The sequence below is a fragment of the Janthinobacterium sp. 1_2014MBL_MicDiv genome (assembly GCF_001865675.1).
Lineage (GTDB): Bacteria > Pseudomonadota > Gammaproteobacteria > Burkholderiales > Burkholderiaceae_D > Janthinobacterium.
On sequence record NZ_CP011319.1, the window covers coordinates 5,066,398 to 5,181,740 of the forward strand.

At 61.6% G+C, this 115,343-nt stretch carries 83 protein-coding genes, 4 tRNA genes, 6 rRNA genes and 1 pseudogene (1 of these 94 running past the window's edge); 27 read left to right on the forward strand and 67 right to left on the reverse strand.

Features of this window, described 5'->3' with window-relative positions:
• The 3 genes from YQ44_RS21845 to YQ44_RS21855 form a co-directional block, all read left to right on the forward strand.
• On the forward strand, nucleotides 1–534 hold the 3' portion of the coding sequence (locus YQ44_RS21845; protein WP_232250965.1) for a tetratricopeptide repeat protein. Its footprint begins 318 nt before the window's first position; 534 of the gene's 852 nt are visible here — the last part of the coding sequence; the start codon falls outside the window, past its left edge; it ends in the stop codon at nucleotides 532–534.
• Between the two features lie 18 nt (nucleotides 535–552).
• Entirely contained in the window at nucleotides 553–831 is a 279-nt protein-coding gene (locus YQ44_RS21850; RefSeq protein ID WP_071325181.1) for a PAAR domain-containing protein, read from the forward strand.
• Between the two features lie 140 nt (nucleotides 832–971).
• The gene (locus YQ44_RS21855) at nucleotides 972–2,366 is read left to right on the forward strand and encodes a GntP family permease (RefSeq protein ID WP_071326683.1); all 1,395 of its coding nucleotides are present in this window, start codon (nucleotides 972–974) and stop codon (nucleotides 2,364–2,366) included.
• A gap of 13 nt (nucleotides 2,367–2,379) precedes the next feature.
• On the opposite strand, the gene YQ44_RS21860 is transcribed toward YQ44_RS21855, so the two are convergent.
• The 4 genes from YQ44_RS21860 to YQ44_RS21875 all read right to left on the reverse strand — a co-directional run bounded on the left by YQ44_RS21860 (nucleotide 2,380) and on the right by YQ44_RS21875 (nucleotide 6,147).
• On the reverse strand, nucleotides 2,380–3,783 hold the full coding sequence (locus YQ44_RS21860; RefSeq protein WP_071325182.1) for a sodium:solute symporter family protein: 1,404 nt from the start codon (nucleotides 3,781–3,783) through the stop codon (nucleotides 2,380–2,382).
• Nucleotides 3,784–3,914: 131 nt separating this feature from the next.
• Nucleotides 3,915–4,703 (reverse strand): 3-oxoadipate enol-lactonase, encoded by a 789-nt coding sequence (gene pcaD, locus YQ44_RS21865; RefSeq protein ID WP_071325183.1) that lies wholly within the window; start codon nucleotides 4,701–4,703, stop codon nucleotides 3,915–3,917.
• A gap of 33 nt (nucleotides 4,704–4,736) precedes the next feature.
• Entirely contained in the window at nucleotides 4,737–5,027 is a 291-nt protein-coding gene (catC, locus tag YQ44_RS21870; RefSeq protein WP_071325184.1) for a muconolactone Delta-isomerase, read from the reverse strand.
• A gap of 10 nt (nucleotides 5,028–5,037) precedes the next feature.
• Nucleotides 5,038–6,147, reverse strand: a complete 1,110-nt coding sequence (locus YQ44_RS21875; RefSeq protein ID WP_071325185.1) for a muconate/chloromuconate family cycloisomerase — start codon at nucleotides 6,145–6,147, stop codon at nucleotides 5,038–5,040.
• Nucleotides 6,148–6,249: 102 nt separating this feature from the next.
• Between YQ44_RS21875 and YQ44_RS21880 the strand changes: the two genes are divergently transcribed.
• Entirely contained in the window at nucleotides 6,250–7,164 is a 915-nt protein-coding gene (locus tag YQ44_RS21880) for a LysR family transcriptional regulator (protein ID WP_071326684.1), read from the forward strand.
• 12 nt (nucleotides 7,165–7,176) lie between these two features.
• Here the strand turns inward: YQ44_RS21880 and YQ44_RS21885 are convergent, their stop codons facing one another.
• Both YQ44_RS21885 and YQ44_RS21890 read right to left on the reverse strand, forming a co-directional pair.
• Nucleotides 7,177–7,563, reverse strand: a complete 387-nt coding sequence (locus YQ44_RS21885; protein ID WP_071325186.1) for a hypothetical protein — start codon at nucleotides 7,561–7,563, stop codon at nucleotides 7,177–7,179.
• A 76-nt stretch (nucleotides 7,564–7,639) separates the two neighbouring features.
• Complete coding sequence (locus tag YQ44_RS21890) at nucleotides 7,640–8,800, reverse strand: YncE family protein (protein ID WP_198043798.1); 1,161 nt, start codon at nucleotides 8,798–8,800, stop codon at nucleotides 7,640–7,642.
• A 168-nt stretch (nucleotides 8,801–8,968) separates the two neighbouring features.
• Here YQ44_RS21890 and YQ44_RS21895 point away from each other — a divergent pair, with 168 nt between their 5' ends.
• On the forward strand, nucleotides 8,969–9,391 hold the full coding sequence (locus YQ44_RS21895; protein WP_071325188.1) for a hypothetical protein: 423 nt from the start codon (nucleotides 8,969–8,971) through the stop codon (nucleotides 9,389–9,391).
• A complete protein-coding gene (locus YQ44_RS21900; protein ID WP_071325189.1) occupies nucleotides 9,388–10,791 on the forward strand; it encodes a hypothetical protein in 1,404 nt (467 codons plus the stop codon). The genes YQ44_RS21895 and YQ44_RS21900 overlap by 4 nt, the downstream gene beginning before the upstream one ends.
• Here YQ44_RS21900 and YQ44_RS21905 read toward each other — a convergent pair.
• From YQ44_RS21905 to YQ44_RS21965, 13 genes are all read right to left on the reverse strand, one after another.
• Entirely contained in the window at nucleotides 10,763–12,094 is a 1,332-nt protein-coding gene (locus YQ44_RS21905; RefSeq protein ID WP_071325190.1) for a PepSY-associated TM helix domain-containing protein, read from the reverse strand. The two genes, YQ44_RS21900 and YQ44_RS21905, sit on opposite strands and share 29 nt — an antisense overlap.
• 8 nt (nucleotides 12,095–12,102) lie before the next feature.
• Nucleotides 12,103–14,214: a TonB-dependent receptor gene (locus YQ44_RS21910; protein WP_232250966.1), complete on the reverse strand. Its 2,112-nt coding sequence runs from the start codon at nucleotides 14,212–14,214 to the stop codon at nucleotides 12,103–12,105.
• A gap of 77 nt (nucleotides 14,215–14,291) precedes the next feature.
• On the reverse strand, nucleotides 14,292–14,684 hold the full coding sequence (locus tag YQ44_RS21915; RefSeq protein WP_071325191.1) for a DUF2946 domain-containing protein: 393 nt from the start codon (nucleotides 14,682–14,684) through the stop codon (nucleotides 14,292–14,294).
• Between the two features lie 54 nt (nucleotides 14,685–14,738).
• The gene (locus YQ44_RS21920) at nucleotides 14,739–15,308 is read right to left on the reverse strand and encodes a PqiC family protein (protein WP_232250967.1); all 570 of its coding nucleotides are present in this window, start codon (nucleotides 15,306–15,308) and stop codon (nucleotides 14,739–14,741) included.
• A gap of 23 nt (nucleotides 15,309–15,331) precedes the next feature.
• Nucleotides 15,332–16,963 (reverse strand): PqiB family protein, encoded by a 1,632-nt coding sequence (locus tag YQ44_RS21925; protein ID WP_071325193.1) that lies wholly within the window; start codon nucleotides 16,961–16,963, stop codon nucleotides 15,332–15,334.
• Nucleotides 16,956–18,260, reverse strand: coding sequence for a paraquat-inducible protein A (locus tag YQ44_RS21930; protein ID WP_442905848.1), 1,305 nt, complete (start codon nucleotides 18,258–18,260; stop codon nucleotides 16,956–16,958). The genes YQ44_RS21925 and YQ44_RS21930 overlap by 8 nt, the downstream gene beginning before the upstream one ends.
• Nucleotides 18,261–18,393: 133 nt before the next feature.
• Nucleotides 18,394–19,737, reverse strand: coding sequence for an amidase (locus tag YQ44_RS21935; protein ID WP_071325194.1), 1,344 nt, complete (start codon nucleotides 19,735–19,737; stop codon nucleotides 18,394–18,396).
• 4 nt (nucleotides 19,738–19,741) lie between these two features.
• Nucleotides 19,742–20,419 (reverse strand): DUF2848 domain-containing protein, encoded by a 678-nt coding sequence (locus YQ44_RS21940; protein ID WP_071325195.1) that lies wholly within the window; start codon nucleotides 20,417–20,419, stop codon nucleotides 19,742–19,744.
• A gap of 4 nt (nucleotides 20,420–20,423) precedes the next feature.
• Nucleotides 20,424–21,770 (reverse strand): MFS transporter, encoded by a 1,347-nt coding sequence (locus tag YQ44_RS21945; RefSeq protein WP_083412003.1) that lies wholly within the window; start codon nucleotides 21,768–21,770, stop codon nucleotides 20,424–20,426.
• A gap of 108 nt (nucleotides 21,771–21,878) precedes the next feature.
• Nucleotides 21,879–22,553, reverse strand: a complete 675-nt coding sequence (locus YQ44_RS21950; RefSeq protein WP_071325196.1) for a DUF4286 family protein — start codon at nucleotides 22,551–22,553, stop codon at nucleotides 21,879–21,881.
• Between the two features lie 144 nt (nucleotides 22,554–22,697).
• On the reverse strand, nucleotides 22,698–23,624 hold the full coding sequence (locus YQ44_RS21955) for a LysR family transcriptional regulator (RefSeq protein ID WP_071325197.1): 927 nt from the start codon (nucleotides 23,622–23,624) through the stop codon (nucleotides 22,698–22,700).
• 74 nt (nucleotides 23,625–23,698) lie between these two features.
• On the reverse strand, nucleotides 23,699–24,934 hold the full coding sequence (locus tag YQ44_RS21960) for a M20/M25/M40 family metallo-hydrolase (RefSeq protein WP_071325198.1): 1,236 nt from the start codon (nucleotides 24,932–24,934) through the stop codon (nucleotides 23,699–23,701).
• Complete coding sequence (locus tag YQ44_RS21965; RefSeq protein WP_071325199.1) at nucleotides 24,931–26,163, reverse strand: urate hydroxylase PuuD; 1,233 nt, start codon at nucleotides 26,161–26,163, stop codon at nucleotides 24,931–24,933. The genes YQ44_RS21960 and YQ44_RS21965 overlap by 4 nt, the downstream gene beginning before the upstream one ends.
• Before the next feature lie 131 nt (nucleotides 26,164–26,294).
• Between YQ44_RS21965 and YQ44_RS21970 the strand changes: the two genes are divergently transcribed.
• Nucleotides 26,295–27,233: a LysR family transcriptional regulator gene (locus YQ44_RS21970; protein WP_034754583.1), complete on the forward strand. Its 939-nt coding sequence runs from the start codon at nucleotides 26,295–26,297 to the stop codon at nucleotides 27,231–27,233.
• Between the two features lie 72 nt (nucleotides 27,234–27,305).
• Nucleotides 27,306–29,060, forward strand: a complete 1,755-nt coding sequence (locus YQ44_RS21975; protein WP_071325200.1) for an allantoate amidohydrolase — start codon at nucleotides 27,306–27,308, stop codon at nucleotides 29,058–29,060.
• A gap of 15 nt (nucleotides 29,061–29,075) precedes the next feature.
• Here YQ44_RS21975 and YQ44_RS21980 read toward each other — a convergent pair whose 3' ends face one another.
• The 7 genes from YQ44_RS21980 to YQ44_RS22010 all read right to left on the reverse strand — a co-directional run bounded on the left by YQ44_RS21980 (nucleotide 29,076) and on the right by YQ44_RS22010 (nucleotide 39,022).
• Nucleotides 29,076–30,311, reverse strand: coding sequence for a Zn-dependent hydrolase (locus YQ44_RS21980; RefSeq protein WP_071325201.1), 1,236 nt, complete (start codon nucleotides 30,309–30,311; stop codon nucleotides 29,076–29,078).
• 15 nt (nucleotides 30,312–30,326) lie between these two features.
• Nucleotides 30,327–31,718, reverse strand: a complete 1,392-nt coding sequence (gene hydA, locus YQ44_RS21985; protein WP_071325202.1) for a dihydropyrimidinase — start codon at nucleotides 31,716–31,718, stop codon at nucleotides 30,327–30,329.
• A gap of 24 nt (nucleotides 31,719–31,742) precedes the next feature.
• Nucleotides 31,743–33,227 carry an NCS1 family nucleobase:cation symporter-1 gene (locus YQ44_RS21990; RefSeq protein WP_071325203.1) on the reverse strand — a complete coding sequence of 495 codons (1,485 nt, stop codon included), beginning with the start codon at nucleotides 33,225–33,227 and terminating at the stop codon, nucleotides 31,743–31,745.
• A 274-nt stretch (nucleotides 33,228–33,501) separates the two neighbouring features.
• Nucleotides 33,502–34,779, reverse strand: a complete 1,278-nt coding sequence (preA, locus tag YQ44_RS21995; protein ID WP_071325204.1) for an NAD-dependent dihydropyrimidine dehydrogenase subunit PreA — start codon at nucleotides 34,777–34,779, stop codon at nucleotides 33,502–33,504.
• Entirely contained in the window at nucleotides 34,779–36,146 is a 1,368-nt protein-coding gene (locus YQ44_RS22000) for an NAD(P)-dependent oxidoreductase (protein ID WP_071325205.1), read from the reverse strand. The genes preA and YQ44_RS22000 overlap by 1 nt, the downstream gene beginning before the upstream one ends.
• Before the next feature lie 47 nt (nucleotides 36,147–36,193).
• On the reverse strand, nucleotides 36,194–37,696 hold the full coding sequence (locus YQ44_RS22005; protein WP_071325206.1) for a CoA-acylating methylmalonate-semialdehyde dehydrogenase: 1,503 nt from the start codon (nucleotides 37,694–37,696) through the stop codon (nucleotides 36,194–36,196).
• Nucleotides 37,697–37,705: 9 nt separating this feature from the next.
• The gene (locus YQ44_RS22010) at nucleotides 37,706–39,022 is read right to left on the reverse strand and encodes an aspartate aminotransferase family protein (protein ID WP_071326687.1); all 1,317 of its coding nucleotides are present in this window, start codon (nucleotides 39,020–39,022) and stop codon (nucleotides 37,706–37,708) included.
• A 199-nt stretch (nucleotides 39,023–39,221) separates the two neighbouring features.
• Here YQ44_RS22010 and YQ44_RS22015 point away from each other — a divergent pair, with 199 nt between their 5' ends.
• The 6 genes from YQ44_RS22015 to YQ44_RS22040 all read left to right on the forward strand — a co-directional run bounded on the left by YQ44_RS22015 (nucleotide 39,222) and on the right by YQ44_RS22040 (nucleotide 44,146).
• Nucleotides 39,222–40,691 (forward strand): aminotransferase-like domain-containing protein, encoded by a 1,470-nt coding sequence (locus YQ44_RS22015; RefSeq protein WP_083412004.1) that lies wholly within the window; start codon nucleotides 39,222–39,224, stop codon nucleotides 40,689–40,691.
• A 9-nt stretch (nucleotides 40,692–40,700) separates the two neighbouring features.
• Nucleotides 40,701–41,384 (forward strand): TetR/AcrR family transcriptional regulator, encoded by a 684-nt coding sequence (locus YQ44_RS22020; RefSeq protein WP_071325207.1) that lies wholly within the window; start codon nucleotides 40,701–40,703, stop codon nucleotides 41,382–41,384.
• Nucleotides 41,385–41,465: 81 nt separating this feature from the next.
• A complete protein-coding gene (locus YQ44_RS22025) occupies nucleotides 41,466–41,981 on the forward strand; it encodes a hypothetical protein (RefSeq protein ID WP_071325208.1) in 516 nt (171 codons plus the stop codon).
• Nucleotides 41,982–42,124: 143 nt separating this feature from the next.
• Nucleotides 42,125–42,394, forward strand: a complete 270-nt coding sequence (locus tag YQ44_RS22030; protein ID WP_071325209.1) for a hypothetical protein — start codon at nucleotides 42,125–42,127, stop codon at nucleotides 42,392–42,394.
• 157 nt (nucleotides 42,395–42,551) lie between these two features.
• Nucleotides 42,552–42,974: a VOC family protein gene (locus tag YQ44_RS22035; RefSeq protein WP_071325210.1), complete on the forward strand. Its 423-nt coding sequence runs from the start codon at nucleotides 42,552–42,554 to the stop codon at nucleotides 42,972–42,974.
• Between the two features lie 11 nt (nucleotides 42,975–42,985).
• The gene (locus tag YQ44_RS22040) at nucleotides 42,986–44,146 is read left to right on the forward strand and encodes a dipeptidase (protein ID WP_071325211.1); all 1,161 of its coding nucleotides are present in this window, start codon (nucleotides 42,986–42,988) and stop codon (nucleotides 44,144–44,146) included.
• Nucleotides 44,147–44,162: 16 nt separating this feature from the next.
• Here the strand turns inward: YQ44_RS22040 and YQ44_RS22045 are convergent, their stop codons facing one another.
• The 7 genes from YQ44_RS22045 to xapA all read right to left on the reverse strand — a co-directional run bounded on the left by YQ44_RS22045 (nucleotide 44,163) and on the right by xapA (nucleotide 52,789).
• The gene (locus YQ44_RS22045) at nucleotides 44,163–45,374 is read right to left on the reverse strand and encodes a nucleoside deaminase (protein WP_071325212.1); all 1,212 of its coding nucleotides are present in this window, start codon (nucleotides 45,372–45,374) and stop codon (nucleotides 44,163–44,165) included.
• 19 nt (nucleotides 45,375–45,393) lie between these two features.
• Nucleotides 45,394–45,801: a cytidine deaminase gene (locus YQ44_RS22050; RefSeq protein ID WP_071325213.1), complete on the reverse strand. Its 408-nt coding sequence runs from the start codon at nucleotides 45,799–45,801 to the stop codon at nucleotides 45,394–45,396.
• Between the two features lie 85 nt (nucleotides 45,802–45,886).
• Nucleotides 45,887–47,209, reverse strand: coding sequence for a thymidine phosphorylase (gene deoA, locus YQ44_RS22055; RefSeq protein WP_071325214.1), 1,323 nt, complete (start codon nucleotides 47,207–47,209; stop codon nucleotides 45,887–45,889).
• 89 nt (nucleotides 47,210–47,298) lie between these two features.
• Nucleotides 47,299–49,680 carry an aldehyde dehydrogenase family protein gene (locus YQ44_RS22060; RefSeq protein ID WP_442905849.1) on the reverse strand — a complete coding sequence of 794 codons (2,382 nt, stop codon included), beginning with the start codon at nucleotides 49,678–49,680 and terminating at the stop codon, nucleotides 47,299–47,301.
• Between the two features lie 12 nt (nucleotides 49,681–49,692).
• Nucleotides 49,693–50,652 carry a deoxyribose-phosphate aldolase gene (gene deoC / locus YQ44_RS22065; protein ID WP_071325216.1) on the reverse strand — a complete coding sequence of 320 codons (960 nt, stop codon included), beginning with the start codon at nucleotides 50,650–50,652 and terminating at the stop codon, nucleotides 49,693–49,695.
• Nucleotides 50,649–51,842, reverse strand: a complete 1,194-nt coding sequence (locus YQ44_RS22070) for a phosphopentomutase (protein ID WP_071325217.1) — start codon at nucleotides 51,840–51,842, stop codon at nucleotides 50,649–50,651. Before YQ44_RS22070 ends, deoC begins: the two co-directional genes overlap by 4 nt.
• Before the next feature lie 107 nt (nucleotides 51,843–51,949).
• Nucleotides 51,950–52,789, reverse strand: a complete 840-nt coding sequence (xapA, locus tag YQ44_RS22075) for a xanthosine phosphorylase (protein WP_071325218.1) — start codon at nucleotides 52,787–52,789, stop codon at nucleotides 51,950–51,952.
• Between the two features lie 449 nt (nucleotides 52,790–53,238).
• Between xapA and YQ44_RS22080 the strand changes: the two genes are divergently transcribed.
• The 7 genes from YQ44_RS22080 to YQ44_RS22110 all read left to right on the forward strand — a co-directional run bounded on the left by YQ44_RS22080 (nucleotide 53,239) and on the right by YQ44_RS22110 (nucleotide 61,488).
• On the forward strand, nucleotides 53,239–54,408 hold the full coding sequence (locus YQ44_RS22080) for a carbohydrate kinase (RefSeq protein WP_071325219.1): 1,170 nt from the start codon (nucleotides 53,239–53,241) through the stop codon (nucleotides 54,406–54,408).
• Between the two features lie 3 nt (nucleotides 54,409–54,411).
• A complete protein-coding gene (locus YQ44_RS22085) occupies nucleotides 54,412–55,341 on the forward strand; it encodes a pseudouridine-5'-phosphate glycosidase (RefSeq protein WP_442905850.1) in 930 nt (309 codons plus the stop codon).
• A gap of 85 nt (nucleotides 55,342–55,426) precedes the next feature.
• Nucleotides 55,427–56,329: a LysR family transcriptional regulator gene (locus tag YQ44_RS22090; RefSeq protein ID WP_071325221.1), complete on the forward strand. Its 903-nt coding sequence runs from the start codon at nucleotides 55,427–55,429 to the stop codon at nucleotides 56,327–56,329.
• Between the two features lie 500 nt (nucleotides 56,330–56,829).
• Nucleotides 56,830–57,825 (forward strand): BMP family lipoprotein, encoded by a 996-nt coding sequence (locus YQ44_RS22095; protein ID WP_071325222.1) that lies wholly within the window; start codon nucleotides 56,830–56,832, stop codon nucleotides 57,823–57,825.
• A gap of 81 nt (nucleotides 57,826–57,906) precedes the next feature.
• Nucleotides 57,907–59,436, forward strand: coding sequence for an ABC transporter ATP-binding protein (locus YQ44_RS22100; protein ID WP_071325223.1), 1,530 nt, complete (start codon nucleotides 57,907–57,909; stop codon nucleotides 59,434–59,436).
• Nucleotides 59,433–60,512: an ABC transporter permease gene (locus YQ44_RS22105; protein ID WP_071325224.1), complete on the forward strand. Its 1,080-nt coding sequence runs from the start codon at nucleotides 59,433–59,435 to the stop codon at nucleotides 60,510–60,512. Before YQ44_RS22100 ends, YQ44_RS22105 begins: the two co-directional genes overlap by 4 nt.
• 4 nt (nucleotides 60,513–60,516) lie before the next feature.
• Nucleotides 60,517–61,488 (forward strand): ABC transporter permease, encoded by a 972-nt coding sequence (locus YQ44_RS22110; RefSeq protein ID WP_071325225.1) that lies wholly within the window; start codon nucleotides 60,517–60,519, stop codon nucleotides 61,486–61,488.
• 419 nt (nucleotides 61,489–61,907) lie between these two features.
• Here the strand turns inward: YQ44_RS22110 and YQ44_RS29795 are convergent.
• A pseudogene (locus tag YQ44_RS29795) lies at nucleotides 61,908–62,492 on the reverse strand (NUDIX domain-containing protein); the annotation flags it as partial.
• Nucleotides 62,493–62,570: 78 nt separating this feature from the next.
• Here YQ44_RS29795 and YQ44_RS22120 point away from each other — a divergent pair.
• Nucleotides 62,571–63,335 (forward strand): DeoR/GlpR family DNA-binding transcription regulator, encoded by a 765-nt coding sequence (locus YQ44_RS22120; protein ID WP_071325227.1) that lies wholly within the window; start codon nucleotides 62,571–62,573, stop codon nucleotides 63,333–63,335.
• An 83-nt stretch (nucleotides 63,336–63,418) separates the two neighbouring features.
• Here the strand turns inward: YQ44_RS22120 and YQ44_RS29155 are convergent, their stop codons facing one another.
• The 11 genes from YQ44_RS29155 to puuE form a co-directional block, all read right to left on the reverse strand.
• Nucleotides 63,419–63,730 (reverse strand): hypothetical protein, encoded by a 312-nt coding sequence (locus YQ44_RS29155; protein ID WP_156894953.1) that lies wholly within the window; start codon nucleotides 63,728–63,730, stop codon nucleotides 63,419–63,421.
• A 123-nt stretch (nucleotides 63,731–63,853) separates the two neighbouring features.
• Entirely contained in the window at nucleotides 63,854–64,921 is a 1,068-nt protein-coding gene (locus tag YQ44_RS22125) for a S1/P1 nuclease (protein ID WP_071325228.1), read from the reverse strand.
• A 2-nt stretch (nucleotides 64,922–64,923) separates the two neighbouring features.
• Complete coding sequence (locus tag YQ44_RS22130) at nucleotides 64,924–66,153, reverse strand: phospholipase D-like domain-containing protein (RefSeq protein WP_071325229.1); 1,230 nt, start codon at nucleotides 66,151–66,153, stop codon at nucleotides 64,924–64,926.
• Between the two features lie 18 nt (nucleotides 66,154–66,171).
• Entirely contained in the window at nucleotides 66,172–67,881 is a 1,710-nt protein-coding gene (locus tag YQ44_RS22135) for a bifunctional metallophosphatase/5'-nucleotidase (RefSeq protein WP_071325230.1), read from the reverse strand.
• A gap of 113 nt (nucleotides 67,882–67,994) precedes the next feature.
• Nucleotides 67,995–71,246 (reverse strand): TonB-dependent receptor, encoded by a 3,252-nt coding sequence (locus YQ44_RS22140; protein ID WP_335589236.1) that lies wholly within the window; start codon nucleotides 71,244–71,246, stop codon nucleotides 67,995–67,997.
• A 954-nt stretch (nucleotides 71,247–72,200) separates the two neighbouring features.
• Nucleotides 72,201–73,703, reverse strand: a complete 1,503-nt coding sequence (locus YQ44_RS22145) for an adenosine deaminase family protein (RefSeq protein WP_071325232.1) — start codon at nucleotides 73,701–73,703, stop codon at nucleotides 72,201–72,203.
• Between the two features lie 43 nt (nucleotides 73,704–73,746).
• Nucleotides 73,747–75,063 carry a guanine deaminase gene (gene guaD, locus YQ44_RS22150; protein ID WP_071325233.1) on the reverse strand — a complete coding sequence of 439 codons (1,317 nt, stop codon included), beginning with the start codon at nucleotides 75,061–75,063 and terminating at the stop codon, nucleotides 73,747–73,749.
• Nucleotides 75,064–75,072: 9 nt separating this feature from the next.
• Nucleotides 75,073–76,140 (reverse strand): xanthine dehydrogenase accessory protein XdhC, encoded by a 1,068-nt coding sequence (gene xdhC / locus YQ44_RS22155; RefSeq protein WP_071325234.1) that lies wholly within the window; start codon nucleotides 76,138–76,140, stop codon nucleotides 75,073–75,075.
• 9 nt (nucleotides 76,141–76,149) lie between these two features.
• Nucleotides 76,150–78,495 carry a xanthine dehydrogenase molybdopterin binding subunit gene (xdhB, locus tag YQ44_RS22160; RefSeq protein WP_071325235.1) on the reverse strand — a complete coding sequence of 782 codons (2,346 nt, stop codon included), beginning with the start codon at nucleotides 78,493–78,495 and terminating at the stop codon, nucleotides 76,150–76,152.
• Between the two features lie 10 nt (nucleotides 78,496–78,505).
• The gene (gene xdhA, locus YQ44_RS22165; RefSeq protein WP_071325236.1) at nucleotides 78,506–79,972 is read right to left on the reverse strand and encodes a xanthine dehydrogenase small subunit; all 1,467 of its coding nucleotides are present in this window, start codon (nucleotides 79,970–79,972) and stop codon (nucleotides 78,506–78,508) included.
• A 98-nt stretch (nucleotides 79,973–80,070) separates the two neighbouring features.
• Entirely contained in the window at nucleotides 80,071–81,024 is a 954-nt protein-coding gene (gene puuE / locus YQ44_RS22170) for an allantoinase PuuE (protein ID WP_071325237.1), read from the reverse strand.
• A 121-nt stretch (nucleotides 81,025–81,145) separates the two neighbouring features.
• On the opposite strand from puuE, the gene uraH reads away from it, so the two are divergent.
• A complete protein-coding gene (uraH, locus tag YQ44_RS22175) occupies nucleotides 81,146–81,499 on the forward strand; it encodes a hydroxyisourate hydrolase (RefSeq protein WP_071325238.1) in 354 nt (117 codons plus the stop codon).
• Between the two features lie 135 nt (nucleotides 81,500–81,634).
• Here the strand turns inward: uraH and rrf (YQ44_RS22180) are convergent.
• The 5 genes from rrf (YQ44_RS22180) to YQ44_RS22200 all read right to left on the reverse strand — a co-directional run bounded on the left by rrf (YQ44_RS22180) (nucleotide 81,635) and on the right by YQ44_RS22200 (nucleotide 86,824).
• Nucleotides 81,635–81,747: ribosomal RNA gene (rrf, locus tag YQ44_RS22180) — 5S ribosomal RNA — on the reverse strand.
• A gap of 148 nt (nucleotides 81,748–81,895) precedes the next feature.
• Nucleotides 81,896–84,771: ribosomal RNA gene (locus YQ44_RS22185) — 23S ribosomal RNA — on the reverse strand.
• Between the two features lie 253 nt (nucleotides 84,772–85,024).
• Nucleotides 85,025–85,100, reverse strand: a tRNA-Ala gene (locus YQ44_RS22190).
• An 18-nt stretch (nucleotides 85,101–85,118) separates the two neighbouring features.
• A tRNA-Ile gene (locus tag YQ44_RS22195) sits at nucleotides 85,119–85,195 on the reverse strand.
• 98 nt (nucleotides 85,196–85,293) lie between these two features.
• Nucleotides 85,294–86,824: ribosomal RNA gene (locus YQ44_RS22200) — 16S ribosomal RNA — on the reverse strand.
• Together the 16S, 23S and 5S rRNA genes with 2 tRNA genes alongside form the textbook arrangement of a ribosomal RNA operon.
• A 641-nt stretch (nucleotides 86,825–87,465) precedes the next feature.
• On the opposite strand from YQ44_RS22200, the gene YQ44_RS22205 reads away from it, so the two are divergent.
• Nucleotides 87,466–89,409 carry a sigma-54-dependent Fis family transcriptional regulator gene (locus YQ44_RS22205; protein ID WP_071325239.1) on the forward strand — a complete coding sequence of 648 codons (1,944 nt, stop codon included), beginning with the start codon at nucleotides 87,466–87,468 and terminating at the stop codon, nucleotides 89,407–89,409.
• A 1-nt stretch (nucleotide 89,410) separates the two neighbouring features.
• Here YQ44_RS22205 and YQ44_RS22210 read toward each other — a convergent pair whose 3' ends face one another.
• From YQ44_RS22210 to YQ44_RS22240, 7 genes are all read right to left on the reverse strand, one after another.
• Nucleotides 89,411–90,421, reverse strand: a complete 1,011-nt coding sequence (locus tag YQ44_RS22210; protein WP_071325240.1) for an FAD:protein FMN transferase — start codon at nucleotides 90,419–90,421, stop codon at nucleotides 89,411–89,413.
• Nucleotides 90,411–92,516, reverse strand: coding sequence for a 4Fe-4S binding protein (locus tag YQ44_RS22215; protein ID WP_232250968.1), 2,106 nt, complete (start codon nucleotides 92,514–92,516; stop codon nucleotides 90,411–90,413). Before YQ44_RS22215 ends, YQ44_RS22210 begins: the two co-directional genes overlap by 11 nt.
• Before the next feature lie 58 nt (nucleotides 92,517–92,574).
• Complete coding sequence (locus tag YQ44_RS22220; RefSeq protein WP_232250969.1) at nucleotides 92,575–93,735, reverse strand: porin; 1,161 nt, start codon at nucleotides 93,733–93,735, stop codon at nucleotides 92,575–92,577.
• A 288-nt stretch (nucleotides 93,736–94,023) separates the two neighbouring features.
• A complete protein-coding gene (locus YQ44_RS22225) occupies nucleotides 94,024–95,769 on the reverse strand; it encodes a methanol/ethanol family PQQ-dependent dehydrogenase (protein WP_257786864.1) in 1,746 nt (581 codons plus the stop codon).
• A 49-nt stretch (nucleotides 95,770–95,818) separates the two neighbouring features.
• Nucleotides 95,819–96,208, reverse strand: coding sequence for a DUF779 domain-containing protein (locus YQ44_RS22230; protein ID WP_071325243.1), 390 nt, complete (start codon nucleotides 96,206–96,208; stop codon nucleotides 95,819–95,821).
• A gap of 53 nt (nucleotides 96,209–96,261) precedes the next feature.
• Entirely contained in the window at nucleotides 96,262–97,782 is a 1,521-nt protein-coding gene (gene adh, locus YQ44_RS22235; RefSeq protein ID WP_071325244.1) for an aldehyde dehydrogenase, read from the reverse strand.
• A 335-nt stretch (nucleotides 97,783–98,117) separates the two neighbouring features.
• On the reverse strand, nucleotides 98,118–99,014 hold the full coding sequence (locus tag YQ44_RS22240) for a beta-propeller fold lactonase family protein (RefSeq protein WP_232250970.1): 897 nt from the start codon (nucleotides 99,012–99,014) through the stop codon (nucleotides 98,118–98,120).
• Nucleotides 99,015–99,277: 263 nt separating this feature from the next.
• Between YQ44_RS22240 and YQ44_RS22245 the strand changes: the two genes are divergently transcribed.
• Nucleotides 99,278–101,416 (forward strand): TonB-dependent receptor family protein, encoded by a 2,139-nt coding sequence (locus tag YQ44_RS22245; protein ID WP_071325246.1) that lies wholly within the window; start codon nucleotides 99,278–99,280, stop codon nucleotides 101,414–101,416.
• Between the two features lie 160 nt (nucleotides 101,417–101,576).
• Here the strand turns inward: YQ44_RS22245 and YQ44_RS22250 are convergent, their stop codons facing one another.
• From YQ44_RS22250 to YQ44_RS22270, 5 genes are all read right to left on the reverse strand, one after another.
• On the reverse strand, nucleotides 101,577–102,410 hold the full coding sequence (locus YQ44_RS22250; RefSeq protein WP_071325247.1) for a substrate-binding periplasmic protein: 834 nt from the start codon (nucleotides 102,408–102,410) through the stop codon (nucleotides 101,577–101,579).
• 15 nt (nucleotides 102,411–102,425) lie between these two features.
• Nucleotides 102,426–102,911, reverse strand: a complete 486-nt coding sequence (gene pedF, locus YQ44_RS22255; protein ID WP_071326690.1) for a cytochrome c-550 PedF — start codon at nucleotides 102,909–102,911, stop codon at nucleotides 102,426–102,428.
• Nucleotides 102,912–103,042: 131 nt separating this feature from the next.
• A complete protein-coding gene (gene rtcA / locus YQ44_RS22260) occupies nucleotides 103,043–104,062 on the reverse strand; it encodes an RNA 3'-terminal phosphate cyclase (RefSeq protein ID WP_071325248.1) in 1,020 nt (339 codons plus the stop codon).
• Nucleotides 104,063–104,080: 18 nt separating this feature from the next.
• The gene (locus tag YQ44_RS22265; RefSeq protein ID WP_071325249.1) at nucleotides 104,081–105,316 is read right to left on the reverse strand and encodes an RtcB family protein; all 1,236 of its coding nucleotides are present in this window, start codon (nucleotides 105,314–105,316) and stop codon (nucleotides 104,081–104,083) included.
• Nucleotides 105,317–105,601: 285 nt separating this feature from the next.
• Complete coding sequence (locus YQ44_RS22270) at nucleotides 105,602–107,170, reverse strand: vWA domain-containing protein (RefSeq protein ID WP_071325250.1); 1,569 nt, start codon at nucleotides 107,168–107,170, stop codon at nucleotides 105,602–105,604.
• Between the two features lie 206 nt (nucleotides 107,171–107,376).
• Between YQ44_RS22270 and rtcR the strand changes: the two genes are divergently transcribed.
• Entirely contained in the window at nucleotides 107,377–108,990 is a 1,614-nt protein-coding gene (gene rtcR, locus YQ44_RS22275) for an RNA repair transcriptional activator RtcR (RefSeq protein WP_071325251.1), read from the forward strand.
• A gap of 12 nt (nucleotides 108,991–109,002) precedes the next feature.
• Nucleotides 109,003–109,785: a nucleotidyltransferase domain-containing protein gene (locus YQ44_RS22280; RefSeq protein WP_071325252.1), complete on the forward strand. Its 783-nt coding sequence runs from the start codon at nucleotides 109,003–109,005 to the stop codon at nucleotides 109,783–109,785.
• Between the two features lie 132 nt (nucleotides 109,786–109,917).
• Here the strand turns inward: YQ44_RS22280 and rrf (YQ44_RS22285) are convergent.
• From rrf (YQ44_RS22285) to YQ44_RS22305, 5 genes are all read right to left on the reverse strand, one after another.
• Nucleotides 109,918–110,030 (reverse strand): 5S ribosomal RNA (gene rrf / locus YQ44_RS22285).
• A 148-nt stretch (nucleotides 110,031–110,178) separates the two neighbouring features.
• A 23S ribosomal RNA gene (locus YQ44_RS22290) occupies nucleotides 110,179–113,054 on the reverse strand.
• Nucleotides 113,055–113,307: 253 nt separating this feature from the next.
• Nucleotides 113,308–113,383: transfer RNA gene (locus YQ44_RS22295), tRNA-Ala, on the reverse strand.
• Between the two features lie 24 nt (nucleotides 113,384–113,407).
• A tRNA-Ile gene (locus tag YQ44_RS22300) sits at nucleotides 113,408–113,484 on the reverse strand.
• Between the two features lie 98 nt (nucleotides 113,485–113,582).
• Nucleotides 113,583–115,113: ribosomal RNA gene (locus tag YQ44_RS22305) — 16S ribosomal RNA — on the reverse strand.
• Between the last annotated feature and the right edge of the window lie 230 nt (nucleotides 115,114–115,343).

The window sequence follows — 115,343 nt, forward strand, 5'->3', positions numbered from 1 at the left end:
GGCGGTGCACACTACGACCTCGATTTGGCTTGGGCATACTACCTGAGGGCGGCCCAGCTCGGCAGTCCGGAGGCACAGATGGCGTTAGCCCAGGCCTATAGCGATGCTGGACGATTAGGCGATGAAGAAACTATGTTGCAATGTGCCTACGAACAGAGACATGGGCCGGCGGCATATAAGTTGGCTATGCGGGAACGAACTCATAATGAATATGGAAAGGCGATACAGATATACCAACAAGGCTTGAAATACGGGAGTAAAGATTGTGCTGCCGCACTTAAATTGTTATTTATGAGAGGGCACTGGCCCAATCCTCTTGATGAAGAGGTAAAAATTTTGCAAAAATTCAGCATCGCACGAGATACCGAGCGTGAGAATCGTTACAACGCCATCTACGACGCATTGGGAATCAATCCCGACCTGAAACTGAGCCGGCTCGACCAAGTGCTTCCGTTGCCTCCTGCAAAGTTGCCACCCTGGTCTGGTGTCGAGGACGCGGTCGAGCCAGAGTCCTACGACAAACCCACGTACTGAGCCAACCAGGAGAAGCCCATGACCCTGAAAATCATCACCGTCGGCGACGCCACCGACCATGGCGGGAAAGTCATCAGTGGCTCACCCACGCACGATATCGGTGGCAAGGCAATTGCGCGGCTGGGCGACGACGTCATGTGTCCACAACGCTATCCCGGTGGCGCACCGCATGGCGTCAATAAAATTGTGACCGCCCACGAGACCCTGACCGCAGGAGGGATTCCGGTGGCCGTACATGGCTGCAAGACGGCGTGCGGATGCTCGCTCATCGGCAGGGTCAACGCGACAGTGGAATAGCTGGCCATTGCCATCTTTACCCACCAGCGCATCTGCCTGCGCCGGGCAATCCTTGACCTGCGTGTTGGCGCCTTGTTGAAAAGCATGATATTAATTGAGCAATTAATTAAATACCTACTTTGCGCAAGGATCAGCTCGACATGTCTTTCCTGATAGTCCTGGCCGCTCTGGCCTTCCTGATGCTGGCCGCCTACCGCGGCTACAGTGTGATCCTGTTTGCGCCCGTCGCCGCGCTCGGCGCCGTGCTGCTGACCGATCCGTCGGCCGTGCCGGCCGTCTTCAGCGGCATCTTCATGGAAAAGATGGTGGGCTTCATCAAGCTGTACTTCCCCGTGTTCCTGCTGGGCGCCGTGTTCGGCAAGCTGATCGAACTGTCCGGCTTTTCCCAGTCCATCGTCGTGGCGGCCATCCGCTATATCGGCAGTTCGCGCGCGAATGCCGTCATCGTCGCCGTGTGCGCCGCGCTGACTTATGGCGGCGTGTCGCTGTTCGTCGTGGTGTTCGCCGTCTATCCGTTCGCGGCCGAGCTGTATCGTCAAAGCAATATTCCCAAGCGCCTGATGCCGGGCGCCATTGCTCTCGGTGCGTTCTCGTTTACCATGGACACCCTGCCGGGCACGCCGCAAATCCAGAACATCATCCCCACCACCTTCTTCAACACGACGGGCTGGGCCGCGCCGTGGCTGGGCACGATAGGCTCGGTGCTGACGGTGGCCATGGGACTGGCCTTCCTCGAATGGCGGCGGCGCTCCGTCATGGCGACGGGCGAAGGCTATGGCGTCGAGGCGGAACAGGCCAAGGCCGGCTCGGGCGACTTGCCCCATCCCCTGCTGTCGGTGGCGCCCTTGGTACTGGTGGGTGTGGCCAACTTTGCGCTGACCAAGCTAATTCCCCACTGGTATGGCGACAGCTACGTGCTCGGCGCCGAAGCGCTGCCGGGCTTGCACGCGCCCGTGACGACGGCAATCGCTTCCGTCACCGGCATCTGGGCCGTGGAGGGCGCCTTGCTGCTGGGTATCTTGCTCGTCTGCGTGACGGCCTTCGGACGCATCCGCGCCGCCTTTGCCGAAGGCACCAAGGCGGCCGTGGGCGGCGCCCTGCTGGCGGCCATGAATACGGCGTCCGAATATGGCTTTGGCGGCGTCATCGCGGCACTGCCCGGTTTCCTTGCCGTCAGCAACACCTTGCGCAGCGTGCCCGATCCGCTCGTCAACGCAGCCGTCTCCGTGACGACCCTGGCCGGCATCACCGGCTCCGCGTCGGGCGGCATGAGCATCGCATTGGCCGCCATGTCGGACAGTTTCATCCAGGCGGCGCAGCAAGCCCACATCCCGCTCGAAGTGCTGCACCGCGTGGTGGCGATGGCCAGCGGCGGCATGGACACCTTGCCACACAACGGCGCCGTGATTACCCTGCTGGCCGTCACGGGCCTCACGCACCGCCAGTCCTACCGCGACATTTTCGGCATCACCGTCATCAAGACGGTGGCCGTGTTCCTCGTCATCGCCGTGTACTACCTGACGGGACTGGTGTAAGGGCTGGGGCCAGCTACGGCCGCGGAGACGAGGCCGGCTTGGCCACGGCCTGCGGCGACTTGAACAGGTGGCTGATGCCCATGGTCAGCAGCGGGCCAGCCAGCGCCAGGTAGGAGCTGTCGACGCCGTACGGATTGCCCGCCAGGAACCAGCCGATGGTGGCCACCACCGAGACGATCACGCCGACAAAGGCGCCGCGCGGCGTGCCGAACTTCGGCGCATAGAAAGCCATCAGCACCAGCACGGCCAGGGTGGCGCGCAGGGCCTTGCCGAGGAAGGCGATCATCAGCAGTTTTTCCGCATACAGGGCCAGCACCAGCGGCAGCAGGCCGGCCACGACGATCGCGATGCGCAGGAACAGCATCGATTTCGCGTCATTTTTCGCCTTGTTGTACCACGGGTCATAAAAATCCTTCATGGCCAGCGTGGCCGATGCCAGCGTGGTGGCGGAAATGCCGCCGAACAGGGCGCCGGCCAGGCCGACGATCATGATGCTGGCGGAAAAGGCCGGCATGTGGGCGATCAGGGTCGGGAAGGCGTCGATCGACTTCATGCCCGGATACAGCACGGCGCTGCACATGCCGATCAGCGCGGCCATCAGGCCGAACGGGATCATCAGCGACGACACGTAATAGCAGGCGCGCTTGGCCACGGCCGGGTTGTCCGTGCTGACCAGGGCCTGGATCACGTATTGCGTGGCGAAGATGGAACCGATGCCGCCTATCATCCAGGCGATGATCTGGCCCCAGCCGATCTCGACCCAGTTGAACATCTTGGCCGGCAGCTGCGCCTGCAGCGCGCCGATGCCGCCCGTCGCTTCCAGCGCATACGCGAGCGCCAGGATCACGCCCAGGTATTTGACGATGGAATGGGCGAAATTGGTGTACACGACCGAACGCATGCCGCCCAGGCTGACATAGATCACGGTGATGGCGCCCACCAGCAGGATGGCCACGGTTTTATTGATATGCAACACGGCGGCCAGCACGGCGCCGCCGCTCGCGTACAGGGCGACGGCCACGATGCCCAGCGCGACGATGGTGAGGATGGAGGCCGCATAACGCACGGGCTCGCCGTAGGTCTGCGCCAGGATGCCGGAAATCGTCGATTGCCCGCTCTCCTTGTATTTCCGGACCAGCACGATCGCCAGCAGCAGGAAGCCCAGCGACAGCGCCACCAGGTTCCAGGCGGCGGAAATGCCCAGTTCATAACCCTTTTGCGCCGTGCCGATGCTAACGGAACTGCCGATGAATTCGGACAGCAGCAATGCGCCGATCAGGAAGGCCGGATAATTGCGACCGCCGGCCGTCATGCCTTCGCTGTTGTTGGCATGCTTGCGCACGCTATAAGTAATGTACGACATGAGGGCGAAATAACTCACCGTGACTGCCGCGATGATGATCAATCTGTTTTCCATCCGTCTACTCCAAGTCTGCTTTTCTTATTATTATTTTTCAAGAAAGCCTCCCCTGCCGCATACCGGACCTGCCGGCGGCGGTGCTCAGGGGCAAAGCAAATTCTTGCCGTACCGATATGGTACGGCAAGCCTTACAACAAGAATGCGCGCAGCTGGGCCGTGAACAGGTCCGCCGCCTCGACGTTTGAAATATGCGAGGCGGGCAGGCTTGCCAGGCGGGCGCCGGCGACCTGCTGCTGCAGCCAGCGCCCGTCATCGATGGTGGTCACGGGATCGTGCTCGCCGGCGATGATCAGGGTCGGCACGCCGAGCGTAGCGACGGCTGCGCGCAAGTCGGCCCGGGCCAGCGCTTCGCAGCACGCCGCATAGCCGCCGGCATCCTGCCCGCGCAGGGTGGCCACCATACCCGCCACCGTATCCGTTTCGCGCCCGATGAACGGCGGCGTGAACCAGCGCGCGGCGGCGCCATCGGCCACGGTGCCCATGCCGTCGCGCCGCACTTGCTGCGCCCGCGCCAGCCAGGCGTCGGCCGTGCCGATGCGCGCCGCCGTATTCGCCAGGACCAGTTTATGCAGGCGCTGCGGATGGTGGATGCCCAGCCACTGGCCCGTCAGGCCGCCCATCGAGATGCCGCAGAACGCGGCGCGCGCGATCTCCAGGTGGTCGAGCAGCGCCACCACGTCCAGGCCCAGCTCGTCGATGCCGAACGGCGCGCCGCCGGCGGACTGGCCATGGCCGCGCGCGTCATAGCGCACGACAAAAAACCGGGAAGCCAGCGCCGCCGCCTGGGCATCCCACATGGACAGGTCCGTGCCAAGCGAGTTCGACAGGACCAGGCAGGGATTGCCGCGCTGTCCATCGGTGCGGTAATGCAGGCGCGTAGCGTCCGCGCTGAGCGTATTCACGATAGTGTGCGTCATAGAATGTTTCCTTTGATCATGCCAGGGTGCGCATCAGGAATCGTCGCCGCGAACCGAGGAAGGATGGCGGCACAGCGGCATCACCTCGATCTGCATGTAGGGAAACAGTGGAAGCGAGGTCAGCAAATTGTGCAGCTCGTCCACGCTGTCCACGTCGAAGACGCTGATGTTGGCGTACTGGCCGGCGATGCGCCACAGGTGGCGCCACTTGCCCTCGTGCTGCAGGCGCTGCGCCAGTTCCTTTTCCGTCTGCTTCAGCAGCGCCGCCTGCTCGGCCGGCATGCTCACGGGCAGGTTCACGTTCATGCGTACATGGAATAACATGGTTTCTCCTTTATTGACGCTGCATGGCGCGCAGCCTGTCCATATCGATATCGACGCCCAGGCCCGGCCCCGTCGGCACTTGCAGCATGAAGTCGCGGTACACGAGCGGTTCGCGCAAGACTTCCTGCGTCAGCAGCAGGGGGCCAAACAGTTCCGTGCCCCAGGCCAGTTCGGCAAACGTGGCGCAGACGTGGGCCGTGGCGGCCGTGCCGATGCCGCCTTCGAGCATGGTGCCGCCGTACAGGCCGACGCCAGCCAGGCGCGCCACGGTGGCCACTTCCAGTGCGGGCAGCAGGCCGCCGGACTGGGTGATCTTGACGGCATACACGTCGGCGGCATCGGCCTGGGCCAGCGCCAGCGCATCGGCGGGGCCGTGCAAGGCTTCGTCGGCCATGATGGCCACGTCGAAGCGCTGCGTCAGGCGCGCCAGCGCGGCGCGGTTGCCGGCCTTGACGGGCTGCTCGATCAGGTCGATGCCGCCCGCTTCCAGCGCGGCGATGCCGCGCACGGCGTCCGTCTCGCTCCATGCCTGGTTGACGTCGACGCGCACGCTGGCGCGCTCGCCGAGCGCCCGCTTGATCTCCAGCACATGGGCCACGTCATCCATCACGTCGCGCAAGCCGATCTTCAGCTTGAAGATGCGGTGGCGGCGCAGGTCGAGCATTTTTTCCGCTTCGGCGATGTCGCGCACGGTGTCGCCGCTGGCCAGCACCCAGGCCACGGGCAGCGCATCGCGCACGCGGCCGCCCAGCAATTCCGACAGCGGCACATTCAGGCGGCGCGCCTGCGCATCCAGCAGGGCCGTCTCGATCGCGCACTTGGCGAAGCGGTTGCCCTGGATCACCTTGCGCACGCGGGCCATGGCCTTGGCCACCTCGCTCGCTTCCATGCCGACCAGCAGCGGCGCGATATAGGTATCGATATTCGTCTTGATGCTTTCCGGGCTTTCGCCGCCGTAGCTCAAGCCGCCGATGGTGGTGGCCTCGCCCCAGCCGACGATGCCGTCGGCGCAGCGCAGCCGCACCAGCACCAGCGTTTGCGTATGCATGGTGGCGACGGAGAGCCGGTGCGGACGAATGGTCGGCACATCGACCAGGTAGGTCTCGATATTTTGAATCATATTTATTCCGTATAATCCTGAGCAGTGACGACACGATATTCCCCCATTGTCGCCACGTCCAACACCAAGTTGGTATCGAACCTATACCTGAAAGGTATGAAGATGGAATTACGGCACTTGCGCTACTTCGTCGCGGTAGCAGAGGAGAGGAACTTCACGCGGGCCGCCGAGCGCCTGCATATGGCCCAGCCGCCTCTGAGCCGGCAAATGCAGCAGCTGGAGGAAACCCTGGGCGTGGCGCTGATCGAGAAAGGCTCGCGGCCCTTGCGGCTGACGGAAGCGGGCGAGTTTTTCCTCGCCCACGCGCGGCCCCTGCTCGACCAGGTGCGCGACCTGAAGGCCATGACGCAGCGCATCGGCAAGCTCGATCGCACCCTGTCGATCGGCTTCGTCGCCTCGACCCTGTATGGGGAATTGCCCGACATCGTGCACCGCTATTGCGAGCGCCATCCCGAGGTGGACGTGACCCTGCACGAAATGACGACGGTGGAACAGTTGAAGGCGCTGAAGGAAGGGCGCATCGACGTCGGTTTCGGGCGCCTGAAAAGCGAGGATCCCAGCATCCGCCGCATCCTGCTGCGCGAAGAGCGGCTGGTGGTGGCCCTGCCGCCCGGCCACCGGCTGGTCCGGGGCGAAGGGGGATTGCGTTTGACCGAGCTGATACACGACACCCTGCTCGTCTATCCGAAGGCGCCGCGGCCCAGCTTTGCCGACCAGGTGCTGGCCATGTTCAGCGAAGGCAATGTCACGCCCGGCCCCGTCACCGAAGTGCGCGAGCTGCAAATCTCGATGGGACTGGTGGCGGCCGGCCAGGGGATTTCCATCGTGCCCGAAAGCGTGCAGGCCATGCATCACCGCAACGTCGTCTACCGCAAGCTCGACGACACGCACGCGTTTTCCCCCATCTTCTTCAGCGTGCGCCACATGGACCGCTCGCCGGAACTGGAAAACATCCTCGCCGCCGTGTATTCGATCTACGATGAACACGGCATCGCGCACGCCAAGGAAAGCCTGTAGCGCCGAAACAGCCTACAGCGGGGCGTCGACCAGCAAGGCGGGGCGCAGCGCGCGGATGCGCAGCTCCGTGAAATAGCCGCCCGCCTCGTTGTAGCGCAGATAGTGGCGGCCGCAGTTCAGGCAGCGCGCCACCTGGCTCAGGTTGGCGGGATAGTAGTGTGGCGCGATGGGCGCGTCCTCGCTGTCGTAGCGCGTGCCGTGCGGATGGTACTCGGCAAATGTCGGCTCCTCATAGGCGTCTTCGCGCAGGGTGCCGATTTCTTCAAACCGCTCCAGTTCCAGCGACGTGGGCAGGCGCTGCCAGGCGGCCAGCGGCACGGTGCAGCAGCTGCACGGCTGCGTGATGGTGGCCGACGCGGCGGCCAGGGCGGACAAGGCGGGAAAATCGATGAATAACATGGGTAGGCCAATGCAAAGGGGCAGCCCCTGGCAACGAGCCGGGCCGCGCCCTGCCATTCTAGCGCCAAACTCCTGTTCAATGTCCCATGAAGTCATTCCACTTCGGCAGCAGCACGATGCTGTTCGGATTGAGTCCCTTGTCCTTCAGGGTATCGACCTTGCCCACCACGGCTTCCTTCTTCAGGTCGATGACGGTGATCGAGCCATCGCTCATGCCCGGCAGATTGAGCAGCGCATTTTGCACGAAGGCGTAGCGGCCGTCCCTGGTGAACGCCACGTGGTGCGCGCCCTCGGCGGCGGGAATCGATTTCAGCAGCCGCGGCGTGGCGACGCCTCCCGTCAGATCGAAGATATGCAGGTGGCCCGGCTTGGCGGTGGTCAGATACAGCCGCGTGGCGCCCTTGTTGAAATACAGCTCCAGCGGCACGCCCGCCTTTTGTTCGGCAAAGTCATGCACCTGGGCCGTCTCAAAATTCTTCGTCTGCGCATTCCACGTGGCCGTCCACACAGTGCCGCCATACATGTTGGCGATGTAGGCGACGGGCGGATTGCTGCCCGGGACGAACAGGATTTCCACCGGCGCCTCGCCCGATGGCGACGGCTTCTTCGACAGCTTGTGCGTGCCCAGCACCTTGCCCGTGCTCGTTTCCACCACGCTGATCACCTCACCGGCGTCGCCCAGGTCCGTGGGGCGGATGGTGCTCGTCAACAGGGCCCGGTCGATGCCGTCGTGGATGGCCAGGCCATGCGGATACGGCGCCGGCAATTTGACGGTGCGCACGGGCTTGTCGTGCACGGCGTCGCCTTCCAGCATGGCCTGCGAGCCCATGCAGCTTAAATACCAGCGCTTGCGGTCATCCGAAAAAACGATGTCCTCGCCCACCTGGCAAGTCGGCACCTCGATCACCTTGATCGGCAAGTCCTTGTGGCGCATGTCCATCACGCGCAGCTGCGTCTTGCCCAGCGCCGTGATGTAGGCCTTGCTCATGTCGTGGTTGTAGAAAATGTGGTGCGCCACCAGGTCCGGCGACAGGGGAATGTCGCGCACGATCTTGCCGAAGTTTTTCGACTCGGGATCGACGTCGATGATGGCGATGCCCTCCTTGCGCGAGGGCGGCGCCACCGGGCTTTTCAGCGCCTTCAGGGACTCGGGCGACTTGCTTTCGTAATTGACCATGGCCAGGATTTCGGCCGATGCGGGCAGCGCGGCCAGGGCCGCCACTGCCAGTGCAAACATCCGTTTTTTATTCGTCATCGTCTCCCCTGCCTTTTTCCAAGTGTCGTCGGATCCGCCGACAGGCGATGCTTGCCGCCGGTCCGCGCCGATCATTCTACGGCGGCACTTTTTCAAACTGGCGTTTTTTTTCAGATGGCCAATGATGGAAATATTTCCTAAAATTTAAGAATGAAAAAAATCCTCCGCCCCCATCTTGCCGCTTGCTGCGCGCTGGCCTTCCTGATGCTCGCCATCTCCCCGCAAAGCCAGTCGCAGAGCGCTTCTGCGGTAAAACGGCAGGTGCGGGAACAGCGCGTTTCCATGGCCATTGTGCAGCGCAAGATCGCGGCAAAACCGCCGACTATACGGGTCAGGCAGTACGGCACAATCACGCTGGATTGGACTACCGACGAAATAGTCGATATCCATCTACACGGTTATGACCAGCTGCTGACGGTGAAACCAGGCGAGATGAAAGCCATGCGCGTCGACGCCACGGTGCCGGGCCGCTTCCCCGTTTCCGCGCACGGCTATGGCGCCCAAACGCAGGGCAAGCAGCACAAGCATCACCGCGAAGAGCCGCTGATGTACCTGGAAGTGCTGCCGCCATGACGCGGCGCCTGTTGCCCGCTGCCGGCCTGCTGGCCACGCCATGCCTCAGCCTCGCCCATGGCTTCGGCCAGCGCTACGACCTGCCGCTGCCGCTATGGCTGTACCTGACGGGCGCGGGCCTGACGGTGGCGTTGTCGTTTGCCTTCCTCGCGCTGTGGCGCCGCGATGCGCCCGCCGCGCCTTGCCAGGGCGACCATGCGCGGCTGCTCCTGCGCCGCATACCCGGCGCGCGCGCCCTCGCCTTCTTCCTGCGCCTGCTGGTGCTGGCCCTGTATGTGCTGGTGATCGTGGCGGGACTGGTGGGCGTGCAGAATCCGGTAAAGAACATCGCGCCGGCGATGGTGTGGGCCATCTGGTGGGTGGGCATGGCCTATGTCTCGGCGCTGGTCGGCGACCTGTGGGCACTCGTCAATCCGCTCGACAGCGTGGCGCGCGCGGCGCAGCGGCTTTGCCCGCGCCGGCGCGCGCCATTCGGCTGGCCCGCATGGCTCGACAGCTGGCCGGCCACGCTCCTGTTCTTCTGCTTCATCTGGATGGAGCTGAACTGGGAAGGCAGCGAACAGCCGGCCAGCCTGGCCTGGGCCATGCTGCTGTATTCGGCCTTCACGTGGGCGGGCATGGCGCTGTTCGGCCGCGCCACCTGGCTGCGCAATGCGGAAGTCTTCCACGTCGTCTTTGGCTTGCTGGCGCGCTTCGCGCCGAACACCCTGCGCGACGGCGCCTGGTACGTCCGGCCGTATGCGGCGGGCCTGCTCGTGGCGGAACCCGTGCACCGCGCGCGCCTCGTGCTGGTGATCCTGATGCTCGCCGCCGTCAGCTTCGACGGCATGATGGAAACGCAAGCGTGGTACGACATCGTCGATGCCGTCCTCGCCGTGTCGCCGGGGGCGATCGGCTGGATCACCACGGCCGCGCTGCTGCTGATGCCGGCCCTGTTCCTCGCCGTCTTCCTGCTGTTTTGCCTGCTGGTCGCCCGCTGCGGCGCCAGCGATGGCCGCCCGCCCCTGCCCCTGATGCAGGTGGCCGGCCGCTTCGTGCTGACACTGGTGCCCATCGCCATCGCCTACCACTTCGCCCATTATTTGTCCTTCCTGGCGATGGCGGGCCAGTACCTGATCCCGCTCGCATCGGATCCGCTGGGCCTGGGCTGGGACCTGTGCGGCACGCGGCTGTACTTCATCCGCCTGGGCATCGTCGACGCCAAGGCGGTGTGGTACGTGTCGCTGTTCGCCATCGTCGCCGGCCACGTGGCGGCCGTCTGGCTGGCGCACGTGTGCGCGCTGCGCCTGTTCGCCGGCCGCCGCGCCGCCCTGCGCAGCCAGTATCCGATGCTGGCCCTGATGGTGGCCTACACCCTGCTCAGTCTATGGATCATCGCCCAACCCATCGTCGGTGGCTAGCCTGCGCAAGTATCAGCTCCAGCAGCATCAGCAGCGAACCGGAGACGAGCAGCAGCGGCATCAGCGCGCACATGCCGGCCGCCGCCAGCCAGGCCAGCGGCGACGGCGAGGTCCAGGCGCCCGGCAGCAGCTTCGGCAAGCCCAGGCTGCCGGGAGCGCGACGCTTGAAGAACATCACCCAGCCCGACACCAGCGAGAACAGCACGCTGGCGCCAAACAGCAGCAGCAAGGCCTGGTTCCACCAGCCGAATTCCCCGCGATGGAAGGGGATGCCGATGGCCGTCGCCTTGCCGAACGCCGTCTGCGCATCCCAGCCCGCGTAATACAGGGGCTTGCCGCTGTAGGCATCGAATTGCAGGTCGAAGCGCAGCGTGGGCCGGCTGCGGTCAGCCATCGTGGCGCGCCACACATCCTCCTGGCTGGCCGGCGCCGTCAATTGCAGGGCGATGGCGGGCGCGTGGCTGCGCGCCACCTGCCACGCATCCTGCCAGTCCAGCGGCGCGCCATCCTCGCGCGAATGCAGGCCGCGCGGCGCGGGCGGCGGCGCCTGGCCGCTGATGTCGCGCAGCACGCGGATGCGTCCGCCCGCCTGCTGGCTCCACGTCAGCCCCGTGGCCAGGATCACGACGCTCACCAGCCCCAGCGCCACGCCGAGAAAGGCATGCCACTGGCGCCAGCCGTTCCGCCCCGTGGCGCCCTTCCTGGGCAGGCCCGTTTGCGCGCCGCGCGGCCACCACAGGATCACGCCCGTCGCCAGCATCACCACCAGCCAGCTGGCCGCCAGCTCGATCATCCAGCGCCAGCCATCGCCTTGCAGCAGGCGCGAATGCAGTTTCTTCGCCCAGTTGCCGAAACGCTCGCTACTGGCCAGCGTCCCCAGCACGGAGGCATCGTAGGGGTTCACATACACGATGACGGCTTGCGCGGGCAGGCCGAAGGCCGGCCGGGCCTTCGCCGGCATGCCATGGCCGGCGTGTTCATCGGGCGCTCCGCCCGGCGGCGCGAACGCCACCTGCACCGTGTCATCGGGACGGAAAGGCGGCACGACGTGCTGCACGGCCCAGCCACGGGGAGCCGCCGTTTCCGCCGCGGCCACGGCGGCGTCGAGGGGACGCATGGCGCCCTGCGGCACCACATGCTCGAGGTGCGCGTACAGCCTGTCCTCGACCTGCGGCGTGAACACGTACAGGATGCCCGTCAAGGTGGCCAGCAAGGCGAATGGCGAGGCGATCAGGGCGGCCCAGAAATGGATGCGCCAGTACAGGCTCTTGCGGCGCGCCAGGAGGGAAGTCGTCTGGTTCATCGGCAGCCTCACTCTACGTGGTAGTTATAGGTCAGTCCCAGCATCACGCTGCGCGGCGCGCCCGGCGTGTACTGGTTCTGGGTATTGGCCGCATAGCTGCCGACGCCCGAATAGCTGCTGCTGGCCGAATCGGCATAGCGCTTGTCCATCAGGTTGCGCACCTGCGCCCACGCCTCCCAGCTGCGCGACAGGCGATAGCTGGCGCGCAGGTTGAGCAAGGCGTGGCCTTTGTACTCCACCGTATTCGCGTTGTTCATCCAGTAGCGGCCCTGGTGCAGCACTTCCAGCGCCACCCTGGCACCAGCCACGGGCGCGTAGCCGGCTTCGAACGAGGTGATGTCGCGCGGCGCCTGCGGCATGTCGCGGCCGCTGTAGTCGAGCGTGCCGGACACCTGGTAGCGCAGGTAGCGGTGGCGCGCGACGGCCGTGGCGAAGCGCGCGTCGAACGGGCCGCTGGCGTAGTTCAAGCCTAATTCGAGGCCTTCGCTGCGGGTACGGCCCGCATTGCGGTTTTCGCTATTGCCCGGCGACAGCGTATAGCTGACGATGGTGTCGCGGCCATCGAGGCGGTACACGGCCGTATCGAGCTTCAGCCGGCCCTGCAAAAAGGCCCAGCGCAGGCCCAGCTCATAGTTGTTGTACACGGAAGGCTGCAGATCGGCGATGCCCGTCTTGCCATACAGCTGGCTGACCTCGGGCGGCGTGAAGCCCTGGCTCACATTCGCGTACACGCTGCCCGCATGCCCGATGGCGTAGGTGGCGCCCAGCTTCGGGCTGACATGCGAAAACCGCCGCGTTTCGTCGGGCGCGCCGTAATTGACGCTGCCGCCCGGCGCCAGATTGTTATGGTAGTCGTAGCGGATGGCATCCGAACGGCCGCCCAGCACTACGCGCGTGCCCGCCAGCGGCGTGAATTCCCACTGCGCGAAGAACGCCGTGTTGAGGATATCCGTCTGGTAGTCGCGCACGCCCTGCGGATTGCCCGCATTGGCCAGCGTATAGCGCAGGTAGCGGCCCGTGGCCGCGTCGCGCACGATGGCCAGGTTATCGCTGACAAAGGGATTGTCGCTCTTGTCCACGTACACGCCGGCGATCAGGCGCGAATTCAGCCACGCAAAATTCTGCTGGTGCTTGACGTCCAGACCCAGCGAATCGACGTGGTTGTTGTTGATGACGCCCTTGCACAGGCTGCCGGCGCAGCTGCCGATGGAATAGGCCGGCAACTGCCCATGGTCGTTCTTGCGCGTGAAGGCGGTGACGGTGGTCGTGCCGCCGGCCGTCGTCGCCCCTTCCCACGCTACATTCATGCGCGTGGTCTTGTCCTTGCGGTAGGTAAACGTGTTCAGGCTCTTGCCCGGATCATGGCGGTAATCGTTTTCAAACAGGCTGCCCGTCATGGCCGCGTTGAGGTCCGTGTGTACGAGCGTGGCGCGCAGTTGGGAAGTGGGACTGAGCGCATAGTCGGCGCGCAGCGAGAACGAGTCCTTGTCGCCATAGCTGTATTCCTGCCAGTTGTCGCGTGAACGGCGCGAGCTGTAGTGGGAAAAGCGCAGTCCCAGCGGCCCCCAGGTGTCGCTGGCGGCCGTGTCGTAGCGCGTAAAGCCGGCCACGCCGTCGCGCCGCACGCTGGCGCTGGCCGTCGGCGTCGCGCTGGCGCCGGCCGTGAGGAAATTCACGGCGCCGCCCACGGCATTGCTGCCATACAGCGAGGAAGCGGCCCCTTTGACCACTTCGACGCCGCTGGCGCCCGCCATGTTCATCTCGTTGAGCGAATTGTGGTTGAAGACGCCCAGCGGGCGGATGGGAATGCCATCCTCCAGGTACTGGTAGACGGCATTCGTGCCGATGGGCTGGCGGATGCTCATGCTGTGCTGCTCGTTGCCCAGGTCATTCCAGTACACGCCGGCGATGCGGTTGAGGATATCGCCCATGGTCTTGGGCTTGTCGCGCTGCAGCGTCTTTTCATTGACGACGCCGATGGCCTGCGGCGTTTCGGACAGCCACGCCTGTGCGCGCGAGCCGGAGACGACGACGGTGTCGATGACGTGATCGGATTGCGCCTGCGCGCAGGGATAAGCCACGGTGATGGCCGCGGCCAGCACCAACAGTTGTTTGTTCATGTGATTCTCGTTTAAGTATGCGGATGCGGCGCATCACGCCGGAAGGCGGACAACGCAAACATTAAAAATGCAAAAACCTAGACGAGAGCGGGCGGCGCGCGCGATTGCGCGGTGGACCAGATGAACAGCGGTGCGGGAGACTGGTAGTACAGCGCAGGCAGGATGGCCGTGCCGCCGGCGACAGGCAGCGGCAGCACGGGGCTGGGCGGCAAGCCGACGGAACCCGCATGCGTGGCACAGAAGGCGCAATGCTCCATCTGCATGGCCTTGCCGCCGGACTTGCCATCGGCAGCGCCATCGTCGGCGACCTGGACGAAACGGATGCCGGCCACCGAACAGATTTCAGCCCAGCCGGAGCCCGATTCCTGCTTGGCGTTGGCGACGGCCTGGGATATCGACGGCGCGAGCGCCGCCAGCAGGAGCGCGAAACAGGCGATCCAGGCGGCGCAGCGACGTGTGAGTGCGGTCATTCCCATGGCCACATTCTAGCAGCGGCCGGCCGGGCAGGAAAGGCGAAAATCGGCTCAGGTGGCGGGACAGGCGGCGTTGCCGGCCTCCAGGGCGCGCACCACGCCCGCCATGTCGGTGGCGATACGCGCCACGGCGCGGCGGTGGCCCGTCACCAGTTCATCGTAGCCGGCAGCCACTTTTTCATTCGCCACCGTGCGGCAAGTCACTACCTTGTTGCCAGCCAGCTGGCGTACGCTCCACACGGCGTCGATCAGCGCGTACTGCCCCATCACCGACTCGAAGCGCTGCACATTGGTGCTGATGCGGTACACGGGCAGGTTGTCCGGATGTGGCGTGCGGAACACATCGATGGCGCCCAGCTCGTTCGTCACGGCCGTCGACAGGGACTGGCCGATCTCGCCGGCCAGCGGCCCGGCCCAGCGCTGCTGCTCGAGCAATTCGATGCGGCCCGAGGGCGCCGTCACGACGAACTGGTTGCGGCTCACCTGCTGCGGCACGCTGACGGCCAGCACCTCGACATAGTATTTCACGGGTTTGGCCGGCTGCGCGTCGGCGCCGCCGCTCAGGGTATAGAAATGCTCGGGCTGCGGCGTGGAACAACCACCCAGCAGGACGGCTGTCATCAAAAGCGCAAGAATTGGCTGCTTCATTTTTTCTCATCTCCTTTTTTACCGCGGATCAGGGACTCGGGATGACGTTCCAGGTAATCCGACAGGGCATTCAGCGATTGCAGGGTCTGCGTCAGCTGCTGCAAGGCCTGGCGCACATCGGACTGCAGCGGCGAATCCTTTTGCAGCACCTGCTCGGCCGTGCCGAAGGTCTGCTTCGCCGCCGTCAGGGTGTCGCGCATTTCCGGCACCACCTGGCCATCGAGCTGCTTGAACAGGGTGTTGGCCTGCTTGATGGTGGCGTTCAGGTTGTTGCCGATCTCGGCGTACGGCACCTGGTCCAGTTTGCGCGCGATGCTGGCGATCTGCGTCTGCAATTCATCCAGGGTATTCGGCACGGTCGGCACTTCCAGCGGATACTTGTTCAGGTCCAGCGCCACCTTCGGCGCTTTCGGGAAGAAGTCCAGCGCGATATACAGCTGGCTGGTCAGCAGGTTGCCCGTGCGCAGCTGGGCGCGCAGGCCGCGGCTGACCATGCGCTCCATCAGCTGGTGGCCGGCCGAGCCTTCCGCATCGTCGACGGCCGCCTTGAAGCGCATGCCCAGGCGCGCCGGGTACAGGTTGACCGTCACCGGCATGCGGAAGTTCTTCTTCACAGGATCGAATTCGATGCCGACCGAACGCACTTCGCCCAGCACGATGCCGCGGAAGTCCACCGTGGCGCCGGGCTGCAAGCCGCGCAGGGACTGGTCGAAATAGAACACGGTGGTAATGGCCTCGCCATCGGGTTCGCGCATGGCGCTGGCCTCGTCGGCCGCCAGGCGGTAGCTGGTGCCGGCCGGCGCCGGCTCTTCCGGCTTGCGGCCGTTTTCCGCCTCGAAGGCGATGCCGCCCACCAGCATGGCGGCCAGCGATTGCGTGTTCAACTTGAAGCCGTTGGAATCGAGGCGCACGTCGACGCCGCTGGCATGCCACCAGCGCGCGTTCTTGCCGACGAATTGATCGTACGGGGCATTGACGAAGACCGACATGGTGATGCCGTTGCCGTCCTTGTCCAGCGCGAAGCTGACCACCTTGCCCACGCGCAGGCGGTGGAAGAACAGGGGCGAGCCCACGTCGACGGAACCGAGGCTGTCCGCATGCAGGGTGTACAGCTTGCCCTTCTGGTCGCCGGCCACGGCGGGCGGATTTTCCATGCCGACGAATCTGTCTTTCTTCGCTTCCGACTTGCCCGTGTCGACGCCGATATACGCGCCCGACAGCAAGGTGCCCAGGCCCGTCACGCCGCTGGCGCCGATCTGCGGGCGCACCACCCAGAAGCGCGAATCGGCCGTGGCGAAGCGGCGCGCTTCCTTGCTCATGTCGATCGTCACCTGCACCTTGGTCAGGTCGTCATCGAGGGTAATGGCGCGCACCTGGCCGATGTCGACATCCTTGTACTTGACCTTGGTCTTGCCCGGCTCCAGGCCTTCGGCGCTGGTGAAGCTGACCGTCACCGTGGGGCCCTGGTCGAGGATGGACTTGGCGGCCAGGCCCGCGCCGATCAGCGCGGCCAGCAACGGAATGAGCCACACCAGCGACGGCAGCCAGCGGCTGGCCGGATCCACATCGGGTTCGGGCAGTGGCCGCGCACCGGTTTCGGCAAGGTCGCCCGCTTCTTTGTCAGACATGCTGTTCTCCAATCACTGTATTGTTTCCGGTATTTTTGCTATTTGGCGCAAGCCTGGCACGCTCTTCATCCTCGGCCGCCCTGTCATCGACGGGGTCCCAGATCAGGCGCGGGTCGAACTGCATCGCCGCCAGCATGGTCAGCACCACCACCGCGCCAAAGGCCAGCGCGCCAGGGCCGGCCGTGATCACGGCCAGCGACTTGAAGCGCACCAGCGCCACCGTCAGGGTGACGACAAAGATATCGAGCATGGACCAGCGGCCGATGAATTCAACCATGCGGTACAGGATGGTGCGCTGGCGCGGCCGCCAGCGCGAGCGCCGCTGCGCCGTCCAGGCCAGCAGCGCCAGCACGCCCAGTTTCAACATCGGCACGACCACGCTGGCGATGAAAATGATGATGGCCAGGCCTTTCGAGCCGCTGGTCCAGAAGAGAACGACGCCGCTCATGATGGTATCGTCCTGTGCGCCAAACAGCGATTGCGTGACCATCACGGGCAGCAGATTGGCGGGGATGTACAGGATCATGGCGGCGATCAGCAGGGCCCAGGTGCGGCTGATGCTGTTTGGCTTGCGCACGTGCAGGGCCGAGCCGCAGCGCGCGCACTCCAGGTGTTTGCCCTTGACCAAAGGCGGCGCCACCAGGCCGCACGCATGGCAGGGCACGACCTTCTCGCCGGGCGCAAAGGCCTTGTAGCGGATGCCGGGCAGCGCTTGCCGCGTCAGGTCGTCGCCCAGGTTCCACAGCGCCTTCGGGTCGAACGAAACGACGATGGCCAGCATCAGCGTCAGCGCGCCAAACGCGAACAGGCCAGGTTGCGGCACCACGGTGGCCAAGCTCGTCATCTTGACGACGGTGATCAGGATGCCGATCATCAGCACTTCCGTCATGCCCCACTCGCGCGCCGTCTGCACGGCGCGCAGCACGCGGTTGAAGCCGGGAACCCTCACGCCCAGGCGCAGGCCCAGCGCCACATACAGCAGGGAGCCGAGCTCGATGGCGGGAAAGAGGATGGTAAACAGGAAGACCATCGTCGCCACGATGTGCATCTGTTCGGACCACAGCACGCGGATGGAACCGAGCAAGGTGGCGCTGGAAGTCAGGCCGTTGACGTCGAGTTCGACGATGGAAAAGAACTGGGCGATCAGGAAGACCAGGGCGGCGCCCAGGGTCAGCGCCACCACCTTGGTCAATTCGGCCGGCGCGCCCCGCGCATGGGCGCCCCGGTACAGCACCGAGCGGCAACGGATGCAGCGCGCCTTTTCGCGTGGACGCAGCGGACGTTTGCGGTACAGCACGCCGCAGTCATGACAGCTAATCAGGTCGTATCGGTGCACAGTGTGAAGTTTGCCGGCGCGCGAGCGCGACTATCTCATGTCAATGCCAGCTATCATATTACATAGTTGGCATTTTCCTGCACTGCAGCACTATTTATTGATGCCCCCTCAACAATGCCTCGACCGCGCGGCCAATCTGCAGCACCCGTTCATCCGCGCCAGCCAGGCCGCAGATGCCCAGCCCCACGGGCAGCGTGCCTTCCTCGTGACACGGCAGCGACAGCGCGCAGCCATCGAGGAAGTTGATCGCGCTGGCGTTGCGCAGCACCAGGCCATTCGTGGCGAAGAAGGTGGCGTCATCGGCTTCGAGCGGCGCGACTTCCGGCGCCACGATGGCCACGCTGGGCATCAGCCAGGCGTCATAGGGCGCCAGGCGCCGTCTGGCGATGGCGATCAGGCGCGCGCGCGCATCGAGCAAGTCGATGTAGTCTGCCGCTCCCTGCTGCTGGCCGCGGCGGATGCGCGCCGCCACGCGCTGGTCGTACTGCGCGCCCTGCGCTTCAAGCAGCGCGCGGTGCCAGTGCCAGGCTTCGGCCGCCACCAGTCCGCCGCCGCCATTGATCGTCGGCAGCTCCAGCAGTTCGGGAAAATCGAACTGCCCTACCTGCGCGCCTGCCGCGCGCAATGCATCCAGCGCGCGCTCAAACGCCTGCTGCACCTGCGGTTCGACATTGGCGCCCACGTAGTCCAGGGTAAAGCCGAAGCGCAGTCCCTTCAGTGCGGGCGCGCCATCGGCGATCTCCTGGCCCGACAGCGCCGCATACAAAATCGCGCAGCAATCGACGCTGCGCGCGATGGGACCGGCCGAATCGAGCGAACGCGACAGGGGCACCGTGCCGGCCAGCGGCACGGTCGCCGCCGTCGGCTTGAAACCCGTCAAGCCGCAAAAGGCGGACGGGATGCGGATCGAGCCGCCCGTGTCCGTGCCCAGGGCACCTGCCGCCATCTCCAGCGCCACCGTGACGGCGCCGCCCGAGGTGGAGCCGCCGGCCACGCGCGCGCGGTCGTGCGGATGGCGCGGCGTGCCGTAATGGGGATTCAGGCCCAGGCCGGAAAAGGCGAATTCGCTCATGTTGGTACGTCCCAGCAGGATGGCGCCTGCCGCGCGCAGGCGCGCCACGGCTGGCGCATCGGCGTCGGCCGGTGGCGCGTCGGCCAGCGCCTGCGAGGCGGCGCTGCTGGTCTGCCCCCGCACGTCGAACAGGTCCTTGATCGAGATGGGCACGCCGGCCAGCGGCGAACGCACCAGGCCAGCGGCGCGCGCCGCATCGCTGGCACGCGCCTCGGCCAGCGCCTGCTCGCCATCGAGGCTGACATACGCATGGCCGCCCTGCGCGCGGTGCGCCTCGGCGCGCGCCAGCATGCGCTGCGTCAGTTCCACGCTGGTGATGCGGCCGGCAGCCAGGTCGGCCGCCAGTTCACGGATGGTCTTGCTCATTGTCTTATCCTTCCACGGGCAGGGTTTGCACGGCATAGCGGTGCTGCAGGCGGCGCTGCAAGGCTGGATCATACAGCTCCAGCTCGAAGGCGTCGCCGTGGCCCATCTCGCCGATGATCGGCTGCGTGCCGCAGAACATGGCGCTGCCCAGCGGCAGGCTGCCTTGTCCCGTGTAACGCAGGATCAGGTCTTCCGGCGACAGCATGCGCGTCACTGGGCCATCCTGGTACAGCGCCGGCACGCCATCGCGCTCGCGCCAGGAGCGCATCTGCAGCTGGTCCCAATGCCCTGCCACGTCCGCATAGCGCCACAGGGTGTCGCCCACGGGCTTGCCGCACATCTGCTTCGACACCGTCACGCCGTAGCTTTCCACCTTGCGGTCCGTGTGGTCGGAACCTATCCCCACCAGCAAGCCATATGCGGTGGAAAACAGCACGAATTCCGCTTCGCCCGAGGAATCGCTGCCCGGCACTTCGATGCCGGCATCGCTGGACAGCAGCGCCGCCGCGACCCGGTAAAACGTCGGCACGCTTTTCGGCCGCGCCACGCCGATGGCTTCCAGTTCGGCGATATGGTGTTCGACCATGGCCATGTCGCGCCCCGTCCAGCCGGCGATGATCAGTTGATCGATGTCGAAGGTGACGGGGCCGTGGCCGGCCAGTTGAAAACTCAATGTTGTCATGATTTTATTCCTCAAGAGGGCCGCGGCCCGTTTCGCGCGCCGCGAAAACTGCCGCGCCGGTGATCAGCAAGGCCGCCGCCACGTACAGCGAGACGGCCATGGTGCTGTTGTACGAGCGGTACAGGCTGGCGATGACGAGGGGCGCGAAGCCGCCGCCGATGACGCCGGCCAGGGTATAGGCCAGCGAGGATCCCGCATAGCGCACCTTGGTGGGAAATTGCTCGATGACGAAGGCCGCTTGCGGGCCGTACATGATGGCGTGGATGACCAGGCCCACGACGACGGCCGTGACGATGGCCGCCGGGCTGGCCGTATCGAGCAGGGTGAAAAAGGCAAACGCCCACACGAGACCAAGCACGGCGCCCAGCGCATACACGGGACGGCGGCCGATCCTGTCCGACAGCGCGCCAAAGACAGGCACCGCCAGCGCATTGCAGGCCGTGCCGATCATGATGGCGGTGAGGGCCAGGGTCGACGACAGGTGCAGCACGGTCGTCACGTACGTCAGGGTGAACACCACCACCAGCGCGTACAGCACGTCCGAACCGATGCGCACGCCGCCGGCGATCAGCAAACGGCGCCAGTAGATGCGCAGCACGTCGCCGATCGGCGCTTCCGCCTTCGCATCCTGCTGGTCGAGTTCCTTGAACAGCGGGGTTTCATCGATGCCGCTGCGTATCCACATGCCGAAGGCCACCAGCAGCAGGCTGGCGATGAACGGCATGCGCCAGCCCCAGTCCATGAACGCTTCATGCGGCAGCAGGTAGGTGATCAGGCCGATACAGCCGGTTGCCAGCAAGGTGCCGAACGACGGTCCCACCTGCGTCCACGAGGCATTGCGGCCCCGCTTGTCCGCTGCCCCGTGTTCGACGGAGATCAGCACGGCGCCGGCCCATTCGCCGCCCAGCGCGATGCCCTGCACGAAGCGCAGCGCCACCAGCAGGATCGGGCTCCAGATGCCGGCCGTCGCATAGGTGGGCAAGAGTCCCATCAGGCCTGTCGTCACGCCCATCAGCATCAGGGTCACCACCAGCACCCAGCGCCGTCCCAGCTTGTCGCCCAGGTGGCCGAAGATTACGCCGCCGATGGGACGCGAGATATAGCCGACCGCATACGTGGAAAAGGCCAGGATGGTGCCCGTCAGCGGATCGAACGAGGGAAAGAACAGGTGGTTGAAGATCAGCGCGGCCATGGTGTTGTAGACGGTGAAGTCATACCATTCCAGGGTCGTGCCGACCATGCTGGCCGTGGCCAGGCGGCCCGTCTTGGGTTTCTCGCCCGCTGCAGCGGCATGCGCGCCGGCATGCTTGCTGCCCTGCGCCGCGGTGTGCGTGGTGGTGTGTGTGGTCATTGCCTACCTCTCTCGTCAGTTTTATTGCAGGCCCGGCGCAGGATGCTTTGCCCTGCGCCGTGGCCCGTGTCTCGTGTTATCAGTGCCGGCAAGATGCACGGGCCCGTGTCAGGCAGCGTGCAGGTCGGCTTCGCGCAATTGCCAGGACAGCTGCAGGATGGCCGCATCCGCCGGATTCAGTCCCAGCCCTGCGCTGGCCGCATCAACGGCCGCCAGGGCTGCCGCCTCCGACGACGCGTCGATCAGGAAGATCGGGTCGAGCACGCGGCCTTCCTTCCGCTCTGCCGGCAGGGGGCCGGACAGGCTGGCATCGGGCGTCAGCAGCCGCGTGGCGATCACGCCGTCGATCTGCAGCAATGTCGCGCCCAGCGCGGCCATGCCGGCCACCGCCTGCGCGTCCTGGCCGATGGCTGCCGCACCAAGGCGCAGCACGGCCAGCCAGGCGCCCGTACCCATGCCCGTTTCCGCCTCGATGGCGCAGACGCGGCGCATCGGGTCGACCATGCGCTGCAGATTCGTCACCGACCATGGCGTCTGCTGGCCGAAGGCCTTGAAATAATCGGCAGTCTGGAACGCGTCCAGCGAGACGGTGCGGTACAGGCCCAGGTACTTGCGGGGACCGCGCACGCTCTGGTAGCGCGTGCCGCTGACAAAACCGGGAATGCGCACACGCTCTTCCACGTGTTCGCGGTCGTACCAGCGGTTGAAATCGAGTTCGTGTTCCGGGTCGGCGCTGGTCCAGACAAACAGGATGCCGGGCAAGGTGGTGGTGGACGTCGTCATGATGGTTCCGTTTGCGTAGTAAGTGGATGCAAACCCAGAATAGGTGGCCTGCAACGGCTTGGCAAACGGGTTATTCTGAACGCGACTGATAAGTTTTTCTTGTGGGTCGCGGCGATTACAGCAACTTAATTGTCACGTTAATTGTCACGTCCGCGCGCCGGCGCCATATTCCTCGCCCAGGCCCAGCGTGAACCTGGCCGCCTCCTCGCACGCCAGCATGGCCACCAGCTGGATCGCTTCCGTGGTGATGTCCTCGCTGTAGCTGATGACGATGCGCTGCGGCGCCAGCGCGCTGGCGCAGGGGATCAGGGCGATGTTGCCCTGCTCGATTTCCTCGCGCAGGGGCGCCAGCGGCAGCACGGCGATGCCGAAGCCCGCCTTCACCAGGCGCACGATGGCGGAAATCGAGCTGACGCAGTGGACCCGCCCCAGCTGCACGCCCTCGTCCTGGCACAGCGCCTTTAACGCGGAATGCGGCTGCGAACCGCGGTTCATGGTGATGATCGGGTGCTGCGCCAGTTGCGCCACCGTGAACGGCGTACCCGTGTCCGGCCAGTCGGCCTTTCGGCCCGCCCAGCCCATGGCGATGGCGCCGCTGCCCGTGCTGCGGATATGGTCGCCCGTCAGCATGTCCGTCTGCAGCGCGATATCGAGTTCGCCCTGCTGCAGCTGTTCGTGCAGGCGGCGCGTCGATTCGGACGTCAGCTGGATCTCGATGCCGGGATAGCGCTCCTGCACGCGCTGCAGGAACGGGATCAGCCAGGTATGCACGATGGTTTCAATGACGCCGATGCGCACTTCGCCCGTGATCAGCGCGGGCGAGGAATTGGCCGCATACATGTCGCGGCACAGTTCCAGCATGCGCTCGGCATAGACGAGCAGGTTGCGCCCGGCGAAGGTCAGGCGGATTTCACGCGCGTCGCGGTCGAACAGCCGCGTGCCGAAATCCTGCTCCAGCGAGGCGATGCGGTTGGAGATGGCCGCTTGCGTGATGTGCAGCTTGTCGGCGGCCGTGCGGAAGCTGCCCAGCCGCGCGGCCCAGACGAACGCTTCGAGAAAACGGGTATTCAATTTGGCTCTTCAATCAATGGGGCTCTTCTTCACAGTGTGAGTATCCTCCCCATTGTAAGCCAAAGTCCCCGGCCCTATTTCTGCGCCAGGAAGTCGAGCAAGGTCAGGGCAACGATCTTGCTGGCCTTGCGCAAGTCGTCCAGCGCCAGGCGCTCGTCGGCCTTCTTCGCATTCGATTCGGGCACCGTGCGCGGGCCGGCGCCATACAGCACGGCCGGTATGCCCCGCTCGCCATACAGGCGCGCATCCGCATACAGCGGCGTGCCGACGGCGGGAATGGTTTCGCCGAGAATGGCTTGCGCATTCCTTTGCAGGCTGCCCACCAGCTGCTCGGATCCGGGCAAGGGACGCAGCGCATGCGACAGCAGCAGGCGGCGGATCTCGATGCGGATGCCCGGCTCGCCGCGCACGGCGTCTTCGATCAGCGCGCGCACCTGCGCCTCCACCGCCACCGGGTCTTCTTCCGGGATCATGCGGCGGTCCATCTTCATGACCACCTTGCCCGGCACCACATTGGTATTCGTGCCGCCGTCGATGCGCCCCACCAGCATGGTGGGCGAGTCGATGCCCGCCACCCTGGATTTGATCTTTTTCAGCGCCGGCAGCTGGCCATAGATGGCGTTGAGGATCTTGCTGGCCGCCTGCAGCGCGTCATGGCCCGTCTCCGGCATGGAACCGTGGCCGGCCTTGCCGTGCACGGTGATTTCCAGCTGCAGGCAGGCGTTGTGCGCGGTGACGATGCCGTAGCTGAAACCGGCCGCGATGACGAAATCGGGCTTGGTCAGCTGCTGCTCCAGCAGCCAGCCCGGCCCCAGCAAGCCGCCGAATTCCTCGTCATACGTGAAGTGCAGTTCCAGCTGGCCTTGCAACGGGATACCCAGCGCCTCCAGGGCGCGCGCGGCAAACACATAGGTGGCGAAATCGCCCTTCGAGACGGCCGTCGCGCGGCCATACATATAGCCGCCGTCGATCTGCCCGCCATACGGCGGATACGTCCAGTTGTCGCCGGGCGGCACCACGTCGCCATGCGCATTCAGGGCCACCGTCGGACCGCCTGCCGCATACGGCCGGCGCACGATCAGGTTGGTGATGCTCTGCATGCCATACGCCTCGACCTGCTCCTGTGGGACCGCGTGTTTTTCCGCCTGCCAGCCATACGCCTGCAGCAGCTGCGCCACCAGTTCCGCGTGCGGCGCGTTGTTGCCGGGCGGCGTGTCCGTCGGCTGCTGCACCACCTTCTGCAAAAATGCGACTTCCTCGTCGAAGTGTTCGTCGATCCAGGCCGTGATCCGTTCCGCGTGCATTGTCATTTTGCTCCTTGCATGGTCTGTTGCAGCCAGGCGCCCAATTCAGTGCGCTCGGCTTCCGTCATATTGGTCAGGTTCCCGATCGGCATGGCTTTCAGCTCGATGGCCTGCTTGTAAATCTGCGCCGCGTGCTGGCGGATTTCGCCTTCATTATCCAGCATCATGCCAGCCGGCGCCGTGGCGAAACCTGGCTGCGTGGGCTGGGCCGAATGGCAGGTGGCACAGCGCTGGGCGATGATGGCGTGCACGCTCCTGAACTGCGCGGCAGGATCCACCACCGGTGCCGCCGCCACGGCCACGGGCGCTTTCGGCGCGATGGCCACGGCCACGGCCAGCAACAGGGCCACGCCGATGGCCGGGTAGCGCCACTCGACCCGCCCCTTGTGGCGCAGGTTGAAGAAGTGGCGGATGAAGACGCCGGCCGCCATGATCAGCGCCAGCACCAGCCAGGCGTGATCGTTGCGGTAGGTCATCGCGTAGTGGTTGCTGATCATGATGAACAGCACGGGTAGCGTGAAATAATTGTTATGCACGCTGCGCTGCTTGGCTTTCAGGCCGTATTGGGGGTCGGGCAGCTTGCCGGCGGCCATGGCTTCGACCATCTTGCGCTGGCCGGGAATGATCAGCATCAGCACATTGGCCACCATGATGGTGCCGATCATGGCGCCCACGTGGATGTAGGCGGCGCGCCCGCTGAGCAGATGCGTGAGCACATATGCGGCGCCGACGATCAGCGCGAACACCGTCACGCCGAACCACAGCTCGTATTGCGCCAGCTTCGAACGGCACAGCAGGTCGTACACGGTCCAGCCAATGACGAGGGTGGCGATGCCGATGCCGACGGCCTGGCCGCTGGAGATATCGGCCACGGATTTGTCGATCATCATGGCCTGCGCATTGAAGTAATACGCGATGGTCAGCAGCGCAAAACCGGACAGCCAGGTGGAATACGCTTCCCACTTGAACCAGTGCAGTTCCTTCGGCAATTCGGCGGGCGCCACCAGGTATTTTTGCGGATGATAAAAGCCGCCGCCGTGCACGGCCCACAGTTCGCCCGACACGCCCTTCTTCGCCAGCTCGGAGCCGGGCGCGGGCGGGCGGATCGAGTTGTCGAGCCAGACAAAATAAAAGGAAGCGCCGATCCAGGCGATGCCCGTGATGACGTGCAACCAGCGGACGATCAGGTTCAGCCATTCAAGGCCGTATGGGATCAGGTAAGCGAATACTTCCATAAATTTCCTCGAGTCAGACCGAACCAATATTCGTGCCAATCTACACAAGATAAACGGATTTGCCGCCCATCACATGAAAAATATCGTATATTTGACATATTCAATTCGATATACAACAGAGCCGCCGCCACATGTCCAGCCTGCCGCAACACCTCGACCTGCACCTGATCCGCATCCTCTACCTGCTGCTGGTGGAAAAGAATGTCTCGCGCGTGGCGCTCAAACTCAATCAGCCGCAGCCGTCGATTTCCGCCTCCTTGCGCAAGCTGCGCGAATTGACGGGCGACCCGCTGCTCGTGCGCGGCGCGCGCGGCATGGTGCCCACGCAGCATGGCGAAAGCCTGCTCAACCCGGCCAAGCGCATCCTCGACCAGACGGAAAGCCTGTTCGTCAAGAAGACGCCGTTCGTGGCACAGGAAGAGGCGCGCACCTTCCATATCGCCGCGCCCGACTACCTGGACAGCCAGTTCCTGCCCAACGTGGTGGCCCTGCTGCGTCGCGGCTCGCCGAAAAGCCGCGTCGTGCTGCACAGCCTGGGGCCGGGCATCGACCATATCCGCCAGCTGTCCGATGGGGGGCTGGACCTGGTCATCGCCAACTGGGACGAGCCGCCCGCGCATCTGCACATCTCGAAGCTGTTCGAAGACCCGATCATCTGCGCCATGCATGCGGAAAACGCCTATGCGCGGCGCACGGCCAGCGACGCCATGACGCTGGACGACTATCTGAGCCTGCCCCACGTGGCGCCGTCGCAGATGATGCCGGGCTACCACGGCGTGATCGATTCCTTCCTGGAGCGCCAGAACCTGCAGCGCAACGTGGTGGTGGAATCGGCGTATTTCGGCCTGATTCCCTACATGCTGACGCAGACCGACCTGGTGCTCACCACGGGCCGGCAATTCATGCGCTTCTATGAAAAGACACTGCCGCTGAAAACGTATACCGTGCCATTGAAATTCCCGCCCATGCGCTTTTACCAGCTGTGGCACCAGCGCGTGCACCAGGCGCCCGAGCACAAATGGCTGCGCGACCAGGTCAGCGCCGCGGCCAAGGCGCTGGTACAGCGATAGCTGCTATCAGCGCGCGCATATAATGGGCGCAGGACGGGGCGCTATCATCACCGCTTGCATGATCGGAAAACCATGACCACCCTTTCAAACCTGAACGCCAACAGCCACGCCGGCTTCATCGAGCAGCTGCACGGCATCTATGAACATTCGCCCTGGATTGCCCAGCGGGCGGCCCCCGCCATGCCATTTTCCAGCCTGACGGCGTTGAAGACGGAATTGCAGCGCGTGCTGGCGCAAGCCTCGCCAGAAGAGCAGCTTGGGCTGATACGCGCCCATCCTGAGCTAGCAGGCAAGGCCGCCATCGCGGGACAGCTGACGGCGGAATCGACGCGCGAGCAGGCCAAGTCCGGCCTGAACCTGTGCAGTCCCGAGGAATTTTCCACGCTGCAGCGCCTCAATGGCGAATACAACGCCAAATTCGGTTTCCCCTTCATCCTGGCCGTCAAGGGCCCGACGGGCGAAGGCTTGACGCGCCAGGACATCATCACCACGTTTGCGCGGCGCCTGAAGAACCGGCGCGCCGATGAGCTGGCCGAATCGCTGCGGCAGATCAAGCGCATCGCCGAGCTGCGCCTGAACGACCTGTTCGACGTGCGCCTGGATTTCGGGCCGACCATCATGCAGCACGCCGAAACGCTGGCTGGCTGGAGCGACAGCGACTACAACCTGACCTGTGCCTACCTGACGCCGGCGCACCGGAAGACGGCCGCGCAGCTGGCCGAATGGATGGCGGAAGCAGGCATGCAGGTGCACATCGACGCCGTCGGCAATGTGGTCGGGCGCTATCTGTCCGACGTCCCCGGCGCGAAGACCCTGATGACGGGATCGCATTACGACACGGTGCGCAATGGCGGCAAGTACGATGGCCGCCTGGGCATCGTGCTGCCGATCGCCGTCGTGCGCCACCTGCACGAGCGGGGCGAGAAACTGCCGTACCATTTCGAGATCGTCGGCTTCGCCGAAGAGGAAGGGGTGCGCTTCAAGAGCACTTTCCTGGGCAGCACGGCCGTCACGGGCAAGTTCGATCTGTCGCTGCTCGATCAATGCGACACGGATGGCGTGAGCATGCGCGACGCGCTGGCCGCCGCCGGCCATGCGGCATCCGCCATCGGCGCCATCGCGCGCGATCCGGCCGACTTGCTCGGCTACGTGGAAGTGCATATCGAACAGGGCCCCGTGCTGCTCGAGCGCGACCTGCCGCTGGGGATCGTCACGGCGATCGCCGGCAGCTCGCGTTACCTGGTCAATCTGGGCGGCGTGGCCAGCCACGCGGGCACCACGCCCATGAACATGCGCAAGGATGCGGCCAGCGCCGCGGCCGAAATCATCCTGCTGGTGGAACGACGCTGCAGCCAGGGCGAAGCGCTGGTGGGCACCGTAGGCCAGCTGCAGGTGCCCAACGGCTCCGTCAACGTGATCGCCGGCGCCTGCACCCTGTCGCTCGATATCCGCGCCGCCGTCGATGCCGTGCGCCAGGCTGCCGTCGACGATATTCTGGACGGCATCGCCGCCATCTGCGCGCGGCGCCAGATCGACTACCAGCTGGAGCTGCTGCTGTCGGCGCGTGCCGCGCCATGCGCGCCATGGCTGATGGCGCAGCTGGCGCAGGCCGTGGAGTCCGTCGGCATCGAACCATATGCGCTGCTGTCGGGCGCCGGCCACGACGCCATGGCCATGGCCGCCATCACGGACGTGGCCATGCTGTTTACCCGCTGCGGCAATGGCGGCATCAGCCACAACCCGCTGGAAAGCATGACGGCCGACGACGCCGACATCGCGGCGCGCGCGCTGCTGGCGTTTTTGCGCAACTTCCAGCCGAAGCCCTAAGGCTGGCCGGCGTGGCTAAACGGCCACGGCCCGCTCGAGCATCGCGTGCAGCAGCACGTTGCAGCCCGCTTCCAGGTGCTCGGGCTTGGCGTCCTCGATTTCATTATGGCTGATGCCATCCTTGCATGGCACGAAGATCATGCCGGCCGGCGCCAGGCGGGCCGCGTAGATGGCGTCGTGACCGGCGCCCGAGACCACGTCCATCACGGAATAACCGAGTTTGGCGGTGGCATTGCGCACGGCGCCCACGCAATCGGGATGAAACGGGCATGGCGGATAATAGGAGACTCTTTCCAGTGCAATACCCAGCCCCGTCCTGTCGCGCGTGGCGTCGATGAAAGCCGTGATTTCGCCGTGCATGGTGTTGAGCAGTTCGTCGTTCACATTGCGCAGGTCGATGCTGAATTTGACTTCGCCGGGGATCACGTTGCGGCTGTTCGGGAAGACCTGCACCATGCCCACCGTACCGCGCCCGTACGGCGGGTAGCGGTTGGCAATCGCCACCACTTCCTGCATGATGGTGGTGGCCACCTGCAGCGCGTCCTTGCGCAAGCCCATGGGAGTGGGGCCCGCATGGGCTTCCATGCCCGTCACCACACAGTCGTACCACGACAGGCCCATCACGGCCGGCACCACGCCGATGACCTTGTCCGCGTCTTCCAGCACGGGGCCCTGCTCGATATGCGTCTCGAAGTAGGCGCCGATCGGATGGTCGCCCGGCACCTGCTCTCCCTTGTATCCGATGCGCGCCAGCTCCTCGCCCACCGTTTTTCCCTCCGTGTCCTTGGCTGCATATGCCGTCTCCAGCGAGAAAGCACCGCAAAATACGCCCGAGCCCATCATCACGGGCACGAAGCGCGAGCCTTCCTCGTTGGTCCAGAAGGCCACCTCGATCGGCGCCTGCGTCTTGATCTTCAGATCGTTCAGGGTGCGCACCACTTCCAGGCCCGCCAGCACGCCGTAATTGCCGTCAAACTTGCCGCCCGTGGGCTGCGTGTCGATATGGCTGCCCGTCATCACGGGCGGCAAGGTATTGTCCGTGCCGTCGCGGCGCATGAACACATTGCCGATCTGGTCGATGGTGATGCTCATGCCGGCCTCGCGGCCCCAGCCCACCACCAGATCGCGGCCCTGCTTGTCCAGGTCCGTCAGGGCCAGGCGCTTGACGCCACCCTTCACTGTCGCGCCGATCCGCGCCAGTTCCATCAGCGCCGCCCACAATCGTTCGCCATTGATGCGTAGATCATCCATTGCTGTCTCCTGAGTTCATGCGGTGGTGGCGGAAAACGCCGGGCGCTCGATATAGCGCCCCGCGCCCTCGACGGCCGTCAGCTCGCCCTGGTGGAACACCACCTTGCCGGCGGCAATCGTGGTGCTGGGGATGCCGCGCACGGTGCGTCCTTCGAAGACGTTGAAGCCTCCCCTGGCGAATTGCGTGGCGGCGGAAATCGTGCGCGTGCCCTGCGGATCCCACAGCACGATGTCGGCGTCGCTGCCCACGGCGACGACGCCCTTGCGCGGATACATATTGAAGATCTGCGCCGCGTTCGTTGACGAGACCTTGACGAATTCGGACGGCGTCAGCATGCCGGAATTGACGCCCGCGTCCCACACCACGGCCATGCGCTCCTCGACGCCGCCGCAGCCGTTCGGGATGCGCGTGAAGTCCTGCCTGCCCGCCGCCTTCTGCTCGGCGCAAAAGGTGCAGTGGTCGGTCGCCGTCGTGTGCAGGTTACCGCTTTGCAGGCCGTGCCACAGGGCCGATTGATGCTGCTTGCCGCGAAACGGCGGGCTCATGACATGGCCCGCCACGTAGTCGAAATCGTCGCTCTGGTAGACGCTGTCGTCGATCACCAGGTGGCCCGCCAGCGCTTCGCCATACACGCGCTGGCCATTCGCGCGCGCCCGCGTGATGGCGTCCAGCGATTCCGCGCACGAGACGTGCACGATGTACACGGGAGTATTCAAGACATTGGCGATCGCGATGGCGCGGTTGGCCGCCTCCGCCTCGACGGCCGGAGGGCGCGACAGCGGATGCGCCTGCGGTCCGGTAATCCCCTTCTTCAGCAAGGCTTGCTGCAATTGAAAAACCAGTTCGCCGTTTTCCGCATGCACGGTAGGCAGCGCGCCCAGTTCCAGCGAGCGGGTAAAGCTTTTCACCAGGGTTTCATCGTCGGCCATGATGGCGTTTTTATAGGCCATGAAGTGCTTGAAACTGTTCACGCCATGCTCGCGCACGAGGATGCCCATCTCTTCATGTACCTGTTCGCTCCACCAGGTGATCGCCACGTGGAAGGTGTAGTCGCCGGCTGCCTTGGCCGACCACCCGCGCCACTGGTGATAGGCCTCGATCAGCGACTGCTTCGGCGCGGGAATGACAAAGTCCATGATGGTGGTGGTGCCGCCGGCCAGCCCCGCCGCCGTGCCCGTGTAAAAATCGTCGGATGTCACCGTCCCCATGAAGGGCAGGTTCATGTGCGTGTGCGTGTCTATCCCGCCCGGCATCACGTACTGGCCGCCCGCGTCGATCACGGTGGCGCCGGCCGGCACAGGCAGATTCTCGCCGACGGCGGCGATGGTATCGCCCTCGATGAGGACATCGGCGCGGAACGCGCGGTCGGCATTGACGACGGTACCGCCGCGTATGAGCATAGTCATATTGCTGTCTCCTCGTTTAGCGGGTCAGGCGAGCGGCGCCTGTTGCAAATGCGCCGCCGTCTTGCCCTTCATCATGACGCCGTAGACAACCGCGGCGATGGCCACGCCCACGAACCAGGCGTAGGTATAGACGGTCTTGAAGCCTTCGGCCACGTCGGGAAACGCCGTGGGAAAGGCCGCGTTCAGAAAACCGGGGATATTCGGCAGCACGGCGATGACGAAGGCGATCAGGGCCGCCATGTTCCAGCCCTTGCCATACGAGTACACGCCATCGTCGCGGTACAGCTGCCTGACGTCGAGCTGCGTCTTGCGCACAAAATAATAGTCGACGATGAGGATGCCGGCGATGGGCCCCAGCAGGGCCGAGTAGCCGATCAGCCACGTGAAGATGTAGCCCTGCGTCGATTCGAGCACCTTCCACGGCATCATGACGATGGCGATGAAGGCCGTGATGTAGCCGCCCATCTTGTACGAAATCTGCTTCGGCGCCAGCGAGGAAAAGTCGTACGCCGGTCCCACCAGGTTGGCCGCCAGGTTGACGCTGACCGTGTCGATCAAGAGGATGATCAGGGCGATCAGCACGGCGGCACCCGTCATGCGGCTGGCCAGGTCGACGGGGTCCCAGATGGCCTTGCCGTACATGACGACGGAACCGGCCGTGACGATCACGGCCAGCATGGCGAGCAAGCCCATGGGCACTGGCAGGCCGATCGACTGGCCGATCACCTGGTCGCGCTGCGTCTTGGCGAAGCGCGTGAAGTCGGGAATGTTCAGCGCCAGGGTGGCCCAGAAGCCCACCATGGCGGTCAGCGATGGCCAGAAGACGCTCCAGAACTGGCCCGCCTTTTTACCGCCGGGGATGAATTGCGACGGCTGGTCCAGCAGGCTGGCCACGCCGCCTGCCTTGCTGTGCACCCAGTACAGCAGCACGAAGCAGATGAGGATTTTCAGCGGCGCCGTGTAGGTTTCGAGCTTGCGGATCGACTCCATGCCATGCAGGATGTAATAGAACTGGATGGCCCAGAAAGCCAGGAAACACAGCAGCTGGCTGCCGTTGATGCCCAGGCCCGCGATCTTCTCGCCGCCCAATTCATGCCCCACCAGCACGCCCATCAGGGTATAGATCATCTGGCCGCCGAACCAGGTCTGGATGCCGTACCAGCCGCAGGCGACGATGGCGCGCATCAGCGCCGGCAGCCGCGCGCCCATGGTGCCGAACGAGGCGCGCGCCAGCACCGCATACGGGATGCCGTACTTGGTGCCAGCATGGCCGATCAGCAGCATCGGCAGGAGCACGATGGCATTGGCGAGAAATACCGTGAGCACGGCCTGGTAGCCGGACATGCCGCTGTCGATCAGGCTGGCCGACAGGGTATAGGCGGGAATGCACATCACCATGCCGACCCACAGCGCGGCGAAGTGATACCAGCGCCAGGTGCGCTGCGCCGCCGTGGTGGGCGCCAGGTCTTCATTCCAGAGTTGCGTGTTGCCTGAGTAGTCGTGGTTCACAGGGTTGCTCCATCGGTTAGACCGCTGGCGCGCGATGGCGCCAGGGATACGGCAATGTGGAAACGGCTGCAGCCTAGCTTACTGCAAAGATGGGCAACTGTTTACAAAATAAATGTACGCAAAAACTGTGCCTTGGGTTTCCCTGGCCAGACGTCAGCCCCGCAACGACGAACAGAAGCGTAGCGAGCGGCAGCGAATTGTGGCCGGGAAGCGCAACCGTGCCAGAGCACGGTGAGCATCACAGGCCGCAAGGCGCGACGCGCGGTAGCTTATGTCAGGCCGTCACCAATGCCCGTGGATTCCTGGGATCCTGCGTCCAGTTCATGTACGGCTTGCCCGTGGTCTGCGGCACCATCGTGATGCAGCCCTGCACCGGACAGGTGATTTCGCACAGGTTGCAGCCCACGCATTCATCCTTGATGACTTCATAGCTGCGCGTGCCGGCGGCGTCGATCAGCTGAGCGATGGCCTGGTGCGACGTGTCTTCGCAGGCGACATAGCACTTGCCGCACTTGATGCAGTCGTCCTGGTTGATCTGCGCGATGACCTGGTAATTCATGTCCAGGTATTTCCAGTCCGTCGTGTTGGCCACGGCCTTGCCGGCAAAGTCGCTGATGCGTTCATAGCCCTTTTCATCCATCCAGCGCGACAGGCCATCCTTCATCTCTTCGACGATGCGGAAGCCATGCAGCATGGCGGCCGTGCAGACCTGCACGCAGCCGGCGCCCAGGGCGATGAATTCGGCCGCGTCGCGCCAGTTGCCGATGCCGCCGATGCCGGAAATGGGCAAGCCGCGCGTCTGCGGATCGCGGGCGATTTCCGCCACCATGTTCAAGGCGATGGGTTTGACGGCCGCGCCGCAATAGCCGCCGTGCGTGCTGGCGCCGCCGACGATGGGCAAGGCCACCATGCGGTCCAGGTCCAGCGAGGTGATGGAATTGATGGTATTGATCAGCGAGACGGCATCGGCACCGCCCGCCTTGGCCGCGCGCGCCGGCATGCGCACGTCCGTGATGTTCGGCGTGAGCTTGACGATGACGGGCAGGCGGCTGTGCTTCTTGCACCAGGCGGTCACCATCTGCACGTATTCGGGCACCTGGCCCACGGCCGCGCCCATGCCCCGCTCCGGCATGCCGTGCGGGCAGCCGAAATTGAGTTCGATGCCGTCCGCGCCCGTGGCCTCGACCTTGGGCAGAATGTCGGCCCAGTAGTGCTCCTCGCACGGCAGCATCAGCGAGACGACGATGGCGCGGTCCGGCCAGTCCTTTTTCACCTGCGTGATTTCGCGCAGGTTGATCTCCAGCGAGCGGTCGGTGATCAGCTCGATGTTGTTGAAACCGACCACTTCGCGGTTCTTGCCGTACAGGGCCGAGTAGCGCGACGAGACGTTGACGGCGGCCGGATCTTCACCCAGCGTCTTCCACACGACGCCGCCCCACCCGGCCTCGAAGGCGCGCACGACGTTGTAGGCCTTGTCGGTGGGCGGCGCGGACGCCAGCCAGAAGGGGTTCGGCGACTTGATGCCGCAAAATTCGATGCTGAGATCAGCCATTATGCAGCCTCCACTTTGGAAAGAAGATCGTGATGGATGGCCAGTGCGGCCAGCTTGCCATGCTGGACGGCCTGCACCGTCAAGTCCTGTCCCGGCGCCACGCAGTCGCCGCCCGCGTAAATTCCCGGCAGCACCGTGCGAAAACCCGCGTCGACGGCGATCTTGTCGCCCTCGCGCTGCAACAGCGCTGCCATGGGGTCCTGCAGCACTTCGGTATCGAAACTCTGGCCGATGGCCTTGAAGATGGCGTCGGCCGCCACGTCGAACGTTTCGCCCGTGCCCGTCAAACGCGCGCCCTGCATGCGCGTTTTCTCGAAGCGCATGCCGGCCACATGGCCATGAGCATCGAGCAGCACCTGCTGCGGCTGGGCCCACGTCAGCATGCGCACCTGGTTGGCCTTGGCGATCTCCTGTTCGTGGTGGGTGGCCGTCATGGCGTCGAAGCCGCGCCGGTACACGAGGGTCACTTCCTCGGCGCCCAGGCGCTGGATTTGCACGGCCATGTCGATGGCCGTATTGCCGGCGCCAATCACGATGGCCCGCTTCGGCACGGGCAGCGCGGCCAGGTCGTCCGCCTGGCGCAGCGCGGCGATGTAGTCGACGGCGGCCAGCAGGCCGGGGGCATCCTCGCCCGTCAGGCCCAGCTTGCGGCTGGCACCCAGGCCCAGGCCGAGGAAGACGGCGTCATACTGCGCATGCAGCTCGCGCAGGTGCACGTGCTCGCCCAGCGCCTGGCGACATCGGATGGCGATGCCGCCTATGCCCAACAGGAAGTCGACTTCCTTCTGCGCGAAATCGTCCGTCAGCTTGTACTTGGCGATGCCGTATTCATTCAGGCCACCGGCCTTGCTGTCCTTTTCAAAGATCACCACGTCGTGGCCCAGCATGGCCAGGCGGTGCGCGCACGACAGGCCGGCCGGACCCGCGCCGACGACGGCGATGGTCTTGCCCGTGGCAGGCGCCCGCCTGAACGGGTGCTGCGCAAAATGCATGTGATCGACGGCGTAGCGCTGCAGCAGGCCGATTTTGACGGGCTGGCCTTCCGCGTCGTGGTTGCGCACGCAGACGTCCTCGCACAGGATTTCCGTCGGACAGACCCTGGCGCAGCTGCCGCCCAGGATATTCTGCTTGAGGATACCGGCGGCGGCGCCGTTGATGTTCCTGTCGTGGATATTGCGGATGAAGCTGGCCACGTCGATTTCCGACGGACAGATGCGGCTGCACGGCGCGTCGTAGCAATACAGGCAGCGCGCGCTTTCGATGGCTGCCTGGCGCGCCGTCAACGGCGGCGCCAGGTCCGTGAAGTGGCCCGCCAGTTCCTCGTTGGGCAGGCTGGGATGCGGCAAATAGTTCAGGGACTCGATCATCGCGTTTTCCTTCTCTTATCCTGCGGTGGATTTGTAGTGTGAAACCGTCACTTCATCTGGGGAAAAGCAAATTCCACACCAGCGCTGGCCGTGTTGGGCCAGCGCTGCATCACGGCCTTGTGGCGCGTATAGAAACGCACGCCTTCGGGGCCATAGGCGTGATGGTCGCCGAACATGCTGCGCTTCCAGCCGCCGAAGCTGTTGAAGGCCATCGGCACGGGCAGCGGTACGTTGACGCCCACCATGCCGACCTGGATCTGGCGCACGAATTCGCGCGCCACGCCGCCGTCGCGCGTGTAGATGGCCACGCCGTTGCCGTACTCGTTGGCGTTGATCAGCTCCACCGCATGCACCACGTCAGGACACCGGAGCACGCACAGCACGGGGCCGAAAATTTCTTCCTTGTAGATGCTCATGTCGCGCGTTACATGGTCGAACAGCGTGCCGCCGACGAAGAAGCCGTTCTCGCGGCCCGGCACCACATGATTGCGGCCATCGACGACGAGGGTCGCGCCCTGCTCCACGCCGGAGGCGATCAGCTTTTCGATGCGCTGCTTGGCGGCCAGCGATACCACGGGCCCCATTTCGGCTCCCTCTGCCATGCCGTCGCGCACTTTCAGTGCGGCCGTGCGCGTTGCCAGTGCATCGATCAACTTGTCGCCCGCGTCGCCCACGGCCACGACGACGGAGATGGCCATGCAGCGCTCGCCCGCCGAACCGTAGGCGGCGCCGATCAGGGCGTCGACCGTCATGTCCATGTCCGCGTCGGGCATCACCACCATGTGGTTCTTCGCGCCGCCCAGCGCCTGCACGCGCTTGCCGCTGGCGCTGCCGCGCGCATAGATATATTCGGCGATCGGCGTCGAGCCCACAAAGCTGATCGCCTGCACCACGGGATGGTCGAGCAAGGCGTCGACCGTGACCTTGTCGCCCTGCACCACGTTGAAGACGCCGTCGGGCAAGCCTGCCTGCTTGAGCAGTTGCGCATGCAGCAGGGACGCGGACGGGTCGCGCTCGGACGGTTTCAGGACAAAGGTATTGCCGCAGGCGATGGCGACGGGGAACATCCACATCGGCACCATCACGGGAAAGTTGAATGGCGTGATGCCGGCCACCACGCCCAGCGCCTGGCGCATGGACCAGGCGTCGATGCCGCGCGAAATCTGGTCCGTGAATTCGCCTTTCAGCAGCTGCGGTATGCCGACGGCAAACTCCACCATCTCGATGCCGCGCGCCACCTCGCCCTGCGCATCGGCAAAGGTCTTGCCATGCTCGCGCGTGAGCATGGCGGCAAATTCGTCCGTGTGCTGCTGGCACAGCTGCAGATAGCGGAACAGGACGCGGGCGCGCGTCAGCGGCGGCGTGGCCGACCACGAGGGGAAGGCGGCGGCCGCAGCCTGCACGGCAGCGTCGACATCGTCGCTGGTGCCCAGCGCCACCCTGGCCACGGGCAGGCCCAGCGCGGGGTTGTAGACGTCGCCATAGCGGCCGCTGGCGGTGTCGACTTTGGCGCCGTTGATGTAGTGGGTGATGGTGTCGAGATCGGTCATGAATGTTCCTTAGTCGAGATTTTTCAGCACCGTCGCCAGCTTGCCGAACAGCTCGTCGACGTGCTGTTTTTCCAGCACCAGCGGCGGCGACAGGGCGATGATGTCGCCGGTGGTGCGTATCAGCACGCCGTCGGCGAACGCCTGCTTGAAGGCGTTGAAGGCGCGCGTGCCCGGTTTGCCCGCGATGGGATCGAGCTCGATGCCGGCGATCAGGCCGATGCTGCGCAAGTCGATCACGTGCGGCAAGCCCTTGAGCGAATGCACGGCATCGCCCCAGTAGGCCTGCATGCTTTTCGCATGGCCGAGGATGTCCTGCTCCTCGAATACCTGCAAGGTGGCCAGCGAGGCGGCGCAGGCCAGCGGGTGGCCCGAGTACGTGTAGCCGTGGAACAGTTCGATGCCGGCCGGCGCATCCATGAAGGCGTCGTGGATGTATTTTTTGCTGAAGACGGCGCCCATCGGCACCATGCCGTTGGTCAGGCCCTTGGCCGTCGTCATCAGGTCAGGCTCGACGTCGAAATAATCGGCGGCGAACGGCGTCGTCATGCGGCCAAAACCCGTGATGACTTCATCGAAGATGAGCAGGATGCCGTGCTTGGTGCACAGCTCGCGCAAGCGCTTCAGATAGCCTTTCGGCGGGATCAGCACACCCGTGGAACCGGCCACCGGTTCGACGATGACGGCGGCAATCGTCGAGGCGTCGTGCAGTGCGACGATGCGTTCGAGTTCATCGGCCAGGTACGTGCCGTATTCGGGTTCGCCGCGCGTGTAGGCGTTCTGCTCCAGGTTATGCGTGTGCGGCAGGTGGTCCACGCCCGGCAGCAAGGGACCGAAGGTCTTGCGGTTGCCGCCGATGCCGCCCACGGAGATGCCGCCAAAGCCGACGCCGTGATAGCCGCGCTCGCGGCCGATCAGGCGCGTGCGTGCGCCCTCGCCGCGCGCCCGGTGGTAGGCCAGCGCGATCTTCAGGGCCGTGTCCACGGCTTCGGAACCGGAGTTCGTGTAGAAGACGTGGCCGAACTTGTGGCCCGTGTAGTCCATCAGTTTTTCGGCCAGGTCGAAGGCGGCCGGATGGCCCATCTGGAAAGTGGGGGCGAAGTCGAGCTGGCCCACCATTTCGCGGATGGCGCCGACGATTTTCGGCTGCGCATGGCCGCAGGGCACGCACCACAGGCCGGCCGTGCCATCGAGGATGCTGTTGCCGTCGACATCCTTGTAATGCATGCCTTCGGCCGAGACGAGCAGGCGCGGATGGGACTTGAAGTCGCGGTTGTTGGTAAACGGCATCCAGAATGCCGACATCGATTCCGGCCTTGTTTCGTTCATGACCTTCTCCTTGGAATGGGCTGCCGCGGCGCCAAGATCGTTTTTGACGAAGCGCAAAATAATTTACCAGTTGGCAAAAAGCTGATGTAATAATAGACAGGCCATCCCATCTGGCACAGATACACAAACGGCAAAGTATCCCAACCGTACAGGTCGGAAAACCACTACAGTTTTGTGCAAGGCAGCAAAGGAGCCACCGGTGACGCACAACGTGAAGCAGGACGAGGGCGAGGGTAACGCCAGCGGCTGGCCCGTGCTGGAGATCGGCCGCCACAAGAAGGGCGGCCTGGTCGAGCAGATCGTCATCGCCATCAGCGTCATGGTGGGCAGCCGCGCCCTGCGCATCGGCACCAAAATGCCGTCCGTGCGCCAGTTCGCCAAGTGCAATGGCGTGTCCACCTTCACCGTCGTCGAATCGTATGACCGCCTGGTCAACCTGGGCCTGCTGTCGTCACGGCGCGGTTCCGGCTATTTCGTCGCGCGCCACGACATCGCCGCCTCGCCGCAGGGGGCCCTCATTGCCAGCACCCTTGCGAGCCCCACCGCCATCGACGCCCTCACGCCGGACCTGTATTCGGGCGTGTCGGAAGCGCTGCCCGTGGGCGCCGGCTGGCTGCCGCCCGAGATGTATGGCGAGGCGACCGTGCTCGATGCCGTGCGCCAGGCCATGCGCATTCCCGCCAGCCGGCTGCGCGGCTATGGCCATCCGCTCGGTTTTCCCTCGCTGCGCCAGCACCTGGCCGCCACCTTGTCCGAAGACCTGTTCCAGGTGGAGGCGGACCAGGTCTTGCTCACGCATGGCGCCACCCACGCCTTCGACTTGATCCTGCGCAGCCTGACCAAGCCGGGCGACACGGTGCTGGTGGAAGATCCCGGCTACAGCAATCTGCAGTCGCTGATCCGCCACCACGGCTGCATCCCCGTGGGCATTGCGCGCGGCGAGGCGGGCCTGGACCTCGATGCGCTGGCTGCGGAAGCGGCCCGCACGCAGCCCAAGCTGATGTTCGTCAATACGGTGCTGCAAAATCCGCTGGGTACCTCGCTGAGCCAGGCGCAGGCGCACCGCCTGCTGGCGCTGGCCGAGCAATTCGATTTCTGGCTGGTGGAGGATGATATCTACCGCGAACTGGCGGCGCGCGGCGAAGCGTCGCTGGCGGCCATGGACGGCTTGCGCCGCGTGATCCGCGTGGGCAGTTTTTCCAAGACCCTGTCGCCCGTGCTGCGCGTCGGCTCCATCTGCGCCTCGCCGTCGCTGGTCGCCGAACTGGTGCGCGTCAAAATGCTGACCGGCCTGACGACGTCGGAAATCAACGAGCGCGCCGTCTACCACGCCGTTTCCGCGCGGCCCTACAAGCGCATGGTGGAACGGCTGGTGGCGCAACTCGATGCGGCCCGCGAGCGCAGCATCGATTGCCTGGCGCAGGCCGGCATGGCGCCCGTGGCGCGCCCGCGTGGCGGCATGTTCGTCAGCGCCGGCTGGCCCGACATCCAGACGCCGGAATGGAATGGCAAGGTCGTCGCCGACCAGGCCCTGAAGGCGGGCATCCTGCTGTCGCCCAATGAATTTTTCATGCTGCGCGCGCCCGAGACCGTGTGGTTCCGTTTCAACGTGGCCTACACGGACACGCCCGTGCTGCTGGCATTCCTGCAATCGATCCGCCCCCGCTAGAGAGTTCCCATGGCCAGCGATAAATCCCCTGCCCTCCCCGTGAAGAATGCCGGTGGCCGGCGCCTGCAAAACCGCGACCGCCTGGAGGCGGACATCCTGGAACAGGCCGTGCGCGTGTTCGCCGAGAGCGGCTACGAAGGCGCATCGATCGCCGCCATCGCCGAGCGGGCCGGCATGTCGAAGCAAAACCTCATGTATTACTTCCCCTCCAAGCAGCAGCTGTACCAGCGCGTGCTCGACGACGTGCTCGACGACTGGCTGGCGCGCATGGACAGCCTGGCCAGCGCCGGCGACCAGGCGGCGCCGCAGGACATGCTGCGCGCCTACATCGGCGCCAAGCTGCGTTTTTCGCGCGAACAGCCGTGGGCGTCGCGCGTATATGCGCTCGAAGTGATCAATGGCGCGCCCCTGTACGGCGCGCAGATACGCGAACGCGTCGTGCCCCTGCTGCGCAAGGATATCGGCATCTTCGAGGAATGGATCGCGGCCGGCAGGATCGCGCCCGTGAATGCCACGCACCTGATGTTCACGATCTGGGCCATGACCCAGTCCTATGCGGATTTTTCGGCGCAGATGACGCTGGTGCTCGAGCGCAAGCAGCTCAGCCGCAAGGACTACGATGACGCCGAGCAACTGATCGTGCAGATGGTGCTGGCGGCCATCGCCCTGCCTGCCGCGCAGCCCCTCCCGTGATGAAATTTCCAAGAAACAAACTTCCAGTGATAGCATGTCGCGCTGGAGCTTTTGCGATATTTCACGGGATAAGGAACAGGCATGACACATTGGTTATCGGCGCGCGGCGCCTCATTGCTGGGCAAGACGGCCTGCGCGGCGCTGCTGGCACTGGCCTCAGGGGCGCAGGCGCAGACATTTGGCATGATCGAGAACCAGCCGCTGAGCGAGACGTGGCTCAATGCGGGCTTTTATTCATACCATTTTCAGCGCGACAAGAATCTGAACGACAGCAACCCCGGTCTGGGCGCCGAATACCGCTTTTCCACCGTGGCCTCGGCCACGGCCGGACGCTTCTACAATAGCGACCGCGCCTACTCGAACTACCTGGGCGTGTACTACCAGCCCATCAAGATGGGCCCGTTTCGTGTCGGCGCCGTCATCGGCGGCTTCAGCGGCTATCCGAAGATGCGCGATGGCGGCTGGTTCCCCGCCCTGGTCCCCACCATCAGCTATGAATACCAGCGCGTGGGCGTGAATATCGCCATCGTGCCTTCCTACAAGGACCGCTTGTACGGCGCGCTCAGCTTCCAGCTGAAACTGAAGGTATTCGAATAGCCGTCTGTCCCGGCCTGTCGCCGTTCGCGCCGCCATTCCTGCCATTCATCGCATGCGCGATGACCGCCAGCGGCGTTTTGCCTATAGTGGTTTCATCGCCAGCATGCATACGGCAGCGGCAACCACGACGACAGGAGAACAGCATGAAAGACATCAATTCGGCACCGGGCAGCACTTCCTTCAGCGCGTTCTGGAACGAACTGTGCGCCTATGCGCGCCAGGGCATGGCCGCCCTGCGCGCCATGCCCTGGCCCATGCTGCTGGCGTGCTGCCTGGGCCTGGCGTTCCTGATCACCATCTTGCCGCTGGCCATCATGTTGTTTGCCCTCGTCATGCTGCTGAGATGGGCAAGCAACAGCGACGACACGGGCGCGGAGACGAAGGCGGCCGGTTCGCAGCAGTCGCCACAATAAAAGTTCGTGGCGGCAGAGGTGCCGCATGGCATTTGTGGCACTATATGGGCGCCGCACTGACGGGTATCAATGACCATCCCGATGGATGGCCGGGATACCGAACGCCGCGTGCGCGGGACGATCCAAACTACTCCCCATCTGCCATAGGAGTTTTCCGATGACCACGACAGCAAAAGCCACAGCCTGCACCACCATTCCCTGTCTGCGCTACAACGATGCCCCGGCCGCCATCGAATGGCTGTGCACGGCGCTCGGTTTTGAAAAACAATTGATCGTGCCGGACGGTAACGGTGGCGTCGCCCATGCGCAACTGAGCTTTGGCCATGGCATGGTCATGGTGGCGCCCGCCATCGCCAGCGACTACGGCCGCCTGATGAAGCTGCCCGGCGAAGTCGGCGGCGCCAATACGCAAAGCTGCTACCTGGTCGTCAGCGACGCCGACGCCGTCTACCGCAGCGCGCGCGAGGCCGGCGCCGACATCGTGCTCGACATCAAGGATGAAGATTACGGCGGACGGGGCTTTACCTGCCGCGACCCGGAAGGCCACATCTGGAGCCTGGGCACCTACGACCCATGGTGAAACGGAGAACAATGATCATCAGTACCATCGCCGCCGCCAGCCTTCTGGTCGGCGGCTTCCTGTCCGCCCCCGGGCTGGTCGACCGGCAAATGAACCAGGTCTACCCCTATTCCGCCAAGGCGCCGTCGCGCGCCACCCTGGCCCTGCACCAGCGCCTGTGGATCGCCGACCTGCATGCGGACAGCCTGCTGTGGCAGCGCGACCTGAACCGCTCAGGCAAGCATGGCCATGTGGACTTCCCCCGCCTGCAACAAGGCAATGTCGCGCTGCAGGCGTTTTCCGTCGTCACCAAGACGCCGCGCAAGATGAATATCGAGCGCAACGGCAGCGACACGGACAACATCACGGCGCTGGTGGTGGCGCAGGGCTTGCCGCCAGCCACCTGGAACAGCCTGCTGGCGCGCGCCACCTACCAGGCCGACGAGCTGCGCCGGCTGGCCGGCAAGAGCGATGGCAAGGTCAGCGTCATCGGCAGCCGCGCCCAGCTGCGCAGCTTCATCGCGGCGCGCGAAAAAGATCCTGCCCTGCTGGCCGGCTGGCTGACGCTGGAAGGCGCGCATGCGCTCGAAGGCAAGCTGGACAACCTCGATACCCTGTACAAGGCGGGCTACCGCATGGCGGCGCCCACGCACTTCTTCGACACGGAATTATCGGGTTCCCAGCATGGCCTGAAAAAAGGCGGCCTGACGCCGCTGGGCAGACAATGGCTGCGCGCCATGGAGCAGCGCAGGATGATCGTCGACCTGGCGCACGCCTCGCCGGCCACCATCGACGATGTCCTGGGCCTGGCGCAACGCCCCGTGATGGTCTCGCACACGGGCGTGCGCGGCACCTGCGCCAATGGGCGCAATCTCAGCGACGGCCAGTTGAAACGCATCGCCGCCCAGGGTGGGCTGGTGGGGATCGGTTTCTGGAATACGGCCGTCTGCGGCAAGGACGTGGCGGCCATCGCGCGCGCCATCAAGTACACGGTCAAGCTGATCGGCGCCGAACACGTGGCCTACGGTTCCGACTTCGATGGCGCCGTCACCACCGCCATCGACGCGGCCGGCCTGCCGCGATTGACGCAGGCGCTGCTGGATGCTGGCCTGTCCGAGGCCCAGATCCGCCGCATCGCCGGTGAAAACGTGCGCGACTTCCTGCTGAAAAACCTGCCCGACGATGACGCTTGAGCAGCCGAACCGGCGCCTAGCCTAGCGCCGTGACCAGGGCCGGGTCCGCCACCTGGCGCGGCCGGATCCGGATCAGGCTGCGGTACAGGGGCGGCATGACGCCGCACAGCGCCAGCAGCGCGTCTTCATCCATGGCCGGGCGCACGTACTGGAATTGCGCCGGATTACTCTCGGGTAGCGCCCCTTCCATGGTGGAACCGTAGGCGCCCAGGGTCATGAAACTGGCGGCGCTGTCGTCCGGGCCGATGGCCAGCACGAAGGTGCCATGCTTGGGATGGCCCAGATAACTCTTGATTTCTTCCTGCAGCGCCGGTTCGGCACCCGCCATCAATTCATAGCGCAGTTGCGCATACTGGCGCGTGCACTCCATGAATGGCGTGCGAATGAGGGAGCGTGCCAGCTGGCCCGGCATGCACAGCAGCAGGTTGCCGAAGGAGTCGAGCAAGGCGGCCGCGTCGCCCTGGCCGCCATCGCGCGCATCCTGTTCCATCGCCGCCTGCAGGAACGGCGCCAGGCCGGCGTCGGGCGCATGCGGCGTGCAGCGGTAAGTCAGCGCATCGGGATAGCGGCGGCGCAAGGCGCGCACCACCGGATGCTCGGCGGGCAAGGTGGCCGGATCGCGCCGTTGCCCGTCATCGCCGGCGTTCAGCAGCTGCATCACCTGCGCCGACGTCGACTCGAACACCAGCGAGCACAGGGCCTGCGTCGCCTCGTGGATGCTCTTGCCGATGAAAAAAGATCTGGGTGCGGCGCCGGACGGGGCACGCGCATAGTCGGTGGCGCCGCGCACGGCCGGATAGCAGAAGCTGCGGCCAGCCTGCGCCTGCAGCGGCGCCGGCAAGGCCGTGAAACTGGCGGCGCCATCGTAATTGATGCCGGCCTTGACATCGGGCGCGGCGACCACCACGTTGAAACCGGCGGCCAGGATCGCCCCCGTGCACATGCAGCACGGATCGAGCGAGGTGACGATGGTCAGTTCGCCGGGCGGCGGCAGGGGCGTGCCCTTGGCCCGTTCGGCGAAATACCAGTCCACCAGCTGGCGCTCGCCATGCGCGGTAGGATCGAACACGAGGCCCTGGCGCACGACGTTGTTGTGCATCGATTGCAGCACATTGCCGGCGCCATCGAGCAGCACGCCGCCCACGCCGAAGGTGCCCTGCGTCTTGGCTGCCAGGGCTTCGGCCGCGGCGATGGCCACGGCGGCCTGGATATCGATCGTCTTGTTCAAGCGGATGCCATTGCCTAATTTACTTCATGTCCAGGTCGGAATTGCCGAAACCGTGCGGCAGCAGCCAGCCCGCCGTCACTTCCATGACATCGTTTTTCAGGTTCGTCAGGATTACTGGCAGGTCGGCGCCGCCCATTTCGAAGATCACCTGGCGGCAGGCGCCGCACGGAGAAATCGGTTCGGCCGTGTCGCCCGTGACGGCCAGTTTGGCGAAATCGCCTGGTTTGCAGCCATGCGCGACGGCGCTGAAAAAAGCCGTGCGCTCGGCGCAGTTGCACAGGCCATAGGCGGCGTTTTCCACGTTACAGCCACGGAAGACGCGGCCATCCTTGCACAGCAGGGCCGCGCCCACCTTGAAACGCGAGTAGGGCGCGTAAGCCAGTTCACGGCCGGCGTTGGCTTCGGCGATCAGTTCTTGGTTGTTCATTTGATTATTTACCTGTAAAACCCGCAATGGCCGGGGTCGTACCCGCAGGGTACGACCCCGGCCTCTGCTTTTGGGCTAAAAATAGTTACGGTCGAATGGTACGGTAAATCACGGGATTGGCCGCCAGCACGACCGCGCTGATGGCATACGCTTCCTGGATTTCCCTGACGGCTTGCCGCGCCGCCGCTTCCGTGCGCGCGTGCACCATGGCCAGCGGCTGGCCTACGGACACTTGCTCGCCCAGGCCGACGAGGTCCGTCAGGCCGACGGCAAAATCGATGCTGTCGCTCGGACGGCGGCGGCCGCCACCGAGGGCCACCACGGCCAGGCCGATAGCGCGGCAATCGCGCACATTGGCAAAGCCGGCGGACAGCGCCGGCGCCGGCACGATGAACGGCGCTTTTTCCAGGTGCTTGTCCGGGTTCTCGACCAGGTCGGCCGGGCCGCCCAGGGCCGACACCATGCGCGAGAAGCGCTCGGCCGCCTCGCCCGAATCGAGCGCCGCCATCAGCTTGACGCGCGCCTCTTCTTCGGTGGCGGCCAGGCCGCCCAGCACCAGCATTTCGGCGCACAGCGCCAAGGTCACTTCATGCAGGCGCGCGGGACGCGAACGGCCCGTCAGGTAATCCATGGCGCCGCGCACTTCGAGCGCATTGCCGGCATATGGCGCCAGCGACTCGTTCATGTCCGTCAGGATGGCCGACGTCTGCATGCCCGCGCCATTGCCGACGGCGACGATGCTCTCGGCCAGCTCCACCGACTTGTCGTAGGTCGGCATGAAGGCGCCCGTGCCCACTTTGACGTCCATCACCAGCGCGTCCAGGCCAGCCGACAGCTTCTTCGACAGGATGGAGCCGGTGATCATGGCCACCGATTCCACCGTGGCGGTGACGTCGCGGATGCTGTAGAAACGCTTGTCGGCCGGCGCCAGCTGTGCCGTCTGGCCGATGATGGCCACGCCGATCTCCTGCACCACCTTGCGGAACAGTTCATTGTCCGGCACCGTGCAATAGCCCGGGATGGCGTCGAACTTGTCCAGCGTGCCGCCCGTGTGCCCCAGGCCGCGGCCCGAGATCATCGGCACGTAGCCGCCGCAAGCGGCGACCATGGGTCCCAGCAGCAGGGAAACCACGTCGCCCACGCCGCCCGTCGAATGCTTGTCGACGATGGGGCCAGGCAGGTTCAGCGAACGCCAGTCCAGCACGTGGCCGGAATCGCGCATGGCCAGGGTGAACGCCACGCGTTCGTCCATGTTCATGTCGTTGAAATAGACGGCCATGCCCAGCGCCGCGATCTGGCCTTCGCTGACGCTGCCGTCAGTGATGCCGCGCACGAAAAACTGGATCTCCTCTGCACTCAGAACACCCTTGTCGCGCTTCTTGCGAATGATTTCTTGGGTTAAAAACATGGGATAACTCCAATAAATGAATGACTTAGGGGCCGCACCCCGATCGCCTTTGCGATGGAGTTGCGGCCCCGGCGGTGCGGTTATTTACATTAGACGCCGTAAGGTATCCACACGTTTTTCACTTGCGACGCATGCGCCAGCACGGCGCGGCCGCCGCTTTGCGCGGCGCTGTACCAGTCGCGGCCTTTGGCGCCGCCGACCCAGGTGCGTTTCAGGGTGGCAGCCGACAGGCGCTCGACTTCCGCGCAGCCTTCGGCGGATCCGTCATGACGCCAGACGGCGTCGATGTCGGCGTGCGTGGCCAGCGTGCGCGCCAGTTCATCGGCGTTGCCGCTGATGATGTTGACGACGCCGCCCGGCAGGTCGGACGTATCGAAGACCTGGTACAGGTCCAGCGCGGACAGTGGATGCGCTTCGGACGGCACCACCACCACGCGGTTGCCCAGCGCGATGGCCGGCGCCACCAGCGAAATGAAGCCCAGCAAAGGCGCTTCGTTCGGGCAGACGATGCCGATCACGCCGACCGCTTCGTTGAGCGCCACGGTGATGCCCTTCGTCGGCGGCTGGTGCGCCAGGCCGTCGTACTTGTCGGCCCAGGCCGCGTAGTAGAACAGGCGTTCGATAGAAGCCTGTACTTCCTTCTCCGGGTTTTTACTGCCCGTCATGGCGACAATGCGGGCGGCAAATTCATCGGCGCGCGCCGCCAGGTTCTCGGCGATGTAGTACAGCACTTGCGCACGGTTGTGCGCCGTGGCGCCGGTCCAGCCGGACGCTTTATGGGCCGCTTCGACGGCGTTGCGGATGTCCTTGCGGCTGCCCACGCCCACTTCAGCCAGCAGGGCGCCGTTCGCGCCGAACACTGGCGCGCTGTAGGCGCTGTCAGGACGCGCCTGTTTGCCGCCGATGTACATCTTGGCCGTGCGGTCGATGGCGAACGGGTCGGCTGCTGCCGGTTTCGCATTCCCTTTGGCCTTCGCTTCGGCCACCGGCAAGGCCGGACGCGCATCTTCGGCCAGGGCCGTCATGTACTCCAGCATGCCTTCGCGGCCGCCTTCGCGGCCAAAGCCCGATTCGCGGTAGCCGCCGAAGCCGCATGCCGCGTCGAACTGGTTGGCGCTGTTGATCCACACCACGCCGGCCTTGATGGCGGGAGCGATGTCCAGCGCCAGGCTGATCGACTCGGTCCACACGCTGGCGGCCAGGCCGTACACCGTGTTGTTCGCCAGTTGCACCGCTTCGGGCGGCGTGCGGAAGCTCATGGCCACCAGCACGGGGCCGAAGATTTCAGCCTGCGCCACGGCGGCCGAGGTCGACGCGCCCGTGATCAGGGTGGGCGGGAACCACGAGCCGTCCGCCGGCAATTCGCACGCCGGCTGCCAGACGTCGCAGCCTTCGGCGCGGGCCGAATCGACCAGCGCGGCGATGCGCTGGCGCTGCACGGGGTCGACCAGCGCGCCCACGTCCATCGATTTGTCCAGTGGCGAGCCGAGACGCAGGTTTTCCATGCGTGCGCGCACCTTGTTCAGGAAGCGCTCCTGGATCGATTCCTGCACCAGCAGGCGCGAACCGGCGCAGCATACCTGCCCCTGGTTGAACCAGATCGAATCGACCAGGCCTTCCACGGCGCCGTCGAGGTCCGCGTCTTCGAAGACGATGAACGGCGACTTGCCGCCCAGTTCCAGCGACAGCTTCTTGCCGCTGCCGGCCGTCGCCTCGCGGATCAGACGGCCCACTTCGGTCGATCCCGTAAACGCGATCTTGTCGACGCCGGGATGGTTGACGATGGCAGAACCCACGCGGCCGTCGCCGGTGACGATATTGACCACGCCGGCCGGCACGCCCGCCTGCACGCACAGTTCGGCGAACAGCATGGCGGTCAAGGACGTGAATTCGGCCGGCTTGAAGACGACCGTGTTACCGGCCGCCAGGGCCGGGGCGATTTTCCACGACAGCATCAGCAGGGGGAAATTCCACGGCACGATCTGCCCCACCACGCCCACGGCGCGGTAGTCGGCGAATTCCTCCGACTGCAGCTGCGCCCAGCCGGCGTGATGGTAGAAGTGGCGCGCGGCCAGCGGCAGGTCGATATCGCGCGTTTCGCGGATGGTCTTGCCGTTGTCCAGCGTTTCGAGCACGGCGAACAGGCGCGAATGCTTTTGCAGCAAGCGGGCCAGCGCGTACATGACCTTGGCGCGGCCATGGCCGCCCATGCCTTGCCATACGGGCAGTGCGCGGCGCGCCGCGTCCACGGCCCGTTCGACGTCCTGGTCGGTGGCTTGCGTCAGCTCGGCCAGCTGCACGCCGTCGGCCGGATTGGTCGAGGCGAACAGCTCGGCCGGCTCGCTCCACGCATTGTCGATGAACAGGCCGAACTTGCGCTGATGGCCGTCGAGCCACGCCTGCGCTTCTTTTTGACTTTCGGGAGCAGGGCCGTAGTCCATAGTAGTGAGAATCTCGTTAATTGTTGGCATGACGATTGTTCTTTAAGGTTGTGCGTGACGATGATTGGCCGAGTAGCTGCCGGTGACGTAGTGCTCGAGCTGGCGCTCGATGTCGGTCAGCAGGCTGGAAGCGCCGATGCGGAACAGGTGCGGCTGCAGCCATTCGTTGCCCAGTTCTTCCTTCATCAGCGTCAGGTATTGCAGCGCGCTCTTGGCCGAGCTGACGCCGCCGGCGGGCTTGAAGCCCACCTGGAAGCCCGTCTGCTCGTGGTATTCGCGGATCGTGCGCACCATCGTCAGGGCCACGGGAATGGTGGCGTTCACGCCTTCCTTGCCGGTGGACGTCTTGATGAAATCGGCGCCCGCCATCATGCAGACCCACGAGGCCTTGGCCACGTTTTCCATCGTCAGCAAGTCGCCCGTGGCGAGAATCGCCTTCACGTGCGCTTCGCCGCACGCCTTGCGGTAGGCCAGCATTTCGTCGTACAGCACTTGCCAGTTGCCGTTCAGGACGTGCTGGCGCGTGATGACGATGTCGATTTCCGAGGCGCCGGCGGCGACCGACAGTTCGATCTCGCGCAGCTTCGTTTCCATGCTCGTCAGGCCGGCCGGGAAACCCGTCGACACGGCGGCGATGGGCAGGCGGCCCTGGATGACTTTCACGGCTGGCTGGATCATCTCGTGGTACACGCACACGGCGCCGGTGCTCAGTTGCGTCAGGCCCAGTGCATCCATCAGGTCGGCGCGCAGCGGGCGCATGGCCTTCATGCACAGGCGCTCCACGCGGCCCGGCGTATCGTCGCCGCCCAGGGTGGTCAGGTCGATCATCTGGATGGCTTTCACCAGCCAGGCGGCCTGGTATTCCTTTTTCACCGTACGGCGGTTCGCCAGGCTGGCGGCGCGGCGATCGGTGGCGGCGCGGTTGACGCGGATCTGGTTGATCCAGCCCAGGTCGAGGCCGACCGCCTCGTTACGCTTGAAGTCGGGGTGCATGAGTGTCATAACAAGCTGGTTCCATTAGCAAGTGGTGGTACGCCAAGGTGCTTGGCGAGGGTTTGGCCAATATCGGAGAAGGTCTCGGAAATGCCCAGCGCGCGCGGGGCGACGCCAGGACCAAAGAAGATCATCGGAATATGTTCGCGGGTGTGGTCGGAGCCGTGCCAGGTCGGGTCGCAGCCATGGTCGGCGGTAATCACGACCAGGTCGCCCTCCTTCAGCCTGGCCATGAATTCCGGCAGGCGCGCGTCCATTTCGCGCAGCGCATCGGCATAGCCCTCGACATTGCGACGGTGGCCGAAGGCCTGGTCGAAATCGACGAAGTTCACAAAAGTGAGCGACTTGTCCTGCACTTCATCGGCCGTTTTCAGCAGCGCCTCGAACAGGGCCATGTTGTCGACGCCCTTGACGACGCGCGAGATGCCCTGGGTGGCGAAAATGTCGCTGATCTTGCCCAGGCCGACGACTTCGCCGCCCGCGTTTTTCACGTGGTCGAGCAGGGTCGGTGCCGGCGGCGCGACGGCGTAGTCATGGCGATTCGAGGTGCGCGTATAGTTGCCATTGCTGCCGGTAAACGGGCGGGCGATGACGCGGCCGATGTTGTACGGCTCGACCAGCTTGAAGGCCATTTCGCACACTGCGTACAGGCGCTCGAGGCCGAACGATTCTTCGTGCGCGGCGATCTGCATCACCGAGTCGCCCGAGGTGTAGATGATCAGCTTGCCCGTGGCGACGTGCTCGTCGCCATGCTTGTTGATGATGTCCGTGCCCGAGGCATGGCAGTCGCCGAGGAAGCCGGGCACGCCCGACATGGCCTTGAGCTTGTCGGTCAGGTCGGCCGGAAACGATGGCGTCGTGCGGGGGAAGTAGCCCCAGTCGAATTCGACGGGCACGCCGGCGATTTCCCAGTGGCCGCTCTGCGTGTCCTTGCCGGTGGAGCGCTCGCGCGCCGCACCGTAGGCGCCGGTAAAACCGTCGCGCTGGTCGAAGCCCGTGGCCCATTCGCCGCTGGCCAGGTGGGCGGCGGCGCCCAGGCCCAGGCGTTCCATATTCGGGAGTTTCAAGGTCTTGCCGCTTTTGGCGACAGTGCTGGCAATATGGCCAAAGGTATTGGCACCTGCGTCGCCATACTTGGCGGCGTCTGGCGTCGCGCCAAGGCCGAAGGAATCAAGCAGGAGGATAAATGCGCGTGACATGATAAGGCTCGCTTTGTGGATGATGCGGACAGTGTAGGCCGGTTTTTCCCGGCCTGCCGCGCGGCAGCGCCGCTGGTTGGCGCGCCGCTACTGCATAAAAGAAGTGCTTAGGCTTGCGGTTTTTCAGCGACTTTGGAGAGGAAAGCCAGGATCAGCTTGACCAGGTCTTTCGCGCCGATGGCCGCGTATTTCAGGGTTTGCTCGTGCGACAGGGCGAATGGCGACATGCCTTCCGCCAGGTTGGTGATGACGGACACGCCCACCACTTTCAGGTCGCAATGACGGGCCGACACCACTTCCGGCACCACCGACATGCCGACCGTGTCGGCGCCCAGGCGGGCCATCATGCGGATTTCCGCAGCCGTCTCGAAGTTCGGGCCCGGGTAGGCGACGAACACGCCTTCGTGCAGGGTGATGCCGTTCGACGCAGCCGTTTCCTTGACCAGGTTGCGCAAGTCCGCATCGTAGGCGTTGGCCATGCTGAAGAAGCGCGGACCGAAGCGGTCGTCGTTCGGGCCGACCATCGGCGTGCCTGGCAGCAGGTTGATGTGGTCGCTGATGGCCACCAGGCTGCCGGCGTCCACTTCAGGGCGCAGGGAACCGGCCGCATTCGTCACGAACAGCATTTCGCAGCCCAGCAGCTTCAGGGTGCGGATGGCGCTCGTCATCACGCCCATGCCATAGCCTTCGTAGAAGTGGCCACGGCCCTTCATGCAGACGACGGCGACGCCCGACAGGGTGCCGACCACCAGCTCGCCCGCATGGCCGTGCACGGTGCTGATCGGGAAACCCGGCAATTCGTCAAAGCTGATGCTGACGGCGTCCGTCATCTGCTCTGCCAGTACGCCCAGGCCGGAGCCGAGGATCATCGCCACGCGCGGCTTGAAATTTTCAGGGGCGCGGGCACGGATGATTTCGGCGGCGTGGAAAGGGGCGTTGTTCGACATGGTTATCCTCTGATTGACTAATTAATGATGGTTGCTGCCTGCGCGGCAGTACAAGGCAAGGTGCTGCGGCCCAGGTATCGGGTATGTATATGGTGTTACCGGTATATCGAATTGCGTATTGCCAACGAGCTTATCCCAGCAGATGAAGACATCCCTGCTGGCGCTCCCTACCGGGATAACCTCTATTTGCCGCCACTATGCATCAAACGGAATATGTATGGCAAATACCATTTTTCTTGCCTATTTATACAATTCAAATATAAATGGCCGATATTATAGTCGAGACAAGCACTCGCCTGCCAGCCGCGTCGACGCCCTTGCAATGCCCGGAAAATGCTTGCATACAAGCTCCATACGACCACGTTTCGCGAACGTTGGGCATGCGCTTGACACCAGGCAGACAAATGTTTACAGTTTCGGACAAATGTTTAAACCTTTTGCGAAACCCCGTGACCGATACAAATAAAAAAGACCAGCTGTACACGCTGATCCGCAACAATCCCTTCATCTCGCAGCAGGACCTGGCGAGCGAGCTGGGCTTATCGCGCTCGGCCGTCGCCGGCCATATCGCCGGACTGATCCGTGAACGCCGGCTGCTGGGACGCGCCTATGTGCTGCCCGACAGCCGCCCCGTGCTGTGCATAGGCGCCGCCAACCTCGACCGCAAGATGCGTACCCTGGCCACCTTGCAGATGGGCACATCGAACCCTGTCAGCTCGGAAGAGGTGTTTGGCGGCGTGGGCCGCAACATCGCGGAAAACCTGGCCCGATTGTCGATCCCCGTGGCCTTGCTGACGGCGCTGGGCGACGACGCGGCCGGCCACGCCCTGCAGACGCATGCGGAAGACGCCGGCATCGACATGCGCGGCAGTTTGCATTTAAGCAATACCAGCAGCGGCACCTACACGGCCGTGCTGGACGAACATGGCGAAATGCTGCTGGCAATGGCCAACATGCAACTGTATGAACAGCTGACCCCCGCCTTCCTGCACAGCCGCCAGCCGCAGCGCGCGGCCGCCGCGCTCACCGTGTGCGACCTGAACCTGGGCCACGACAGCGTGCAGGCGCTCCTGGCCGATGCGCGCCAGGATGACAGCCAGGGCCGCAGCCCGGCTGCGCCGCTGGTCATCGTCGCCGTCTCGCAGCCGAAGATGGCGCACCTGCCGCAAGACCTGACGGGCTTGCACTTGCTGATCCTGAACCGGGGCGAACTGGAAACGCGCGTGGCGCGGGCCTTGCCGACGGCAGCCGACCTGCGCGCCGCCTGCCGCGACGTGCAGCGCCAGGGTGCGCGCCAGGTGATCGTCACCTGCGGCGGCGAAGGCGTGTACTTCACGGATGGCGACAGCCTGGACGCGCCGATCCTGCACCTGGCCGCGCGCGAAGTGGCCGCCGTCGACGTGACGGGCGCCGGCGACGCGTTTTCCGCCGCCGTCTGCTGGTCGCTGTACCACGACAGCGGCGACCTGAAGCTGGCGTGCCGGCGCGGCCTGAAGCTGGCCGCCATGACCCTTGAATCCGATGCCACCGTATCGCCGCTGATTTCGGCCGGCGCGCTCGACGATATCGACGACGCCGACCTGGCGCCACCCCCTCCTACCCTCTTTCAACAGGACTGAAACATGACTCAATTGAATAGCTTCCTCTCGTTCTCGCAAGAAGTACTCGACGCGCGCGCCGCCGGCAAGGCCATCGTGGCGCTGGAATCGACCATCATTTCGCACGGCATGCCGTATCCGCAAAACGTGGAAATGGCGCGCGAAGTGGAACAGATCATCCGCGACGGCGGCGCCGTGCCGGCCACCATCGCCATCATCGACGGCAAGATCTGCGTCGGCCTGTCGCCCGAGCAGCTGGAATTGCTGGGCACCTCGCCCGACGCCATGAAGGTCAGCCGCCGCGACCTGCCGTTCGTCCTGTCGCAGGGCAAACTGGGCGCCACCACCGTGGCCGCCACCATGATCTGCGCGGAACTGGCCGGCATTGCCGTGTTCGTCACGGGCGGCATCGGCGGCGTGCACCGCGGTGCCGAAACGAGCTTCGACATTTCCGCCGACTTGCAGGAACTGGCGCAAACGTCCGTCGCCGTCGTCTGCGCGGGCGTGAAATCCATCCTCGACATCGGCCTGACCCTGGAATACCTGGAAACCCACGGCGTGCCCGTCATCAGCGTGGGCCAGGAAGGGTTTCCTGCCTTCTTCACGCGCGAAAGCGGCTACAAGGCCGATTTCCGCCTCGACACGCCAGCCGAACAGGCGGCCTTCATCGGCACCAAGTGGCAGCTGGGCCTGAAAGGCGGCGTGATCGTCAGCAATCCCGTGCCGGCCGAGCAGGCGATGCCGAAAGAGGAAATCGACGCGATCACCACGCAGGCACTGCAGGAAGCGGACGCGGGCGGCGTGAAGGGCAAGCAGGTCACGCCATTCCTGTTGTCGCGCATCAAGCAGCTGACGGACGGCCGCAGCCTGGCAACGAATATCGCCCTCGTCAAGCACAATGCCCAGGTCGGCACGGCACTAGCCATTGCCATGCAGGCAGTGGTGGCACGATAATAGGACTGCTGTAAAGAAAGCGCGCGCGCCTTTACCGGTCCGCGCGCCGTTCCATCGCCAAGCACCGCGCAACGCCAAGGAAAGCATGTCCATCGATCTGAAACAGTTAAAGTATTTTCTTGCCGTCGCCGAGGAGAAAAGCTTCAGCCGCGCCGCCGAGCGCCTGCATATCTCGCAGCCGCCCCTGAGCCAGCAGATCATGAAACTGGAAAGCGAACTGGGCGTGCGCCTGTTTGCGCGCACCACGCGCACCTTCGAGCTGACCGTGGCGGGCAAGGCGCTGATGAACGAGGCGGCCGACCTGCTGGCGAAGATGCGCATGACCATCGACACCATCCGCCAGATCGACCGCGGCGAAGTGGGCCGCTTGCGCGTGGGCATCGTCGGCTCGGCCATGTGGGGCCCCATTCCCAGCCTGCTGGAAGAATTCCAGACCAAATTTCCCCGCGTCACCTGGACCATCCACGAATTCGGCCCGACAGTGCAATACGAGGCGCTGCGCGCCAAGCAGATCGACGTGGGCTTCTGGCGCGAACCCAAGCTCAACGATGACGACTTGCGCCACGACAACCTGCGCCAGGAACTGTGCTTCCGCGAAAACGTGTGCGTGGCCGTCAACGAACACCATCCGCTGGCCAAGAACACGGCGATCGAACTGATCGACATCGCCCACGAACCGATGCTGACCCTCAACCTGGACAAGTCCGCCTTTCCCCGCTACCTGGTGCAATGCTGCGTGAATGCCGGCTTCGAACCGGTGATCTTCCAGGAAGCGAGCGAACCGCAAACCCTGCTGGCCATGGTCGGTGCCGGACTGGGCGTGACCCTGGTGCCGGAAACGACGAGCCGCATCGGCTGGCCCGGTGTCGTGTTTCTGCCGATCAAGACCAATCCGCCGTCGGCCAACCTGTATATCAGCTACACCACGCTCGACGACGCTCCTGTCGTGCGGGCCTTCCTGAACATACTCAATCCCCCAGCCGCCTGAAAACGCGAACAAAACCCGCTGCGCGTCGCAGGTCGCGGCCTCCGATGCTCACGGTGCTCACGCACAGTTCCGCTTCCCGCGCCGCAGGCCACGGTTTTGTCATGCGTTCTTAAAACCTATTTATATGTGATTCATATAAATACATAAACAAAAACGTATTTGTCATACATATCTGGCATGATGCATAGTGATTCGGACGCCCATCGCGGCGCCCTCACTGTGCTTGCCTTGCCCGTCATGCGCTTCTGCTGACGCTGCATTCCTGCCAGTCCTGGCGCCCCCATTCGATGTTGTAAATATAAAAGAGACGCGGCGCGACTGTTGCATGATCAGCACAGCATGGCCACAAAAGCATCGGGGAGCAGCAATGTTCTTGTGCTATACAGTGCAATGTTGATAAGGAACCATCTCCTCATGCATGAAAAACAGGCTAAATCGGCCCCAAATTATATGTTTCACCTATAAAAAATATACAATATCGATCTTCCAGGAGCCAATTCATGAAACTTACACAATTTAGTTTGACGATCGCAGCCGTATTTCTGACTGCTCAAGCGTCCGCGGCTACCCCAAAACTGGGTGTCGTGTATGACGCGGGCGGCAAGTTCGACAAGTCGTTCAACCAATCCGCTTTCGAAGGCGCATCGCGCTTCAAAAAAGACACGGGCATTTCCTTCATCGAAGTGCAGGCATCGAGCGATACGCAGGCCGAGCAAGTCATGCGTGGCCTGGCCCGCAAGAAACTCGACATGATCGCCGCCATCGGCTTTGCGCAAACGCAAGCCGTGCAAAAGGTCGCCAAGGAGTTTCCGAACGTGAAATTCGTGCTGATCGACGGCCAGGCCGCCGGCAGCAACGTCAATTCCGTCGTCTTCAAGGAAGAAGAAGGCTCCTACCTGGTGGGCGTGGCCGCGGCCATGGCCAGCAAGAGCAAGAAAGTCGGCTTCATCGGCGGCATCGATATTCCATTGATCCGCAACTTCGCCTGCGGCTACGCGCAAGGCGTCAAGGCCGTGAACACGAAGGCGGAAATCACGCAAAACATGGTCGGCACCACGTCCGGCGCCTGGAATGACCCGGCCAAGGGTGGCGAACTGGCCCGCTCGCAATTCGAGCGCGGCGTCGATGTCGTCTTCGCCGTCGCTGGCGGCAGCGGCATGGGCACCCTGCAGATGGCCAAGGAAAAAGGCAAGCTGGCGATCGGCGTCGATTCGAACCAGAACCACCTGTATCCAGGCAGCATCCTGACCTCGATGGTCAAGCGCGTCGACAACACGGTCTACGACAGCTTCATGCAAGTCAAGAACGGCACCTGGAAGGGCGGCGTCAGCTATAAAGGCTTGAAAGAAGGCGGCGTGGACTGGGCACTCGACGCCAACAACCGCAAGCTGATCACGCCGGAAATCGAGAAGCGCGTGTTGGGTGCGCGTAAGGACATTATCGATGGCAAGATCAAAGTGATCGATTACCGCGTCGGCAGCAGCTGCCCGGTTTAATTTTTCTCCGTATCTTTTAGCGCGCCGCCGGGGCCTGTCTCCGCGCGGCGCGTTTCCATGAAACTATCCAGTTATGAACCTATGCAGCCAGCAGTAGAATTTCGCAGCATTTCCAAGCAATTTGGACATGTGAAGGCGAACGCCGACGTCAGCTTCTCCATCGCCAAGGGCAGTATCCATGGCCTGGTGGGGGAAAACGGCGCCGGCAAATCGACCTTGATGAGCATCCTGTACGGGTATTACCGTGCCGACGGCGGAGAAATCTTGCTCGACGGAAAAGTACAGCCTATCCGCAACAGCCAGGAAGCGATCAATCTCGGCATTGGCATGGTGCACCAGCATTTCATGCTGGTCGAGAACTTCACCGTCCTCGACAATATCATGCTGGGCACGGAAGGCGGTTTTCGTTTGGCCAGCCACCGCGCCGAAGCGGAAGCCCAGCTGCGCGACATTTGCGCGCGCTACCGCCTCGACGTCGACCCGCTGGCGAAGATCGAAGACCTGTCCGTGGGCGCGCAGCAGCGCGTGGAAATCCTCAAGCAGATTTACCGCAGCGCCAATATCCTGATCCTCGACGAGCCGACGGCCGTGCTGACGGCGCAGGAAACAGCGTCGCTGTTTGAAATCCTGCGCCTGTTCAAGGAACAGGGCAAGACCATCATCCTGATCACGCACAAGCTGCAAGAGATCCTGGAAATCACCGACAACGTCACCGTCATGCGCGGCGGCACGGTGGTGGGCGCCGTGACGACAAACGGCACCTCGAAAGAGGAACTGGCCAACATGATGGTGGGCCGCCCCATCCAGAGCCATCTGCCGCGCGCGCCGTACAATCCGGGCGCCACGGTGCTGGAAGTCGACGGTCTGCAGCTGGCCGACGAGCAGCAGGTGAAATTGCTGGCCGACATAGGCTTCAATTTGCGCGCCGGCGAAATCGTCGCCATCGCGGGCGTGTCCGGCAATGGCCAGAGCGAACTGCTGGAAATCCTCTCGGGCATGCGTTTGCCGACCTCGGGCAAGCTGCGCTTCCTCGACAAGGATTTGCCGTTTGGCAAGCGCCACGATGCCGACGGCTTGCCGCTGGCCTTCCGCGAGCTGGGCATCGCCCACATTCCGGAAGACCGCTTGCGCGATGGCGTGGTGAAAAATTTCTCCGTCATGCAGAACACCATCCTCGGCTATCAGGACAGGCTGAAGAACCGCTGGGGCCTGTTCAACTTCAAGGCCATCGGCGCGCGCTGCGCGGAACTGCTGAAGACCTTCGACGTGCGGCCGGCCAATCCGGACCTGCGCATCGGCCTGTTGTCGGGCGGTAACCAGCAAAAGGTGGTGATCGCGCGCGAAGTGCTGGCGCAGCCGAAACTGATGCTGGTGGGCCAGCCCACGCGCGGCGTCGACATCGGCACCATCGAGAGCATCCATACGCAATTGCTGGCCCTGCGCGACGCAGGCGTGGCGATCCTGCTGGTGTCGGTCGAACTGGAAGAAGTGCGGGCGCTGGCCGACCGCATTCTCGTCATGTGCGGCGGGCGCATCACCGGCGAACTGAAAATTGAAGAATTCGATACCACCCGCATCGGTCTGTTGATGGGGGGAATGCATAAATCATGAATAACGACTTGCCACGCTGGGCGACAGCCTTTGTCATGCCCATGTTAAACCTGCTGTCGGCCTTGCTGGTCGCGGCACTGGTGATTTATATGCTGGGCGAAGACCCGGCCGAATCGCTGTCCATCCTCGTCAACAGCGCCCTGCTCAATCCGGAAGGCTTGAGCTATACGCTGTTCTACGCCAGTACCTTCATCTTCACGGGCCTGTCGGTCTCCGTGGCGATGCAGGCCGGCCTGTTCAATATCGGCAGCGAAGGCCAGATGTATATCGGCGGCCTGGGCTTGACGGTAGCCATGCTGGCCTTCGACCAGACCCTGCCCGCCTGGCTCCTGATTCCGGCGGCCATGATCGGCGCCGCCCTGTTCGGCGCGCTGTGGGGCTTTTTGCCCGGCTACCTGCAAGCGAAGCGCGGCAGCCATATCGTCGTCACCACCATCATGTTCAACTTCATCGCCGCCAGCCTGATGAACTTCGTGATCGTGAAATACCTGATACCGCCGGGCGAGCAGAACACGGCCAGCCGCGTCTTCGCGGAAAGCGGCGAAATGCCGCGCCTGAATACCTGGTTCCCGTCCTTGGGCGACACGCCGCTGAACGTCAGCTTCCTGCTGGCGATCGCCGCGCTGGTCATCTATGGCGTGATGGTGTGGCGCTCGTCGTGGGGCTTCAAGCTGCGCGCCACGGGCCTCAACAAGCATGCGGCCCACTATGCGGGCGTGTCGATCAGCAAGATGATCATCATCGTCATGCTGATCTCGGGCGCCCTGGCCGGCTTGGGTTCCGTCAATTCCATCATGGGGTCGACGCATTATCTGTCGCTCAACTTCGTCGGTGGCGCCGGTTTCATCGGCATCGCCATCGCCCTGATGGGCCGCCAGCATCCGGTCGGCATCTTCCTGTCGGCCGTGCTGTTCGGCGCCCTGATCCAGGGTGGCTTCGACTTGTCGCTGGAAAAACCGAATATCCCGACGGAAACCTTCATTTTCATCCAGGGCTTGATCATCCTGTTCTGCGGCGCAATGGAAAACTTCTACGCACCGGCCATTTCCGCCCTGCTCAAGCGCACCAAAGGCTAACACCATGACACTCGACGACTTTCATTTCGCCAGCATCCTGGTATCGACCGTGCGCAATGCGCCGGTCCTGATCTTTGCCGCCATGGCCGGCCTGTTCGCCGAACGCAGCGGCATGATCGACATCGGCCTGGAAGGCAAGATCCTGGCCAGCGCCTTCGCTTCCGCCGCCGTGGCCTACACGACGCAAAACCCGTACTACGGCATGGCCGCCGGCATGCTCGTCTGCGTCGCCCTGGCCCTGCTGCAGGCGTATGTCAGCATCACGCAAAAGGGCAACCAGCTGGTGGCCGGCATGGCGATCAATATCGCCATGAGCGGGCTGACCTTTGTTCTGGCGCAGTTCTTTTTCCAGCAAGGCGGCCGCACGCCCGACCTCGGTTCCGCGCGCCTGTTCGACGTCGTCTTGCCGGGCACGCAGTACGTGGAGCACATCCCCTTCATCGGCTGGGTGTATGCCCATTTGATCGGCGGCCATTCCATCCTCGTGTATGTGGCATTCCTGCTGATCCCGCTCGTGCACTGGCTGCTGTACCACACGCGTTTCGGCCTGCGCCTGCGCGCCTGCGGCGAAAACCCGCACGCGGCCGACTCGGCCGGCGTCAGCGTGGAAGCGACGCGCTACATGGCCATGCTGGTGGCCGGCATCCTGTGCTCGTTCTCGGGCGCCTATCTGGCCATCGTGCAAAGCGGCTTCTTCCTGCGCGACATGTCGGCCGGTGCCGGCTACCTGGCCCTGACGGCCATGGTGTTCGGCAACTGGCGTCCCGTCTACACCTTCCTCGGCTGCCTGATGTTCGGCTTCTTCGCCGCCATCCAGATCCAGATCGAAGGCGTGGACTTGCCTGTCGTCGGCCGCATCCCCGGCTCGCTGATCCAGATGGTGCCGTATGTGGTCACCGTGATCGTGCTGGCCGGCTTGATGGCGAAATCCATCGCGCCGAAGGCCATCGGCATTCCGTTCGTCAAGTCGCGCTAAGTTTCAATGCGCGGACAACAAAGCGAAGCCCGCGGGCTTCGCTTTTTTTACGCCTGTGGAATCTCGTCCGGCGAGAAATACACGGGCAGGCCCAGGCCGCGCGCCACATCCACCATCTGGTCGGCGCCCCGGGACGCGCCGCCCATGCGCAGCACGGCATCGCAATGCGTGAGCAGCCGCGCCGCGTGCGCGTGGAACAGTTCCTCATACACGCCATCGCCCACCTGGCTTGAACCGGCCAGCGCCAGCATGGGCAAGGCCAGCCATTCGCCGAGCACGGGCAAGTGCCCGGCCGCATACAGCGGCAAACATAGCTCTTCCATGGCCGCCACATTGCGCTGCATCAAGACGGGATCGTCGCCCGTGCCCGAGCGATAGGGACCGGCAATGAGGATCTGCAGCCCCCGTTTGCGCGGCATCAAGTGCAGTTGCGCATGCTGCAGCAGCATGATGGTCTTGCCGTCACAGATGCGGCCGTCCGCCACCATCTGCATCGCTTGCGCCAGCGGCAGCTCCAGCACGTCGATATCTTCGCCCTCGTGCGCCAGGCCGCCGCCAGCGCCGATACGGCTCGACGGATCGTACTCGGCAACGAAGAAATGCAGGCGCTCCGTCACGGAACCCGGGCTCATGAAAGCCTCGAAGACCTTGCCCACGTCGCCCACCCGGTAGCCGGTTTCCTCCTCCACCTCGGCGCGGATGCGCTGTTCCGCGCTGGCCTGTTCCAGCAAGCCGGCCGCCGCCTCGATGAGGAAGCCGTCGTGTCCATCGCGGTAGGTGGGAAAGCGAAACTGGCGGATCAGGATCACCGTGCGCCGTTCCTTGTTGTAGAGCAGGATGGTGACGCCATCGCCACGGTCATAGGTTTCCCGCGTCTGCGTCTGCCACTGGCCGTCGCGGCGCAGGTAGTCGAACGTGGTCTTTTGCAACAGATACCAGTCGTGCGACAGGGTCTGCACGTGCTGGATGCGCACCCTTTCCTGCCCCGGATTGTCTTCGCGCATGTCGTCTCCTTGTTGTGCTTGCGTTAGCCGACTTTATCATGCAAACTCGTGCAACATCAAGAATTAACAAGAAAAATCATGCTGACACATCAACGCAAACAGTATTTGCTGGACCTGCTCCAGCGTGAGGGACAGATCGTCGCCAAGGCCGTCAGCGACGCCCTGGGATTATCGGAAGACACCATCCGCCGCGACCTGCGCGAGCTGGCGAAAGAGGGATTGCTGGAACGCGTGCATGGCGGCGCCCTGCCCTTGCTGCCCCGTTCGCCCGCGCTGGCGCCGTTTGCGGGCCGCGTACAGATGTCAGCCGAAGCCAAGCCCGCCATCGGCCGCGCGGCGGGCGCCATGATACAGGCGGGGCAAGTGGTGTTTATCGATGGCGGCACGACCGCGGTGCAGCTGGCGCGCCAGCTGCCGCGAGAATTGCGCGCCACCGTGGTCACGCACAGCCCCTCGATTGCAGTCGAGCTCGTCAATCATCCATCGATCGAGGTAGTGATGCTGGGCGGGCGCCTGTACAAGCATTCGATCGTCGGCGTGGGCGCGGCCACCGTGGAAGCCATCGGCCGCATCCGCGCCGACCTGTATTTCATGGGCGTGGCCGGCCTGCATCCGCAAGCGGGCATCACCACCGGAGACTATGAGGAAGCGTGTGTCAAGCGCGCCCTGAGCGAGGCGTCGGCCCGCACCATCGTGCTGGCCTCGCCGGAAAAGCTGAATACCGCCTCGCCGTTCCAGATCGCGCCGTTGAGCCAGGTCAGCGATATCGTCGTGCAGCGCGACATGGAGGACACGCTGCTGGCGCCGTACCGCGAGATGGGCATAGTTGTGACATTGGCGTGAATTAGCGGACTCAAGCTGAAATGCTCACGCCTATGAGCAGCAAGGAAAGCATCCTCACTAAGAAATAATTTCCAAAGATCAAATTAACTTAAACCGCCTATGCGGTGCAAACGACGCGAAGAATAGCCGGATTTATCCTCCACAGTATCGTAACAATAGATAGACGCCGTCTTTCCGGATGCATACAGGGTCAGCACCAAAGCATAAAGATTCTTCTCTTCAGGCATAACATGGCAATACAGGCCGTTCGATAGCTTGACCACGATGGGACTCGCATCCTGCCACACGATGACTTCCTTGATACTGACAGGCTCGCCCGCTGGAGTCCAGGCATAGGCAGCGCTACTCAATGCCAGCAAGGCCAATACGCAGATGCGTTTAATAACTTTATTCACTGTCAATCCTGTTTGTTAAGTAATAATCCGGAAATTATTACATTTGCAATTCGATAGATCAAATCAAATGCATGGGCTGAGCAAGAAAACCGCCAGGGCAGCGATTTTCCATGCATCTGCATTTCACGGCCAAATAGCCTGTAACAACGCAGCCAAGTGATAGCCGCCATGAATCAGCTGCTGCTTCGCCAGCGCCGAGCTGGGCACGGGATAATTGTCCGGCACCGTCAAGGCCCACACATTGTAGGCCTCGCCCTTGCGGCTGGTCTGCTGCGTGGCCGGGCCCGCCACCACGTCCGCGTAGGCCACTTTCGAGGCGGCCAGCGATGCATCGGCCCATTGATACGGCCACGTGACGGGGTCGCCAGTATTGCGGCTCACGTCAGGCCCGCTGGCAATCACCGTCCTGGCGAATTGCTGCGGCGTGCGCGTGCTCAGGCGGCGCATGGCGTAATCGACCACCGTGCTGTCCCAGTACGAATGCAGGGGCTTGGTGGGCGACTTCGGATAGGCGCTGGCCGGCTTGGCCGCGCCATCCTCGGCCGGCAGCGGCGCGGGAATCACGGCGTCCGACAGCGCCGTCAGCTTCGCATCGTCGAGCAGCAGGTCGTTGCCGCCGCGCGCATTGAAGATCGCCACGTCGTCAATCTGCGCCTGGGTGGCGGGCACGAAAAACTGGCCATCCTTGCCGACAAAGGCGTTACCCACATGCAAAGGCTGGTGGATATCGCCCACCAGGTGCGTGATCAGGATCAAGGCTTCGCGCTGGCTGAAACGGTGCGGATTGCTGGCCGCATCATCCTTGCCCTGCAACACCAGAATCGCCTGTTTCAACGTCTGCACGATGTCGTCGTCAGCCGTGCCCACGCCATGGTCGTGGTAATGCTCGTTCTGGAAAGGCACGTTCGTGTAATGGTATTCGCCATGCTTCGGGTTCGCCGCCACATACGTCAGCATTTCCGCCGATTGCGGGCCGCAATACGTGCCCTTCACGCAATCGGGCCAGTTGGCAATCTTTTCCAGGCTTTCGCCGGGCAGCAGCAATTTGGCAATTGCCGCCTGAGCAGCGCTGCCTTTGAGCAATTGATCGGCGATGGCGCCGACGGCGCGGTGGCCGTCATTGCCCCAGGCCAGCACATTGCCGGAGGAGAAAGCGGCGCCCAGTGCCAGCACCGTGAGTAATTTTTTCATGCTCACTCCTTCGCTTGCGGCGCCGCTTTCGCCGGTTTCGGATACTGCTTGTTGATGTCGATAGGCTGCGCATACACCGAGCTCCACGTCTGCTCGTGCAGCGCGGCAATACGCTGCGCCATGGCGTCGTTGCGCAGCACCACTTCCAAGTTGCGCGACAAGTCGAAATAGCCGCCCGCCCAGTTGCTCGTGCCGACCCAGGCCAGCTTGCCGTCGATGCTCATGGTCTTGCTGTGGATCACGCGCGCGAACGGAATGAAGCCCGTCGATGCCGTCGGCAAGGTGACGATGCGGATTTCCACGTTCGGCACCAGGGCCAGGCTTTTCAGGTAGGCGATGGCCGGCGCTTCCGTGTTCCAGGCGGACACCATCAGCTTGATCTTCACGCCGCGCTGGGCGGCCGCGCGCACGGCGTTGTCGATCACGGCGTAATACGGACGCGTGCGGTTCGGACCGTAGGACAGCGGCGCATAGTCGAGCAGCTGGATGCGCACCTCGCTTTTCGCTTCCGCCAGCAAGGCCGGCAAACCCGTTTCCGAATCGCCCACGCCGGCCGGGTTGTACGCATTCGGGCTGGCCAGCAAAAACGCGTTTTGCGCGTAATTGGCCGGCACCACCTTGCTGTTGAGTACCGTGGCGCGGCTGCCTTGCGACGTCAGGGCCTGGGCTTGCCAATCCTGCTCGAAGATGGCTTGCACCTGGCCGACCATGGCAGGCTCCGTGATTTTCAAGCCCGTTTCATGGATGTGCTCGAACGAGCGCCAGTCGAAATTCTGGCTGCCGATGTAGGCCACCTGGCCGTCGACGGCCAGGTATTTCGCGTGCACGATGCCGTTGCCCGTGACTTTATTGAAATCGATGAGGCGCAAGTCCAGGTTCGGAATCGCCTTGATCTGCGCGATGGTTGCCGCTTCCGACAGGCCCACGCCCTTCTGGTCGAGCAGGAAGCGGATCTTCACGCCGCGCTGGCCGGCCGCCGTCAGGCTGGCCAGCACTTTTTCAAATGCCGTACCCGGTTTGCTGACGGCATAGAACTGGGCGATGACGATCTCTTTTTTGGCCCCGTCGAACAGCTCGCTCCATACGGTGACCGGTTCGCGCAGGTCGGGATTGGTCAGCGTGGTTTCCACGGGCGAAGTGTGCACGAGCTCAAAGCCGGGAATCGTGAAATCGGCGTGGGCCGTGCCCGCGAACAGGCTGGAAAGTAGAACGGAAACAAATAAGCGACGCATGGTTTTTCCTTGAAAGTATTAGTTGACGCGCACGATGCGGCCTGCCGCCGTGGCGCTGCCCGCAGGCTTGCCGGCGCGCGCGCGCGAAATCAGGTAATCGCTGAAGGCGTCGATATCGCGCACGCCCGTATCGAGACGGCGCGTGCCGGCTGCCAGCACGGTGAAGCGGTCGCCGCCGCCGGCGAGGAAACTGTTGGCGGCGACACGGTATTGTTGATTATCGTCAATAGGGCTGCCATTCAGCATGATGCTACCCGGCAGCACGCGCTGGCCTTGCGGCTGCGTGCTGTCCCAGCGATAACTGAATCCTTCCGAAACTTGCAGCAGATTGCCATCTTCGGCCACCGCGCCCGGCCATTGCTGCTCGAGCAAGGTACGGATTTGCGCGCCGGACAGGCTGACGACGATCAGCGTATTGCCGAACGGCACCACGGCCTGGTTCTGCCCCACATTCGTCATCAGGTCGGCGCCCGCTTCCAGATCCCTGCGGATGCCGCCATTATTCATCAGGCCAATTTGTGCACCGGCAGCGCGCGCGCCAAACAGGGTGCTGTCGGCCACCAGGTCGCCCAGCGCGGAAGCGCCGCTGCCCTTGGTGCTGCGGCCTACCGTCGGCACGGCGATGGCCGCCACGGGACGCGACAGTTCCTGCGCGCTGCGCTGCTTCACCGATTCCAGGTAGGCGCTGACGGCCGGGTCCGGTTCATACATGCCCGGCAGCATGACGACGTTTTGCGCGCTGGCGTCGATCACGGCGTTCTTCACAGGATCGACCTTGAGCTTGATGCGCGTCAACATGTGTCCGCCCATCTGTGCTTGCGTCACCATGCGGCCATCGACACGGCACAGATAACCCTGGTGCGAATGGCCGCTGACGACCAGCTGGATGGCGGGATCGAGACGTTTCACCACGTCGATCACCTCGCCCTTGAGGCCGCTGCAATCGGGCTGATCGACGGCTTCCTTCGTTTCGCCGCCCTGGTGCAGCAGCACGACGAACACGCCCACGCCCTGTGCCCGCAGCTGCGGCAAGGTGGCGTTGATGGCGTCCGCTTCATCGCCGAACTGCAGGCCGGCAATGCCGGCGGCCGTCACCACGGACGGCGTATCCTTCAGCACGGCGCCGATCAAGCCCACCTTGACGCCATGCGCCTCTTCGATGCGGTAGGCCGGCAGCAGGGACTTGCCCGTCTGCGTATCGATGACATTGGCCGCCATATAGGTGTAGCTGGCGCCCTGGAAATCGGGCGTGAACTTGCACGCCTTGTCGGCGCGCGAGGACTCGCAGCCGCCGCGCTGCTGGCGCAGCAATTCCGCCTTGCCCTGGTCAAATTCGTGGTTGCCGACGGAACTGGCCTTCATGCCCAGCATGTTCATGGCCACGATGCTGGGCTCATCGGCCCACAGCGCCGACATGGCGGGACTGGCGCCGACCAGGTCGCCATTGCCGACAAAGATCAGCTGCGCATCTTCCTTGCGCCATGCCGCCAAGGCGCCGGACAGGGTATCGATGCCGCCCGCCTGCACCGTCTTGCGGACAGGGTCGGCGGCACTGGTATAGCTAAATTTGCTGCGGTCGAGGTTGCCATGAAAATCGTTCAGGGCGACCAGGTTCACTTCAATCGGGCCGCTCGGCGCAGCCTGCGGCGCGGCAGCGAAATGGCTGCAGGCGGACAGGGTCAGGATCAGGGCCGCGCTGGCGACCGGAGTGCGTAGGAAGTGAGCCATGGAATGATATTTATTGAAAAGGGGAAAGAGTAAACCATCTTGCGTATAAAAAAAACGGCTGGTGTCGCCACCAGCCGTTTTTTAGTTTGCCAAGCTACGAGGCAAGGACGAGATTAGAACTCGTACTTGATCGTTGCTTGCAGTGCCCATTGCGATTCGCCCTTGGCTTGGCGCGTTTCCGTGCCTTCAACCGTGGCGCGGGTGTTGTAGACGTACTTGCCGTTTTCCATACCCACATAGTCAACGAAGCTGCGTACCTGACCGCCAGCCGATTGGAAGGCCACTTCATTGATGCGGCCCCATTTACGGTTGAGCATGTTGCCAAAGTTCAAGATATCGAAGGTAAAGATACCTTTGTTACCTTTGAAGAAGCCTGGGATTTCCTGGCTCAGACGCACGTCGAAACTGTTGGTCCATGGTGCGAAGCTTTCGTTACGGCCAATCACGCCGCCCTTGGCTTTGCGCAGGTCGCCATTGGCGTTGACGACTTTCCAGAACGCTGCCTCATTGGCGGCGCGGGCTGCTGCCGTGGCGCCAGCGAAGACCACTTCGCCCGAACCTGGCGCGCTAGGAATGTACATCAAGTCATTGCCGCCCAGGCCATCACCGTTCAAGTCATTGTTGATGGTCCAGCTGTATGGCTTGCCGCTACGGCCTTCATAGAACAGACCAAACGTGGTCTTGTATTCGCCGAAGAAGCGTTTTTGCCAGTTGACGTTCGCCGTGAAGCGGTCCTTGACCATGTAGTTCGAGTTCGACGCGACGTTTTCGTTCGGATTGAAGACGGCACGGCCGCCCCAGTTCGAGCTCGACGTCGACGACGTCAGCGGCGACACTTCCGTGGCATCGCTGTAGGTGTACGACGAACCCCACGACAGGCCTTCGCGCAGCGGGCTGCGTACCGACAGGGTCAGCACGTTCGACTCGCCCTTGTCCGTGTTCTTGGCCATCAGCACCTGACCGAAGGCGGCATTGCTGCCCGCTTTGGTCAACGCGCTGCAATTGGCACCACCGATCAGACCGCCCGTGGCATTCCAGCACGAGGTCTTGTAAGCGTTCGGGCCATAGTACAGCGGACGACCGTCGCTACCGAAAGCAGTTGGGGCACCCAGGTTCAACTCTTCATAGTAGATCGAGTTCTTGGTTTGCAAGCGCAGGTATTCCGCGCCAACAATCAGGCCCATCCATGGCAACTCATGTTCGAACGCCAGATTGGCTTTCCATACCGACGGTTGCGCCAAGTCCGTGCTCAGGGCATCGACCTTCATGGCGGGAACCACAGCGGCCAGGTTGGTCGGCTGTTTGTTTGGATCCGGATTGAAGAAACCATCGGTGGTCGGGCACGTGCCAGCCGCCGAGGTACACGTGATGTTTTGCGTGACCAGGCCGGTATTCTGGTAAGGATTGCCCAGCCAGACACTGGCAGCGGCGCCCTGGAACAGGCCGAAACCACCACGGAACTGCGTCGGACGTGCCGAATCGAGTTTGTAGTTGAAGCCAACGCGTGGCTGGTACAGGTTCTCGCCATCGATGGTGTGCGAGTTATCGATGCCGAAGCCGCCCGTTTGACGGCCGGTTGGCGTCGTGCGTGCCACGGTTGGCTGGGCTGCCAGCGCATTGTAGATCGGCTTTTCGCCGATACGGGTGCCATCGATGCGCAAGCCGGCCATGACCGTCAGCTGCTTGCTGACATCCCAGCTATCTTGCACGAACAAGCCGATGTTTTTCAGCGAGAACGACGCGATGGCGTCATTCAGCGTGCGGCCAGGTTGCGCCACTTGGTACGAGTACGAACTTGGACGGCCACGGCTGAAGTTCTCCAGCACGGCAGCTTGCAGTTGCGCCGCGGTAGCCGTACCGCAATTGATCGCGCCAAACGAATAGGCAACGGCAGCGCTGCTGTTGATACAACCGAAGGTGTAGTTGCCATTGACGTTTTGCAGGAACGCATTGTAGACGTCGTTCTTGCTGTAATCGGCACCAAACTTCAGTTCGTGGTCACCCAACGCCCAGGTACCGGCGGCATAGAAGTCTTTCGTCTTGGTGCCCAGGACGTTTTTCTGGCGGCTCTGTTCCGTACCGAAGTTCAGGAAGCGGCTACCGGTGGCCAGGCCAGCAGGTGCACCGGCTGGCAGCGCGCCTGTGAACTGCAGGCCCATGGCCGGCAGGAAAGCATTATTTTTCGGCACGCTGTCATAGTCGCGCGTCGATACCTTCACTTCGGTCGAGAACGTCGGCGTCCATTCGGCCGTCCATTGGCCGACCAGGGTTTCCAGGCTCTTTTCCTGGGTGTACCAGTACGAGCTCAGCGACAAACCTGTCGGCGAGAAACCCGTGTAGATCGGCTCGGCTTGCTCTGTCTTGGTGTAACGCAACATCATGCGCTGGCTGTCGGTCAAGTTCCAGTCCAGTTTCAGCAGCTTTTCCTTGGCCGTGAATTCCGAACCGCTAGGAATAGCCGAGCTACCGATATCGAGGCCATATTTATCTTTGGCGATACCGATGGCGCCATCGATGGCCGATTGCGAAATGGCCACGTTGGTCTTGTCGCTGCCGATCGGACCGAAGGCCGGCGCGCCGCGCGAGCTCTTGGTTTCTTCGTAGTTAGCGAACAGGAACAGTTTATCCTGGATCAGTGGGCCGCCCAGGGTGATGCCCTTGGTGGTGTCTTTCGACTTTGGCGGCGCGTAGTACTCACCGGTCGAATCGTTGTAGCGGTCGCCAGCGGTGGTGTCATTGCGGAACACGTAGTAAACGCTGCCCTTGACCTTGTTGGTACCAGACTTGGTCACGGCGTTGATGTTCGCGCCCGTGTAGCCTTTTTGCGTCACGTCATAGTTGGCGACGTTCACCTGGACCGACTGGATCGCCTCGATCGAAATCGGTTGCTTGCCGGTCGCCGTACCGGAGGCTTCCAGGCCGAAGGTGTCATTCACGGCCACGCCGTCAATCGTCATCGAGTTGTAGCGCGAGTTCTGGCCGGCGACGGAGATTTCGCCGCGTTCCTTGTCCGTTTGCGACAGGCGCGGGTCGGCGCGGGCGTAGTCTTGCAGGCTACGGGAGATCGAAGCCTGGGTGGCCAGTTCCGTCGGGCCGATGTTCGTGCCGGCACCCATGTTGCTGCGGTTAAAGATTTGTGCGCGGGCGGCATTGCCAACCACTTTTACCGATTGCATCGGGGCACCCAAGGTCGCATCGACGCTGGCCGTTTCAGCCAGCTGGATGTATACGCCTTCGCGTTTTTCCACTTCGCCGTTCTTGGTGATGGTGATCGTGTAAGGACCGCCAGCGCGCAAGCCGCGTGCAACATAGCGACCTTCCGCATCGGTGGTCACGTTGCTGGCGGAGCCAGATTCAACGTGCACGATGTTAACTTGGGCGCCAGCTGCTGGCTGACCATCGTTGGACGAGATACGTCCGCTGATGGCCGAGGTAGTGTTCTGTGCGAACGATGGTGCCGCCGCCAGTGCAATAGACAGGCTCAACGCGATTTGCGTCAGCCGAAGTCGTTTGTGATTGATCATCTTTAACCCCAGAAAAGACTATTATTTTTTGAAAATCCTGGATTGCCTCACCGCCCGGCTGCGCCGCACAGCAACACAAACACAACATTTCCTCTTTACGATGCTGCAACTGTTACGCCGGCTGGACTGGCTGCTGGTCCTGACAAGACCGTACACAAACGCCTTCCACACACACCACAGCCATCCCTATTCAAGCAAAAACGACGGGATCCGGGATCCCTGGCCGTACAACTCAGGGCGCTAGCACCTGTGTCATACACCCGACATGCTGAGCCGGCCAACATGGCAAGCCGCGAGTGTAATTGTTAAATATTTCAAGACTGTGACACGGCGGCAAGATGGAGAAAAATGTCGTCATTTAGCAGCATGACTGTTTGTTTCACTCTGCATCTCACCTTTATTTACTGCAAATACCCATCTACATACGATATCTGTCACATTAATTGTGACTTTTTAATATCACCCTCATCTCACTATGCATCATCAAAAAATGGATGACAAATACGTTTTTTTTTACATATTTATATATTTAAAATATAAATAGCATGAGCTAAGTAGCAGGATTGATATCGTGATGACAGTGTCCGGGCTTATGGCGCGAGATTATAAATGAGCAATATGTGCTTGAAATTGATTCATCCAGGAAATTGGACAAAGTCGTGCATCTGTCGTCAATTGTGTCGCATAGCCGCCACAAAGTTAACGGAAACACATCAATATGAATTTGGCAGGAGAAAGGAAAACGGCCGGAGAATCCGGCCGCTGTGACAGTGTCGGTTTCGACAACGATACGACTTACGGTTTGCTTGCCTTGCCGGCCTGATCGGCCGCGGCAATTTGTGCTTCGAAGCGGGTGAAACGGGCGTCGAGTGCTTTCAGCAAACGTTGTTTATCCGCCTCGGCCAGGAAGGAATAGCGCAGGCTGTTATATGACAGCTTTTTAATTTCCGCATAGTCGGTCTTGTACTGGCTGGCAAACAAGACGTATTCATTCGACAAGGTGTTGCGCGACACGCCAGCATCGTCGGTCGAGATGACGAATGGCACGCCATACTTGCGGTACAGGGTAATCGGATGGGCCTGGCCCTTGATGCCGAGGATGTAGTCATTGCTGGTCAGATTCACTTCCACAGGGATACCCCGCTCGCGCATCTTTTGCATGGTCGCCAGCGCCTTGTTTTCATAGGCGATATCCATGCCATGGCCGATGCGGTCGGCGCCGGCCACATCGACGGCTTCGGCGATATGGAAAGCCATGCCTTCCGGCGGCACCATGCCCAGCGCCAGCTCACCGGCATGCAAGGCGATCTTCACGTTTGGATACTTCGCCTTGAGGAACTTGAACATTTCCATGTGCAGGCTGTAATCGCGCATGGAAACGTTCACGCTTTCCTGGCCCACGATATTCACGCCCACCACCAGGGGATTCTGGCTCGCTGCCTTGAAGGCGGCCACCATCGAGGAAAACACTTGCGACGGCGACAGGAAGCGCAGCACATACGCCTGGTAGCGCATGGTAAAGCTGGCGTCGTCGATGCCGGCGCTGCTGCTGTTCACATTGGCGTTGTAGTCGGTGATGCTTTTCTGGAAGGCCGCATCCTGCTCGAGGGTCTGCGTCCAGCTGGCCAGCAGCGCCTGCAGCGCGGCCGGCGGCAAGCCCTGGGTCAGCACCTGCTGGTCGAACTGCGTGTTTTGCACGAATGGCGACAGCTCGAAAATCGTTTCGATATAGCTCAGGTTTTCGGCGATGGCGCGCTGCTTCAGGGTTTTCAGGCCATCGGCCGTATTCGTGGAGGCCACGGGGCCGAAGTAGCCGAAGGTATCAAAGAAGGTGCGGTCGGGCGGCGTCTGGATGGCGCCGTGGTTATAGAAATCCTTGGTCGACCAGCGCTGCAGCAACTCCGCATACAGGCCCGCATCGGCGAACACTTCCGTCGATGACAGGCATCCACGCTGCGCGGCCGGCTTGGCGCGCTCGGCCGCCACGACATCCTTGTTGCTTTCGATGCGGTAGGTCGTCTTGTTGACGCAATAGTTTTCCTTGTCGACCCAGTCGAGGAACTGCTCGGCGTAGATGGCGCCCGAGTAATGGTGATGCAGGTCGCCGCCCTTGGGCATCATCGAAAAGAACAGGCTCAGTTCGGCGGTCTTCGGCTGCGCCCCCGCAAGCAGGGCGGCAAAATGGCGCGCGGTGGCCGCTTCGTTGGCAGACGGCGTGGCCGCTGCCTTGGCGGCATGCGCCGTACCGGTCAATGCCAGCGCGGCGCCAAGCGCCAGGCCAGTGAGTTTCTTGTGCATACGCGTTCTCGCTCAGGGTGATTCGTGTTGAACAACGGGTAGGTCAGCCTTGCCCCCGCACATGCACGCACTGTCCGCCCGAATACGTGGCGGCCACGGCACGGTCGTCACCGAGCAGCGCAAACGCAAACAGCAATTCCTCGAGGCTTTGACAAGCAGCCGTGCGGCGCGCCAGCAGCGGCGTCGATTGCTTGTCGAGCACGATGAAGTCCGCTTCCGTGCCAGCCGTGAAATTGCCCAGGGTGCCTTCCAGTTGCATGGCCCGCGCGGCGCCCAGGGTCGCCAGGTAAAACATGCGCAAGGCGGGCAGGTAGCTGCCTTTCAAGCGTGCTACTTTATAGGCTTCGTTCATGGTTTGCAACATCGAGAACGAGGTACCGCCCCCCACGTCGGTAGCCAGCGACAGCGGCACGCGCGCCGCATCGGCCCGCTCAAAATCAAACAGGCCGCTGCCCAGGAACAGGTTTGAGGTAGGACAAATCGCGGCCGCCGAGGATGTTTCCGCCATGCGCGCGCGGTCGCGTTCATCGAGCCAGACGCAGTGGCCGAACATGGCGCGCGGGCGCAGCATGCCGTACTGGTCATAGACATCGAGGTAGCTGCGCGCCTGCGGATGCAATTCGCGCACCCAGCGGCACTCGTCCTCGTTCTCCGACACATGCGTCTGCAGATAGGTATCCGGATAGGCGCGCGCCAGTTCGCCCGCCAGGTGCATCTGTTCATTGGTCGAGGTGGGCACGAAACGGGGCGTGATCGCATACAGCGAGCGGCCATGCTTGTGCCAGCGCCGGATCAGTTCCTCGCTCTCGCGCGCACCGGACTCTGCCGTATCGCGCAGGAATGCGGGACAGTTGCGGTCCATCATGACCTTGCCCGCCACCATGCGCAAGCCGCGCGCCTCGCTGGCGCCAAAGAAGGCGTCCACCGATTGCGGATGCACGCTGCCATATACCATGGCCGTGGTGGTGCCGCAGCGCAGTAGTTCATCGAGGAAAAACTCGGCCACATTGCGCGCGTGCACAGGGTCCTCAAACGCGCGCTCGGTGGGAAACGTGTACGTCTCGAGCCACGGCAGCAAGCCCGGGGCGGGTGAGGCGATCATTTCCGTCTGCGGGAAATGCAGGTGGGTATCGATAAAGCCGGGCACGATCAGCTTGCCCTGGTAGTCGACGATATGCGTGCCAGGAGGCAAAGTCGCCTGCAGTGACACATAATCGCCGGCCGCCACGACCTTGCCATCGACCACGATCAGCAAACCGTCCGCGTGCCAGGCATGCGCCTCTTCATGGAAGGCGGGATCGGCGTGAAAGTGCAGCAAGCTGGCACGGTAAGCTTGCAATGTGGCAGGGACAATCGGCATGACTTCTTTCTATAACGGGTGATTGGCGGCGCGTTTCTTGCGGCGCGGTGGCGTACTGGCAGTGACCAGCCGCAGCGGTGCGGCCAGGGCCGCCGCGGCGGCTTCCTCCCACACCATGAGTAATTGACAGGCAACGGAGGCGGCGATCACGGCTGGCGCCTTGTTGCGGATGCCAGGCATGCCGATTGGACACACCATGGCGGCGATACGTTCGTCCGGCACGCCACGGGCCTGCAGGCGGTGTTCGAACTGCTTGCGCTTGGTCTGCGAACCGATCAAGCCGAACCAGCCCGCATCGTCGCGCGCCATGATGGCTTCCGTCAAGCGTTGATCGAGCGCATGGCTATGCGTCATGACAAGGAAACTGCCACCGGGCGGTGCCATCGCGACGAATTCTTCGGGCGTGTCGGTAGCGGCGATGCGCACATTATCGGGCATGTATGCGGGAAACATGTCTTCGCGTTCATCGACCCAGGTGATATTACAGGGCAAATCGGCCAGCGCGCGCACGATGGCGGCTCCCACGTGGCCGGCGCCGAACAGCGTCAGATGGGCACGCGGCGCCAGGCACGGGTCGACCAGCCAGCGCCGCCCGCTGCCATCCTGCGCCACATGGGTGCCCCGTTCACGCGCAAATGTGCTGGGCGCCTGCTCGCCTGTGCCGGCGATCAACCGCCCCATCGCATCGAACAGCGCCGAGGCGGGTGCACCGTCGAGTGCCGTCAAACGCCAGCTGTCCTGCTGGCGGCGTTCGCGCAAGGCGGACAACACCGCCCCCAGGCTGGCATCGACGGCTTCGAAGACAAGGTAGACGACGCCGCCGCAGCATTGGCCGAGGCTGGGGCCCAGCGCAAAACGCTCGAGCCGCGCATGGGTCTCGCCCGTGACCAGCATGGTCTTGGCGATTTCGACGGCGCGCAGCTCCAGGTGGCCGCCACCGATGGTATCGATCTGGCCGCGCGTGGTGACGCGCATCTTCGCTCCCGCCTCGCGCGGTCCGGAACCTTCCACCAGGGCGACCGTCACCAGCACGGATGCCTGCGCGTCATTGTCCATCGCTGTCAGCCAGTCGCTCATCGTCTGCTCCTATGCGGCGGTGCCGGCCGCTTGCACGGCCATGATCGCCTTGAGGATTTCCTCGCTGGTGGCCGGCGCATTGAGCGGCGGCTGCACGGCGTGATTGCCCACGCTGGAAATGGCGTCGCGGATGGCAAAGAAAACGGAAAACGGCAGCAGCAACGGCGGCTCGCCCACGGCTTTCGAGCGGTGTATGCTGTCTTCCACATTGCGGTTCAGGAACAGCTTGACGCGAAAATCTTCCGGGCAATCGGAAATGCCGGGAATTTTATACGTCGATGGCGCGTGCGTCATCAGCTTGCCTGCGCCATTCCACCACAGCTGCTCGGTCGTCAGCCAGCCCATGCCCTGGATAAACGCACCTTCCACTTGACCCAGATCAATCGCGGGGTTGAGCGACTGGCCTGCATCGTACAAGGCATCCGCGCGCAACAATTTCCATTCGCCCGTCAAGGTATCGACCACCACTTCGGCCACGGCCGCGCCATACGCGTAATACGAAAACGGATGGCCCGTCATCGTCTTCGCATCCCACGACAGACCGGGCGTGGCATAGAAACCGTCCGACCACAGTTGTACCCTGGCCAGATAGGCCTTCTGCACCAGTTCGGCAAACGCGACGACGTGGCCGTTGACGTGAATATGGTTATCGAAGAAACGCACGGCAGCAAGCGCGCCGCCGTACAGTTTGACCGCGTAGTCGGCCAGGCGTTCGCGGATCTGGCGCGCGGCATCCTGCGCCGCCTTGCCATTCAGGTCGGCACCGGTGGACGCCGCCGTGGCCGACGTATTCGCCACCTTGCTGGTATCGGTGGCCGTGGCGCGCACCCGTCCCAGGTCCAGGCCCAGCTCGTGCGCCACCACCTGCATGACCTTGGTATTGATGCCTTGCCCCATTTCCGTGCCGCCATGGTTGACCAGTACGGAGCCATCCACGTACACGTGCACGAGGGCGCCAGCCTGGTTCAGGTGCGTGACGTTGAAGGCGATGCCGAATTTCAATGGCGTGAATGCCAGGCCCTTCTTCAAGACAGGGCTGGCTTCGTTGAAGGCGTCGATGGCGCGGCGGCGCGCGCGGTAGTCGCTGCTCTGTTCCAGTTCGGCGACGAGTTCGTGGATCACGTTATCGACGATGACCTGGCCATATGGCGTGACGTTGCGCCCTTCCCCATCGTTGCGGCCATAGAAATTGAGCAGGCGGATATCGAGCGCATCGCGCCGCAGGTGGCGGGCAATTTCATCGATGACATACTCGATGGCAATGGCGCCCTGCGGTCCGCCGAAACCCCGGAAGGCCGTGTTCGACTGCGTATTCGTCTTGCCGCAGGCGGCGCGGATATCCACGTCGGACAAATAATAGGTATTGTCGAAATGGCAGACGGCGCGCGTGGCGACGGGACCGGACAGGTCGGCCGAATAGCCGGCACGCGTGGTCATGTCGACCTTGGCGGCCAGAATCCGCCCCGCGTCGTCGTAGCCCACTTCATATTCATAATAAAAACAGTGGCGCTTGCCCGTCACCAGCATGTCGTCGTCACGGTCGGCGCGCAGCTTGACGGGGCGTTTCAGTTTCGATGCAGCAATAGCCGAGGCGGCCGCCCACAGGGCCGACTGCGATTCCTTGCCGCCAAAGCCGCCGCCCATGCGCCGGCATTCGACCGTGATGTTATGCGAATGCACGCCCAGCGCATGCGCCACGACGTGCTGCATTTCGCTGGGGTGCTGGGTCGAGCACAGTACGAGCATGCCTTGCGCTTCCTTCGGAATCGCGTAGGAAATCTGGCCTTCCAGGTAAAACTGTTCCTGGCCGCCCACATACAGCTGGCCCTTGACCACATGCGGCGCACGTTCGAAGGCCGCTTGATAGTCGCCGCGCGCCAGGTGCATGGGCGGCAGCACGTACGATTGTGCCGCCTTGGCCGCCTGTGGCGTCATGATCGCAGGCAACTCCTCATACGTCACTTGCGCCAGGCGGGCGGCGCGGCGTGCGTGATCATGCGTATCGGCCACCACGATGAAAATGGGCTGGCCCACGTATTGCACCAGATCAAACGCCAGGATGGGATCGTCGTGAATGATGGGGCCGCAATCGTTGGTGCCGGGAATGTCCTGCGCCGTGTAAACGGCAACGACGCCGGCGGCAGCGCGCACGGCGGACAAGTCCATGGCCGTGATGCGCGCGTGCGGCTTTTGCGACAAGCCCAAGGCCGCGTGCAAGGTACTGTGCAGTTCAGCAATATCGTCCGTGTAGGTAGCTTGCCCCAGCACATGCAATTGCGCTGATTCATGGGGACTGGGCTTGCCCACAGCGCTCCAGGCGGCCGCTTGCAGTTCGGGCGTGGCAGGATGGTTCATATTCGTCCTTTCAAGCGCGGCAAGCGTAGGCATTGAGGGACGACCGCGGCAACGGCGCGCCGCAGCGTGTTTCCAGCCAGAAGCGGCGCAGCAGGTTTTGCGCCGTCATCATGCGGTAACTGTTGGACGCGCGCATGTCCGACAGCGGCGCATAATCATCGGCCAGCAAGCGCATGGCAATGCTCAGGTTTTCTTCCGTCCACGCCTGGCCCCGCAAAAACGTTTCCGTTTGCGCAGCGCGCTGCGGCGTGGCCGCCATGCCGCCAAAGGCGATGCGCGCATCAACGATGCGTTCGCCATCGAGCTGGAAGGCAAACGCGGCGCACACGGCTGAAATATCCTGGTCAAAGCGCTTGGCCAGTTTATATGTGCGGAAATGCACGTCGGCACGCGGCAAGGGGACGCGCACGGCTTCGACGAATTCATCCGGCCGCAAGTCTTTCTTCTGATAGCCCAAATAGAACTTTTCCAGCGGCATGATGCGCTGGCCCGCCGGGCCGCGCAGCACGACGTCGCTGCCCAGAGCGATCAGCCATGGCATCGAGTCGCCGATGGGCGAGCCATTCGCGACATTGCCGCCCAGGGTACCGGCGTTGCGAATCGGCAAGGAAGCAAAGCGCTGCCACAATTCCGACAGTTCCTCGGGGTAGTGTTGGCACAGCGCCCCGTAGGCATCGTTCAGGCTGGCGCCGGCGCCAATCTCCAGCTTGCCATCGGCAATGGCAATGGTTTTCAAGGCCGCCACGTTGCCCAGATAAATAATGTCGCCCAGGTCGCGCAGTTGCTTGGTCACCCAGAGTCCCACGTCGGTGGAGCCGGCCAGCAGGCACGCTTGCGGATGCGCCGCACGCAGCGCCACCAGTTCTTCAAGGGTATGCGGGGCATGGAATTGCTGGCCGCCATGTTCATACGTGAGCAAGCTGTCGCGCTGCAGCGCCTGCAGCTGCATGCCCAGGGCATCGCGGTCGAAGGCCACATGCGGCAATTCGCCCATGCGTTTTGCCGCCTCGATGATGGGCCGGTAGCCCGTGCAGCGGCACAGGTTGCCGGACAGGGTATCGTCGATTTCGCAGCGCGTGGGTGGCGCGCCATTCTTGTCCAGGTACATGCCCCACAGCGACATGACGAAGCCGGGCGTGCAAAAGCCGCATTGGGAACCGTGGCACTCGACCATCGCCTGCTGTACCGGATGCAGGGCGCCATCGGGCTGCTGCAAGTCTTCCACGGAAAACAGGGCCTTGCCATCGAGCGTAGGCGTCAGCTGGATGCAGGCATTCACGGCCTTCATCTCCACCTTGCCATCAACCAGGCTGCCGATGACCACCGTGCAGGCGCCGCAATCGCCTTCCGCACAGCCTTCCTTGGTGCCCGTGCAATGCAGGTCCTCGCGCAGGTGCTGCAACACAGTCTGCGTGGGGGCGGCGTTGCGTACTTCCTGTACGGCGCCACGGTAGTAAAAGCGAATCGGTTCTGACATGCTGGCCTCGGTATAGTCCTGTCTAGAAGATTAACACCGGCATACACGACAACTATACGCAAAAACTGATTTTACTTATCATCCCACATCAATAAAGATCATGCCTTGAACGGGTGCGTCGCATGCCAGTGTTCGGCGATATCGATACGGCGCGTGATCCACACCTGCTCATGGCGCTGCACGTAGTCGAGAAAGCGCGCCAGCGCCGCCGCGCGGCCAGGCCGGCCTACCAGGCGGCAATGCAAGCCCACGGACAGCATCTTCGGCTGATTCAATCCGTTCGGATCGCCTTCCGCATACAGCACATCGAATGCATCCTTCAAATAGTCAAAAAACTGCGTGCCCGAATTAAAACCCTGCATGGCGGCAAAACGCATGTCGTTCGTGTCCAGGGTATAGGGCACGATCAGCTGCGCTTGCGCGGCTGCGGCGCCTGTGGCATCCGTGTACGCCACCTTTTCCCAGAATGGCAGGTCGTCGCCATAATAATCGGCGTCATAGCGAAAACCGCCATGCTCCACCACCAGTTTGCGCGTATTTGGCGAATCGCGCCCGGTGTACCAGCCTTGTGGGGCGGAACCGGTCAATTCGCGGATGATCTGCACGGCTTCGCGCATATGCGCACGCTCCGTCGCCTCATCCATGTTTTGATAGGAAATCCAGCGCAAGCCATGGCAAGCGATTTCATGCCCCAATTCCTGGAACGCGGCTACCGCTTCCGGGTTGCGCTTCAAGGCCATCGAGACGCCAAATACGGTCAGCGGCAGGCGCCGCTCCTCGAACATGCGCAGCAGGCGCCACAGCCCGGCGCGCGAGCCGTATTCATAAATGGATTCCATGCTCAGGTGGCGTGCAGGAAAAGCCGCCGCGCCGATCATTTCGGACAAAAACGTCTCCGAGGCGGGATCGCCATGCAGCACGCTGTTTTCCGCCCCCTCTTCGTAATTGAGGACAAATTGCAGCGCGATACGCGCCTTGCCCGGCCATTGCGGATGGGGCGGCGTACGGCCATAACCGATCAAGTCGCGTGGATAATGTTCGTAAGTACTCATGCGGTGGCACGCCTATAGGAGGACAATGTGGGCTATATGCCCAATCATATAGCCCGGCGCAGTCACCGGTATATGATTTGCACGATAAGCACATTCACTCACTCTATATACAGGATAGCAAATGGGAAAACTCAGCACGCATGTACTCGATATCGCCCACGGCAAGCCGGGAGCCGGCGTCAAGGTGGCCCTGTTTTCAGTCGCGCCGGAAGGAAAAGTATTGCTGAAGATGGATATGACCAACAGCGATGGCCGCTGCAGTTCGCCACTGCTGGAAGGCGACAGCATGAAGGCGGGTCAGTATGAGCTGGTGTTCAATGCAGGCGACTATTTCGCCGCCCAGGGTGTCGATCTCCCCTCACCCCGCTTCATCGACCTGGTGACCCTGGCCTTCGGCATTGCGCATACCGACGAAAATTATCATGTGCCACTGGTGGTGTCGCCGTGGTCGTATTCCACGTATCGAGGAAGTTGAGCGACCTTCAGCGACAAAGGCACCGCGTAGCGCTGCCTTTTTTTATGCCTGCCATTCGACTGCCTCAAACAAAACCAGCAGACGAAAAAAAACCCCACCATTGCTGGCGGGGTTTTTCTCTACTGCGTATAACAAGCCTGACGATAACCTACTTTCACACTGGTTGCAGCACTATCATCGGCGCAAAGTTGTTTCACGGTCCTGTTCGGGATGGGAAGGGGTGGGACCAACTTGCTATGGTCATCAGGCATAACTTGTAGGACAGCCTGTCCCCAATGGGGCGACAGGTGTCGAAATCTGGAAGAAGCGGATTATGTATTGAGGTATTACTGGGTAATGAGTGGTATCAACAACTCACAACGTTACTTTCTCATCCTCTGTACCTGCTAAGGTTATAGGGACAAGCCGTACGGGCAATTAGTACTGGTTAGCTTAATGCATTACTGCACTTCCACACCCAGCCTATCAACGTCCTGGTCTCGAACGACCCTTCAAAGAGCTCAAGGCTCTGGGAAATCTCATCTCAAGGCAAGTTTCCCGCTTAGATGCTTTCAGCGGTTATCTCTTCCGAACTTAGCTACCCGGCAATGCCACTGGCGTGACAACCGGTACACCAGAGGTTCGTCCACTCCGGTCCTCTCGTACTAGGAGCAGCCCCCTTCAAATTTCCAACGCCCACGGCAGATAGGGACCAAACTGTCTCACGACGTTTTAAACCCAGCTCACGTACCACTTTAAATGGCGAACAGCCATACCCTTGGGACCGGCTACAGCCCCAGGATGTGATGAGCCGACATCGAGGTGCCAAACTCCCCCGTCGATATGAACTCTTGGGAGGAATCAGCCTGTTATCCCCAGAGTACCTTTTATCCGTTGAGCGATGGCCCTTCCATACAGAACCACCGGATCACTATGTCCTACTTTCGTACCTGCTCGACTTGTCAGTCTCGCAGTTAAGCACGCTTATGCCATTGCACTATCAACACGATGTCCGACCGTATCTAGCGTACCTTCGAACTCCTCCGTTACACTTTAGGAGGAGACCGCCCCAGTCAAACTGCCTACCATGCACTGTCCCCGATCCGGATAACGGACCAAGGTTAGAACCTCAAACAAACCAGGGTGGTATTTCAAGGTTGGCTCCACGAGAACTAGCGTCCCCGCTTCAAAGCCTCCCACCTATCCTACACAGATTGGTTCAAAGTCCAATGCAAAGCTACAGTAAAGGTTCATGGGGTCTTTCCGTCTAGCCGCGGGTAGATTGCATCATCACAAACATTTCAACTTCGCTGAGTCTCGGGAGGAGACAGTGTGGCCATCGTTACGCCATTCGTGCAGGTCGGAACTTACCCGACAAGGAATTTCGCTACCTTAGGACCGTTATAGTTACGGCCGCCGTTTACTGGGACTTCAATCAAGAGCTTGCACCCCATCATTTAATCTTCCAGCACCGGGCAGGCGTCACACCCTATACGTCCACTTTCGTGTTTGCAGAGTGCTGTGTTTTTATTAAACAGTCGCAGCCACCAGTTTATTGCAACCCTTTCACCCTCATGGAGTAAACCAATCAAGCTACCGGGGCGTACCTTTTCCCGAAGTTACGGTACCAATTTGCCGAGTTCCTTCTCCCGAGTTCTCTCAAGCGCCTTAGAATACTCATCTCGCCCACCTGTGTCGGTTTGCGGTACGGTCTCGTATGACTGAAGCTTAGAGGCTTTTCTTGGAACCACTTCCGATTGCTTCGTGAACAAGTTCACTCGTCCCATCCCCTTGAATTCCGCGCCCGGATTTGCCTAAGCGCCTTCTATGAGACAGAAACTGACTATTCCAACAGTCAGACAACCTTCCGCGATCCGTCCCCCCATCGCATCATACGACGGTGCAGGAATATTAACCTGCTTCCCATCAGCTACGCATCTCTGCCTCGCCTTAGGGGCCGACTCACCCTGCTCCGATGAACGTTGAACAGGAAACCTTGGGCTTACGGCGTGGAGGCTTTTCACCCCCATTATCGCTACTCATGTCAGCATTCGCACTTCTGATACCTCCAGCATCCTTTACAAGACACCTTCGCAGGCTTACAGAACGCTCTCCTACCATATCCAATAAAGGATATCCGCAGCTTCGGTGACTGGCTTAGCCCCGTTACATCTTCCGCGCAGGACGACTCGATCAGTGAGCTATTACGCTTTCTTTAAATGATGGCTGCTTCTAAGCCAACATCCTGACTGTTTTAGCCTTCCCACTTCGTTTTCCACTTAGCCAATCTTTGGGACCTTAGCTGGCGGTCTGGGTTGTTTCCCTCTTGACGCCGGACGTTAGCACCCGACGTCTGTCTCCCAAGCTCGCACTCATCGGTATTCGGAGTTTGCAATGGTTTGGTAAGTCGCAATGACCCCCTAGCCATAACAGTGCTCTACCCCCGATGGTGATACTTGAGGCACTACCTAAATAGTTTTCGGAGAGAACCAGCTATTTCCAAGTTTGTTTAGCCTTTCACCCCTACCCACAGCTCATCCCCTAATTTTTCAACATTAGTGGGTTCGGACCTCCAGGGCGTGTTACCGCACCTTCATCCTGGCCATGAGTAGATCACTTGGTTTCGGGTCTACACCCAGCGACTGATCGCCCTATTCGGACTCGATTTCTCTACGGCTTCCCTATTCGGTTAACCTTGCCACTGAATGTAAGTCGCTGACCCATTATACAAAAGGTACGCAGTCACGGAACAAGTCCGCTCCTACTGTTTGTATGCACACGGTTTCAGGATCTATTTCACTCCCCTTCCGGGGTTCTTTTCGCCTTTCCCTCACGGTACTGGTTCACTATCGGTCGATTACGAGTATTTAGCCTTGGAGGATGGTCCCCCCATATTCAGACAGGATGTCACGTGTCCCGCCCTACTTGTCGTACGCTTAGTACCACCGGTCCGATTTCACATACGGGGCTATCACCCGCTATGGCTCCTATTTCCAGAGGATTCTGTTATCGGTCCGACTATCACGTACAGGCTCTTCCCATTTCGCTCGCCGCTACTTTGGGAATCTCGGTTGATTTCTTTTCCTGCAGCTACTTAGATGTTTCAGTTCGCCGCGTTCGCCTTGCATACCTATGTATTCAGTATGCAATACCCTAAAAGGGTGGGTTGCCCCATTCGGAAATCTGCGGATCAAAGTGTGTTTGCTCACTCCCCGCAGCTTATCGCAAGCTACTACGTCCTTCATCGCCTGTAATCGCCAAGGCATCCACCATGTGCACTTATTCGCTTGTCCCTATAACGTTAGCCTCTGATTACCTAAATAATCAAAGAGCGCTACAGGGATAAGAAAGTACAACGTTGTTGCTTGTTTGTTGATACATACAATCATTACCCATCGATTTGCTTTTTACGGCAAACCGATCAATAAATAATCTTTACTTCTTCCAGATTGTTAAAGAACGAAACAGCTTTGATCGCTAAAAGATCAAACCTAAATCCTGGTGTTGTGATCAACACTGATTTACGTTTGCGCTTTTGGTAAAACGTGGTGGAGGATGACGGGATCGAACCGACGACCCCCTGCTTGCAAAGCAGGTGCTCTCCCAGCTGAGCTAATCCCCCTGAGATTTACTACTTAACTGGTAGGGCTGGTTGGACTCGAACCAACGACCCCCGCGTTATCAACACGGTGCTCTAACCAGCTGAGCTACAGCCCCAACGCGGTGCTACTACGACTACTGTTTCTTCTCTTACTAACAGCCGATAAGTGTGAACATTTGATGCGTGAATCATTACTGATTCGTGCAAACTCTAGAAAGGAGGTGATCCAGCCGCACCTTCCGATACGGCTACCTTGTTACGACTTCACCCCAGTCACGAATCCTACCGTGGTAAGCGCCCTCCTTGCGGTTAAGCTACCTACTTCTGGTAAAACCCGCTCCCATGGTGTGACGGGCGGTGTGTACAAGACCCGGGAACGTATTCACCGCGACATGCTGATCCGCGATTACTAGCGATTCCAACTTCATGCAGTCGAGTTGCAGACTACAATCCGGACTACGATACACTTTCTGCGATTAGCTCCCCCTCGCGGGTTGGCGGCGCTCTGTATGTACCATTGTATGACGTGTGAAGCCCTACCCATAAGGGCCATGAGGACTTGACGTCATCCCCACCTTCCTCCGGTTTGTCACCGGCAGTCTCATTAGAGTGCCCTTTCGTAGCAACTAATGACAAGGGTTGCGCTCGTTGCGGGACTTAACCCAACATCTCACGACACGAGCTGACGACAGCCATGCAGCACCTGTGTACTGGTTCTCTTTCGAGCACTCCCCAATCTCTCGGGGATTCCAGCCATGTCAAGGGTAGGTAAGGTTTTTCGCGTTGCATCGAATTAATCCACATCATCCACCGCTTGTGCGGGTCCCCGTCAATTCCTTTGAGTTTTAATCTTGCGACCGTACTCCCCAGGCGGTCTACTTCACGCGTTAGCTGCGTTACCAAGTCAATTAAGACCCGACAACTAGTAGACATCGTTTAGGGCGTGGACTACCAGGGTATCTAATCCTGTTTGCTCCCCACGCTTTCGTGCATGAGCGTCAATCTTGACCCAGGGGGCTGCCTTCGCCATCGGTGTTCCTCCACATATCTACGCATTTCACTGCTACACGTGGAATTCTACCCCCCTCTGCCAGATTCTAGCCTTGCAGTCTCCAATGCAATTCCCAGGTTGAGCCCGGGGATTTCACATCAGACTTACAAAACCGCCTGCGCACGCTTTACGCCCAGTAATTCCGATTAACGCTTGCACCCTACGTATTACCGCGGCTGCTGGCACGTAGTTAGCCGGTGCTTATTCTTCAGGTACCGTCATTAGCAAAGGATATTAGCCTTCACCGTTTCTTCCCTGACAAAAGAGCTTTACAACCCGAAGGCCTTCTTCACTCACGCGGCATTGCTGGATCAGGCTTTCGCCCATTGTCCAAAATTCCCCACTGCTGCCTCCCGTAGGAGTCTGGACCGTGTCTCAGTTCCAGTGTGGCTGGTCGTCCTCTCAGACCAGCTACTGATCGATGCCTTGGTAGGCTTTTACCCTACCAACTAGCTAATCAGATATCGGCCGCTCCACGAGCATGAGGTCTTGCGATCCCCCACTTTCATCCTTAGATCGTATGCGGTATTAGCGTAACTTTCGCTACGTTATCCCCCACTCTAGGGTACGTTCCGATATATTACTCACCCGTTCGCCACTCGCCACCAGAGCAAGCTCCGTGCTGCCGTTCGACTTGCATGTGTAAGGCATGCCGCCAGCGTTCAATCTGAGCCAGGATCAAACTCTTCAGTTTAATCTCTGTTACTTTGCCCTTTTACAGGCACCGTTATTTCTAACGGGTCGCTCACTCAAAAAACTGACAGGCTACTTCCGAAGAAGTATCCTATTTCATTATTTCTTGTGAACATTTGATATTTTAAGTTTGACGCTGCTTACGCAGCGCTGCACTTACATCAAATGCCCACACTTATCGACTGTTAATTGTTAAAGAACTGTATTCGGTTACTGCTTTCGCGCTATCGACAAAGCGTTGTGTTTGTCAGCTGCGAAGAAGGAAGAGTATGAAGCAATTTGCTACGTCCGTCAACTCCTTCTTTTCTACCCTGCTTCACTCGGCATTTGCATGCGTCGTTCAGCGAGGGGGCGAATTATAGCCAAGCCCTGCACGTCCCGCAAGGGCTATTTTGCAGCCATGTGAAGCTGGCACTGTGCTTGCTTATATAGCCACAGGCATCGGCAAGCGATGGAAGCAACTCTGAGCCTGGCAGCAACACTGGGGATAGCCCGGCTCGCTTTGCTTTGCTCCCATCTGTGACAGGTGCTACATTATGGAACACTCTCGATTCAAAAGAGCGCCGCGGTACAGGGCCCAACGGAGGCAACGAGATCATGTATCAACCGTCAGCTACTTACCGTAGCGCACCGTTTTCGTCCATGGCGGACGCGAATATACCAGCCACAGGACAAGACAACGTTCCCGTCATCATCGAAACGTCCCACCAGCGCTCCGTGGCCTTCGGCCTGTCACCCACGGCCACGCCCGATTTCACGCCGGCCGGCAAATCCGACCTGTCACTGCTGATCGAGCAGAACCGCCTGCTGCACACGCATGCGCTGCCGGCGATGGAAACCCTGTACCAGCAGATCGTCAATACGCACAATATGGTGATCTTGACGGATGCCAACGGCGTCATCGTGCATTCCCTGGGCGACGATGATTTTCTCGAAAAAGCCAACAGGGTTGCCCTGCAACCGGGCGTGGCATGGTCGGAACAAAGCCGCGGCACGAACGCCATCGGCACGGCCATCACGGAAAAAGTACCGACCCTGGTCCATGCGGACCAGCATTACCTGGCCGCCAATCACTTCCTGACCTGCTCCGCCGCTCCCATTACCGACCACCGCGGCAATGTCATCGGCGTGCTGGACGTCTCGAGCGATCAGCGCAGTTTCCACAAGCATACGATGGCCCTCGTGCGCATGTCGGCGCTGATGATCGAGAACCAGCTATTCTCCGCCACGTTCGAGGATGCCATCACCGTGCATTTCCATGCGCGCCCGGAATTCATCGGCACCTTGATGGAAGGCATCGCCTCGTTCACACCTGGTGGACGCTTTCTGTCGGCAAACAAGAATGGCTTGTTCCAGTTGGGTCTCTCCTTTGCAGCATTGCAGTCGCACACCTTCAGCTCCCTGTTCGGCTTGCCCGTCTCCGCCCTGTACGACCATTACCGCACGGCAGCACCAGGCCTGCTAAACCTGTGCATGCACAGCGGCGTGCGCGTCTATGGTCGCGCGCAGCTACGACTGAGCAATAGTGTCTTCCAGCATGGCTTTGCTTCTGGCACCGATCACAGCGATATCAACGCGGTACCGACAGCCATACCCGCGCCGGCCAGCCATGCGGCCAATGCGGCGCGGCGCCTGTCCGGCCTGCGCTACCTGCGCACGGGCGATCCGCAACTGGAACTGGTGATCGAGAAGGTCAATAAGGTGCTGGGGCGCGACATCCCCATCCTCGTGATGGGGGAAACGGGCACCGGCAAGGAATTGCTGGCGCAAGCCATCCATAATGATTCTCCACGCGCCATGGGGCCATTCATCGCCGTCAACTGCGCCTCGATTCCGGAAACCCTGATCGAATCCGAACTGTTCGGCTATGAAGACGGGGCCTTTACTGGCGCGCGCAAGAAAGGGGCCATCGGCAAGATCTTGCAGGCGAATGGCGGCACCCTGTTTCTCGATGAAATCGGCGACATGCCCTTCGGCCTGCAGGCGCGGCTGTTGCGCGTGCTGCAAGAGCGCATGGTCACGCCTCTGGGCAGCAGCAAATCGATCACCGTGAATGTGGAACTGATTTGCGCCACGAATCACAATTTGCGCGAACGCATGGCCAAGGGACTGTTCCGCGAAGACCTGTATTACCGCCTGAATGGCCTGGTGGTCAAGCTGCCGCCGCTGCGCGAGCGCACGGACCTCGACACGGTCGTGAAAAAGATCCTGGCGACGGAAGCGCCCGATACGCGCTACACGGTGGCGCCGGACATCCTGCACATGTTCCACCAGCACAAATGGCCAGGCAACTTCCGCCAGCTGACCAATTTGCTGCGCACGGCCATCGTCATGGCCGGCGACGAGCACGAAATCTGTTTGCGCCACATGCCCGATGATTTCCTCGACGATATTGAAATGACGCAAGCCAGTGCCACCAGCGCCAGCACCGACCGCATGATCGCCGCCGGCGCCAACCTGGAGGAAATGGAGCAAAGCGTGATCCTCAAATCGCTCGATGCCCACGGCGGCAATGTCTCGGCTACGGCACGGGCCCTGGGCGTGTCGCGCAATACGATCTATCGCAAGGTACCGCATCTGAAATAACCTAAAGTAGACGGGGAAAGCCGGGCGACATCTTGCGCCGGCCCTGCTTGTCGATGGTCATCAAGTCGACGCCGTCCATTTGCGCAGTCATCGCATGCGCGCGTGCGGCGCCCGTCACCATGAATGTGGTCGACAAGCCGTCGGCCAGCAAGCCCGTAGGCGCCACCACGGTCACGCTGGCCAATTCCAGCGGCGAATCGCCGCTCGATGGGTCGAAGATATGATGATGCGCAAAGTCTGGCGTAAACGTGCACTCATAGTCTCCGGAGGTGGCCACGCTGCGCCCTTCCACTTTTAACGTGGCCGTGAGAATTTCACTGTCGCGCGGATCCCGGATGCCCAGGGTCCAGGGTTGACGCACGGCACGCTGCCCCCGCGCGATGAACTCGCCCGTGTCGAGCAGCGCATGCCGCACGCCCCGTGCCCGCACGGCGGCCAGCGCCATGTCCGCCGCGTAACCTTGCGCCAGACCATTCAAGGTCAGCGCCATGCCAGGCTGAAGAAAACGCACTTCGCGCCTATTCCACGCCAGTTGCCGCCACCCTACCCGCGCCTGCACCGCGCGCCGTTGCGCATCGAGCGGCAAGCTTGCCTCGCCGGCCGCAGCCCGAAACAGCTGCCATAACGGTTGCACCGTGACATCAAATGCACCATCGCTCCATTGCGACAACGCTTGCGCCTGTGCCAGCACGGCCAGCAGGTGCGGATCGGGGCGAGACAGCCGCCCATCGCGATTGAGCTGGAAGACTTGGCTCGCTGGACTGTAAATGCTCATCAGGCGGTCGATATTCCTCGCCGCATGCAAGGCGTCTTCGATGGCCAGCTCGGCCTGGCGCTGCTCGCGGTGCAGGACGGTGACGGCGATGGTCGTGCCAAACGCCAACGCCGCACCACGATACAGGCGCACACCGGAGGCGCTGGCCGTGCCACGCGCCATGCTGCCAGGCAGACACAAGCCCGCCATGCCTGCCACGCTGCCGATGGCGGCGGACATGAATGTTCTACGCTGCATTACTGCTCTCCTCTGCCGTGGCCCGGGCAATCGGGATGGTGCGGGCACGCTTGATCTCCAACATCAAGGGCGCGCATTTTTCATCGCTGGCATGAATCACCACGCAATCCATGCATTGAAAACACTCGCCATAATCGACTTTCCCGTTCGGCGCAATGGCCTGATACTCGCAACGGTGGCGGCAAGTCTGGCACGGCGTGCCGCATTCCTTGCGGCGGGGAATCCAGTCGAGCAGGCGCAAGCGTCCCAGCAGGGCCAGCGCCGCGCCAAACGGACACAGGTAGCGGCAAAAGAATTTGTAGGAAACACTGCTGAGCAGCAGCAAGCCCACGGCATACGCGACAAACGGCCAGGCGCGCGCGAAATTCAAGGTGATGGCCGTCTTGAACGGTTCCAGCTCCACCAGCTGGTCCGTGACCTGGCCGGCAAAAAAGCTGCTGCCAAGAATCGCCAGCAGCAATCCATACTTGATCCATTTCAAACGCCCGTCCAGGCGCGGCTTGACCTTCCACTGTGGCAGACGCAGCCACTGGCCCAGCTTGCCCGTGAATTCCTGCAGGGCGCCAAACGGGCACAGCCAACCGCAAAACGTGCCGCGCCCCCATAGCAGCAGACTGAGCAACACGAAAATCCACAAAATCACCGTCATCGGATCAAACAGGAAAAAACCCAGGCTGCGTCCCGCCATCGTTGCCTGGATGACACCCGTGAGATTGACGATCGACAACTGTCCCTGCGCGTAGTACCCGATGAAACCGATGGTAAATAGCAGGAACAGGCGGCGGAACCACACGAACTGCCGTCCATCGCGCACCAGGCGTTTCTGGCTGGCCAGTGCGCCGGCCAGCAGCACCAGCCCGGCCAGCAGCAAGATCAGTTCCATCCTGCGCCCCTTCCACGTGCCGCGCCACGTGGCATCGTCGCCTTGCGGCGCCGTATAAAACGCGGCCGGCAAACGGTAGCTGAAGTCGACGTTGCGCGCGATGCGTTCGGGATACACGATGCCCTTGCTGCGCGTGATGGGCAAGGTAAACGCCAGCGGGCTGGCCGCGTCGAGTCCCGCCTGGCTGATGATACGCAACACGGCGACATTCTCCGTCGGCAACAGCGATGCATCCGCCAACTGTAATTCCAGGTCCAGGTCGCGCATGTCGATCGGCAAACCATCCTGTTTCAGCAACAGCCGCTCCGGCACGGTGCCGCGCACGAAATCGTCGCCCAGCACGCTGTAGCGGCCACGCGACATGACGAGGATGGCGTGATCGCCGTCGTCGAGCCGGTTGCGCAGCTTGTTCCAGCTGCGCTCCGTCAACAGATTACGCCCCACGGTGGGGACGGAAACATACGCCAGGTACAGGTCGATGAACACGCCATCCGGGTCGCGCGCAGCCTCGGCATCGAGTCCCGCGCCGGCACTGCCTGCAAACAGGGTTTCCACGTCCTTGTTGCTCAGGCGCACATGCTGGATCAAACCCTGGCCTAGCATCTGCGCGACATCAAGCTTCTGCTGCACCTCCAGGCGGATGCGGGCGATCTGGTCCGGATCGCGGCCTTGCGCGAAGCCGAGTTTTTTGCGCGACACTTTCAAGGCCGACGCCAGCACGCTCTGGTTGATGATGCGCACGGAGGCCGTGGCCTTCGACACGCCATCGATATCGGCGTGGGTGGCGTCTGGCGCGCGCTTGCTCTTCGCACCGATGGCGATATTCTGCTTCAGCGACAAACCCTGGTATTGCTTGACGAACTGAAACAGCGGCGCTTCACCTAGGCCATCGAGAAACACGGGTTCATGCTGCGACAGGACGGCAACATCGAGAAACCCGCCTTGTGGATTGATAGCGATCAACAAATTGACGGGAACACCGGAAAAGCCGGGAATGGGCGCCAGGTCCACCGACTCAAAGACATAGCCGACCAGCTCCGTGGCCGTGGCGTTTTGCTTGAACAGGGGCCAGACGGGCAAGTCTGTTTCCTTGTCGCCCACCACGAGCGGCGCGGGAAAGCGCCGCACCAGCTCGGCCTTGGCGAGCACGCCCGCCCACGCCTGTCCCAGGATAAACAGGAATAGCCAGCATCCGATAAACAACCGCATCATCCGCATGTACCGTGCTCCGCGCGGCGCCCTGTCGCAAGGCGCCGCATTCATTGATTGCTTAGAAGAAAATGATGCCGCCCAGGGACACGCCATTCATCTTCGCTTCACCACCGGCAAAGCCTTTCGAGCGCGTCTGGCCCAGTTCGCCCACCAGGGTGATGGCGCTATTGAGCGCGTAATACGCCCCCAGGGTCAGGTTGGCATTCGACTTCAAGCCGCCCGTACCGGCCGTATCGTCATCGTTCTTGCTGATGCCGTAGGACAAGCCCAGTTTCAGCTTGTCCGTCGCCTTGTACGTGCCTTGCAGCAGCCAGTTCTTCGACTTGGTATCACCCTGGTCTGCATCGGAAAGGATGCCCAACCCTTTTCCTCCCTGGAAATTGAGCAGCACGCCTGCCGGACCCATCTGGTAAGAGCCGCCCACTTCCACCCCGCGCATCGTCAGGTCATCGACACCCGTCGTTTTCGAGGTGAATTTTTGCGACTTCACGCCCAGCCAGGCTTTCAAGCCGTCCTGCGCATACGTCAGCTGCGCCTGCACTTGCGGACTCGACTTCGAGGAATACGTCGGGCCTGCCACGATGGGCGTATCGGAGACGGGGCTGACCAAGGCCACGTCGACACCGAAGCCACCGGACTTCGGCGAGGTGTACATGATCTGGCCATAGTTGCCCAGATAGGTGTAGCCTGCGCCGATATGGCCCAGGGTCACCCGGCCCCGCTGCGTGGCCTGCACGGGGGCGCCCGAACCCAGCAAAGTCATGTCGGACAGAATGGCATTTGCGCCGAACATGCCGTAGTCGCGGCCCAGCTTGAAGGTACCCATGTGCTCGTTGCCGAACGTAAAGAATGCCTGGCGCACATCGACGACGCTGTTCTGGCTGATGGCGCTGTCCGTGGCGGTCGAGTTATAGATGCCGATCAAGGCTTTCACATCGTACTCGCCCAGGCGCGACGAGGCGGACGTGATCAAGCCATTCGGCAGCAAGCCGTTGCCGATCGTCGTGCGGTCCTTCTCGCCGCCGCAACCGAGCGCCCGGCCGCCCAGCGCCAGCCCGCCCACCGCGTCGCCCGAGCACGACACTTGCGTGTAGTAGGCGTTGACGATGCCGCCCACCGACACGGTCCAGTCGCCGGCCTTGATATCGACGGCTTGCGCCTGTCCCATCGTTGCGATAGTCATGGCCCCCAGGCTCCCCAGCTTGATGAATGCGTTCATGTTTTCTCCCCTTTTCTTCTGTGTTTTTAGTGTGCACACCAGTGATTGATGTAGCTCAATCTTTGGCAATAAGCGTGCCCAGCAATACACAAGGCGGAGAAAGGGGAAATCCGTTTTCAATGTGTGCAACGGCGGACCAGTCGCTGCTGACGGTGTTCAATTTTTGACCGCCGCCAGCGCTTGCCGCTGGCAAGTAAACAAAAAACTGACGGCCTGGACCGTCAGCAAAAAGAAAACACCCGGCGGACAGGGAGACACCCATCCGAGTGGCCCGGGCGCTTCACCCCATTACTTCGATGCCAGCTTGAAGACCCATACGGAACCGCCCTGCTCGAGGAAGTTGACCTTCTTCGCCACTTCGCCACCCCACAGCGGCACGGCGCCGCCCCAGCCGGAAACGACGGCGACATATTGCGTGTCGCCATCCTGCCAGGTGACGGGCGGCGCCACGACGCCGGAACCGGTCTGGAACTTCCACAGCTCCTTGCCCGTCTTCGCATCGACGGCTTTCAGGAAGCCTTCCGGCGTGCCGTAGAACACCAGGTTGCCGGCCGTGCTCATCACGCCCCCCCACAACGGCGCATTGTTCTTGATTTCCCATACGATCTTGCCCGTCTTCGGATCGACGGCACGCATGGCGCCGATGTAGTCGTCAAACAGGGGCTTGATGGTAAAACCGGCGCCGAGGAAAGCGCCGCCTTTCTTGTAGCTGATCGGCTCGTTCCAGATATCCATGCCCCATTCATTCGCCGGCACATAGAACAGCTTGGTTTGCGGCGAGTACGCCATCGGCATCTGGTTTTTGGCACCGAGGAAAGCCGGCGCGGCAAACACGGTCGTGCCCTTCTTGCCCTCCTCTCCCTTGGTCGGGTCGCCAGGACGGCCGGCGGCGATGAAGTTCGGCCGCCCCGTTTTCAGGTCGATGCTGCTGGCCCAGGTGATTTTCTTGACAAACGGAAACGCGTTCTGCAGTTTGCCCGTGCTGGCGTCGATCACATAGAAAAAGCCGTTGCGGTCGGCCTTGCCACCGTAGCGCTTGCCATCCATGTCGAAGGTGACGAACTCGTTGGCGCCATCAAAATCCCAGGCATCGTTGGGCGTGTTCTGATACGCCCACTTGATCTGGCCCGTCTTGACGTCGAGCGCCACGGTGGAGGACGAATACAGATTGTCGCCGGGGCGCAAATGGCTGTTCCATGGCGCCGGATTGCCTGTGCCGAAGTACGCCAGCTTGGTTTGCGGATCGTAGGTGCCACCCATCCATGTCGAGGCGCCGCCCGTTTTCCACAACTCGCCCGGCCACGTCTTGTTCGCCGTGCCGGAAATGCCATTGTCGCTGGCCTTGCCATCCTTGTCGTAGCGGTGGCCCATATGGCCTTCCACCGTGGGACGGCTCCACACCAGGTCGCCCGTCATGGGGTTGCGCGCTTCGACCCGGCCCACGATGCCGAACTCGCCACCCGACACGCCCGTCAGCAGCAAGCCTTCGGCGATCAGGGGCGCGGCCGTCATCGAGTAACCGGCCGCATAATCGTCGACCTTTTCCTTCCAGACGATCTTGCCCGTGTTCTGGTCCAGCGCCACCAGGTAGGCGTCGAGCGTGCCGAAGATCACCAGGTTGCCGAACAGGGCCGCGCCGCGGTTGACCACGTCGCAGCAGGGCATGATGCCGTCCGGCAAGCGGTGTTCGTACTTCCACAGCTTGGCGCCGGTTTTCAAGTCGATGGCAAAGATGCGCGAATACGAAGCCGTGACGAACATCTTGCCGTTGTGAATCAATGGCTGCGATTCCTGGCCGCGCTGCTTTTCGCCGCCAAACGAGAACGACCAGGCCGGTACCAGCTTGGCCACGGTCTTGTCATTGATTTGCGTCAACGGTGAATAGCGCTGCCCCTGCGTACCCATGCCAAACGACAAGATACTCGCTGGATTCTTCGCCGTGCTGTCGAGCATGGCACTGGTGACATTGCCGACGTCGACCGCCTGGGCCAACGACGCCAGGGATGCCAAACCCACACTGACGACTACCCCCATGATTTTTTTCTGCACAATCATCTCCCTCTGTTATTAGTATGTGTATGTTTCAAGTGCTGCCGTGTTCACGCGGCTGGGCATGCAGCAAGGCGCACTCTTCATCGGTAAACAGGCGCGAACGCGTCAGGAAGCGCTTGCCCGTACCGTTGTCGAGTGAAAACATGCCGCCATTGCCATCGACCACGTCGATAATCAACTGGGTATGCTCCCAGTATGCAAATTGCTCGAGTCCCATGTAGAACGGCGTGCCATTCAGATTGCCGAGATAGATATCGGTGTCGCTGATATCGAACTCGCCCAGCGCGTAGCACATGGGCGTGCTGCCGTCGCAGCAGCCGCCCGACTGAAAAAACATCAACGGGCCGTGACGCTCGCGCAACCTGTCCATCATCTCCAGCGCCGCATCGGTGGCGACCACCCTGGCAATTGCTGCACTCATGGCATCCTTTCTGCGCGCCGCTCCTGGCTAAGGGCGCGGCGCCTGTTGCCGGTTTAGAAGAAGCCCAGCGCTTTCGGGCTATAGCTCACCAGCAAGTTCTTCGTTTGCTGGTAGTGGTCGAGCATCATCTTGTGGTTTTCGCGGCCGATACCCGATTGCTTGTAGCCACCGAACGCGGCATGGGCCGGGTACAGGTGATAGCAATTCGTCCATACGCGGCCCGCCTGGATGGCGCGGCCCACGCGGAAGGCGCGCGAACCGTCACGCGTCCACAGGCCGGCACCGAGGCCGTACAGGGTGTCGTTGGCGATCGCCAAGGCTTCAGCCTCATCCTTGAAGGTCGTGACGGACACGACGGGACCAAAAATCTCTTCCTGGAAGATGCGCATCTTGTTGTTGCCCTTGAATACGGTTGGACGCACGTAATAGCCGCCCTCGAGATCGCCCGCCTGCGTGTTGCGCTCGCCGCCGGCCAGCACCTCGGCGCCTTCCTGGCGGCCGATATCGAGGTAGGACAGGATTTTTTCCAGCTGTTCCTGCGACGCCTGGGCGCCGATCATGGTGGCCGTATCGAGCGGATTGCCCTGCTTGATGGCGGCCACGCGCTTCAGGGCCCGTTCGATGAATTTCTCGTAGATCGATTCCTGGATCAGTACGCGCGATGGGCAGGTGCACACTTCGCCTTGATTCAGCGCAAACATCGTGAAGCCTTCCAGGCACTTGTCGAAATAGTCATCATCGGCATCCATCACGTCTTCAAAGAAGATGTTCGGCGACTTGCCGCCCAATTCCAGGGTGACGGGAATCAGGTTTTGCGCCGCGTAACCCATGATCAGACGGCCCGTGCCCGTTTCGCCCGTAAACGCGATCTTGGCGATGCGCTTGCTCGACGCCAGCGGCTTGCCCGCTTCCAGGCCGAAACCATTGATGATGTTCAACACGCCCGGCGGCAGCAGGTCGCCGATCAGCTCGATCAAGACCATGATGGAAGCCGGCGTCTGTTCGGCCGGTTTCAGCACCACGCAATTGCCGGCGGCCAGGGCCGGCGCCAGTTTCCACACGGCCATCAGGATCGGGAAATTCCAGGGGATGATCTGGCCCACGACGCCCAGCGGCTCGTGGTAGTGATAGGCATAGGTTTCCGCATCGATTTGCGCGACGGAGCCTTCCTGGGCGCGGATGCAGCCGGCGAAGTAGCGGAAATGGTCGATGGCCAGCGGAATATCGGCATTCATCGTTTCGCGGATGGGCTTGCCGTTGTCGATGGTTTCCGCCGTGGCGATCAGGCTGAGGTTTTGCTCGATGCGGTCGGCGATCCGGTTCAGGATATTGGCGCGCTCGGCAGGCGACGTCTTGCCCCAGGCTTCCTTGGCGGCATGGGCGGCGTCCAGCGCCAGCTCGACGTCTTCCGTCGTGGAGCGGGCAATTTCGCAAAACGGCAAGCCCGTGATCGGCGTAATGTTGGGAAAGTATTCACCTTTGACGGGGGCCACGAACTTGCCGCCAATGTAGTTATCGTAACGTTGCTTGAAAGGGTTGGCGACGCCCAGTTTGCTGATGTCTGCGAGATTCATGTCGTCCTCTATCGGTTTGTAGAATTGGAATATTGCTGCTTAAGTCAAACGTCCTGGTACAGATGGGGTGAGTACACGCAGTCCTCCGCAAATGCCGTGCCAGCTCGCCACCCCACTACAAACTTAGCGGGTTTTACTGCTGTTACAAGGGAGCGGCGTCAATATCGGCGCATTGATTCCCGTCAGGTGCGGGCAGCCTGGCCACGGCGCAGCGTTTGCGTTTTTGAACAAGGCGCCAATACCCTGCTCCAATCCGCACCAGCCTGGCCATTTGCGGGCTCGAGTCCGCGTCCGCTGCACAATGGAACAGGTGTGCCAGACTGGAACAGCTGTGCCTAGCGAATCACCACGCCCCACGGTAATTCGCCCACGGCAATATCGGCCACCTTGCGCGCGCTGGCCGTGTCGATGACAGACACGCTGTTCGAGCGGCCATTGGCCACGTACAGCTTGGCGCCGTCGGGCGTGATGGCCATATTCCACGGACGCTTGCCGACGGGGATAGTCGCCGTCACCTTGTTGCTCCTCGTATCGATGACCATTACCGTGCCGTCGATACCGTTCGACACATACAGCTGCTTGCCGCCGGGATGGACGACGATGCCATTCGCATTCTTGCCAGCGGGAATAGTGGCGATGGCCTTGCGCTGCATCATGTCGATTACGTACACGCCATTGACCAGCTCGCACGCCACGTAGGCGCGGGTGGAATCGGGGCTGAAGCCGATGCCGCGCGGGCGCAGGCCCACGGCAATGGAAGCCACCTGGCGGCGTTGCGCCACATCAATGACGTCGACTTGCTCGGCCTCTTCCGCACCGACCAGCAGCCAGCGCCCGTCCGGGCTGAAGACGGCGTGTTCCGGGTTACGTCCTTGCACCTTGATATCCGCGAGCAAGTCGCCCGTATGGCCATCGATCAGCGCCACGCTATTGTTTTCCTCGACGGCCACGGCGACATGGCTGCCGTCGAGGGATGCGCTGACGCCTTCGGGCGACTTGCCCAGCGCCACACTGCGCATGGGCGTGCCAGCCGCGTTATCGATCAACAACAAGGCGCTGCTGGCCGCGTCCGTGACAAACAATTGCCGGCCGCCGGGATCAGCGGCGATGCCGCGCGGACGCTTGCCCGCCGCAATCTGGCGTACCACCAGGTCGGTAGCCGTGTCGATCACGCTCAGGGTGCCCGATTTTTCATTGGGAACATAGGCAAAAGGAGCGGCCTGGACCGCCATGCTGGCCAACACAGGCAGCAGCCAGCAAACCCGGAGCAAGCGTAAGAAGAAGTTGGGCATAATCACCTTTTCAATGAAAAACACAGGAAAAGCGCGCGGGAGCGGCGCAGGTGACAATTGCTGTATGCAAACGCCGTGCCACTGGCAGGCGTATAATTTCAGCCCACCAATGGAGACATGGCAGGCATATTGCTTGATAAAACTATGCAGACCTGTACCGCGCACGCGGTCAAGCAGGCTTTTATTCACATTGGAGAATCCGCATGCAGCATCGTTTCCGCCTGAACACCATCGCCAGCCTGTTTGTCGCCGGCAGCGCCACCTTCGCCCCCCACGCTTTCGCCACCGAGGCGGCAGACCTGGCTGGCGGGCAACTGATGGACACGGTGGTCATCAGCGGCAGCCGCATCGCCCATCCCAGCCAGGAAGTACCAGCCTCCATCGACGTGGTCGACAGCGCCCGCATCCAGGATGGACAAATCCGCGTCAACGCCTCGGAAGCGCTGGCTGCCGTACCGGGCCTGGTCGTGCAGAATCGCCAGAACTACGCACAAGACTTGCAGATCTCGTCGCGCGGCTTCGGCGCCCGCTCGGCCTTCGGCGTGCGCGGCGTCAAGCTGATCAGCGATGGCATTCCTGCCAGCATGCCCGACGGCCAGGGCCAGGCCGCCACCTTCAACCTCGATACGGCCGAGCGCATCGAAGTGCTGCGCGGACCGTTTTCTGCCATCTACGGTAACCACTCGGGCGGCGTGATCCAGCTGTTTTCCAAGGATGGGCAAAAGCCCCCATCCGTCGAACTGAATGTGACGGGCGGCAGCGATGGCACCAGCAAGGTCGATGTCTCGACGCAAGGCCAGGCGGGCGCCATCGGCTACGTGCTCGACGGCTCGCGCTTCCGCACGGATGGCTTCCGCGACCACAGCGCCGCCACGCGCGAACAGGCGTTCGGCAAGATCACCGTCAAGCCCACCGCGGACAGCAAGCTGACCATCGTCGCCAATAGCCTGCATCAAGGCAACACGCAAGACCCGCTGGGCGCCACCTGGACCACGTTTGCCCGCGACCCGCGCGCCGGCGAAATCGACGCGAGCGACACGCAAAACCCGAAACGCACCCTGGCCGAGCGCTACAACACGCGCAAGAGCATCGACCACCAACAGATCGGCGCCACCTACGAACAGTCGTTCGGCGACGACCGTCTGCATGTGATGGTGTATGGCGGCAACCGCGACGTGATCCAATACCAGGCATTTACCAAGGGTTTTCAGGCGCCAGCGAGCCACTCAGGCGGCGTGGTCGACTTCCAGCGCCAGTTCTACGGCATCGACACCAACTGGCTGCATGTGAACCAGCTGGCCGGTGGCAAACTGAGCACCACCATCGGCATCGACTATGGCCGCTCCAGCGATGACCGCACCGGCTATGAAAATTTCATCGGCAACACGTTTGGCGTGAAGGGCAAGCTGCGCCGCGACGAGCAGGATGTCGTCTCCAGCCTCGATCCGTATATCCAGACGGAATGGCAAAGCGGTCCATGGCTGCTCAGCGCAGGTTTGCGCTATAGCAAAATGAAAGTTTCGGTCAACGACCATTTCCTCAGCAATGGCAACGATAGCGGCAGCCTGGACTTCAGCCATACGACGCCAGTGCTGGGCCTGCTCTACAAGCTGACGCCGAACGTCAACGTGTACGCCAGCGCCGCGCGCGGCTTCGAGGCGCCCACCCTGAACGAACTGTTTTACTCGGGCACGGGCGCCGGTTTCAATTTCAATTTAAAACCAGCCACCAGCACCAACCTGGAAGCGGGCGTCAAGGCCAGGGTCGCCAACAATACGCATGTGAACGCGGCCTTGTTCCAGATCAAGACCAACGACGAACTGGTAGTGGACAGTTCCAGCGGCGGGCGCACCAGCTACCGCAATGGCGGCAAAACCTTACGCCAAGGTATGGAAGTGTCGCTCGATTCCAGCCTGCCGTATGGCTTCACGACGAAGGTGGCGCTGACCAGCCTGCATGCCGTGTATGACCAGGCCTTCGGCGCCGTTAGCGAAGGCAGCCGCTTGCCAGGCGTTCCCAGCGCCAATCTGTTCGCGGAACTGGCCTGGAAAGATACGCTCGACCGCTTCGGCGCGGCGCTGGAAAGCGTCGCCAGCAACCAGGTGTATGCGGAAGACAGCAACAGCGAAAAACCGGCGCCCGGCTACACGGTGTTCAATGCGCGGTTCAATGCCAAGCAAAGCATGGGCAACTGGCGCTTCAAGGAATTTGCCCGCCTGAACAATCTGTTTGACAAGACCTACGTGGGTTCCGTCATCGTCGGCGATAGCAACAAGCGCTACTATGAAGCGGCGCCGGGGCGCAATTGGTTGCTGGGTGTCAGCGCCCAATACACTTTTTAAGTACACCTGAAAAAAAGTCCATGAGCGCTGCATTGCCTGGTCGTACTGTTCGTACTGCCTGTGGCAATGCGCCTTGCCCTGAACAGTGTTCAGGCGTTCTGATGATAAAAAAGCCCGCGCATCGTCCGATGCGCGGGCTTTTCAACTGGAGCGCGAGACTTCAGGGCCGCGCTTCCTTCACCCCATGTTTCTCGAAAATGGCTTTCAATTCGCCGCTGGCAGCCATCTCGTTCATGGCCGCCAGCAGCAGCTTGCCCACGTCCAGTTGCTGCCGGCTGACGGCCAGGCCCACGGCCCAGCCGGCACGCGGCAAGCGGGCGAACGCCACTTCGTTCACGGCGAAGGCCGGATCGCTTTTCAGCACGGACTCGATTTCCGAGCGATTCGCCAGCACGGCATCGAGCTGCCCCGCCTGCAATTGCTGCAAGGCTTCGGCGGCCGTGTCGAAGATGCGCACGTCGTCGCGGTACTTGCCATCGTCTTCGCCCAGCATCAGCATGGCCGCGATCGATACCTTTTCCACGCCGATGCGCTTGCCGGCCAGCGAGGCGACGCCATCGAACTGCGGCACGGCTTGCGTGCGGCGTGCCAGGCGCACGGTTTCCACGTAATACGGCGCAAAGATCTCGACCTTGTCGTTGTCGGCCATCAGTTTTTTATCGACCGGCACGTGCAGCATCACGTCGGCTGGACCGTAACCGAGGTAATGCCCCTTCCACACCATATTGCGCAAATCGTCATTCAGGTTTTCGCCGGCGGGAAATGGCAGCAGACTCAGCTTGAGTCCCAGCTTTTTCGCCAGCGCTTCGGCAATGTCGATATCGATGCCCGCGCCCTTGTCGGAAAACGGGGCGAATTCGCTATACACGGCCACCTTCAGGCTGCCCGACTGTTGCACTTTCTGCCAGTCGGCGCGTACCGGCGCGGCCGCGCACAGGGCCAGGCAAGCGAGCGCAATCATCGCGCGCGCGCGCCGGAGTTGGAATGAACGCATGGGATTCCTTCGTGATCAGTTCGACTCGCGGCGGGTTTCCAGGTAGGTCTTGATGGCCCACATGGCTTCCTGGTTGAACACGCCCTCAAACGGCGGCATGTACACGGCGCCGTTGCGCACTTTGCCATGGCGTATGGTCGCCAGGTAATAATTGTCCGTTTCCTTGTAACACGCTTGTTTCTTTGTCTCATTCTTGATGCTGAAACAATCGCGGTCCAGCTGGCGCAAGTCCGGCGCGATGCCGCCCGAGATGGCTTCGATGCCGTGGCAGCGCGCGCAATTCTGGTTGTAGGCCGAGGTGCCCACAGTCAAGGCCAGCTTGTTGCCCCGGTACGGATTCTGCTCCAGCCACTTGTCGCCCACCTTGGGCAAGCCCGTGGTGTCGACGCCTTGCGGCGTGACATTGCCATGCGCATAGGCATCGGGCAAGGTCAGCAGGGAAGTGAGGGCGACAGCGCCGGCAGCCGCCACGCCGAGCAGGGTAGGAATGGAATAGGTCATGCTGGTCTCCTTGGTTTTTTTGGTCAATAACCAGGAAGAGCAAATGCCATGCCATGCGCGCACGCCCCGCGGCAGGCGAACCATGTCTCAATTTGGAACAGCTGCAACACGCGCCTGTGTCACCGCGCGCGTCAGGCGGCGGCAACCGTGCAGATGCTGGCCCGCTCCTGCTGCTCGAAAGTGATACGCACAGGCAAGAACCTGGCGATCACCTCGGCATTCGTCAATGCATGCTGCGACACCTTGCTGCAGCTAAACGTGCCGCCGCCGGCCAGCGCCATCGGCAGCAAGAGCTGGTCGGCCAGGTGTTCGCCCACGGCCGCGTCCGACTTGCAATAGGCGCGCACTTCGTTCAACAGGCGCTTGGCCACCGATTCCGCCAGCAACGATTTTTCGCCAAAGGAAGCAAAGACTTCCGTCACGTGTTCATGCTCGAGTGTCAGCAACAGGACATTGCCCGGCCCCTGCTCCGCCGGCAAGCCGACGATGCGCAGCTGCTTGCCGCTCCAGCCCATGCCGCTGGCGACACGCTCGAGCTCGCGCTGCGCCACATTCACGTGCACGCCCGCCACCACGCTTTCCGCAAATCCGGCCTGCCGTTCGCCGCGCTGCAGCAATGCAATGGGCTTCAAACGGGCGCAAGGCTGCACGGTGGCAATCACTTCGCCGCCGCCGGCCGGATAAAAACCATAGCGCCCCAGCGCGATATCGATGTCGGCGCCCATCTGCGCCATGGCCCGGCCATACGCGCGCTGCAAGAAATGCACGGGCGGCGCCATGGGATTATGCGTGCCGCCACTGATGCGCACAGTCGAGGGCGCATCCGCATGCAGCAGCGCCGGCAGCAAGGTTTGCAGTACCAGGGTGCAACTACCGGCGCTGCCGATGGCGAAACGGTAATCGCCGCCACGCAGGGTGCCCGGCACGAACTCCAGGCTGGATGCGCCCAGCGCAACCGGTGTCATGCGCGCGCCGCAAATGGCGGCTGCAGCCTGTACCGCCACCAGATGCTGGCGCAGCAAACCGGGCTTGGCCCGGCCCGCGCGGATATTGATCAACCGAAATGGCTGGCCCGTGATCATGGACAGGCTCAGCGCCGAGCGCAAAATCTGCCCGCCGCCTTCGCCTTGTGCTCCATCTATTTCTATCATCTCTGCTTTCTTTATTGTTTAACCTTTGACGCAGACGACCTGCTTCAGGATATGCACGACATCGACCAGCTCGCGCTGCGCCAGCATCACCGCATCGATATCCTTGTAGGCCATCGGGATCTCGTCGATCACGTTCTCATCCTTGCGACATTCGACGCCTTGCGTAGCGCGGATCTGGTCGTCGAGGCTGAAGCGCCGCTTCGCTTCCGTGCGGCTCATCGTGCGTCCCGCACCGTGGCTGCAGCTATGGAAGCTCTCCGCGTTGCCTTTGCCGCGCACGATAAAGCTCTTCGCGCCCATGGACCCGGGAATGATCCCCAGTTCCCCCGCGCGGGCCGATACGGCACCCTTGCGCGTGACCAGCACATCCTTGCCGAAGTGGTGCTCCTTCTGCACATAGTTATGGTGGCAATTGACGGCCTCCACATGCGTCTGGAACGGTTTATGGATGACCGTGCGCACGGCCGCGATCAAGTTCTGCATCATCACTTCACGGTTATTGCGCGCGAAACGCTGGGCCCAGCCCACCGCCTCCACATAATCGTCGTAATGCTGCGTTCCCTCTGCCAGGTAGGCCAGGTCCTGGTCGGGCAGGTTGATGAAATGGGTGCGCATATCTTGCTTGGCCAGTTCGATGAAATGGGTGCCGATGGCATTGCCCACACCACGCGAACCCGAATGCAGCATGAACCACACGGCTCCCTGCTCGTCGAGGCACACTTCGACGAAGTGGTTACCGCTGCCCAGGGTACCCAGGTGGCGGTAGTTATTCGTATTTTTCAGCTTTGGCGTTTTCAGGCAGATGGCATCGAATTCGTCTTTCAGCTGCAGCCAGGCGGCGTCGACCACCGATGGCGGGTTCTGCCACGAACCTTCGTCGCGGCCACGGTAGCCGCGCGTCTTCGGCGACATCCCGTGCGGAATGGCGCGCTCGATGGCGCTGCGCAGCGGCCCAAGATTATCGGGCAAGTCATTCGCCGTCAGCGTAGTCTTCGCCGCCATCATGCCGCAACCGATATCCACGCCGACGGCCGCCGGAATCACGGCGCCGAGGGTGGGAATCACGCTGCCGATGGTCGATCCTTTACCCAGGTGGACGTCCGGCATGACGGCGATGTGCTTGTAAATGAATGGCAAGGTCGCCGTATTGCGCAATTGTTTTTTAGCCGCTTCTTCGACAGGCACGCCACGCGTCCACATTTTGACGGGACGGCTGCCTTCGGTATGCAGGACTTCGTATTCTTCATTCTTCATCAGTGTTCTCTTTTTCTATTTTATATGGGGGTGATGACAAGGGTTGGTGAAATTTTCAGCCGACGTATCGGCCCTGGATGTAATTCCACCGGCATTCATCAGTACAACAACCCGACCAGGGATGACAGGATTTTCTGGCGGCGCACTGCGCGCGCCAGGCCGGTCTGACTCGGCTATCGATGTAATCCTGCCGGCATTCGGGGTACGACGGCGCATGACAAGGTTGAACAGGACGTCTTTAATGTAGTCTTGTCCGCATTCCTGCGCTTTACTTCACGCGCTACTTCAACAACCTGCAGCGATATCGATGGCGGCGATTTCTCCCACCCAGTGCTCTGGATCCAGCTGGCCGGCGGCAAAGGCGGCGATGATCTTGAAGACATCGTCGGAAAAACCGCCGATATTCAGAATATCTTCACGCTCCATCGCCTGCGTCGTGGCGTGCGGCGAAATATCGATGCACACCAGCCTGGCCTGCGGATTGCGCTGCTTGAAGACATTCCACTGTCCCAGCGTCGCCGTGGCGCCGCTGCGTTTGGCGTCGATCCAGGATTCGTTATCGGACACATAAATCACCAGGTCGGCCAGCTCCTGCTTGCTGTTCATGCGCAGCAGCGGCGCGCTGCAACTGGTGCCGCCGCCACCGATAGCCGCCAGCCTGGCCGCATTCTCCATCACGCTATCGTGCGCATCGAGCCGGCACGTCACCACGCTGTGCTCGAACGGCAGCACCATGGCGTCCGGATTCTTGCGCAGCATGGCCGCCGCCACCAGCGCCGCCACGTCGATGCAGCGCACGTTCGAGGTGGCGCTACCGCGAAAACCGCTGACGGGCGACGACATCGAGCCGGAAACATCGGGGCACACCACCACCTTGCCGGCGATCCGCGGCACGTTCAGCAGCGACGTTTCCAGCGCCTGCTCCAGCGCATCGCGGATGACCGTTGGCACGTTCTCGCCAGCCGCCATGTACGCCGACATCAGCTGGTATGGAAACACCCGCGCTTGTGCAATCGATGCCGGATCGCGCAGCCTGGCCGCGATCAGCTCCGGCATGCCTTCAATTGCGTACACGCCATGGCGCGCAAAGGTGTTCAAGTTCATGCGCACCATCTGCCAGCCGCCCTGGCGGGCGATCTGCGCCCAGTCCTGCGCCCCCAAGGGCAGCGCCGTCAGCATCTGGAACGGCACGTCCGGTATCGTTTGTGCCGGATCAAGCTTGTATGTCTCGAATGCTGCTAATACCGGCGGCAAGTCTGCGGCGATGTATTCCCTGCCGATCAGCCAGGCAAAGAATGCCGCGCGCCAGGCGTCCTTCGGTTTCGGATGCACCATCTTCACGACGTCGGCCAGCGAAGGGCTGTTGCCCACGGCGGCGGCCAGCAGGGCCTGTTCCGAGGCGCTATTCAACCATGCCTGCACCAGCTTTTTCGGACGCGATCCCAGCGACTTGCGGCCAACGGCGCCCGAGCGCATGATCTGCACGAAGTTGCGCAGCATTTTGCCGTTGTTGATCACGCGCTGGAAGGCCGGCGCAAATTCCGCGGCGCCCTGGCCAGCCAGCACGGCCACCAGCAAGGCAGGCATATCCTTCATATACCCCCGCTCGCGGCAGTACACGGCCGTTTGCGCAATGAAGGACGGCTCGACGGCCTTGCACAGTTCCAGCACCGTCGCCAGCTGCGCCTCGGCGCTGGCATAAAACGTCGCGTTCAGGCAGCCGGTGGCCGCATATTGCGCCAGCTGATGCCGGGGCGTCAGTGCATAGGCTGGTGTACCTTCGGCATTGCGCGCCAGGGCCGCAGGCAGCGGCTGCGATTGTTGCATGCTCTTGAATAACTGGGCGTTGGCCATTTTCGTTCCTCTTCTTCTCTTTACGTTTATCTCGGTGTTATCCCTTCTATTGCAAGCGCCGTGCCAGCTTTTTCTCCTTCGCGTGAATCTTCTATAAATCATTGATTTTATTGAGAAATATTTTTTAATCGAGAAATCAACAAAAGATAGTGGCCGTCAAAAAAATCATATACAATTATCTTTTAAGATAAATATTTATCCAATTTATGCAAGCAAAACGCACCGTTGTCATCGGTTTTCTCGGCACACAGCTCGATAGTGGCAGGGGTGCCGCGCGCTGGGAAAAGTGGCGGCCCAGCATCGCCTTGACGCAGCACGAAGACCAGATCATCGACCGCTTCGAGCTGCTGTACGCGGGCAGCCAGTTTGACAACCTGGTGCGCCAGGTGTCGCAGGATGTCGCCAGCGTCTCGCCTGAAACGCAGCTGATCGCCCATGAGTTGCCCATCAGCGATGCCTGGGATTTCGAAAACGTGTATGGCGCCCTCTACGATTTCGCCCACACCTACCCCTTCGACCCCGACAAGGAAGACTATTGGATCCACATCACCACCGGCAGCCACGTGGCGCAAATCTGCATGTTTTTGATGACGGAAGCGCGCTATTTCCCCGGACGCCTGCTGCAAACCTCGCCGCCAAAGCGCCAAGCCATCGGCAATCCCGGCAGCTATGCATTGATCGACCTCGATCTGTCGCGCTACGACCAGATTGCCCAGCGTTTTACGCGCGCGCAGGCCGCAGGCGTGGCGTTCCTGAAGTCGGGCATCGCCACGCGCAATGCCAAGTTCAACGCCATGATCGATGAAATCGAGCGCGTCGCCATCAAGTCCAGGGCGCCCATGCTGCTGATGGGGCCGACCGGCGCCGGCAAATCCTTCCTCGCGCGCCGCGTGTACGAACTGAAAAAGTCGCGCCACCAGATCGACGGCAAATTCATCGACCTCAATTGCGCCACCTTGCATGGGGACGGCGCCGCTTCCACCCTGTTCGGCCATATCAAGGGGTCATTCACGGGCGCGGGTTCGGATCGTCTAGGTTTACTGCGCAGTGCGCACAAGGGCTTGCTGTTTCTCGATGAAATCGGCGAACTCGGACTCGATGAGCAGGCAATGTTGCTGAAAGCCATAGAAGAAAGGCGCTTCTTTCCCGTCGGTGCAGATACGGAAGTGCAAAGCGACTTCCAGCTGATCGCCGGGACCAATCGCGACCTGGGCAAGGAAGTGGCGGCCGGCCGCTTCCGCGAAGACCTGTATGCACGCATCAACCTGTGGACCTACGAATTACCCGGCCTGGCGCAGCGGCAGGAAGACATCGAGCCAAACCTGGAATACCTGCTGGCGCAATACGGCGCCGAGACAGGCGAGCGCGTGCGCTTCAACAAGGAGGCCCGTGAGCGCTTCATGCGCTTCGCCACCTCGCCATCGGCCCGCTGGAACGGCAATTTCCGCGATTTGTCGGCCGCCGTCACGCGCCTGGCCACCTTGTCGGAGGCGGGCCGTATCACGGACAAGGTCGTCGATGAGGAAACGGCGCGCCTGGGTCGCCTGTGGCAGCATCACGGTGAACAACAGGGGAATGACGTCGTGGATCTGGCAGATATCATGGGAGCGGATGCGGCCGCGCAACTCGACCTGTTCGATGCGCTGCAGCTGCAGGCCGTGATCAAGATCTGCCGGCAATCGCACAATATGTCCGATGCGGGCCGCAAACTATATGCGATGTCGCGCGAAGCGAAAGCCAGGCCGAACGATGCAGACCGCCTCAAGAAATTCCTGGCCCGCTTTGCCCTCAGCTGGGATAAAGTATCCTCAGGCAACTAAGAGAAGAGAACGATGATTCCAGAAGATATACGAGTAGAAATCATGCGCCGCCTGGCGGCCGTGGAAGAAAAAGAAGGTGTGCGGATCTTGATGGCGATTGAATCGGGTAGCCGGGCCTGGGGGTTTGCCTCGCCGAACAGCGATTTCGATGTGCGCTTTATTTATGCGCGCCAGCAGGACTGGTATCTGAGCGTCGACCTGGAAGACAAGCGCGACGTGATCGAATACCCTATCGTCGACGATATCGACCTGAATGGCTGGGATGTACGCAAGGCACTGCAGCTTTTTTGGCGTTCCAATCCTGCCGTCATCGAATGGGTACAGTCGCCGATTCAATACATGGAAAAGGGCGCTTTCAGGACTGGCATCCAGGCCTTGCTCAATTCCGTCTACACGCTGGAAAAGGGGATTTATCACTATCGCAGCATGGCCAAGACAAATTACCGCGGCTACCTGATGGCGGACATGGTGCCCTTGAAGAAGTATTTTTACGTCCTGCGCCCATTGCTGGCCACGCGCTGGATAGAAACCTATCGCACAGCGCCGCCTATCGAGTTCTCTGCCTTGCTGCACCTGCTCCCCAAGGAAGAGGGCTTATTAGAAGAAATTCATCTCCTTCTCGAGCGCAAAAAGGTCGCACTGGAAAAAGAACTGGCCCCGCGCATCGACAAGCTCAACGTATTTATCGAGTCGGAACTGGCCAGGCTGGAAAACTTCAGCGTTGAAAGGGAAGAAAAGCCCCATGGCATGCAGGACCTGAATCGCCTGTTTCAGCAGGTATTGCAGGAAACCTGAGCTGGAAGCAAAAAAGGCACCGCGTAACGGTGCCTTTTTTTATGCCTGCCATTCGATGGCGTCAAACAAAAGCGCCAGACGAAAAAAAACCCCGCCATCACTGGTGGGGTTTTTCTCTACTGCGTATAACAAGCCTGACGATAACCTACTTTCACACTGGTTGCAGCACTATCATCGGCGCAAAGTTGTTTCACGGTCCTGTTCGGGATGGGAAGGGGTGGGACCAACTTGCTATGGTCATCAGGCATAACTTGTAGGACAGCCTGTCCCCGATGGGGCGACAGGTGTCGAAATCTGGAAGAAGCGGATTATGTATTGAGGTATTACTGGGTAATGAGTGGTATCAACAACTCACAACGTTACTTTCTCATCCTCTGTACCTGCTAAGGTTATAGGGACAAGCCGTACGGGCAATTAGTACTGGTTAGCTTAATGCATTACTGCACTTCCACACCCAGCCTATCAACGTCCTGGTCTCGAACGACCCTTCAAAGAGCTCAAGGCTCTGGGAAATCTCATCTCAAGGCAAGTTTCCCGCTTAGATGCTTTCAGCGGTTATCTCTTCCGAACTTAGCTACCCGGCAATGCCACTGGCGTGACAACCGGTACACCAGAGGTTCGTCCACTCCGGTCCTCTCGTACTAGGAGCAGCCCCCTTCAAATTTCCAACGCCCACGGCAGATAGGGACCAAACTGTCTCACGACGTTTTAAACCCAGCTCACGTACCACTTTAAATGGCGAACAGCCATACCCTTGGGACCGGCTACAGCCCCAGGATGTGATGAGCCGACATCGAGGTGCCAAACTCCCCCGTCGATATGAACTCTTGGGAGGAATCAGCCTGTTATCCCCAGAGTACCTTTTATCCGTTGAGCGATGGCCCTTCCATACAGAACCACCGGATCACTATGTCCTACTTTCGTACCTGCTCGACTTGTCAGTCTCGCAGTTAAGCACGCTTATGCCATTGCACTATCAACACGATGTCCGACCGTATCTAGCGTACCTTCGAACTCCTCCGTTACACTTTAGGAGGAGACCGCCCCAGTCAAACTGCCTACCATGCACTGTCCCCGATCCGGATAACGGACCAAGGTTAGAACCTCAAACAAACCAGGGTGGTATTTCAAGGTTGGCTCCACGAGAACTAGCGTCCCCGCTTCAAAGCCTCCCACCTATCCTACACAGATTGGTTCAAAGTCCAATGCAAAGCTACAGTAAAGGTTCATGGGGTCTTTCCGTCTAGCCGCGGGTAGATTGCATCATCACAAACATTTCAACTTCGCTGAGTCTCGGGAGGAGACAGTGTGGCCATCGTTACGCCATTCGTGCAGGTCGGAACTTACCCGACAAGGAATTTCGCTACCTTAGGACCGTTATAGTTACGGCCGCCGTTTACTGGGACTTCAATCAAGAGCTTGCACCCCATCATTTAATCTTCCAGCACCGGGCAGGCGTCACACCCTATACGTCCACTTTCGTGTTTGCAGAGTGCTGTGTTTTTATTAAACAGTCGCAGCCACCAGTTTATTGCAACCCTTTCACCCTCATGGAGTAAACCAATCAAGCTACCGGGGCGTACCTTTTCCCGAAGTTACGGTACCAATTTGCCGAGTTCCTTCTCCCGAGTTCTCTCAAGCGCCTTAGAATACTCATCTCGCCCACCTGTGTCGGTTTGCGGTACGGTCTCGTATGACTGAAGCTTAGAGGCTTTTCTTGGAACCACTTCCGATTGCTTCGTGAGCAAGCTCACTCGTCCCATCCCCTTGAATTCCGCGCCCGGATTTGCCTAAGCGCCTTCTATGAGACAGAAACTGACTATTCCAACAGTCAGACAACCTTCCGCGATCCGTCCCCCCATCGCATCATACGACGGTGCAGGAATATTAACCTGCTTCCCATCAGCTACGCATCTCTGCCTCGCCTTAGGGGCCGACTCACCCTGCTCCGATGAACGTTGAACAGGAAACCTTGGGCTTACGGCGTGGAGGCTTTTCACCCCCATTATCGCTACTCATGTCAGCATTCGCACTTCTGATACCTCCAGCATCCTTTACAAGACACCTTCGCAGGCTTACAGAACGCTCTCCTACCATATCCAATAAAGGATATCCGCAGCTTCGGTGACTGGCTTAGCCCCGTTACATCTTCCGCGCAGGACGACTCGATCAGTGAGCTATTACGCTTTCTTTAAATGATGGCTGCTTCTAAGCCAACATCCTGACTGTTTTAGCCTTCCCACTTCGTTTTCCACTTAGCCAATCTTTGGGACCTTAGCTGGCGGTCTGGGTTGTTTCCCTCTTGACGCCGGACGTTAGCACCCGACGTCTGTCTCCCAAGCTCGCACTCATCGGTATTCGGAGTTTGCAATGGTTTGGTAAGTCGCAATGACCCCCTAGCCATAACAGTGCTCTACCCCCGATGGTGATACTTGAGGCACTACCTAAATAGTTTTCGGAGAGAACCAGCTATTTCCAAGTTTGTTTAGCCTTTCACCCCTACCCACAGCTCATCCCCTAATTTTTCAACATTAGTGGGTTCGGACCTCCAGGGCGTGTTACCGCACCTTCATCCTGGCCATGAGTAGATCACTTGGTTTCGGGTCTACACCCAGCGACTGATCGCCCTATTCGGACTCGATTTCTCTACGGCTTCCCTATTCGGTTAACCTTGCCACTGAATGTAAGTCGCTGACCCATTATACAAAAGGTACGCAGTCACGGAACAAGTCCGCTCCTACTGTTTGTATGCACACGGTTTCAGGATCTATTTCACTCCCCTTCCGGGGTTCTTTTCGCCTTTCCCTCACGGTACTGGTTCACTATCGGTCGATTACGAGTATTTAGCCTTGGAGGATGGTCCCCCCATATTCAGACAGGATGTCACGTGTCCCGCCCTACTTGTCGTACGCTTAGTATCACCGGTCCGATTTCACATACGGGGCTATCACCCACTATGGCTCCTATTTCCAGAGGATTCTGTTATCGGTCCGACTATCACGTACAGGCTCTTCCCATTTCGCTCGCCGCTACTTTGGGAATCTCGGTTGATTTCTTTTCCTGCAGCTACTTAGATGTTTCAGTTCGCCGCGTTCGCCTTGCATACCTATGTATTCAGTATGCAATACCCTAAAAGGGTGGGTTGCCCCATTCGGAAATCTGCGGATCAAAGTGTGTTTGCTCACTCCCCGCAGCTTATCGCAAGCTACTACGTCCTTCATCGCCTGTAATCGCCAAGGCATCCACCATGTGCACTTATTCGCTTGTCCCTATAACGTTAGCCTCTGATTACCTAAGTAATCAAAGAGCGCTACAGGGATAAGAAAGTACAACGTTGTTGCTTGTTTGTTGATACATACAATCATTACCCATCGATTTGCTTTTTACGGCAAACCGATCAATAAATAATCTTTACTTCTTCCAGATTGTTAAAGAACGAAACAGCTTTGATCGCTAAAAGATCAAACCTAAATCCTGGTGTTGTGATCAACACTGATTTACGTTTGTGCTTTTGGTAAAACGTGGTGGAGGATGACGGGATCGAACCGACGACCCCCTGCTTGCAAAGCAGGTGCTCTCCCAGCTGAGCTAATCCCCCGGGAATTTACGACTCGGGTGTTACTGGTAGGGCTGGTTGGACTCGAACCAACGACCCCCGCGTTATCAACACGGTGCTCTAACCAGCTGAGCTACAGCCCCAACGCGGTGCTACTACGACTACTGTTTCTTCTCTTACTAACAGCCGATAAGTGTGAACATTTGATGCGTGAATCATTACTGATTCGTGCAAACTCTAGAAAGGAGGTGATCCAGCCGCACCTTCCGATACGGCTACCTTGTTACGACTTCACCCCAGTCACGAATCCTACCGTGGTAAGCGCCCTCCTTACGGTTAAGCTACCTACTTCTGGTAAAACCCGCTCCCATGGTGTGACGGGCGGTGTGTACAAGACCCGGGAACGTATTCACCGCGACATGCTGATCCGCGATTACTAGCGATTCCAACTTCATGCAGTCGAGTTGCAGACTACAATCCGGACTACGATACACTTTCTGCGATTAGCTCCCCCTCGCGGGTTGGCGGCGCTCTGTATGTACCATTGTATGACGTGTGAAGCCCTACCCATAAGGGCCATGAGGACTTGACGTCATCCCCACCTTCCTCCGGTTTGTCACCGGCAGTCTCATTAGAGTGCCCTTTCGTAGCAACTAATGACAAGGGTTGCGCTCGTTGCGGGACTTAACCCAACATCTCACGACACGAGCTGACGACAGCCATGCAGCACCTGTGTACTGGTTCTCTTTCGAGCACTCCCCAATCTCTCGAGGATTCCAGCCATGTCAAGGGTAGGTAAGGTTTTTCGCGTTGCATCGAATTAATCCACATCATCCACCGCTTGTGCGGGTCCCCGTCAATTCCTTTGAGTTTTAATCTTGCGACCGTACTCCCCAGGCGGTCTACTTCACGCGTTAGCTGCGTTACCAAGTCAATTAAGACCCGACAACTAGTAGACATCGTTTAGGGCGTGGACTACCAGGGTATCTAATCCTGTTTGCTCCCCACGCTTTCGTGCATGAGCGTCAATCTTGACCCAGGGGGCTGCCTTCGCCATCGGTGTTCCTCCACATATCTACGCATTTCACTGCTACACGTGGAATTCTACCCCCCTCTGCCAGATTCTAGCCTTGCAGTCTCCAATGCAATTCCCAGGTTGAGCCCGGGGATTTCACATCAGACTTACAAAACCGCCTGCGCACGCTTTACGCCCAGTAATTCCGATTAACGCTTGCACCCTACGTATTACCGCGGCTGCTGGCACGTAGTTAGCCGGTGCTTATTCTTCAGGTACCGTCATTAGCAAGAGATATTAGCTCTCACCGTTTCTTCCCTGACAAAAGAGCTTTACAACCCGAAGGCCTTCTTCACTCACGCGGCATTGCTGGATCAGGCTTTCGCCCATTGTCCAAAATTCCCCACTGCTGCCTCCCGTAGGAGTCTGGACCGTGTCTCAGTTCCAGTGTGGCTGGTCGTCCTCTCAGACCAGCTACTGATCGATGCCTTGGTAGGCTTTTACCCTACCAACTAGCTAATCAGATATCGGCCGCTCCACGAGCATGAGGTCTTGCGATCCCCCACTTTCATCCTTAGATCGTATGCGGTATTAGCGTAACTTTCGCTACGTTATCCCCCACTCTAGGGTACGTTCCGATATATTACTCACCCGTTCGCCACTCGCCACCAGAGCAAGCTCCGTGCTGCCGTTCGACTTGCATGTGTAAGGCATGCCGCCAGCGTTCAATCTGAGCCAGGATCAAACTCTTCAGTTTAATCTCTGTTACTTTGCCATTTTATTGGCACCGTCTTGCGACGGGTCGCTCACTCAAAAAACTGACAGGCTACTTCCGAAGAAGTATCCTATCTCATTATTTCTTGTGAACATTTGATATTTTAAGTATTACGCCAATCCGAAGATCGACGCTGCACTGACATCAAATGCCCACACTTATCGACTGTTAATTGTTAAAGAACTGTATTCGGCTACTGCTTTCGCGCTATC

Excerpts from the sequence above, each read along its gene's own strand:
- YQ44_RS21850 (WP_071325181.1), top strand. The coding sequence starts at position 553 with ATGACCCTGAAAATCATCACCGTCGGCGACGCCACCGACCATGGCGGG.
- YQ44_RS21855 (WP_071326683.1), top strand. The coding sequence starts at position 972 with ATGTCTTTCCTGATAGTCCTGGCCGCTCTGGCCTTCCTGATGCTGGCC.
- YQ44_RS21860 (WP_071325182.1), bottom strand. The coding sequence starts at position 3,783 with ATGGAAAACAGATTGATCATCATCGCGGCAGTCACGGTGAGTTATTTC.
- pcaD (WP_071325183.1), bottom strand. The coding sequence starts at position 4,703 with ATGACGCACACTATCGTGAATACGCTCAGCGCGGACGCTACGCGCCTG.
- catC (WP_071325184.1), bottom strand. The coding sequence starts at position 5,027 with ATGTTATTCCATGTACGCATGAACGTGAACCTGCCCGTGAGCATGCCG.
- YQ44_RS21875 (WP_071325185.1), bottom strand. The coding sequence starts at position 6,147 with ATGATTCAAAATATCGAGACCTACCTGGTCGATGTGCCGACCATTCGT.
- YQ44_RS21880 (WP_071326684.1), top strand. The coding sequence starts at position 6,250 with ATGGAATTACGGCACTTGCGCTACTTCGTCGCGGTAGCAGAGGAGAGG.
- YQ44_RS21885 (WP_071325186.1), bottom strand. The coding sequence starts at position 7,563 with ATGTTATTCATCGATTTTCCCGCCTTGTCCGCCCTGGCCGCCGCGTCG.
- YQ44_RS21890 (WP_198043798.1), bottom strand. The coding sequence starts at position 8,800 with ATGTTTGCACTGGCAGTGGCGGCCCTGGCCGCGCTGCCCGCATCGGCC.
- YQ44_RS21895 (WP_071325188.1), top strand. The coding sequence starts at position 8,969 with ATGAAAAAAATCCTCCGCCCCCATCTTGCCGCTTGCTGCGCGCTGGCC.
- YQ44_RS21900 (WP_071325189.1), top strand. The coding sequence starts at position 9,388 with ATGACGCGGCGCCTGTTGCCCGCTGCCGGCCTGCTGGCCACGCCATGC.
- YQ44_RS21905 (WP_071325190.1), bottom strand. The coding sequence starts at position 12,094 with ATGAACCAGACGACTTCCCTCCTGGCGCGCCGCAAGAGCCTGTACTGG.
- YQ44_RS21910 (WP_232250966.1), bottom strand. The coding sequence starts at position 14,214 with ATGAACAAACAACTGTTGGTGCTGGCCGCGGCCATCACCGTGGCTTAT.
- YQ44_RS21915 (WP_071325191.1), bottom strand. The coding sequence starts at position 14,684 with ATGACCGCACTCACACGTCGCTGCGCCGCCTGGATCGCCTGTTTCGCG.
- YQ44_RS21920 (WP_232250967.1), bottom strand. The coding sequence starts at position 15,308 with ATGACAGCCGTCCTGCTGGGTGGTTGTTCCACGCCGCAGCCCGAGCAT.
- YQ44_RS21925 (WP_071325193.1), bottom strand. The coding sequence starts at position 16,963 with ATGTCTGACAAAGAAGCGGGCGACCTTGCCGAAACCGGTGCGCGGCCA.
- YQ44_RS21935 (WP_071325194.1), bottom strand. The coding sequence starts at position 19,737 with ATGAGCAAGACCATCCGTGAACTGGCGGCCGACCTGGCTGCCGGCCGC.
- YQ44_RS21940 (WP_071325195.1), bottom strand. The coding sequence starts at position 20,419 with ATGACAACATTGAGTTTTCAACTGGCCGGCCACGGCCCCGTCACCTTC.
- YQ44_RS21945 (WP_083412003.1), bottom strand. The coding sequence starts at position 21,770 with ATGACCACACACACCACCACGCACACCGCGGCGCAGGGCAGCAAGCAT.
- YQ44_RS21950 (WP_071325196.1), bottom strand. The coding sequence starts at position 22,553 with ATGACGACGTCCACCACCACCTTGCCCGGCATCCTGTTTGTCTGGACC.
- YQ44_RS21960 (WP_071325198.1), bottom strand. The coding sequence starts at position 24,934 with ATGACAATGCACGCGGAACGGATCACGGCCTGGATCGACGAACACTTC.
- YQ44_RS21965 (WP_071325199.1), bottom strand. The coding sequence starts at position 26,163 with ATGGAAGTATTCGCTTACCTGATCCCATACGGCCTTGAATGGCTGAAC.
- YQ44_RS21970 (WP_034754583.1), top strand. The coding sequence starts at position 26,295 with ATGTCCAGCCTGCCGCAACACCTCGACCTGCACCTGATCCGCATCCTC.
- YQ44_RS21975 (WP_071325200.1), top strand. The coding sequence starts at position 27,306 with ATGACCACCCTTTCAAACCTGAACGCCAACAGCCACGCCGGCTTCATC.
- YQ44_RS21980 (WP_071325201.1), bottom strand. The coding sequence starts at position 30,311 with ATGGATGATCTACGCATCAATGGCGAACGATTGTGGGCGGCGCTGATG.
- hydA (WP_071325202.1), bottom strand. The coding sequence starts at position 31,718 with ATGACTATGCTCATACGCGGCGGTACCGTCGTCAATGCCGACCGCGCG.
- preA (WP_071325204.1), bottom strand. The coding sequence starts at position 34,779 with ATGGCTGATCTCAGCATCGAATTTTGCGGCATCAAGTCGCCGAACCCC.
- YQ44_RS22000 (WP_071325205.1), bottom strand. The coding sequence starts at position 36,146 with ATGATCGAGTCCCTGAACTATTTGCCGCATCCCAGCCTGCCCAACGAG.
- YQ44_RS22005 (WP_071325206.1), bottom strand. The coding sequence starts at position 37,696 with ATGACCGATCTCGACACCATCACCCACTACATCAACGGCGCCAAAGTC.
- YQ44_RS22010 (WP_071326687.1), bottom strand. The coding sequence starts at position 39,022 with ATGAACGAAACAAGGCCGGAATCGATGTCGGCATTCTGGATGCCGTTT.
- YQ44_RS22020 (WP_071325207.1), top strand. The coding sequence starts at position 40,701 with ATGGCCAGCGATAAATCCCCTGCCCTCCCCGTGAAGAATGCCGGTGGC.
- YQ44_RS22025 (WP_071325208.1), top strand. The coding sequence starts at position 41,466 with ATGACACATTGGTTATCGGCGCGCGGCGCCTCATTGCTGGGCAAGACG.
- YQ44_RS22030 (WP_071325209.1), top strand. The coding sequence starts at position 42,125 with ATGAAAGACATCAATTCGGCACCGGGCAGCACTTCCTTCAGCGCGTTC.
- YQ44_RS22035 (WP_071325210.1), top strand. The coding sequence starts at position 42,552 with ATGACCACGACAGCAAAAGCCACAGCCTGCACCACCATTCCCTGTCTG.
- YQ44_RS22040 (WP_071325211.1), top strand. The coding sequence starts at position 42,986 with ATGATCATCAGTACCATCGCCGCCGCCAGCCTTCTGGTCGGCGGCTTC.
- YQ44_RS22050 (WP_071325213.1), bottom strand. The coding sequence starts at position 45,801 with ATGAACAACCAAGAACTGATCGCCGAAGCCAACGCCGGCCGTGAACTG.
- deoA (WP_071325214.1), bottom strand. The coding sequence starts at position 47,209 with ATGTTTTTAACCCAAGAAATCATTCGCAAGAAGCGCGACAAGGGTGTT.
- YQ44_RS22060 (WP_442905849.1), bottom strand. The coding sequence starts at position 49,680 with ATGCCAACAATTAACGAGATTCTCACTACTATGGACTACGGCCCTGCT.
- deoC (WP_071325216.1), bottom strand. The coding sequence starts at position 50,652 with ATGACACTCATGCACCCCGACTTCAAGCGTAACGAGGCGGTCGGCCTC.
- YQ44_RS22070 (WP_071325217.1), bottom strand. The coding sequence starts at position 51,842 with ATGTCACGCGCATTTATCCTCCTGCTTGATTCCTTCGGCCTTGGCGCG.
- xapA (WP_071325218.1), bottom strand. The coding sequence starts at position 52,789 with ATGTCGAACAACGCCCCTTTCCACGCCGCCGAAATCATCCGTGCCCGC.
- YQ44_RS22085 (WP_442905850.1), top strand. The coding sequence starts at position 54,412 with ATGACTCAATTGAATAGCTTCCTCTCGTTCTCGCAAGAAGTACTCGAC.
- YQ44_RS22090 (WP_071325221.1), top strand. The coding sequence starts at position 55,427 with ATGTCCATCGATCTGAAACAGTTAAAGTATTTTCTTGCCGTCGCCGAG.
- YQ44_RS22095 (WP_071325222.1), top strand. The coding sequence starts at position 56,830 with ATGAAACTTACACAATTTAGTTTGACGATCGCAGCCGTATTTCTGACT.
- YQ44_RS22100 (WP_071325223.1), top strand. The coding sequence starts at position 57,907 with ATGCAGCCAGCAGTAGAATTTCGCAGCATTTCCAAGCAATTTGGACAT.
- YQ44_RS22105 (WP_071325224.1), top strand. The coding sequence starts at position 59,433 with ATGAATAACGACTTGCCACGCTGGGCGACAGCCTTTGTCATGCCCATG.
- YQ44_RS22110 (WP_071325225.1), top strand. The coding sequence starts at position 60,517 with ATGACACTCGACGACTTTCATTTCGCCAGCATCCTGGTATCGACCGTG.
- YQ44_RS22120 (WP_071325227.1), top strand. The coding sequence starts at position 62,571 with ATGCTGACACATCAACGCAAACAGTATTTGCTGGACCTGCTCCAGCGT.
- YQ44_RS22125 (WP_071325228.1), bottom strand. The coding sequence starts at position 64,921 with ATGAAAAAATTACTCACGGTGCTGGCACTGGGCGCCGCTTTCTCCTCC.
- YQ44_RS22130 (WP_071325229.1), bottom strand. The coding sequence starts at position 66,153 with ATGCGTCGCTTATTTGTTTCCGTTCTACTTTCCAGCCTGTTCGCGGGC.
- YQ44_RS22135 (WP_071325230.1), bottom strand. The coding sequence starts at position 67,881 with ATGGCTCACTTCCTACGCACTCCGGTCGCCAGCGCGGCCCTGATCCTG.
- YQ44_RS22145 (WP_071325232.1), bottom strand. The coding sequence starts at position 73,703 with ATGCACAAGAAACTCACTGGCCTGGCGCTTGGCGCCGCGCTGGCATTG.
- guaD (WP_071325233.1), bottom strand. The coding sequence starts at position 75,063 with ATGCCGATTGTCCCTGCCACATTGCAAGCTTACCGTGCCAGCTTGCTG.
- xdhC (WP_071325234.1), bottom strand. The coding sequence starts at position 76,140 with ATGAGCGACTGGCTGACAGCGATGGACAATGACGCGCAGGCATCCGTG.
- xdhB (WP_071325235.1), bottom strand. The coding sequence starts at position 78,495 with ATGAACCATCCTGCCACGCCCGAACTGCAAGCGGCCGCCTGGAGCGCT.
- xdhA (WP_071325236.1), bottom strand. The coding sequence starts at position 79,972 with ATGTCAGAACCGATTCGCTTTTACTACCGTGGCGCCGTACAGGAAGTA.
- puuE (WP_071325237.1), bottom strand. The coding sequence starts at position 81,024 with ATGAGTACTTACGAACATTATCCACGCGACTTGATCGGTTATGGCCGT.
- uraH (WP_071325238.1), top strand. The coding sequence starts at position 81,146 with ATGGGAAAACTCAGCACGCATGTACTCGATATCGCCCACGGCAAGCCG.
- YQ44_RS22205 (WP_071325239.1), top strand. The coding sequence starts at position 87,466 with ATGGCGGACGCGAATATACCAGCCACAGGACAAGACAACGTTCCCGTC.
- YQ44_RS22210 (WP_071325240.1), bottom strand. The coding sequence starts at position 90,421 with ATGCAGCGTAGAACATTCATGTCCGCCGCCATCGGCAGCGTGGCAGGC.
- YQ44_RS22215 (WP_232250968.1), bottom strand. The coding sequence starts at position 92,516 with ATGATGCGGTTGTTTATCGGATGCTGGCTATTCCTGTTTATCCTGGGA.
- YQ44_RS22220 (WP_232250969.1), bottom strand. The coding sequence starts at position 93,735 with ATGAACGCATTCATCAAGCTGGGGAGCCTGGGGGCCATGACTATCGCA.
- YQ44_RS22225 (WP_257786864.1), bottom strand. The coding sequence starts at position 95,769 with ATGGGGGTAGTCGTCAGTGTGGGTTTGGCATCCCTGGCGTCGTTGGCC.
- YQ44_RS22230 (WP_071325243.1), bottom strand. The coding sequence starts at position 96,208 with ATGAGTGCAGCAATTGCCAGGGTGGTCGCCACCGATGCGGCGCTGGAG.
- adh (WP_071325244.1), bottom strand. The coding sequence starts at position 97,782 with ATGAATCTCGCAGACATCAGCAAACTGGGCGTCGCCAACCCTTTCAAG.
- YQ44_RS22240 (WP_232250970.1), bottom strand. The coding sequence starts at position 99,014 with ATGGCGGTCCAGGCCGCTCCTTTTGCCTATGTTCCCAATGAAAAATCG.
- YQ44_RS22245 (WP_071325246.1), top strand. The coding sequence starts at position 99,278 with ATGCAGCATCGTTTCCGCCTGAACACCATCGCCAGCCTGTTTGTCGCC.
- YQ44_RS22250 (WP_071325247.1), bottom strand. The coding sequence starts at position 102,410 with ATGCGTTCATTCCAACTCCGGCGCGCGCGCGCGATGATTGCGCTCGCT.
- pedF (WP_071326690.1), bottom strand. The coding sequence starts at position 102,911 with ATGACCTATTCCATTCCTACCCTGCTCGGCGTGGCGGCTGCCGGCGCT.
- rtcA (WP_071325248.1), bottom strand. The coding sequence starts at position 104,062 with ATGATAGAAATAGATGGAGCACAAGGCGAAGGCGGCGGGCAGATTTTG.
- YQ44_RS22265 (WP_071325249.1), bottom strand. The coding sequence starts at position 105,316 with ATGAAGAATGAAGAATACGAAGTCCTGCATACCGAAGGCAGCCGTCCC.
- YQ44_RS22270 (WP_071325250.1), bottom strand. The coding sequence starts at position 107,170 with ATGGCCAACGCCCAGTTATTCAAGAGCATGCAACAATCGCAGCCGCTG.
- rtcR (WP_071325251.1), top strand. The coding sequence starts at position 107,377 with ATGCAAGCAAAACGCACCGTTGTCATCGGTTTTCTCGGCACACAGCTC.
- YQ44_RS22280 (WP_071325252.1), top strand. The coding sequence starts at position 109,003 with ATGATTCCAGAAGATATACGAGTAGAAATCATGCGCCGCCTGGCGGCC.